This is a genomic window from Pseudomonas sp. FBCC-B545 (genome assembly GCF_059134095.1).
This window is the reverse complement of sequence record NZ_CP101441.1, coordinates 5874676-5986793: the sequence shown is the minus strand read 5'-3', so window position 1 is coordinate 5986793 and position 112118 is coordinate 5874676. Positions and strand designations below refer to the sequence as shown.

The 112118-nt window shown below is 60.1% G+C and carries 104 protein-coding genes, 2 tRNA genes and 1 pseudogene (2 of these 107 only partly in view); 35 read left to right on the top strand and 72 right to left on the bottom strand.

Annotated elements, in window-relative coordinates; all coding sequences use genetic code 11:
- The 4 genes from NMB39_RS27515 to NMB39_RS27500 all read left to right on the top strand — a co-directional run.
- Positions 1 to 895, top strand: partial view of an efflux RND transporter periplasmic adaptor subunit gene (locus NMB39_RS27515; protein ID WP_494339811.1) — the 3' portion only. 188 nt of this gene lie to the left of the window's left edge; the window shows 895 of its 1083 coding nt (coding positions 189–1083); the start codon falls outside the window, past its left edge; its stop codon occupies positions 893 to 895.
- A complete protein-coding gene (locus tag NMB39_RS27510) occupies positions 892 to 1962 on the top strand; it encodes an efflux RND transporter periplasmic adaptor subunit (RefSeq protein WP_057024782.1) in 1071 nt (356 codons plus the stop codon). The genes NMB39_RS27515 and NMB39_RS27510 overlap by 4 nt, the downstream gene beginning before the upstream one ends.
- Positions 1959 to 5024, top strand: coding sequence for an efflux RND transporter permease subunit (locus tag NMB39_RS27505; protein ID WP_494339812.1), 3066 nt, complete (start codon positions 1959 to 1961; stop codon positions 5022 to 5024). Before NMB39_RS27510 ends, NMB39_RS27505 begins: the two co-directional genes overlap by 4 nt.
- Before the next feature lie 210 nt (positions 5025 to 5234).
- Complete coding sequence (locus tag NMB39_RS27500) at positions 5235 to 7436, top strand: glycoside hydrolase (RefSeq protein WP_494339813.1); 2202 nt, start codon at positions 5235 to 5237, stop codon at positions 7434 to 7436.
- 98 nt (positions 7437 to 7534) lie between these two features.
- Here the strand turns inward: NMB39_RS27500 and NMB39_RS27495 are convergent, their stop codons facing one another.
- The 12 genes from NMB39_RS27495 to NMB39_RS27440 all read right to left on the bottom strand — a co-directional run bounded on the left by NMB39_RS27495 (position 7535) and on the right by NMB39_RS27440 (position 19575).
- Positions 7535 to 8161 carry a class I SAM-dependent methyltransferase gene (locus NMB39_RS27495; RefSeq protein ID WP_494339814.1) on the bottom strand — a complete coding sequence of 209 codons (627 nt, stop codon included), beginning with the start codon at positions 8159 to 8161 and terminating at the stop codon, positions 7535 to 7537.
- A 41-nt stretch (positions 8162 to 8202) separates the two neighbouring features.
- Positions 8203 to 8847 (bottom strand): methionine ABC transporter permease, encoded by a 645-nt coding sequence (locus NMB39_RS27490; protein WP_034117212.1) that lies wholly within the window; start codon positions 8845 to 8847, stop codon positions 8203 to 8205.
- Complete coding sequence (locus NMB39_RS27485; RefSeq protein WP_057024778.1) at positions 8837 to 9952, bottom strand: methionine ABC transporter ATP-binding protein; 1116 nt, start codon at positions 9950 to 9952, stop codon at positions 8837 to 8839. Before NMB39_RS27485 ends, NMB39_RS27490 begins: the two co-directional genes overlap by 11 nt.
- The gene (locus NMB39_RS27480) at positions 9949 to 10764 is read right to left on the bottom strand and encodes a MetQ/NlpA family ABC transporter substrate-binding protein (RefSeq protein WP_057024777.1); all 816 of its coding nucleotides are present in this window, start codon (positions 10762 to 10764) and stop codon (positions 9949 to 9951) included. The genes NMB39_RS27485 and NMB39_RS27480 overlap by 4 nt, the downstream gene beginning before the upstream one ends.
- 143 nt (positions 10765 to 10907) lie before the next feature.
- Positions 10908 to 12260, bottom strand: coding sequence for an LLM class flavin-dependent oxidoreductase (locus NMB39_RS27475; protein ID WP_494339815.1), 1353 nt, complete (start codon positions 12258 to 12260; stop codon positions 10908 to 10910).
- Complete coding sequence (locus NMB39_RS27470; RefSeq protein WP_057024775.1) at positions 12260 to 13453, bottom strand: SfnB family sulfur acquisition oxidoreductase; 1194 nt, start codon at positions 13451 to 13453, stop codon at positions 12260 to 12262. The genes NMB39_RS27475 and NMB39_RS27470 overlap by 1 nt, the downstream gene beginning before the upstream one ends.
- A gap of 40 nt (positions 13454 to 13493) precedes the next feature.
- Positions 13494 to 14735: an SfnB family sulfur acquisition oxidoreductase gene (locus tag NMB39_RS27465; protein WP_494339816.1), complete on the bottom strand. Its 1242-nt coding sequence runs from the start codon at positions 14733 to 14735 to the stop codon at positions 13494 to 13496.
- Positions 14736 to 14922: 187 nt separating this feature from the next.
- Positions 14923 to 15720 (bottom strand): hypothetical protein, encoded by a 798-nt coding sequence (locus tag NMB39_RS27460; RefSeq protein ID WP_057024773.1) that lies wholly within the window; start codon positions 15718 to 15720, stop codon positions 14923 to 14925.
- Between the two features lie 370 nt (positions 15721 to 16090).
- Positions 16091 to 16837 carry an L-cystine ABC transporter ATP-binding protein TcyN gene (gene tcyN / locus NMB39_RS27455; RefSeq protein ID WP_057024772.1) on the bottom strand — a complete coding sequence of 249 codons (747 nt, stop codon included), beginning with the start codon at positions 16835 to 16837 and terminating at the stop codon, positions 16091 to 16093.
- A 3-nt stretch (positions 16838 to 16840) separates the two neighbouring features.
- Positions 16841 to 17506, bottom strand: a complete 666-nt coding sequence (gene tcyL / locus NMB39_RS27450; RefSeq protein ID WP_003187646.1) for a cystine ABC transporter permease — start codon at positions 17504 to 17506, stop codon at positions 16841 to 16843.
- Positions 17506 to 18300: a cystine ABC transporter substrate-binding protein gene (gene tcyJ, locus NMB39_RS27445; protein WP_494339817.1), complete on the bottom strand. Its 795-nt coding sequence runs from the start codon at positions 18298 to 18300 to the stop codon at positions 17506 to 17508. Before tcyJ ends, tcyL begins: the two co-directional genes overlap by 1 nt.
- Before the next feature lie 279 nt (positions 18301 to 18579).
- Positions 18580 to 19575, bottom strand: coding sequence for a D-cysteine desulfhydrase (locus NMB39_RS27440; protein ID WP_057024771.1), 996 nt, complete (start codon positions 19573 to 19575; stop codon positions 18580 to 18582).
- 166 nt (positions 19576 to 19741) lie between these two features.
- On the opposite strand from NMB39_RS27440, the gene epsC reads away from it, so the two are divergent.
- The 3 genes from epsC (at position 19742) to mgrA (ending at position 24212) form a co-directional block, all read left to right on the top strand.
- Positions 19742 to 20668, top strand: a complete 927-nt coding sequence (epsC, locus tag NMB39_RS27435; protein ID WP_494339818.1) for a serine O-acetyltransferase EpsC — start codon at positions 19742 to 19744, stop codon at positions 20666 to 20668.
- A 404-nt stretch (positions 20669 to 21072) separates the two neighbouring features.
- A complete protein-coding gene (gene betT / locus NMB39_RS27430) occupies positions 21073 to 23034 on the top strand; it encodes a choline transporter BetT (RefSeq protein ID WP_164366000.1) in 1962 nt (653 codons plus the stop codon).
- Positions 23035 to 23174: 140 nt separating this feature from the next.
- Positions 23175 to 24212 (top strand): L-glyceraldehyde 3-phosphate reductase, encoded by a 1038-nt coding sequence (gene mgrA / locus NMB39_RS27425; RefSeq protein ID WP_057024768.1) that lies wholly within the window; start codon positions 23175 to 23177, stop codon positions 24210 to 24212.
- A 145-nt stretch (positions 24213 to 24357) separates the two neighbouring features.
- Here mgrA and tauD read toward each other — a convergent pair whose 3' ends face one another.
- The 7 genes from tauD to NMB39_RS27390 form a co-directional block, all read right to left on the bottom strand.
- Positions 24358 to 25206, bottom strand: coding sequence for a taurine dioxygenase (gene tauD, locus NMB39_RS27420; protein ID WP_198721390.1), 849 nt, complete (start codon positions 25204 to 25206; stop codon positions 24358 to 24360).
- A gap of 3 nt (positions 25207 to 25209) precedes the next feature.
- Positions 25210 to 26046 (bottom strand): taurine ABC transporter permease TauC, encoded by an 837-nt coding sequence (gene tauC / locus NMB39_RS27415; protein WP_046070415.1) that lies wholly within the window; start codon positions 26044 to 26046, stop codon positions 25210 to 25212.
- Positions 26043 to 26822 carry a taurine ABC transporter ATP-binding subunit gene (gene tauB / locus NMB39_RS27410; protein WP_032878412.1) on the bottom strand — a complete coding sequence of 260 codons (780 nt, stop codon included), beginning with the start codon at positions 26820 to 26822 and terminating at the stop codon, positions 26043 to 26045. The genes tauC and tauB overlap by 4 nt, the downstream gene beginning before the upstream one ends.
- A 17-nt stretch (positions 26823 to 26839) precedes the next feature.
- On the bottom strand, positions 26840 to 27817 hold the full coding sequence (gene tauA, locus NMB39_RS27405) for a taurine ABC transporter substrate-binding protein (protein WP_057024766.1): 978 nt from the start codon (positions 27815 to 27817) through the stop codon (positions 26840 to 26842).
- A gap of 222 nt (positions 27818 to 28039) precedes the next feature.
- Positions 28040 to 29623 (bottom strand): glutamate--cysteine ligase, encoded by a 1584-nt coding sequence (gshA, locus tag NMB39_RS27400; protein ID WP_494339819.1) that lies wholly within the window; start codon positions 29621 to 29623, stop codon positions 28040 to 28042.
- A gap of 214 nt (positions 29624 to 29837) precedes the next feature.
- Positions 29838 to 30221, bottom strand: a complete 384-nt coding sequence (locus NMB39_RS27395) for a PaaI family thioesterase (protein ID WP_057024764.1) — start codon at positions 30219 to 30221, stop codon at positions 29838 to 29840.
- Entirely contained in the window at positions 30221 to 32545 is a 2325-nt protein-coding gene (locus NMB39_RS27390) for a Tex family protein (protein WP_494339820.1), read from the bottom strand. The genes NMB39_RS27395 and NMB39_RS27390 overlap by 1 nt, the downstream gene beginning before the upstream one ends.
- A gap of 358 nt (positions 32546 to 32903) precedes the next feature.
- Here NMB39_RS27390 and ompR point away from each other — a divergent pair, with 358 nt between their 5' ends.
- Together ompR and NMB39_RS27380 are read left to right on the top strand one after the other, a co-directional pair.
- A complete protein-coding gene (ompR, locus tag NMB39_RS27385; protein ID WP_043047388.1) occupies positions 32904 to 33644 on the top strand; it encodes an osmolarity response regulator transcription factor OmpR in 741 nt (246 codons plus the stop codon).
- Positions 33645 to 33761: 117 nt separating this feature from the next.
- Positions 33762 to 35075: an ATP-binding protein gene (locus NMB39_RS27380; RefSeq protein WP_043047387.1), complete on the top strand. Its 1314-nt coding sequence runs from the start codon at positions 33762 to 33764 to the stop codon at positions 35073 to 35075.
- 75 nt (positions 35076 to 35150) lie between these two features.
- On the opposite strand, the gene rimK is transcribed toward NMB39_RS27380, so the two are convergent.
- From rimK to rimA, 3 genes are read right to left on the bottom strand one after another with little or no spacing between them, the layout of a single operon-like run.
- Positions 35151 to 36056, bottom strand: coding sequence for a 30S ribosomal protein S6--L-glutamate ligase (gene rimK, locus NMB39_RS27375; protein ID WP_003187674.1), 906 nt, complete (start codon positions 36054 to 36056; stop codon positions 35151 to 35153).
- Positions 36053 to 36535: a retropepsin-like aspartic endopeptidase RimB gene (gene rimB, locus NMB39_RS27370; RefSeq protein ID WP_043047386.1), complete on the bottom strand. Its 483-nt coding sequence runs from the start codon at positions 36533 to 36535 to the stop codon at positions 36053 to 36055. The genes rimK and rimB overlap by 4 nt, the downstream gene beginning before the upstream one ends.
- Before the next feature lie 13 nt (positions 36536 to 36548).
- Positions 36549 to 37328 carry a S6 modification regulatory phosphodiesterase RimA gene (gene rimA, locus NMB39_RS27365; protein ID WP_057024762.1) on the bottom strand — a complete coding sequence of 260 codons (780 nt, stop codon included), beginning with the start codon at positions 37326 to 37328 and terminating at the stop codon, positions 36549 to 36551.
- Between the two features lie 116 nt (positions 37329 to 37444).
- Between rimA and NMB39_RS27360 the strand changes: the two genes are divergently transcribed.
- On the top strand, positions 37445 to 37852 hold the full coding sequence (locus NMB39_RS27360) for an RNA-binding S4 domain-containing protein (protein ID WP_056847212.1): 408 nt from the start codon (positions 37445 to 37447) through the stop codon (positions 37850 to 37852).
- A gap of 75 nt (positions 37853 to 37927) precedes the next feature.
- Here NMB39_RS27360 and NMB39_RS27355 read toward each other — a convergent pair whose 3' ends face one another.
- The gene (locus NMB39_RS27355; protein WP_494339821.1) at positions 37928 to 38731 is read right to left on the bottom strand and encodes a phosphatase PAP2 family protein; all 804 of its coding nucleotides are present in this window, start codon (positions 38729 to 38731) and stop codon (positions 37928 to 37930) included.
- A gap of 124 nt (positions 38732 to 38855) precedes the next feature.
- Here NMB39_RS27355 and hslO point away from each other — a divergent pair, with 124 nt between their 5' ends.
- A complete protein-coding gene (gene hslO / locus NMB39_RS27350; RefSeq protein WP_046070424.1) occupies positions 38856 to 39758 on the top strand; it encodes an Hsp33 family molecular chaperone HslO in 903 nt (300 codons plus the stop codon).
- 179 nt (positions 39759 to 39937) lie between these two features.
- Positions 39938 to 41479, top strand: coding sequence for a phosphoenolpyruvate carboxykinase (locus NMB39_RS27345; protein ID WP_043047381.1), 1542 nt, complete (start codon positions 39938 to 39940; stop codon positions 41477 to 41479).
- 57 nt (positions 41480 to 41536) lie between these two features.
- On the opposite strand, the gene NMB39_RS27340 is transcribed toward NMB39_RS27345, so the two are convergent.
- From NMB39_RS27340 to NMB39_RS27325, 4 genes are all read right to left on the bottom strand, one after another.
- Complete coding sequence (locus NMB39_RS27340; RefSeq protein ID WP_231989006.1) at positions 41537 to 42400, bottom strand: DMT family transporter; 864 nt, start codon at positions 42398 to 42400, stop codon at positions 41537 to 41539.
- Positions 42401 to 42499: 99 nt separating this feature from the next.
- Positions 42500 to 42856 (bottom strand): DUF1493 family protein, encoded by a 357-nt coding sequence (locus tag NMB39_RS27335; protein WP_057024758.1) that lies wholly within the window; start codon positions 42854 to 42856, stop codon positions 42500 to 42502.
- A 110-nt stretch (positions 42857 to 42966) separates the two neighbouring features.
- The gene (locus tag NMB39_RS27330) at positions 42967 to 43566 is read right to left on the bottom strand and encodes a putative adenosine monophosphate-protein transferase Fic (protein ID WP_057024757.1); all 600 of its coding nucleotides are present in this window, start codon (positions 43564 to 43566) and stop codon (positions 42967 to 42969) included.
- The gene (locus tag NMB39_RS27325) at positions 43566 to 43736 is read right to left on the bottom strand and encodes a YhfG family protein (RefSeq protein ID WP_005783831.1); all 171 of its coding nucleotides are present in this window, start codon (positions 43734 to 43736) and stop codon (positions 43566 to 43568) included. Before NMB39_RS27325 ends, NMB39_RS27330 begins: the two co-directional genes overlap by 1 nt.
- A gap of 289 nt (positions 43737 to 44025) precedes the next feature.
- Between NMB39_RS27325 and NMB39_RS27320 the strand changes: the two genes are divergently transcribed.
- Together NMB39_RS27320 and NMB39_RS27315 are read left to right on the top strand one after the other, a co-directional pair.
- Positions 44026 to 45963 (top strand): RecQ family ATP-dependent DNA helicase, encoded by a 1938-nt coding sequence (locus NMB39_RS27320; protein ID WP_494339822.1) that lies wholly within the window; start codon positions 44026 to 44028, stop codon positions 45961 to 45963.
- Positions 45964 to 45975: 12 nt separating this feature from the next.
- A complete protein-coding gene (locus tag NMB39_RS27315) occupies positions 45976 to 46407 on the top strand; it encodes an acyl-CoA thioesterase (RefSeq protein WP_057024755.1) in 432 nt (143 codons plus the stop codon).
- A gap of 89 nt (positions 46408 to 46496) precedes the next feature.
- On the opposite strand, the gene NMB39_RS27310 is transcribed toward NMB39_RS27315, so the two are convergent.
- The 3 genes from NMB39_RS27310 to fdhD all read right to left on the bottom strand — a co-directional run bounded on the left by NMB39_RS27310 (position 46497) and on the right by fdhD (position 50482).
- Positions 46497 to 46979, bottom strand: a complete 483-nt coding sequence (locus NMB39_RS27310; RefSeq protein ID WP_057024754.1) for a glycine zipper domain-containing protein — start codon at positions 46977 to 46979, stop codon at positions 46497 to 46499.
- Positions 46980 to 47297: 318 nt separating this feature from the next.
- Entirely contained in the window at positions 47298 to 49646 is a 2349-nt protein-coding gene (locus NMB39_RS27305; protein WP_046070432.1) for an FdhF/YdeP family oxidoreductase, read from the bottom strand.
- Entirely contained in the window at positions 49643 to 50482 is an 840-nt protein-coding gene (gene fdhD / locus NMB39_RS27300) for a formate dehydrogenase accessory sulfurtransferase FdhD (RefSeq protein WP_057024752.1), read from the bottom strand. Before fdhD ends, NMB39_RS27305 begins: the two co-directional genes overlap by 4 nt.
- Before the next feature lie 244 nt (positions 50483 to 50726).
- On the opposite strand from fdhD, the gene lysM reads away from it, so the two are divergent.
- Positions 50727 to 51167, top strand: a complete 441-nt coding sequence (gene lysM, locus NMB39_RS27295; RefSeq protein WP_043047371.1) for a peptidoglycan-binding protein LysM — start codon at positions 50727 to 50729, stop codon at positions 51165 to 51167.
- 108 nt (positions 51168 to 51275) lie between these two features.
- On the opposite strand, the gene yrfG is transcribed toward lysM, so the two are convergent.
- Entirely contained in the window at positions 51276 to 51938 is a 663-nt protein-coding gene (yrfG, locus tag NMB39_RS27290; protein WP_057024751.1) for a GMP/IMP nucleotidase, read from the bottom strand.
- 87 nt (positions 51939 to 52025) lie between these two features.
- On the opposite strand from yrfG, the gene nudE reads away from it, so the two are divergent.
- Together nudE and cysQ are read left to right on the top strand one after the other, a co-directional pair.
- Positions 52026 to 52592: an ADP compounds hydrolase NudE gene (gene nudE, locus NMB39_RS27285; RefSeq protein WP_043047369.1), complete on the top strand. Its 567-nt coding sequence runs from the start codon at positions 52026 to 52028 to the stop codon at positions 52590 to 52592.
- Complete coding sequence (cysQ, locus tag NMB39_RS27280) at positions 52589 to 53425, top strand: 3'(2'),5'-bisphosphate nucleotidase CysQ (RefSeq protein WP_043047368.1); 837 nt, start codon at positions 52589 to 52591, stop codon at positions 53423 to 53425. The genes nudE and cysQ overlap by 4 nt, the downstream gene beginning before the upstream one ends.
- A 50-nt stretch (positions 53426 to 53475) precedes the next feature.
- Here the strand turns inward: cysQ and NMB39_RS27275 are convergent, their stop codons facing one another.
- Genes NMB39_RS27275 through rfbB form a run of 7 tightly spaced genes read right to left on the bottom strand, consistent with a single transcriptional unit; the run spans position 53476 to position 60557 of the window.
- A complete protein-coding gene (locus NMB39_RS27275) occupies positions 53476 to 53931 on the bottom strand; it encodes a thioesterase domain-containing protein (RefSeq protein ID WP_057024750.1) in 456 nt (151 codons plus the stop codon).
- A gap of 26 nt (positions 53932 to 53957) precedes the next feature.
- Positions 53958 to 55343, bottom strand: coding sequence for a sigma-54-dependent transcriptional regulator (locus tag NMB39_RS27270; protein ID WP_057024749.1), 1386 nt, complete (start codon positions 55341 to 55343; stop codon positions 53958 to 53960).
- Positions 55340 to 57148, bottom strand: a complete 1809-nt coding sequence (locus tag NMB39_RS27265; RefSeq protein ID WP_494339823.1) for a sensor histidine kinase — start codon at positions 57146 to 57148, stop codon at positions 55340 to 55342. The genes NMB39_RS27270 and NMB39_RS27265 overlap by 4 nt, the downstream gene beginning before the upstream one ends.
- A gap of 34 nt (positions 57149 to 57182) precedes the next feature.
- Positions 57183 to 58064 (bottom strand): dTDP-4-dehydrorhamnose reductase, encoded by an 882-nt coding sequence (rfbD, locus tag NMB39_RS27260; protein ID WP_494339824.1) that lies wholly within the window; start codon positions 58062 to 58064, stop codon positions 57183 to 57185.
- Positions 58061 to 58606, bottom strand: a complete 546-nt coding sequence (rfbC, locus tag NMB39_RS27255; protein WP_057024746.1) for a dTDP-4-dehydrorhamnose 3,5-epimerase — start codon at positions 58604 to 58606, stop codon at positions 58061 to 58063. The genes rfbD and rfbC overlap by 4 nt, the downstream gene beginning before the upstream one ends.
- Positions 58603 to 59478, bottom strand: a complete 876-nt coding sequence (gene rfbA, locus NMB39_RS27250; RefSeq protein WP_057024745.1) for a glucose-1-phosphate thymidylyltransferase RfbA — start codon at positions 59476 to 59478, stop codon at positions 58603 to 58605. The genes rfbC and rfbA overlap by 4 nt, the downstream gene beginning before the upstream one ends.
- Positions 59475 to 60557, bottom strand: a complete 1083-nt coding sequence (gene rfbB / locus NMB39_RS27245) for a dTDP-glucose 4,6-dehydratase (protein WP_056847202.1) — start codon at positions 60555 to 60557, stop codon at positions 59475 to 59477. Before rfbB ends, rfbA begins: the two co-directional genes overlap by 4 nt.
- Before the next feature lie 378 nt (positions 60558 to 60935).
- Between rfbB and aguA the strand changes: the two genes are divergently transcribed.
- Entirely contained in the window at positions 60936 to 62042 is a 1107-nt protein-coding gene (aguA, locus tag NMB39_RS27240) for an agmatine deiminase (protein WP_494339825.1), read from the top strand.
- A 235-nt stretch (positions 62043 to 62277) separates the two neighbouring features.
- Complete coding sequence (locus NMB39_RS27235) at positions 62278 to 62505, top strand: hypothetical protein (RefSeq protein WP_057024743.1); 228 nt, start codon at positions 62278 to 62280, stop codon at positions 62503 to 62505.
- Between the two features lie 52 nt (positions 62506 to 62557).
- Here NMB39_RS27235 and NMB39_RS27230 read toward each other — a convergent pair whose 3' ends face one another.
- The gene (locus NMB39_RS27230) at positions 62558 to 64645 is read right to left on the bottom strand and encodes a TonB-dependent receptor (RefSeq protein ID WP_494339826.1); all 2088 of its coding nucleotides are present in this window, start codon (positions 64643 to 64645) and stop codon (positions 62558 to 62560) included.
- A gap of 414 nt (positions 64646 to 65059) precedes the next feature.
- Here NMB39_RS27230 and NMB39_RS27225 point away from each other — a divergent pair, with 414 nt between their 5' ends.
- Positions 65060 to 66376, top strand: a complete 1317-nt coding sequence (locus tag NMB39_RS27225) for an OprD family porin (protein WP_124411373.1) — start codon at positions 65060 to 65062, stop codon at positions 66374 to 66376.
- 107 nt (positions 66377 to 66483) lie between these two features.
- On the opposite strand, the gene NMB39_RS27220 is transcribed toward NMB39_RS27225, so the two are convergent.
- The 17 genes and pseudogenes from NMB39_RS27220 to NMB39_RS27140 form a co-directional block, all read right to left on the bottom strand.
- Positions 66484 to 68061 (bottom strand): M48 family metallopeptidase, encoded by a 1578-nt coding sequence (locus NMB39_RS27220; RefSeq protein WP_494339827.1) that lies wholly within the window; start codon positions 68059 to 68061, stop codon positions 66484 to 66486.
- Positions 68062 to 68074: 13 nt separating this feature from the next.
- Positions 68075 to 68440 carry a hypothetical protein gene (locus NMB39_RS27215; RefSeq protein WP_057024739.1) on the bottom strand — a complete coding sequence of 122 codons (366 nt, stop codon included), beginning with the start codon at positions 68438 to 68440 and terminating at the stop codon, positions 68075 to 68077.
- Positions 68441 to 68477: 37 nt separating this feature from the next.
- Entirely contained in the window at positions 68478 to 69821 is a 1344-nt protein-coding gene (locus NMB39_RS27210; protein ID WP_494339828.1) for a CHASE2 domain-containing protein, read from the bottom strand.
- 198 nt (positions 69822 to 70019) lie between these two features.
- Entirely contained in the window at positions 70020 to 70346 is a 327-nt protein-coding gene (locus tag NMB39_RS27205) for a DUF3077 domain-containing protein (protein WP_494339829.1), read from the bottom strand.
- Between the two features lie 261 nt (positions 70347 to 70607).
- Positions 70608 to 71297, bottom strand: a complete 690-nt coding sequence (locus NMB39_RS27200; RefSeq protein ID WP_057024737.1) for an NYN domain-containing protein — start codon at positions 71295 to 71297, stop codon at positions 70608 to 70610.
- A gap of 210 nt (positions 71298 to 71507) precedes the next feature.
- On the bottom strand, positions 71508 to 71744 hold the full coding sequence (locus NMB39_RS27195; protein WP_057024736.1) for a hypothetical protein: 237 nt from the start codon (positions 71742 to 71744) through the stop codon (positions 71508 to 71510).
- Between the two features lie 976 nt (positions 71745 to 72720).
- Complete coding sequence (locus tag NMB39_RS27190) at positions 72721 to 73050, bottom strand: hypothetical protein (protein WP_057024734.1); 330 nt, start codon at positions 73048 to 73050, stop codon at positions 72721 to 72723.
- A gap of 1 nt (position 73051) precedes the next feature.
- Positions 73052 to 73222 (bottom strand): annotated as a pseudogene (locus tag NMB39_RS27185) (tyrosine-type recombinase/integrase); the annotation flags it as partial.
- Between the two features lie 254 nt (positions 73223 to 73476).
- Positions 73477 to 74385 (bottom strand): ImmA/IrrE family metallo-endopeptidase, encoded by a 909-nt coding sequence (locus NMB39_RS27180; protein WP_494339830.1) that lies wholly within the window; start codon positions 74383 to 74385, stop codon positions 73477 to 73479.
- A 17-nt stretch (positions 74386 to 74402) separates the two neighbouring features.
- Complete coding sequence (locus NMB39_RS27175) at positions 74403 to 74714, bottom strand: hypothetical protein (RefSeq protein ID WP_018606359.1); 312 nt, start codon at positions 74712 to 74714, stop codon at positions 74403 to 74405.
- Between the two features lie 9 nt (positions 74715 to 74723).
- The gene (locus tag NMB39_RS27170; protein WP_018606357.1) at positions 74724 to 74960 is read right to left on the bottom strand and encodes a colicin E3/pyocin S6 family cytotoxin; all 237 of its coding nucleotides are present in this window, start codon (positions 74958 to 74960) and stop codon (positions 74724 to 74726) included.
- A gap of 227 nt (positions 74961 to 75187) precedes the next feature.
- Positions 75188 to 75263, bottom strand: a tRNA-Thr gene (locus NMB39_RS27165).
- A 520-nt stretch (positions 75264 to 75783) separates the two neighbouring features.
- Positions 75784 to 76971, bottom strand: coding sequence for a methyltransferase (locus NMB39_RS27160; protein ID WP_494339831.1), 1188 nt, complete (start codon positions 76969 to 76971; stop codon positions 75784 to 75786).
- On the bottom strand, positions 76952 to 77641 hold the full coding sequence (locus NMB39_RS27155; RefSeq protein WP_046072631.1) for an ABC transporter permease: 690 nt from the start codon (positions 77639 to 77641) through the stop codon (positions 76952 to 76954). The genes NMB39_RS27160 and NMB39_RS27155 overlap by 20 nt, the downstream gene beginning before the upstream one ends.
- Before the next feature lie 38 nt (positions 77642 to 77679).
- Positions 77680 to 78375, bottom strand: a complete 696-nt coding sequence (locus NMB39_RS27150) for an ABC transporter permease (protein WP_043047309.1) — start codon at positions 78373 to 78375, stop codon at positions 77680 to 77682.
- 74 nt (positions 78376 to 78449) lie between these two features.
- A complete protein-coding gene (locus NMB39_RS27145; RefSeq protein ID WP_003187758.1) occupies positions 78450 to 79202 on the bottom strand; it encodes an ABC transporter substrate-binding protein in 753 nt (250 codons plus the stop codon).
- 13 nt (positions 79203 to 79215) lie between these two features.
- Positions 79216 to 79989: an ABC transporter ATP-binding protein gene (locus NMB39_RS27140; protein ID WP_494339832.1), complete on the bottom strand. Its 774-nt coding sequence runs from the start codon at positions 79987 to 79989 to the stop codon at positions 79216 to 79218.
- Between the two features lie 554 nt (positions 79990 to 80543).
- Here NMB39_RS27140 and gabP point away from each other — a divergent pair.
- Positions 80544 to 81935, top strand: coding sequence for a GABA permease (gene gabP, locus NMB39_RS27135; protein ID WP_046070493.1), 1392 nt, complete (start codon positions 80544 to 80546; stop codon positions 81933 to 81935).
- A 445-nt stretch (positions 81936 to 82380) separates the two neighbouring features.
- On the opposite strand, the gene NMB39_RS27130 is transcribed toward gabP, so the two are convergent.
- Positions 82381 to 82794: a hypothetical protein gene (locus NMB39_RS27130; protein ID WP_494339833.1), complete on the bottom strand. Its 414-nt coding sequence runs from the start codon at positions 82792 to 82794 to the stop codon at positions 82381 to 82383.
- Positions 82795 to 82951: 157 nt separating this feature from the next.
- Here NMB39_RS27130 and NMB39_RS27125 point away from each other — a divergent pair, with 157 nt between their 5' ends.
- Positions 82952 to 83917, top strand: coding sequence for an arsenic resistance protein (locus tag NMB39_RS27125; RefSeq protein WP_494339834.1), 966 nt, complete (start codon positions 82952 to 82954; stop codon positions 83915 to 83917).
- Positions 83918 to 84004: 87 nt separating this feature from the next.
- Positions 84005 to 85612: a glycosyltransferase family protein gene (locus NMB39_RS27120; RefSeq protein WP_494339835.1), complete on the top strand. Its 1608-nt coding sequence runs from the start codon at positions 84005 to 84007 to the stop codon at positions 85610 to 85612.
- Positions 85613 to 85634: 22 nt separating this feature from the next.
- Here NMB39_RS27120 and NMB39_RS27115 read toward each other — a convergent pair whose 3' ends face one another.
- The 6 genes from NMB39_RS27115 to NMB39_RS27090 form a co-directional block, all read right to left on the bottom strand.
- The gene (locus NMB39_RS27115) at positions 85635 to 86795 is read right to left on the bottom strand and encodes a Fic family protein (RefSeq protein ID WP_494339836.1); all 1161 of its coding nucleotides are present in this window, start codon (positions 86793 to 86795) and stop codon (positions 85635 to 85637) included.
- A 198-nt stretch (positions 86796 to 86993) separates the two neighbouring features.
- The gene (locus NMB39_RS27110) at positions 86994 to 87665 is read right to left on the bottom strand and encodes a hypothetical protein (RefSeq protein ID WP_494339837.1); all 672 of its coding nucleotides are present in this window, start codon (positions 87663 to 87665) and stop codon (positions 86994 to 86996) included.
- Between the two features lie 173 nt (positions 87666 to 87838).
- A tRNA-Phe gene (locus NMB39_RS27105) sits at positions 87839 to 87914 on the bottom strand.
- A 103-nt stretch (positions 87915 to 88017) separates the two neighbouring features.
- Positions 88018 to 88290: an oxidative damage protection protein gene (locus NMB39_RS27100; protein WP_043047303.1), complete on the bottom strand. Its 273-nt coding sequence runs from the start codon at positions 88288 to 88290 to the stop codon at positions 88018 to 88020.
- Positions 88287 to 89354: an A/G-specific adenine glycosylase gene (gene mutY / locus NMB39_RS27095; protein WP_057025450.1), complete on the bottom strand. Its 1068-nt coding sequence runs from the start codon at positions 89352 to 89354 to the stop codon at positions 88287 to 88289. Before mutY ends, NMB39_RS27100 begins: the two co-directional genes overlap by 4 nt.
- The gene (locus tag NMB39_RS27090; RefSeq protein WP_494339838.1) at positions 89351 to 91573 is read right to left on the bottom strand and encodes an AsmA family protein; all 2223 of its coding nucleotides are present in this window, start codon (positions 91571 to 91573) and stop codon (positions 89351 to 89353) included. The genes mutY and NMB39_RS27090 overlap by 4 nt, the downstream gene beginning before the upstream one ends.
- A gap of 326 nt (positions 91574 to 91899) precedes the next feature.
- On the opposite strand from NMB39_RS27090, the gene NMB39_RS27085 reads away from it, so the two are divergent.
- The 7 genes from NMB39_RS27085 (at position 91900) to NMB39_RS27055 (ending at position 97665) form a co-directional block, all read left to right on the top strand.
- Positions 91900 to 93561, top strand: a complete 1662-nt coding sequence (locus tag NMB39_RS27085; RefSeq protein WP_124399012.1) for an OFA family MFS transporter — start codon at positions 91900 to 91902, stop codon at positions 93559 to 93561.
- Between the two features lie 232 nt (positions 93562 to 93793).
- Positions 93794 to 94390, top strand: coding sequence for an imidazoleglycerol-phosphate dehydratase HisB (hisB, locus tag NMB39_RS27080; RefSeq protein ID WP_003187781.1), 597 nt, complete (start codon positions 93794 to 93796; stop codon positions 94388 to 94390).
- Positions 94390 to 95028: an imidazole glycerol phosphate synthase subunit HisH gene (gene hisH / locus NMB39_RS27075; RefSeq protein WP_494339839.1), complete on the top strand. Its 639-nt coding sequence runs from the start codon at positions 94390 to 94392 to the stop codon at positions 95026 to 95028. The genes hisB and hisH overlap by 1 nt, the downstream gene beginning before the upstream one ends.
- Positions 95029 to 95286 carry a DUF2164 domain-containing protein gene (locus NMB39_RS27070; RefSeq protein ID WP_043047297.1) on the top strand — a complete coding sequence of 86 codons (258 nt, stop codon included), beginning with the start codon at positions 95029 to 95031 and terminating at the stop codon, positions 95284 to 95286. It abuts the gene before it with no gap.
- A gap of 39 nt (positions 95287 to 95325) precedes the next feature.
- Complete coding sequence (hisA, locus tag NMB39_RS27065) at positions 95326 to 96063, top strand: 1-(5-phosphoribosyl)-5-[(5-phosphoribosylamino)methylideneamino]imidazole-4-carboxamide isomerase (protein ID WP_046070503.1); 738 nt, start codon at positions 95326 to 95328, stop codon at positions 96061 to 96063.
- Between the two features lie 9 nt (positions 96064 to 96072).
- Positions 96073 to 96843, top strand: coding sequence for an imidazole glycerol phosphate synthase subunit HisF (hisF, locus tag NMB39_RS27060; RefSeq protein ID WP_003171107.1), 771 nt, complete (start codon positions 96073 to 96075; stop codon positions 96841 to 96843).
- A 66-nt stretch (positions 96844 to 96909) separates the two neighbouring features.
- Complete coding sequence (locus NMB39_RS27055; protein ID WP_046070504.1) at positions 96910 to 97665, top strand: substrate-binding periplasmic protein; 756 nt, start codon at positions 96910 to 96912, stop codon at positions 97663 to 97665.
- A 179-nt stretch (positions 97666 to 97844) separates the two neighbouring features.
- Here the strand turns inward: NMB39_RS27055 and NMB39_RS27050 are convergent, their stop codons facing one another.
- The 4 genes from NMB39_RS27050 to gpmI form a co-directional block, all read right to left on the bottom strand.
- A complete protein-coding gene (locus NMB39_RS27050) occupies positions 97845 to 98618 on the bottom strand; it encodes a divergent polysaccharide deacetylase family protein (protein ID WP_494339840.1) in 774 nt (257 codons plus the stop codon).
- Positions 98619 to 98620: 2 nt separating this feature from the next.
- Positions 98621 to 99937 (bottom strand): S41 family peptidase, encoded by a 1317-nt coding sequence (locus NMB39_RS27045; protein WP_494339841.1) that lies wholly within the window; start codon positions 99935 to 99937, stop codon positions 98621 to 98623.
- Between the two features lie 30 nt (positions 99938 to 99967).
- Positions 99968 to 101263, bottom strand: a complete 1296-nt coding sequence (locus tag NMB39_RS27040) for a murein hydrolase activator EnvC family protein (protein WP_046070507.1) — start codon at positions 101261 to 101263, stop codon at positions 99968 to 99970.
- A 257-nt stretch (positions 101264 to 101520) separates the two neighbouring features.
- Positions 101521 to 103047 (bottom strand): 2,3-bisphosphoglycerate-independent phosphoglycerate mutase, encoded by a 1527-nt coding sequence (gpmI, locus tag NMB39_RS27035; protein ID WP_057025457.1) that lies wholly within the window; start codon positions 103045 to 103047, stop codon positions 101521 to 101523.
- Between the two features lie 151 nt (positions 103048 to 103198).
- On the opposite strand from gpmI, the gene NMB39_RS27030 reads away from it, so the two are divergent.
- From NMB39_RS27030 to secB, 3 genes are read left to right on the top strand one after another with little or no spacing between them, the layout of a single operon-like run.
- Positions 103199 to 103612: a rhodanese-like domain-containing protein gene (locus NMB39_RS27030; RefSeq protein ID WP_057025458.1), complete on the top strand. Its 414-nt coding sequence runs from the start codon at positions 103199 to 103201 to the stop codon at positions 103610 to 103612.
- A 1-nt stretch (position 103613) separates the two neighbouring features.
- Positions 103614 to 103868, top strand: a complete 255-nt coding sequence (gene grxC, locus NMB39_RS27025) for a glutaredoxin 3 (protein ID WP_057025459.1) — start codon at positions 103614 to 103616, stop codon at positions 103866 to 103868.
- A gap of 42 nt (positions 103869 to 103910) precedes the next feature.
- On the top strand, positions 103911 to 104390 hold the full coding sequence (gene secB, locus NMB39_RS27020) for a protein-export chaperone SecB (protein WP_043047290.1): 480 nt from the start codon (positions 103911 to 103913) through the stop codon (positions 104388 to 104390).
- A gap of 126 nt (positions 104391 to 104516) precedes the next feature.
- Here secB and NMB39_RS27015 read toward each other — a convergent pair whose 3' ends face one another.
- Positions 104517 to 104972 (bottom strand): tRNA (cytidine(34)-2'-O)-methyltransferase, encoded by a 456-nt coding sequence (locus NMB39_RS27015; protein WP_046070509.1) that lies wholly within the window; start codon positions 104970 to 104972, stop codon positions 104517 to 104519.
- Here NMB39_RS27015 and NMB39_RS27010 point away from each other — a divergent pair.
- Positions 104971 to 105411, top strand: a complete 441-nt coding sequence (locus tag NMB39_RS27010; protein WP_494339842.1) for a hypothetical protein — start codon at positions 104971 to 104973, stop codon at positions 105409 to 105411. The genes NMB39_RS27015 and NMB39_RS27010 overlap by 2 nt on opposite strands.
- Before the next feature lie 450 nt (positions 105412 to 105861).
- On the opposite strand, the gene ntrC is transcribed toward NMB39_RS27010, so the two are convergent.
- The 4 genes from ntrC to glnA form a co-directional block, all read right to left on the bottom strand.
- A complete protein-coding gene (gene ntrC, locus NMB39_RS27005; RefSeq protein ID WP_003187806.1) occupies positions 105862 to 107298 on the bottom strand; it encodes a nitrogen regulation protein NR(I) in 1437 nt (478 codons plus the stop codon).
- Positions 107295 to 108380, bottom strand: a complete 1086-nt coding sequence (gene glnL / locus NMB39_RS27000) for a nitrogen regulation protein NR(II) (RefSeq protein WP_494339843.1) — start codon at positions 108378 to 108380, stop codon at positions 107295 to 107297. The genes ntrC and glnL overlap by 4 nt, the downstream gene beginning before the upstream one ends.
- 385 nt (positions 108381 to 108765) lie before the next feature.
- Positions 108766 to 109302, bottom strand: a complete 537-nt coding sequence (locus NMB39_RS26995) for a chorismate mutase (protein WP_464005950.1) — start codon at positions 109300 to 109302, stop codon at positions 108766 to 108768.
- A gap of 145 nt (positions 109303 to 109447) precedes the next feature.
- Positions 109448 to 110854, bottom strand: a complete 1407-nt coding sequence (gene glnA, locus NMB39_RS26990; protein WP_034117297.1) for a glutamate--ammonia ligase — start codon at positions 110852 to 110854, stop codon at positions 109448 to 109450.
- Positions 110855 to 111187: 333 nt separating this feature from the next.
- Between glnA and thiI the strand changes: the two genes are divergently transcribed.
- Positions 111188 to 112118, top strand: partial view of a tRNA uracil 4-sulfurtransferase ThiI gene (thiI, locus tag NMB39_RS26985; RefSeq protein ID WP_494339844.1) — the 5' portion only. The gene runs 524 nt beyond the window's last position; the window shows 931 of its 1455 coding nt (coding positions 1–931); its start codon is at positions 111188 to 111190; its stop codon lies off the right edge, out of view.

Below are 112118 nucleotides of genomic sequence, written 5' to 3'. Positions count from 1 at the left end.
CTTTCGCGTGGGCGGCAAGATCATCCAGCGCATGGTGGACGTGGGCGACCGCGTAAGCGCCAAGCAAGTGCTGGCCAAGCTGGACCCCAAGGACCTGCAGACCAATGTCGATTCCGCCCAGGCCCAGGTCGTGGCCGAACAGGCGCGGGTCAAGCAGACTGCTGCCGCCTTTGTGCGCCAGGAAAAACTCTTGCCCAAGGGCTACACCAGTCGCAGCGAATACGACGCCGCCCAGGCTGCGTTGCGCAGCAGCCAAAGCGCCCTGGCCGCTGCCCAGGCGCAACTGGCCAATGCCCGCGAACAGTTGGGCTACACCGCGTTGGTCGCCGATGCGCCGGGGGTTATCACTGCGCGCCAGGCCGAAGTCGGCCAGGTGGTACAAGCCACGGTGCCGATCTTCAGCCTGGCCCGGGATGGTGAGCGTGATGCGGTGTTCAACGTCTATGAATCGCTGCTGGTGGAGCCACCATCGTATGCGCCGATCACCGTCAGCCTGCTGGATAACCCAAGCATCAAGGCCGTGGGCAAGGTCCGTGAAGTGACCCCTGCCGTGGCCGCCAATACCGGCACCCTCCAAGTGAAGATTGCCCTGCAAAGCCTGCCCAAGGGTATGGAGCTGGGGTCGGTGGTGAGTGCCACGGCCAATGGCCCGGCCAAGGCCAGCATCGAGCTGCCTTGGGCCGCGTTGACCAAAGACCTCAGCGAACCCGCCGTGTGGCTGATTGACGGCGACGGCAAGGCGCAGCTGCACAAGGTCACGGTGGCGCGCTACCTCACCGGCAAAGTGATCATTGGCGACGGTCTCAAGGGCGGGGAAAAAGTCGTGGTGGCCGGTGGTCAATTGCTGCACCCCGGCATGCAGGTCGAGATCGCCCAACCGGGAGCCCAGCCATGAAGCGCCTGACGGTTGTACTCGCTGCCAGCCTGGTGCTGGTGGCCTGCTCCAAGGAAGAAGCCCCGCCTGAACCAGTGCGCCCGGTGCTGTCCATGGAAGTGAAGGCTGAAGACCAGGAACAACTCGGCCGCTTCGCGGGCACCATCCAGGCCCGCTACGAAAGCAACCTGGGGTTCCGTGTGTCGGGCCGCATCGCGCGCCGCGCCGTGGATGTGGGCGCCGAAGTGGAGAAGGGCGCCTTGCTTGCCGTGCTCGACCCCACCGACCAGCAGAACCAATTGCGCGCCGCCCAGGGCGACCTGGCCCGCGTGCAGGCGCAGTTCATCAATGCCCAGGCCAATGCGCGCCGCCAACAAGAGCTGTTCAATCGGGGCGTGGGCGCCCAGGCCCAGCTGGACGTAGCCCAGACCGACCTGAAAACCACTCAGGCGACCCTCGACCAGGCCCGTGCTTCGGTCAACCAGGCCAAGGACCAACTCAACTACGCCGAGCTGCGCACCGACCACGCCGGCATCGTCACCGCCTGGAATGCCGAGGCCGGCCAGGTGGTCAGTGCCGGCCAGCAGGTGGTGACCCTGGCGCGCCCGGATATCAAGGAAGCGGTGATCGACCTGCCCACTGGCCTGGCCGAGCGCCTGCCGGCGGATGTGGTGTTCCTGGTTGCCGGGCAACTGGACCCCAGCGTGCATACCACCGCCGTCGTGCGCGAGATTGAACCCCAGGCCCAAAGCGCCACGCGCACTCGCCGCGCACGCCTGAGCCTGGCCGAAACACCGCCCGCGTTCCGCCTCGGCACGGCGATCAGCGTGACCCTGAGCTCTGCCATCGCTCCACGCATCGAACTGCCCCTGAGCGCCCTGCAGGAAGGCGACGGCAAGACCCGCATCTGGTTGCTCGATACCCAGAGCCAGACTGTGCAGCCCCGCGAGGTCAGCGTCCTTAGCCGCAGCGCCAACAGCGTCTTGCTCAACGGCAGCGTCAAACCCGGCGAGCGCATTGTCATCGCTGGCGTGAACAGCCTGGAGCCTGGGCAGAAAGTCAAAATCGACGAGGACAGCCCGCGATGAAAGGGAGCTTCAACTTATCCGACTGGGCCCTCAAGCATCAGTCCTTCGTCTGGTACCTGATGTTCGTCGCGCTGCTGATGGGCGTGTTTTCGTACATGAACCTGGGCCGTGAGGAAGACCCCTCGTTCACCATCAAGACCATGGTCATCCAGACCCGCTGGCCGGGTGCGACCCAGGAAGAAACGCTCAAGCAAGTCACTGACCGCATCGAGAAAAAACTCGAAGAACTGGACTCCCTCGACTACGTGAAAAGCTACACCCGGCCCGGCGAGTCCACGGTGTTCGTGTTCCTCAAGGACACCACCAGCGCCAATGCCATTCCTGACATCTGGTACCAGGTGCGCAAGAAGATCGATGACATCCGCGGCACCTTCCCCCAGGGCTTGCAGGGACCATCGTTCAACGATGAGTTTGGTGATGTATTTGGCTCGGTGTATGCCTTTACCGGTGACGGTCTGTCGATGCGCCAGTTGCGCGACTACGTGGAGCAGGTGCGCGCCGAGATCCGCTCTGTGCCGGGGCTGGGCAAGGTCGAGATGATCGGCCAGCAGGACGAAGTGATCTATCTGAATTTCTCCACGCGCAAACTTGCCGCATTGGGCATCGACCAGCGCCAGGTCGTGCAAAGCCTGCAATCGCAGAACGCCGTGACCCCGGCCGGGGTGATCGAGGCCGGGCCGGAGCGCATATCGGTGCGCACCTCAGGGCAGTTCGCCTCGGAGAAGGACCTGGCTAACGTCAACCTGCGCCTCAATGACCGTTTCTATCGGTTGGCGGATATCGCCGACATCAGCCGTGGCTACGTCGACCCGGCGCGGCCAATGTTCCGCTTCAACGGCAAGCCAGCCATCGGCTTGGCCATTGCGATGCAGAAGGGCGGCAATATCCAGTCGTTCGGCAAGGCCCTGCACCAGCGCATGGACGAGCTGACCGCCGACCTGCCGGTGGGCGTTGGTGTGCACAAGGTTTCTGATCAGGCCGAGGTGGTGGAAGAGGCCGTCGGCGGCTTTACCAGCGCGCTGTTCGAGGCGGTGATCATCGTGCTGGTGGTGAGTTTTATCAGCCTGGGCATGCGTGCCGGCCTGGTGGTGGCGTGCTCGATTCCGCTGGTGCTGGCGCTGGTGTTCGTGTTCATGGAATACAGCGGCATCACCATGCAGCGTGTGTCGCTCGGCGCGTTGATCATCGCCCTCGGCCTGTTGGTGGACGATGCGATGATCACCGTCGAGATGATGATCACGCGCCTGGAAAAAGGCGAAACCAAGGAGCAGGCGGCGACCTACGCCTACACCTCCACCGCGTTCCCGATGCTTACCGGTACCCTGGTGACCGTGGCCGGTTTTGTGCCGATTGGCCTCAACGCCAGTTCGGCGGGCGAGTACACCTTTACCCTGTTCGCGGTGATCGCCGTGGCGATGCTGGTGTCGTGGGTGGTGGCGGTGCTGTTTGCGCCGGTGATTGGCGTGCATATCCTCAGTACCAATGTGAAACCGCACAGTGCCGAGCCAGGGCGCATCGGCCGCGCCTTCAATGGCGGCATGTTGTGGGCCATGCGCAACCGTTGGTGGGCCATCGGTATCACTGTGGGCCTGTTTGCGGCCTCGGTGTTTTCCATGCAGTTTGTGCAGAACCAGTTCTTCCCGTCATCGGATCGCCCGGAAATCCTGGTTGATTTGAACCTGCCGCAAAACGCCTCGATCAACGAGACACGCAAGGCTGTCGACCGCCTTGAAGCGATCATCAAGGACGATCCGGATATCACCCGCTGGAGCACCTATATCGGCCAGGGTGCGATCCGTTTCTACCTGCCGTTGGACCAGCAGTTGGAAAACCCGTATTACGCGCAGTTGGTGATTGTCAGCAAGGGCCTGGAAGAACGTGGTGCGTTGATCGCCCGCTTGCAACAGCGCCTGCGCGATGACTTTGTCGGTATCGGTAGCTACGTGCAGCCACTGGAAATGGGCCCGCCGGTGGGGCGGCCGATCCAGTACCGCGTGTCCGGCAAAGACATCGACCAGGTGCGCAAGCATGCTATCGAACTGGCGACCTTGCTCGACCAGAACACCCACCTGGGCGAGATCATCTACGACTGGAACGAGCCGGGCAAAGTCCTGCGGGTCGACATTGCCCAGGACAAGGCGCGGCAACTGGGGCTGTCGTCGGAAGACGTGGCGCAGTTGATGAACAGCGTGGTCAGCGGCGCATCGGTGACCCAGGTGCACGACGATATCTACCTGATCAACGTGGTCGGCCGCGCCGAAGATGCCGAGCGTGGCACCCCGGAAACCTTGCAGAACCTGCAGATCGTCACGCCCAACGGCACCTCGATTCCGCTGCTGGCATTCGCCACCGTGCGTTACGAGCTGGAGCAACCGCTGGTATGGCGCCGCGACCGCAAGCCGACCATTACCATCAAGGCTGCGGTGCGCGATGAGATGCAGCCCACGGATCTGGTCAAGCAGCTGGCGCCGACCATCGAGAAATTCGGCGCTGATTTGCCGGTGGGCTACAAAGTCGCCACCGGCGGCACCGTGGAAGAAAGCGGCAAGGCCCAGGGGCCTATCGCCAAGGTGGTGCCGTTGATGCTGTTCCTGATGGCCACCTTCTTGATGATCCAATTGCACAGCGTGCAGAAGATGTTCCTGGTGGCGAGTGTCGCGCCCCTGGGGTTGATCGGCGTGGTACTGGCGTTGATTCCCACGGGCACGCCCATGGGCTTTGTGGCGATCCTTGGTATCCTGGCGCTGATCGGTATCATCATCCGTAACTCGGTGATTCTGGTCACGCAGATCCACGAATATGAAGTGGCCGGCTATACGCCGTGGGATGCGGTGGTGGAAGCCACCGAACACCGGCGCCGGCCGATCCTGCTCACGGCCGCTGCGGCGAGCCTGGGCATGATCCCCATCGCCCGCGAAGTGTTCTGGGGGCCGATGGCCTACGCGATGATCGGCGGGATTATCATTGCCACCTTGCTGACGCTGCTGTTTTTACCGGCGCTGTATGTGGCCTGGTACAAGATCCGTGAGCCAAAGCAAGAACAACAGAAAAAACACGGTTAAGAAATGTGGGAGGGGGCTTGCTCCCGATGGCGTTGGTTCAGTCAGTGCGGCTGTGCCTGGCCCACCGCCATCGGGAGCAAGCCCCCTCCCACATTTTGATCTTCATGGCACTTGGAACTGTGGGAAGCTTCCGAAAAGCCCGCTTGCGGTCCCGGCCGAGCGCTGCATGGCTTACCCTCTCGACCTCACCTTTCACCCAGGTCGATCCCTATGCCTTGCCTGCGCTCCACCGTGCTGCTCTGTGCGCTCCTGTTGTCGCCGCCGACCTTTGCCGCCACCGTGCTCGAAAACACCCTTTGGCGCATCGAGCTCGACCCTGCCACCCTGGCCCTGCGCGTGACGCCATCAGGCCAGGCCTCGGTGAACGTCTCCAGCGGCATCACTGCCCATAGCGTCAGCCAAGTGCAGAACAGCTCCGACCAGGCCAGCTGGCAATGGGACAGCGGCGCCTATCGCCTGACCGCACGCCTTGAACAGCGCGACCTGGCCTTGACCATCAACGCCAGTCAGCCTGGCGAGTTGCCGCTGCTGCGCCAGCCCGCCGAAGCCATGGGCCAAGGCTTGCTCTGGCCCTTGGCCGAAGGGCATTACGTACCCGCCGGCAATGCCATATGGCAGGCTTTCCTGCTGGAGCAGGGCGCGCTCAATACCACCCAGGACCTGAGCCTGCCGTTATGGGGCATGGATCATGGCGCCTTTACGCTTAACTGGCTGTTGACCAACCCCTACAACAATCGCCTCCAATGGCAGGCGGACGGCAAAGGCCTGGCGCTGTCCCTGGCCCATGAGTTCACCACGCTGGATCCCAGCGCACCGATGACGTTACGCCTGCACCTGGGCGACGCCAACCCCTTGGCCGGGGCCAGGCGCTACCGCCAGTGGCTGGTAGAGCAGGGCAAATATGAGCCGTTGGCGGACAAGCTGCGCCAGACCCCCGAGGCCGAAAAACTGGTGGGTGCCAGCCATGCCTACCTGTGGGGCAATAACCTGCTGGCGCTGGACGATGTGCGTGATTGGCCGAAGCTGGTCGAGCGGCTGCGCGGTCATGCGCTTGCTGCCCTGTTGGATAAGGAAGCGGCCAAGGTGCTGGCGCAGACCACGGCGTTGAGTCGTTATGAGCAGGCGGCGCTGTTGCGTGGCCTTAACGCCGCAATCAACAAGCAGGCGCGCCAGGCGTGGCAAGTCGAGGAGCCGGACATGACGCGACTCGCCGCCCGCTATGGTGAACTGCGCCAGGAGCTGGCGACAGCATTCGCCGGAGCCTTGGGCGGCAGCCCTGAAACCTGGGGCAGCAAGACTATCCAAGGCCTGCGCGATGCCGGCCTGCCTCGTCTGCTGTTGACCCTGGGCGAAGGCTGGGAAGGCGGCCTCTGGCATCCCGAAGCGATTCGCGCAGGTGTCGACGCGGGATTCCTGATCGCGCCCTACGATTCCTACGAAACCGCTTTGTCCGCGGCCGAGAACCCGGACTGGACTACGGCCCACCAGGGCGACCAGGCTTACCGCAACTGCGCAATCATGCTCAAGGACGGCAAGCTGAAAACCGGCTTCCAGCAGTCCGGCCACTACACCGACCCCCGCTGCGTGCGGCCGTTACTGGAGGCGCGGGTGCGGGCCGTGCAGGCCAAGGCCGGCTTCAACGCCTGGTTCCTCGACGCCTATGCCACCGGCATGCTGTTCGACAGCTACCGGGACGGCGCGTCCATGACCCAGGCGCAAAACGCCGCGGGCAATATCGATGCGTCCCGCTGGCTCAACAGCGTGCTCAAGGTACCGGCCGGCTCCGAAGACGGCAACGCCACTACTGCCCAGGGCATTCTGTTTGCCCACGGTATGCAGACGCCGGTCATAGGCTGGGGAGATCGGCAGATGACCCAGGACAAGCAGTCGCCCCACTACCTGGGCAACTGGTTCCCGCCGGAACAACCGACAACGTTCTTCAAGCCGGTGCCGTTGAAAGAACCGTTTCGCACGCTGTATTTCGAGCCGAGCATGCGCCTGCCCTTGTACCAGGCGGTGTTCCACGGTTCAGTGATCACAACCCATCACTGGATGTTCGATAACCTCAAGTTGAGCAATGTGCGGGTTGAGAACGAGTTGACCCAACTGCTCTATAACGTGCCGCCGTTGTATCACCTGAGTGCTGCAACGCTTAAAGAGCGCTTGCCGCTGATTCAACGCCAGGACCGGTTTTTCCGACCGCTGCATCAACGCTTGGCGACCCAGGAGATGACGGATTTTCGCTGGCTGACAGCGGACAAACAGCTGCAGCAAACCACCTTTACCGATGGGACGCGGTTGGTGGCGAATTTTTCGGCCATGGAAAAAGAAGGGTATGCCGGGCGCAGTGTCACAGCGCTGGTGGAAGGTGAAAAACCGGCGGTGTATCAGGTAGATCAGCAACGCCATTGAGACCATCGGGAGCAAGCTCCCTCCCACATTTAAATGTGGGAGGGGCGGTGCGACGGTTCGACTTGCCCCCGATAGCGTCAGACCAGGCAATAAATCACTTAAGACCGTCGCCACACACTCGCCAACCAAGGCTGCTGCTCACGAGGCAACCCGGCCGGGCGGTAGTAATGCTCCAGCTCTTCAAACCCCGCCTCAGCCAGCAATGCCCGCCATGCCTCCAGGTCGTGATAGGACCCATACCGCTGCCCATTCCAACCTTCCTGGTTGTCACCCCTGGGGTTGGAACTGAACAACACGCCGCCGGGCTTCAGCGTGCCATGCAGTTGCTTGAGAACCCGTGGCAGTTCCTGCTTGGGAATATGAAACAGCACCGCGTTGGCAAACACCCCATCGAAGCGTTGGGCGGGCAGGTCCAGCTTGAGAAAATCCTGCTGCAACACTTCGCAGCCACTGTCGTCCCGCGCCATCTGCGCGAAACGCTCGGAGCCATCCAGCCCCACGGCGATATGCCCCATGCGCGTAAAAGTCTGCAAATCCCGCCCCGGCCCGCAGCCGAAATCAAGTACGGTAAACGGCGGCGTGCCCTGGATATGCCGCAGCAGCGCGTCGATGTTCTGGCTCACATCGTGATCGCGGGTGCCTTCGCGGAAGTCTTCGGCCACCTTGTTGTAATGGCCGAGGGTGGTGGCGGTGATCTGGTTGAGGTCGTCGGGTTCGAGTTTCATGACATGGCGCACGGCTGCGGCTGAGGTTGGTGAACTATACCTCAGCGCTTGTTCAACACCCGCGCCAATCGATCACCACCCAACTGGATCACCGCCACCAGGACCACCAACAGCACAATCACCGTCAGCATGATCTGCGTATCGAAGCGCTGGTAGCCATAACGATAGGCAATGTCGCCCAAGCCACCGGCGCCAATTGCCCCCGCCATCGCCGATGAGTTGATCATGGTCACCAGGGTGATGGTGAAGCCGCCGACGATCCCCGGCAGCGCTTCCGGCAACAGCACGTGCCAGATGATGTGCCAGCGTCGGCAACCCATGGCCTGCGCGGCTTCGATCAGGCCGTGGTCGACTTCGCGCAGGCTGACTTCGGCGATGCGTGCAAAGAACGGCGTGGCGGCGATAGTCAGCGGCACCACGGCTGCCCACACGCCATAGGTGGTGCCGACGATCAGCCGGGTAAAGGGGATCAGCGCCACCATCAGAATCAGGAACGGAATGGAGCGGAACAAGTTCACGAACGCCCCCAGCACGCGGTTCAGGGCTGGCGCCTGATAGATGCCGCCCTTGTCGCTGGTGACCAGGAACACCGCCAGGGGAATCCCTACCAGCAAGGCGATCAGCGATGACACGCCGACCATTAACAGAGTGTCGATGGCGCCCTGCACTAAACGATCAAACCACATAACCCAGCACCTCCACCTGTTGCGCCCAATTGCTGGCGCGGTTGCGCAGTTCTTCGGCGTTGTGCGGCGAGCCATTCACCGCCAGCAGCAATTGCCCCAGGGCGTGCCCCTGGATGCGCTCCACGCCGCCTTGCAACAAGCGCACGCGCCCGCCGAGGGCGCTGAACAGAGCGGCGAGGTCCGGCTCATCACTATCGCTGCCTGTGAACTGCAAGCGCAGCACCAGCGCCGCGCCCGCCGAGGATTGTGTGGGTTGCAGGCGGCTTTGCAATTCAGGCGGCAAGCCGTGTTGCAGCGGTGCGAGCAGGGTCTTGCTGACCTCATGCATGGGGTTGCCGAACACTTGCCACACCGGCCCTTGCTCGACGATTCGCCCGTGTTCCAGCACCACCACGCGGTCGCAGATTTCGCGGATTACCGCCATCTCGTGGGTGATCAGCACGATGGTCAGGCCCAGGCGTTGGTTGATCTCGCGCAGCAGGCCGAGGATCGATTGGGTGGTTTCCGGGTCGAGGGCCGAGGTGGCTTCGTCGCACAGCAGAATCTCGGGGTCGTGCACCAGCGCGCGGGCAATGCCAACGCGCTGTTTCTGCCCGCCAGAGAGCTGCGCCGGATAGGCGGTGTGCTTGTCCTGCAAACCCACCAGCTCCAACAGCTCACGCACCTTTTGCTCACGTTGGGGCTTGGGTACGCCGGCTACCTTGAGCGGCAACTCGACGTTCTGCCACACGGTCTTGGCCGACATCAGGTTGAAGTGCTGGAAGATCATGCCGATGCGCCGCCGCAGCGCCACCAGGTGGTCTTCGTCGAAGCCGCCGATGTCGACTTGATCAATCAGCACCCGCCCACTGCTGGGTTGCTCCAGGCGGTTGATGGTGCGGATCAGCGATGACTTGCCGGCGCCGCTGCGGCCGATGATGCCGAACACTTCGCCACGCTGGATCGCCAGGTCGATGCCTTGCAGGGCGTGTACCGTGCCGTCGTAGGTCTTGCCCAGGTTGATAAAACGCACATGGGCGCGGTTGAGGTCCGGGTGCAGTTCAGTCTGCTCGGCGTCCCTGGGCGCATGGCCCAGGTCACGCAGTTGGGCGTTGGCGGCGGTCATTTTTTATCTTCCCAACCGACTTGGTAGAGCTTGCCGAGGGATTTATCCAGCGCCGCACGCACCACTGGCGAGTGCTGGTAGATGTCGACGAACTTGATTACCCGAGGGTCGGTTTTGCTCTTGGGTTGGATGACGAACTGGATCACGTATTCCGGATGGTCGAGGCCGTCAAATAGCAGCGCCGACTCTGCATCGAAGGTCTTTGACAGGCGGATATACGCGGGATATCCCTGCACCAGGTCGGCATCGTCATAGGCGCGCACCAGTTGTACGGCTTCCACTTGCAGGATCTTGATCTTCTTCGGGTTGCTGACGATATCTTCTTCGGTGGCCTTGTAGCCCACCCCCGGCTTGAGCGTGATCAACCCGGCCTTGGCCAGCAGTTGCAGGCCGCGCCCGCTGTTGATCGGGTCGTTGGCAATCGCCACGCTGGCGCCCTCGGGCAGATCGTTAATGCTTTTGTACTTTTTCGAGTACAGCCCGATGTTATTGATGATGCCCGGCGCATAGGGCACCAGGTCAAAGCCGGCGGCGGCCTTGGCGTTTTCCAGGAAGGGGATGTGCTGGAAGTAGTTCACGTCGATATCGCCTGCCGCCAGGCTGACGTTGGGAGCGATCCAGTCGGTGAACTCCACCAGCTCGACTTTCAGGCCTTGTTTGCCGGCCTCTTCTACGGCCGCTTCCAGGGGAATGGCGAAGGCGGCGGTGGTGCCGATTTTCAGTGGCGCATCGGCGCCGAATACTACCGAGCTGAACAACCCGAAGGCCAGGGCCAGTGCTTTGACTGGGTGGGTGAGCAGTATCTTTTTCATAATCAATTTCCAGTCATAAGATATTGGTACAAACAATGGAGATCCAATGTGGGAGGGGCTTGCCCCCGATAGCGGTGTGTCAGCAAACCAATCCGGTGACTGATCCACCGCAATCGGGGGCAAGCCCCCTCCCACATGTTTGATCAGTGGCGGTAGGTGGCGCCGGTGTGTTGTTCGGGTAGTCGAGCGGCGCCGTGGAAAACCTTTTCCCGCAACGTGCCCTGCTCATAGGCGGTTTTGTACGAGCCACGTCGCTGCAACTCCGGTATCACCATGTCGATGAAATCCACATAGCTCTCCGGCGTGACAATGCGCGTCAGGTTGAAACCATCCAGCCCGGTTTCGCTGATCCAGGATTCCAGTTCATCCGCCACCTGTTCAGGCGAGCCCACCAAGGTGATATAGCGCCCACCCAGGGCATGCTGGTCGAGCAATTTGCGCCGGGTCCAGTCGTTGTTTTGCAGGTTCTTGGTGGCCGACTGGATTGCGTTGCTCTTTACGTACTGGATGGGCTCGTCCAGTTCGTATTGGGAGAAATCAATCGCCGTCGAGGCCGAGAAATGCGCCACGCCGGCTTCCGCGCTGGCGTAGCTGAGGTACTCGGCATGCTTGCGCCAGGCCAACGCTTCGGTGGCGCCCACGATCACATTGAGGCCCATGAATACCTTAATGTCGTCCGGGTTGCGCCCCGCCTCCACCGCGCTGGCGCGCACCTTATCCACCTGAGTTTTGGTCGAGGCCTTGTTCTGCCCGCTGATAAACACGCACTCGGCATGCCGCCCGGCGAACAACAAACCACGCTCGGAACTGCCGGCCTGAAACAGCACCGGCGTACGCTGCGGCGACGGCTCGCAGAGGTGATAACCCTCTACCTGATAGAACTCGCCGTGGTGCTCCACCTTGTGCACCTTGCCCGGTTGCGCATACACCCGCGCCTGTGGATCGTTGAGCACCGCATCGTCTTCCCAACTGCCCTCCCAGAGTTTGTACAGCACTTCCAGGTACTCATCGGCCTGGTCGTAGCGCCGGTCATGCTCGACCTGTTCGTTGAGGCCCATGGCCTTGGCAGCGCTGTCGAGGTAGCCGGTGACGATGTTCCAGCCGACCCGGCCACGGCTCAGGTGATCCAGCGTGGACATGCGTCGGGCGAACAGATAAGGCGGCTCGTAGGTGAGGTTGGCGGTCAGGCCAAAACCCAGGTTGCGGGTGACGGCGGCCATGGCCGAGACCAGCAGCAACGGGTCGTTGACCGGCAGTTGGATCGACTCCTTGAGCGGCACGTCAATCGAGTTCTGATACACGTCGTAGACACCGACGATGTCGGCGATAAACAAACCATCGAACAACCCGCGTTCGAGGATCTGCGCCAGCTCGGTCCAGTATTCGAGGGTCTTGTACTGGGTCGAGTTGTCCCGTGGGTGAGTCCACAGGCCGTGGTTGATATGCCCGATGCAGTTCATGTTGAAGGCATTGAGCAGGATCTTCTTTTTGCTCATCAGATGGTCCCCCGCAGCGGCGGGTTTTCATCGTTGAGGTAGTAGTTGCCCACGGCGTGGTACTTCCAGCGCACCGGGTCGTGCAGGGTGTGCACCCGGGCGTTGCGCCAGTGGCGGTCCAGGCCATGTTCAGCGAGCGTCGCCTGGCTGCCGGCCAGTTCGAACAAGGTGCTGCCGGCCGCCAGGGAGATCTCGGTGCTCAAGGCGCGCACTTCGGCCACGGCAATGGAAGCAGCGGCGACGGTCTGGGCATTGCTGTCAGCCTGGGCGCGGTCGAGGAATTCCCCAGAGCGCTCCAGCAAGGCCTCGGCAGCGTGCAACCGAATACTCAAGTGGCCGAAGCTTTTGAGGGTCAGCGGGTCTTCGGTGGCTTTGTCGTTGCCGGAATCGATCCAGGGACGGGTCTTGGTGCGCACAAAGTGCAGCGCGTCTTCAAAGGCGGCGCGGGCAATGCCGGTGTCGATGGCCGCGTGGAGGATCTGCGCCAGCGGGCCGACGGTGGTCGGGCGCTCGAAGGCGCTCTGGAACGGGATCACATCCTGCGCTGCGACCCACACGTTGTCGAACACAACCGAGCCGCTGCCGGTGGTGCGCTGGCCGAAGCCGCTCCAGTCGTCGATCACCGTTAGGCCCGCGCTATCACGGGGCACGAAGGCCAGCTGCTGGATGCCATTTTCATCCACCACCGAGGTGGGGATGCGTTGCGCATAGATGGCTCCAGTGGCGTAGAACTTGCGCCCGTTGATGCGAAAACCATCGCCGTCGCGGGTGAGGCTGGTCACGCGGTCATGGGCGGTCTTGGTGCCCAGCTCTGCCAAGGCATTGCCAAAGCGCTGGCCGGCCAGCACCTCGGCGTACAGGCGCTGCTGTTGTTCGAGGCTGCCGTTTACGCGCAGTACTTCGAGGGCGTAGAAATGGTTCTGCGGGATCTGGCCCAAGGAGCCATCGGCCTGGGCAATCAGCGCGATGACCTTGGCCAGGGTCACGTTGGACACGCCCGCGCCGCCGTAGGCCTTGGGCACGCTGATGCCCCACAGGCCGGAGCGGGAAAACACGTCCAGTTCGGGCAATGGCAGGCGCCGTTCACGGTCGCGTTGGGCGCTGTCGCGGCGCAAGTCATCAGCGAGGTCGCTGGCGACAATAAGGGCGTGTTCGTCGCTGGTGATAACCGCGACGTGGTGAGAAAGGGTCATGAGTTTCTCCAGAAGCTCGTGGAAAAAGTGTTCTGGTCGGTTAAATCCAGGAGTGACGCGCCGGTAAAGTGCCGTTCAAGCGATAGGCGCCGATAGCGTGGTACTTCCAGCGCACCGGGTCGTGCAGGGTGTGCACCCGGGCGTTGCGCCAGTGACGGTCGAGGTTGAATTCGGCGAGGGTGGCGCGGCTGCCGGCCAGTTCGAAGAGCTTCTCGGTGACCAGCAATGACACTTCAGTGGTCAGCACTTTCGCTTCGGCCACCGCGATTGACGCACGCGCGGCAGATTGCGCGGTGATTGGCGCGGCGCTGACGTCGTCGAGCACCTGGCCCGCCTTGCGCAGCAGCGCTTCGGCGGCGTGCAGTTCGATCTTCAATCTGCCGATATCGGCGATCACATACAGGTCGTCGCTGGCCCGTTCGACCTTGGCGTCGATCCAGGGGCGCGAACGCTCACGCACGAAGGCGATGGTGTCGTCCAGGGCCCCACGGGCGATGCCGGCGTCGATGGCGGCCTGGATCAACTGCGACACGGCACCCTGGATGTTCGGGCTTTCGCCCAGGCGCCAGTTGTCGATAACCAGCTCCGGATCCACCGGCACCCGGTCGAGCAGCACGGTGCCGCTGGCGGTGGTGCGTTGGCCAAAACCCGACCAGTCATCGATGATGCGCAGCCCTTCGCTGCCGCGCCTTATGAACGCCATGACTTGCTTGCCGTCATCGTTCAGCGCCTTGATCGCGACCCAGTGGGCAAACAGCGCGCCAGTGGAGTAGAACTTCTGGCCGCTGACCACCAACCCGTTACCTTCGGCCGTGAGGCGCGCCTTGAGCTCCAGGGTGTTTTTGGTGCCGCGTTCCGGGCCGCCGTTGCCGATGCGCCAGCCGTCGAGCACGCTCTGGAACAGCTGCTTTTTCTGGCGCTCGGTGGCGGTGTTCTGCAACACCTGCAGGATGCCGAAATGGTTCTGCGGAATCTGCCCGAGGGCCGGGTCGGCCGCGCTGATGATCGCGAACACTTCGGCCAGGGTCACGAACGACACCTGCGGGCCACCGTATTCGCGGGGAATAGAAATACTGCCCAAGCCGCTGCGGGTGAATTGTTCGAGCTGTGCCCACGGCAGTTTGCGTTGCTGGTCGCGCTTGGCGGCCTGCAAGCGTGCAGCCTGGGCCAGCTCGTGGGCGGCGCTCAGCGCCTGGGCGTCGTCGCGCAGCACCGTGGCTGGCAACAGCAGGGGGGCTACGTCCAGATCACTCTGGGTGGGTGTTAGAGCCAAGTTAGACATCAGCGCCGCTCCTTGGCTGCACGCAATGCCCTGGCGTTATGCACCGGGGTAATTCTGACCATACCGACCTCGCATTCAATGAAATAAAAACTGAAAAATCAGGAATGTCCGGTGGTCCGGTGCATATACCCTAAGCGTGTTAATTCGTTAAATAAACTAACTTTTAGGAATATGCATAGAAGGGCTGTCACCCCGGTTCACAAGGTGAGCCGAAACGACGCGGTTGATAGCCTGGCGCGGGGGAGGCAGACCGGGTCGGTGCTGCCGATGCACAGGCGGCGATACGCAAAGTGCGGGCGGGTGCCCAGCGGGAATTATTACCGACGCGATCAAGGATGCAGTAGGTGACGTCTAACCGGCAGTCGTCGCCCGCTTCGATAATCACCTGGGAGGGCACCCACACCTGTACCGCCAGACCTACGTTCCTGGCTTGGATTTTCGGCAGGTCCAGACGTACGTCACCCCAGCGCAGGGTAATGGCATCGCCGCTGCTCATGTTCAAGTAAGGCTCGATCGTCAGCGGAATGCCGCGTCGTACCTGGCAGCTGTTGACGCCATAGCGGCGGATGGTTTCAGGCAGGCCCACGGGGGCGAGGTTCTGGTTTTCATCACCCCTTTCGTGGTTCAGAAGAGACGAGGGCAGGCCGCCGGGGTAGTTGGTCTTGACCCGCACCAGGGTCGCGGCCGAGCGCATGGGCCCATGGCCGATCTGCAGGACCTGGTAATGGACGCGCGCGGGGCCGTCCTGCACAAAGCTCTCCGGTACCCACAGGTGGGTGAACGTGCCGATCTTGCCAGCGGTCACCTTGCGCGAGGCGGCGAAGCAGTTGTTCCAGAACAGTTCGATCAGGTCGCCTTCTTCCATGCCTGGGTAGGGTGAAATATCGACTTGCAAGTGCGTAGAGGCCAGGGCGCTGATGCCGCTTCCAATCGCTTGGGGCAACTTGGGGGCAGTGAGCGTGGCCGGGGTTTGGGTGTGTGTCATCAGTAATCTCCTTGATGCAGCCAGCAGCAATCGTTCCGAGCCCCCGGCGCACAGGCGCAAGGCGGTTCGAAAGGAACGATTCAGTCAGTAGCCGGGATAGGATCCAATCCTCAAGGCGCTAGATAAGAGGGTTGGCCGCAGAGCGTCAATGGAGGCAAAAGGCTAAACGGCGGGTTTGAAGATATTCAGAAGGGTCTGACGGGGAGGGGGATTTTAAGCTCGTTACGGCGGGGTATTTTAAGCGCTGGAACGGTAACCCGTTGTAGGAGCGAGCTTGCTTGCGAGGAACGTCAACGATAACGCGGTGAATCAGATTGACCGAGTTGCCTGGGCGTTTTTCACGAGCAAGCTCGCTCCTACAGGGGGTGGGTCAATGGGCGAGGAATTTGCTGAGAAACTGTCTGGTTCGCTCTTCCTTGGGGTTGGCGAACAACGCCTTGGCTTCGCCCTGTTCGACGATCACGCCCTTGTCGAAAAAAATCACCCGGTTGGCCACATCCCGGGCAAAGCTCATCTCGTGGGTAACGATGACCATGGTGCGGTTTTCTTCGGCCAGGCTGCGGATGGTCGCCAGCACTTCGCCCACCAGTTCCGGGTCAAGGGCCGAGGTGGGCTCGTCGAACAGAATCACCTCCGGCTCCATGGCCAGCGCCCTGGCGATCGCCACGCGCTGTTGCTGGCCGCCGGACAACCGCCGTGGATAGGACGCTTCCTTGCCTGCCAGGCCGACCCTGGCCAGTAGCTTGCGCCCCAGCTCGGTCGCCGCTTCCCGCGGCATCTTCTTGACCACGATCGGCCCTTCGATGACGTTTTCCAGCGCGGTGCGGTGCGGGAACAGGTTGAAGTTCTGGAACACGAAGCCCACATGCTGGCGCAGGCGCCGCACCAAGCCCTGTTGCTGGTTAAGCGGCTTGCTGCCGTCGATCTCGATGTCACCGACCTTGATGCGGCCGCTGGTGGGTTCTTCGAGGAAATTCAGGCAGCGCAGGAAGGTGGTCTTGCCGGAACCGCTGGGACCAATGATGGCGACTACTTCGCCTTCCTTGACCTCAAGGTCGATGCCGTTGAGCACCACCTGGCCGTTGAATTGCTTGGTCAGTTTTTCAACCACGATCATGCTTCAAGACTCCAGGTCATGCCGGTTGACCCGGTCTTCCAGACGGTTTTGCAGATGCGCCAGGATACTTGCCAGGATCCAGTAGATCAGGGCCGCGGACAGATACATGGTGAAAATTTCGAAGGTACGCGCCGACACCAGTTGGGCCTGGCGGAACAGCTCTGGCACCTGGATGGTGGCGGCCAGCGCAGTGTCCTTGACCAGCGAGATAAAGCTGTTGCCCAGGGGCGGCAGGGCTGTACGCATGGCCTGTGGCAGGATGGCCCGGCGCAGGGTCTGCGCACGGGTCATGCCGATACTGGCAGCGGCTTCCCACTGGCCACGCTCGATGGAGGCGATGGCGGCCCGCAGGATTTCACAGGCGTAGGCGGCCATGTTCAGCGAAAAGCCGATCATGGCCGCCGGGATCGGATCCAGCTCGATGCCCACTTGCGGCAACCCGTAGTAGATCAGGAACAGCTGCACCAGCAACGGCGTGCCGCGAAAGAACGACACGTAGACCCTGGCCGTCCAGCTGAGCAATTTGAAGCGCGACAGGCGCATCAGCGCCAGGCCGAAGCCCAGCAGCAAGCCGAAAAACATCCCGCCAAGGCTGAGGATTACCGTGTAGTACGCGCCCTTGAGCAGAAAGGGCGCGGAGTCCAGCGCGAGTTGGAAACCTGCTTCCATTATTGAGTGACGTCAGCGTTGAAGTACTTCTCGGACAGCTTCTTCAAGGTGCCGTCGGCGCGCAGTTTGTCGAGGGCCGTGTTCACCGCGTCGAGCAGTTCAGGCTCGCCTTTGCGCAGGGCAATCCCCGACTCCTGGCGTGAGAAGGCGTTGCCGGCTGCGGCGGTGTCCTTGGCTTTCTTGGCGTATTCCAGGGCGGCCAGGCGGTCGATCAGGATCGCGTCGATACGGCCGATGCGCAGGTCCTGGAACTTGGTCGGGTCATCGTTATAGGTCTTGATAATGGCTTTAGGCTGGTTGTCCTTGAGCCATTGTTCGTAGTTGGTGCCCAGGCCTACGCCGACTTTTTTGCCGGCCAGGTCGTCGGCAGTCTTGATGGTGTCGACGTTCTTCGCCAGGGTCAGCGCCTGGATACCGGAAACGGTATAGGGCTTGGAGAAGTCGTACTTCTTCTTGCGCTCTTCGGAGATGGTCACTTGGTTGACCACGGCGTCCAGGCGCTTGGATTCCAGGGCGGCGAGGATGCCGTCCCATGGCGTCGCTTGCAGCTTGACCTTGACGCCCAACTCTTTGGCCAGGGCTTCGGACAACTCCACCTCGAACCCGCTGAGCTTGCCGCTTTCATCGACGAAGCTGAAGGGCGGGTAGGTGCCTTCCAGGCCGATCTTGATCTCGCCGGCCTTCTTGATGTTGCCCAACTGCTCGCCGGCAACCGCCTGGCCCAGCCAGCCAGCGCCAAGCGCCAGGCCCAATGTGCCAATCAGCAGCGTGCGACGCAATACAGAAATAGTCATGGAGAGCCCCTGTGTTTTTATGGTGAGCGAAGCAGGTGACGCGGTAGTCGTATCCTGCCTTAAAGCGCGGTGCGCGTCTTCGCCTGCGGCGCGATGATAAAGCGGGTTTTTAAGACTTGAAAATAATAAAAAATTAATTTCATATGCTATTTTTGACTATGAAGACTATCCAATGTGGGAGGGGGCTTGCCCCCGATAGCGGTGTATCAGTCATCTCATCTGTACCTGACACTCCGCCATCGGGGGCAAGCCCTCTCCCACATTTTGGTCTGTGTCCATTTAGTTGAAGGCTGAATTGTAGGCAAACAACGCCGGCGCCCCACCGGTATGCAGGAAAATGATTGGCCCTTCTTCAAGGCGCTGACGCCCGATGCCGTCCAGCAACCCGGCCATGGCCTTGCCGGTATACACCGGGTCCAGCAGCAGACCTTCCTGTCTGGCTAAAAGTTTGATCGCGGATAGAGTGCCGGCGTTTGGCTCGCCATAACAGGGGCCGAAATACTCGTCCCACAGGATCACTTTGAAGGCTTCGGGCAGATTCATGCCGAGCAACTCGGCGGTGCGTTCGGCCAGGCCCTGCACCTTGGGGAACTGCGCTTCTTCGGTGCGCGACACCGTAATGCCGATCACCGGCAACTGCGGCTGCACTTCGCTCAACGCCAAGGCCAGGCCACTGTGGGTACCGGCGCTGCCTGAGGCGAGCACCACGGCGGCGAATTCAATTCCACTTTCTTCAATCTGCGCAGCCAACTCCAGCCCGGCACGCACATAGCCCAAGGCGCCGAGGGCATTGGAGCCGCCGATCGGCACCAGGTACGGTTTCTTGCCATTGCTGCGCAGGCGGTCGGCGAGGGCGATGAGCTGGTCGTCGGCGTTGTCGAGGTTTTCCACCAATTCCACTTTGGCGTCGAACAGGTCCAGCAGCAGGCGGTTGCCATTGCCCAGGTAGTTGAGGTTTTCGGTGCCGGTGGGGTTTTCCAGCAGGGCGACGCAACCCAGACCAAGCTTGGCAGCCAGCGCGGCGGTCTGGCGTACGTGATTGGATTGAATGGCGCCGGCGGTGACCAGGGTGTCTGCGCCCTGGGCGATGGCGTCGGCTGCCAGGTATTCGAGTTTGCGCAGCTTGTTGCCGCCCATGGCCAACGGTGTGGTGTCATCGCGTTTGACGTAGATGTCCCTGCCCAGCCAGGCCGACAGCCGCTCGAGCTTTTCCAAAGCGGTAGCACCGCCCAGCAGTTCCAGACGGTTAAAACGGTCAAGCTGTTGTTTGATCATGGCTACGCACGGTGACTGAGTGATGTGGGGGACTATAGGCAGGCACTTTTCATCGGGCAACCGCCAATTGCTTATGAACAATAGTTCTTAGTCTCATACCATTGGTTCTTAAGCGCCGCCAGGTCCATACCGTAAAGTGATGGCCATTTCGTCAGGAGTGAATACCGTGAGTGAGCGTTCCAGTCATTGGCAATTGCAGACCATCGTCAGCCAGCTGCGCGGCGCCCGCGACCAGTGGCGAACGCGCAACGGGCGCTTGAGTGGCGAGCATGGTGGCCGCGAGTTGCCGTCCCGCGAGGCAGTGGCGCAGATCCTTGAAGCCTTGTGCGGTGCGCTGTTCCCCATGCGCCTGGGCCCGGTGGACCTGCGCGAGGAAAGCGAAGATTTTTATGTAGGGCACACTCTCGACGTGGCGCTCAATGCCTTGCTTGCCCAGGCGCGCCTGGAGTTGCGCTACGCCGCACGCCAGGTCGGTGAGGATGCTGGTGAAGTCGATGCCCTGGCCATTCGCCTGATCCAGGATTTCGCCCTGGCGCTGCCGTCCCTGCGCAGCCTGTTGGACACCGACGTACTCGCCGCCTACCACGGCGACCCGGCCGCGCGCAGTGTGGATGAAGTGCTGCTGTGCTACCCGGGCATCCTGGCGGTTATTCACCATCGCCTGGCTCATCATCTATACCGGGCCGGTTTGCCGCTGCTGGCGCGAATCAGCGCGGAAATCGCCCACTCGGCGACCGGCATCGATATCCACCCCGGTGCGCAGATCGGCCCGAGCTTCTTTATCGACCACGGCACGGGCGTGGTGATTGGCGAGACCGCGATCATCGGCGAGCGGGTGCGCATCTACCAGGCCGTGACACTGGGCGCCAAGCGCTTCCCGGCGGACGAAGATGGGCAGTTGCAGAAAGGCCATCCACGGCACCCGATCGTTGAGGATGACGTGGTGATTTATGCCGGGGCGACGATCCTGGGGCGGATTACCATCGGCAAGGGTTCGACCATTGGCGGTAATGTGTGGCTGACCCGCAGCGTGCCGGTGGGGGCGAATATCACCCAGGCGAACTTGCAGCATGATGATGGGGCGCAGAAGTAGCGAACCTCTTAAGGCCACACTGGTACCGTGTGGGAGGGGGCTTGCCCCCGATAGCGGTGTATCAGTCAGCTTATCTGTAGTTGACCCACTGCAATCGGGGGCAAGCCCCCTCCCACATTTTCAGTGCATTCCATCTTGGAGTCGCTGAACGATTTCCAGTCTCCACGCGTCATACCAATCCTTGAGCTAGTGTAGAAATCACCTACCATTCGGCCCTGCAATTAGTCCCAGACCGCCTATTCATGTTTAACTTGAATGTTCGTTCAAGTTAAACCGGTGGTTCGCTGCCCGCTCACAACAGGAGGCTTACCTTTGCTGAGTCCGTTATTTACAGCCACATCCCACACCCCAGGGGTGCATCGTTCATGAGTGCATCGTCCACCCCATCCAGCGGCCTGGTGCGCATGAATGCGCCCGTTTTCTACTTTGCCGCGACTTTTATCCTGCTGTTTGGCATTACCGTCATCGCTATCCCGCAACAGGCCGGCGCCTGGCTGCTGGCGGCGCAAAACTGGGCGGCCAATACGGTCGGCTGGTACTACATGCTGGCGATGACCCTGTATCTGGTCTTCGTGGTGGTCACCGCGCTATCGGGCTACGGCAAGATAAAACTCGGTGCCGACCACGACGAGCCCGAATTCAGTTACCTGTCCTGGGCCGGCATGCTGTTCGCCGCCGGGATCAGCATCACGCTCTTCTTTTTCTGCGTCTCGGAGCCGTTGACCCACTTGGTGCAACCGCCCCAAGGCGAAGCGATGAACGCCGATGCGGCGCGCCAGGCCATGCAGGTGCTGTTCCTGCACTGGGGCCTGCACGGCTGGGGCGTGTTCGCGTTTGTCGGCATGGCCCTGGCGTATTTCGCCTATCGGCATAACCTGCCTTTGGCATTGCGTTCGGCGCTGTACCCGCTGATCGGCAAGCGCATCAATGGTCCCATCGGTTACGCGGTGGATGGTTTCGGCATCATCGCCACGGTGTTCGGCCTGGGCGCCGACATGGGCTTTGGCGTGCTGCACCTCAACTCCGGCCTGGACTACCTGTTTGGCATTGCCCACACCCAGTGGATCCAGGTGGGCCTGATCACCCTGATGATGGGCGCGGCGATCATTGTTGCCGTGGCCGGTGTCGACAAAGGTGTGCGGGTGATGTCCGACATCAACATGCTGCTGGCCTGTGCGCTGCTGCTGTTCGTGTTGTTTGCCGGGCCTACCCAGCACCTGCTCAACACCCTGATCCAGAACATCGGTGACTACCTGGGCGCATTGCCCACCAAGAGTTTCGATGTGTATGCCTACGACAAGCCGAGCGACTGGCTGGGCGGCTGGACCGTGTTCTACTGGGCCTGGTGGATCGCATGGTCGCCATTCGTGGGCCTGTTCATCGCACGTATTTCCCGTGGTCGCACCATCCGTGAATTCGTGTTCGGCGTGTTGTTGATCCCGCTGGGCTTCACCCTGGCGTGGATGTCGATCTTCGGTAACAGCGCCATCGACCAGGTGCTCAACCATGGCATGGCGGCGCTCGGTCAGTCGGCCATCGATGATCCGTCGATGAGCCTCTACCTGCTGCTGGAAACCTACCCGTGGAGCAAGACCGTCATCGCGGTCACGGTGTTTATCAGCTTCGTGTTCTTCGTGACCTCGGCGGACTCCGGCACTGTGGTGCTGTCTACCCTGTCGTCCAAAGGCGGCAACGCCGATGAAGACGGGCCGAAGTGGCTGCGGGTGTTCTGGGGCGCGATGACCGCGCTGGTCACCAGTGCCTTGCTGTTTGCCGGCAGCATCGATTCGCTCAAGTCAGCGGTGGTACTGACCTCGCTGCCGTTCTCGCTGATCCTGCTGCTGATGATGTGGGGGCTGCACAAGGCGTTCTATCTGGAGTCGCAGAAGCAGATCGCCCAGCTGCATTCGCTGGCGCCAATTTCGGCTTCGCGCAAAGGCCGTGGCGGTTGGCGCCAGCGCCTGAGCCAGGCCGTGCACTTCCCGTCGCGCGATGAGGTGTATCGCTTTCTCGAATCGACGGTGCGCCCGGCCATCGAGGAAGTGACGGCGGTGTTTGTCGAGAAGGGCCTGAATGTGGTCACTCAGCCAGACCCCTCCAACGACAGCGTCAGCCTGGAAATCGGGCATGGCGAGGAGCATCCGTTTATCTACCAGGTGCAGATGCGCGGCTACTTCACGCCGTCGTTCGCCCGCGGTGGCATGGGCTCCAAAGAGATCAACAACCGCCGCTATTACCGGGCGGAAGTGCACTTGAGCGAGGGCAGCCAGGACTACGACCTCGTGGGCTACACCAAGGAACAGATCATCAACGACATCCTCGACCAGTACGAGCGGCACCTGCAGTTCCTGCATCTGGTGCGCTGAGTAATATGCGGTAAACCGTTCCTCTCAAGTAGGCCTTTGCTGTAAAAGGAAGAGGCAGACTTAAGCGATTCAGCTGCTTAAAAGGCCTGGGAATATTGATATTCCCAGGCCTTATTTGCCCCAGCTCAAGAGAGGATTCGATGACTTACATTGCTGCCGAAAACCGCTATGAATCTATTCCTTATCGCCGCGTAGGTCGCAGTGGATTGGTGCTGCCAGCACTGTCCCTGGGGCTGTGGCACAACTTTGGCGACAGCACCCCGATCGACACCCAGCGCGCCCTGCTGCGCACGGCGTTCGACCTGGGCATCAACCATTTCGACCTGGCCAACAACTACGGCCCGCCCTATGGCAGCGCCGAGATCAACTTTGGCCGCTTGCTGCGCGAAGACTTCAAGCACTATCGCGACGAATTGATCATCTCCAGCAAGGCCGGTTGGGACATGTGGCCCGGCCCGTACGGCCAGGGCGGTGGTTCGCGCAAATACGTATTGGCAAGCCTGGACCAGAGCCTGCAACGCTTGGGCGTCGACTATGTGGATATCTTCTACTCCCACCGTTTCGACCCCGACACACCCCTGGAAGAAACCGCCAGCGCCCTCGCCACCGCCGTGCAACAAGGCAAGGCGCTGTATATCGGCATCTCCTCCTACTCCGGTGTGAAGACCCGCGAAATCGCAGCCTTGCTCAACGAGTGGAAAGTGCCGCTGCTGATCCATCAGCCAGCCTACAACCTGCTCAACCGCTGGGTGGAAAAAGACCTGCTCGACACCACCGAAGAGCTCGGTGCCGGGGTGATCGCCTTCACGCCGCTGGCCCAGGGCTTGCTCACTGATAAATATCTCAACGGTGTACCGGCCGATGCGCGGGTCAACCGCCCGGGTGGCGGCTCCCTGCAAGCCCAGCACCTGTCCGAAGCCAACATCGCCCACGTGCGCGCACTGAATGAAATCGCCAAGCGCCGTGGTCAGAGCCTGGCTCAATTGGCCCTGGCATGGACCTTACGGGATCCACGGGTGACCAGTGCGCTGATCGGTGCCAGCCGGCCGGAGCAGATCATCGAGAATGTCGGGGCATTGCAGAACCTGAGCTTCAGTGCTGAGGAACTGGCGGAGATTGATCGGTTTGCGCAGGAAGGTGGGATCAACCTGTGGGAAAAGCCATCCACTGCTGAATAACTGACACAGCTGGGTCAAAAATGTGGGAGGGGGCTTGCCCCCGATGGCGGTAGGTCAGTCACGAATAATTTGACTGAACCACCGCTATCGGGGGCAAGCCCCCTCCCACATTTGATCTCCTATGTTTCTCAAATTTGGTCTGTTGTTAGAACGGCACATCCCCAAGAATCGTCGCCCGGTGCATCACCCGTCGCTGTGGCCGGTAGTCATCCACTGCGTAATGCTGGGTCACGCGGTTATCCCAGAACGCCACGTCATTTTCCTGCCAGCGCCAGCGGAGGGTGAACTCCGGGCGTGTCGCGTGAGCAAACAGGAATTTCAAGATTGCTTCACTCTCCGCCGGCTCAAGCTCATTGATCTTGGTGGTAAAACCATCATTCACAAACAGCGACTTACGCCCGCTCACCGGATGCGTGCGCACCACGGGGTGCGACAGCGGTGGGTTTTTCCGGCGGGTTTGTTCCCAACGCGCCAGGTCTTCGGCGCTATTGCCGAAGCGCTCCAGCGGGAAGGACTTGGTGAAGTCGTGGGTGGCGGTCAACCCAGTCAGCAGTACCTTCAATGGCTCGGACAAGGCTTCGTACGCCGCAATACCACTGGCCCACAAGGTATCGCCCCCGAACGCCGGCAATAGCTTGGCGCTGAGCACCGCGCCGAGGGCCGGCGTCGGCAGGAAGGTCACGTCGGTGTGCCACACCGCGTTGTCGCGCACGTCGGTGACGGCGGTGTCGAGGATCAGCACTTCGGGCTGTTCCGGTACGTTGGGGTAGATCGGGTGGATGTGCAGGTCGCCGAAGTGCGCCGCGAACCGCGCTTGCTGCTGCGGGGTGATTGCTTGGCCCCGGAAGAACAGCACCGAGTAGCTGAGCAGCGCCTGCTCGATGGCATCGCGATGTGCCTCGCTCAGCGGCTGGGTGATATCGACGCCACTGATCTGGGCGCCCAGGGCGGTGCTTAATGGGGTAACGGTCAGGCTGCTCAATGGAGTTCTCATCACTTAGTGTGCCTGGCCGTGCCATGGCACTAATTTACGCTGCAGGGCGCGCAGGCCCATTTCCATGGCAAAGGCGATCAGGGCGATGACCAGGATCCCCAGCACCACCACATCGGTGACCAGAAACTGCGCCGCCGACTGCACCATGAAACCCAGGCCGCTGGTGGCTGCAATCAGCTCGGCGGCGACCAGGGTCGACCAGCCCACGCCCAGGCCGATACGTACCCCGGTGAGGATGTCGGGCAAGGCGCTGGGCAGGATCACATGGCGAATCAGTTGTGCACGGGTGGCGCCCAACGACTGAGCGGCCCGCAGCTTGGCCGGGTCGACGGTACGCACGCCGGTTGCAGTGGCGATGGCAATCGGGGCGAAGATCGCCAGGTAGATCAGCAGCACCTTGGACAGCTCGCCGATGCCGCACCAGATCACGATCAGCGGCAGATAGGCCAGGGGCGGAATCGGCCGGTAGAACTCGATCAGCGGATCGAGAATGCCACGGGCGATACGGTTGGCACCGATGGCAATCCCCACCGGTACGGCGGTCAGCACCGCAAAGCCCAGGCCCAGGCCGATACGGCTGAGGCTCGCGCCCAGATGCTGCCACAAGGTGGAATCCATGTAGCCGGTGGTCGCCAGCAGCCAGCCTTTTTGCAGCACGGCGGACGGTGGCGGCAGGAACAGAGGTTCGATCAAGCCCGTGGCGGTCACCGCCCACCAGAGGGCGAGCAGGGCGACCAGAGTCAGGACGCTGATCCAACGCGTGCTCAGGCTGCGGCGTACCGGGACAGTGGCGTGCGCCACCGGCTTGCTGGCCGTGGCGGGAAGTTCGTAGCTGCTCATGCGTACACCTGCCGTTGGGAGAACACCTTGCCCAATACGTGCTCGCGGGTTTCGATAAAGCGCGGGTCGGACTTGATCGCCCGGGCCGACTCCCCGGCGGCATAGCGTTGGCCGAAATCCAGCTGCAGGCGTTCGACGATCTGGCCGGGGTTGGGTGCCAGCAGGATCAGGTCCGTGGCGAGGAACACCGCTTCTTCAATGTCATGGGTAATCAGGAATACCGGCTTGGCGGTGCGCCGCCAGACTTGCAGCAGCAGCTCCTGCATCTGTTCGCGGGTAAAGGCATCCAGGGCGCCGAAGGGCTCGTCCATCAGTAATACCCGTGGGTCTGCCGCCAAGGCACGGGCCAGGCCGACGCGTTGCTTCTGGCCACCGGAGAGTTGCCAGATGCGGCGGCTGTCGAAGCCGGCCAGGTCAACCAGGGCGAGCATTTCGCGAGCGCGGACTTCGCGCTGCGCCTTGGGCACGCCGGCCAGTTCGAGGCCGAAAGCCACATTGGCGAGCACGTCCTGCCAGGGCAGCAAGGCATCGTCCTGAAACACCACGCCGCGTTCGGCGCTGGGGCCTTTGACCGGCACACCGTCAAGGGTGATGCGCCCGGCAGACGGTTCGACGAAGCCGGCGATCAGGTTCAGCAGTGAAGTCTTGCCACTGCCGGACGGGCCGAGGGCGACCAGCAGTTGCTGGGGCCCGAGGTCCAGGGATATGTCAGACAGTACCGGTTCCGGGGCGCCTGGGTACTGTGCGCTGATGCGCTCCAGTTGTAGCAAGGCCATCGCGATCAACTCCTGAATCAGTGGGTGATGAACTGGGCGCTGACGTAAGGGGCGTAGTCCGGCAGCACGGCGTCGACCTTGCCTTGTTCCTTGAGGAACGCAGCGGTGTCGGTGACGGCCTGGATGGTCGGTGCGCCCAGCAGGGTGACCTGGTCAGCGGCCAGCGGGTAGACGTTGCCTTGCAGCAGCAAGGGGATATCGCTGGGCTTGGCGCCGGAGAGTTTCACCAGTTTGTCGACGTTGCCTGTGTCGGCGAGCCAGGCTTGTGGGTCTTTGCGGTAGGCGGCGTAGGCATCCAGGGTGACCTTGGCGAAGGCGGTGACGATTTCCGGGTGCTTCTCGGCGAAGTCTTTGCGCACAATCCAGGCATCGAAAGTCGGCGCGCCGAACTTGGCCAGCTCGCCGGAGGTGATCAGCACCTTGCCGTTTTCCTTGGCTACGCCCAGGGCGGGGTCCCACACGTAGGTGGCGTCGATATCACCGCGCTTCCAGGCGGCGATGATGGCCGGCGGGGCGAGGTTGAGGATGGTGACTTTGGCCGGGTCGATGTTCCAGTGTTTCAGCGCAGCCAGCAGGCTGTAGTGGCCGGTGGACACAAAGGGCACGGCGATCTTTTTGCCGATCAGGTCCTGGGGGCTGCTGATCCCCGAACCGTTACGCGCCACCAGCGCTTCGGCGCCGCCGATCTGGGTCGCGATGAGGAAGGTTTCTACTGGGACTTTGCGGGTTATCGCGGCGGTCAGCGGGCTGGAACCGAGATAGCCGATCTGCACGTCGCCGGAGGCGATGGCGGCAATGATGTCGGCGCCATTGTCGAATTTGCGCCAGTCGATCTTGGCATGGGTGGCTTTTTCATAGGCGCCGTCGGCTTGGGCGACTTTGGCCGGGTCGACGGTGGTCTGATAAGCAATGGTCACGTCCGCCGCCTGGGCAAACAGGCTGGCACCGGCCAGGGATAACGCGGCCAACAGGCGCAGAGGGGTCAGCAGTTTCAAGGGGAAGCTCCTCAATCAGGCGGCCGAGGTTCGGCGTGTGAGGAGACTAAATGATCTAAGAACTACAAAATAAATAACTTTTTAGAATTAGCTTATGAAGCAAATTCTGCGCATGCGAGGGACCAATGTGGGAGGGGGCTTGCTCCCGATAGCGCAATGACAGTCACTGGATGATTGACTGAAAGACCGCCATCGGGAGCAAGCCCCCTCCCATACAAGCCATCAGTTGCTGATGGCGAGGATACTGGCCTGGTACGACCCGACAAACACATCGAAATCGCCCACTTCGTTCTGCTCCAGCTCCGCCTGCTGTGCCAGCGATGTGCGGGCCTGCTCTTCGAAGCGCGCCTGCTCTTGGGCAGCCAACGGCTCACGGCGGAAGTACTCGGCATGCACCTCGCTCTGATGCAGGGAGAATTGCGCAAAACTCTCCTTGCGCTCGGCCATCGCCGCCAGCACCTGGGCCGAAGGCGTCAGGGACGAATCCTTGACCTTGGCCAACTGGGCATCCAGCGCCTCGCTGTGTTCGGTGATGCCGTGACTCTCATCGAGCAGGGCGGCCAGGGGGGCAATCTTCTCCAGCAACTCGGCAGCCCATTCCTTCATGTCCACCGCCTGACCTTCGCGCTGCAATTGCAGGCCCGGACGGCGACCTTCCTTGACCACGCTGAGAAAGTTGGACGTGGCGTTGCCGCACTCGTTGTTGGCAAACAGCGGGCTGTCGTTCAACGCGCAATACAGCAGGAACGCGTCGAGGAAACGCGACTCCGGCAGGTCAATACCCATCGGCAGGAACGGGTTGATATCCAGGCAGCGTACTTCGATGTACTGGATACCGCGGGCCATCAGCGCCTGGATCGGCCGCTCGCCGGTGTAGGTCACGCGCTTGGGACGGATGTTGGAGTAGTACTCGTTTTCGATCTGCAGGATGTTGGTGTTGAGCTGCACCCACTCACCATCCTTGTGCGTGCCGACTTCGACGTATGGCGCGTAGGGCGTTGCCACCGCTTCGCGCAGGCTGTCGGTGTAGCTGGCCAAATCGTTGTAGCACGGCGTCAGGCCGGCCTGGGCGTTGCTCTGGTAACCCAGGTCGCTCATGCGCAGGCTGGTGGCGTAGGGCAGGTACAAAGTCTCGGCGTCGAGCACTTCCAGCTGGTGCGAACGCCCGCGCAGGAAGCCGGCGTCCAAGGCCGGCGAGGCACCGAACAGGTACATCAGCAGCCAGCTGTAGCGACGGAAATTGCGGATCAGCGCGATATAGGCGGTGGACTGGTAGTCGCGGTCGGTGCCGACAAATCCATCGGCTTCCTTGAGCAACGGCCACAGCTGTTCGGGCAGGGAAAAGTTGTAGTGGATGCCGGCGATGCACTGCATGGTCTTGCCGTATCGCAGGGCCAGGCCCTTGCGGTACACGTACTTGAGCTGGCCGATATTGGAGGTGCCATAGTAGGCAATCGGAATATCTTCCTCGGCCGGCAACGGGCACGGCATCGAGGGGCTCCACAGGTATTCGTTGCCCAGCTTGCTATAGGCAAAGCGATGGATCTTGTCCAGGCTGCCCAAGGTATCGGCCGGGTCGGGCAGGGCTGGGGTGATGAACTCCAGCAGCGATTCCGAATAGTCGGTGGTGATCTGTTCGTTGGTCAACGCAGCGCCCAGGGCTTCAGGGTGCGGCGTTTGCGCCAGGCGACCCTCGCTGGTGACGCGCAGGCATTCACGCTCGATGCCGTGCAAGCACTGCTCTAGCAGGGAGAGGTGTTCGCGCTTGCCGAGCAGGGCCAGGCGGCGGTTGAGAAGTTCGCTCAAGTTGGATTCCTTCACGCGTCAGTCGCCCCAATATGGGGGTGGGCAGGACGGTCTACAAGGGTGAAGTTGAAACTGGCGTGATCGCCTGGTTCTGAGTCGATTTAACCCGCTCTGAATATGCCTACTTCACTCAATGAATTGGGCTACAGCGCAGCGAGAAAATTCCGACACTGTTATCGCAGCGCCGAAATTAACTCAAATCGAGGGTGAGGAGCTATAGGACAGCGAACGTGCCCTGCGCTTTTGCGACAAGTCTTTCGCCTTGGTACACGTCGGCTTCGACCACCAAAGTGCGCCGCCCGGTGTGGATCACCCGGCTGGTGCAAAGCACCTCACCTTCCTCCACGGCGCGGATATAGTTGATCTTGCATTCGATGGTGGCGCTCTGTTGGTCGAACCCGTGGGCGCTGGAACAGGCCAGGCCCATCGTAATGTCCACCAGGCTGAAAATCGCCCCGCCATGGAGCTTGCCTGCGCGATTGCGCAGGTGCGGCTCCAGGGTCAGGGCCACCTCGGCAACGCCCTCGTCCAGGCGCTGGAGGCGGCAGCCGATCAGTTCGCTGAACGCGCTCTGGGTCAAACCGGCCGGGATTTGCATCAGCGTTTCTTCAGCTGTTTGGCGTTGGCAAACAACGATGCCATGGCATTGTTGCTCGGTGCGGCCGTCGCGGTTTCCTTGCGAGGCGCGTTGTTCTGCGACTGGCGCGGTGCCGAGCCCGGACGCGCGCCACGGGCGCCGTCGATTTTCTCGCCAGGGGTGTCGCTCATGCGCATCGACAGGCCAACGCGCTTGCGCGGGATGTCGACTTCCATGACCTTGACTTTGACCACATCGCCGGCTTTCACCGCTTCGCGTGGGTCCTTGATGAATTTCTCCGAAAGCGCGGAGATGTGCACCAAGCCGTCCTGATGCACACCGATATCCACAAACGCGCCGAAGTTGGTCACGTTGGTCACCACGCCCTCGAGGATCATGCCCGGTTGCAGGTCCTTGAGGTCTTCAACACCGTCTTGGAACTCAGCGGTCTTGAACTCCGGGCGTGGGTCGCGGCCGGGTTTTTCCAGCTCTTGCAGGATGTCGGTGATGGTCGGTACGCCGAAGGTTTCGTCGGTGTACTTCTTCGGGTCCAGGCGCTTGAGGAACGCGGCGTCGCCAATCAGCGAGCGGATATCGCGGTCGGTCTCGGCGGCAATGCGCTGCACCAGCGGGTAGGCTTCCGGGTGAACTGCCGAGGCATCCAGCGGGTTGTCGCCATTCATCACGCGCAGGAAGCCGGCAGCCTGTTCAAAGGTTTTTTCACCCAGGCGTGCGACTTTTTTCAGCGCAGCACGGGTTTTGAACGCGCCGTTCTCGTCGCGGTGGCTGACGATGTTCTGCGCCAGGGTCGCGTTGAGGCCGGAAATGCGCGCCAGCAGCGCCACGGAAGCGGTGTTCACGTCCACGCCGACGGCGTTTACGCAGTCTTCCACGACGGCATCCAGGCCGCGTGCCAGTTTCAGCTGCGATACGTCGTGCTGGTACTGGCCGACACCGATGGATTTAGGGTCGATCTTCACCAGCTCGGCCAACGGGTCTTGCAGGCGACGGGCGATGGAGACAGCGCCACGGATCGACACGTCGAGGTCCGGGAATTCCTTGGAAGCCAGCTCCGACGCCGAGTACACCGAAGCGCCTGCCTCGGAGACCATGACCTTGGTCATCTTCATGGCTGGGTATTTCTTGATCAGTTCGGCGGCCAGCTTGTCGGTTTCACGGCTGGCGGTGCCGTTGCCGATGGCGATCAGGTCCACCGCGTGCTTGGCGCACAGGGCGGCAAGGATCGCCAGGGTTTGGTCCCATTTGTTGTGTGGCACGTGGGGGTACACGGTGGCGTGGTCCAGCAGCTTGCCGGTGGCGTCGACCACGGCGACCTTGCAACCGGTACGCAGGCCCGGGTCAAGGCCCAGGGTGGCACGCGGGCCGGCCGGTGCGGCCAGCAGCAGGTCGTGCAGGTTGTGGGCGAACACATTGATCGCCTCGGTTTCGGCGCCGTCGCGCAGTTCGCCGAGCAGGTCGGTTTCCAGGTGAGTGTAGAGCTTGACCTTCCAGGTCCAGCGCACGACTTCACCGAGCCACTTGTCCGCAGGACGGTTCTGATTCTGGATGCCGAATTGTTGAGCGATCATGCCTTCGCACGGGTGCATGGCGCCCGGTAGCTCGTCGCCGACTTTCAGCGAGGAGCTGAGAATACCTTCGTTGCGACCGCGGAAAATCGCCAGGGCGCGGTGGGACGGCATGCTTTTTAGCGGTTCGTCGTGCTCGAAGTAGTCGCGGAATTTGGCGCCTTCTTCCTCTTTGCCGGCGATGACGCGGGCGCTGAGGATGGCTTCCTGCTTCAGGTAGGTACGCAGTTTTTCCAGGAGGCTGGCGTTTTCGGCGAAGCGCTCCATCAGGATGTACTTGGCGCCCTCAAGGGCGGCCTTGATGTCGGCGACGCCTTTTTCAGCGTCGATGAAGCGGGCGGCTTCGCTTTCCGGCGTCAGCGACGGATCGTTGAACAGGCCATCAGCCAGATCGCCCAGGCCGGCTTCGAGGGCTATCTGACCCTTTGTACGACGTTTCTGTTTATACGGCAGGTAAAGGTCTTCTAGGCGGGTCTTGGTGTCCGCCAGCTTGATGTCGCGTTCCAGTTGAGGGGTCAGCTTGCCCTGTTCCTCGATACTGGCGAGGATGCTGATACGCCGTTCGTCGAGTTCTCGCAGGTAGCGCAGGCGCTCTTCCAGGTGCCGCAATTGGGTATCGTCGAGGCTGCCGGTCACTTCTTTTCGGTAACGGGCGATGAAAGGCACCGTGGAGCCTTCATCCAGTAGAGCGACGGCCGCCTCGACCTGTTGTGGGCGTACACCGAGTTCCTCGGCAATGCGGCTGTTGATGCTGTCCATAAAACCACCTGAAATTCTTAAAATCAGCTCGCCAGCCCGTAAAAACAAGGCCCGACAAGGCTGGTTGAGCGGCCCGACTGGCGCCGCTGCCTGGGTCAAGAGGCTGCCTATTGACCCTCGAAATCGAAAAAGTCACGACAAGCGGGTAAAAAAAGCCCGGCAGCAAACGGTAACGATCTGACGTTGCCCTGCACGGAGGCGCCGCATTATAACCAGCGTTCTGCCCTTGGGGGCTACTGCGCCGCAGCTGGTAGGGGCGTGGGTTCGCTGGCAGTAGATGAAAAATCTGCTAACAATGCACACGGTGCGTATAACGGCAGCTACGCCATAATGCGCGCCGAGATAAGAGGAGCATCCAATGAGCAGCACCGCACAAACTGCTGAAGGCGAAAAAATTCTCATCGTTGATGACGATCCGGGGCTGAGCAGCCTCCTGGAGCGGTTCTTCAACTCCAAGGGCTACCGTGCCCGCGCGGTGCCGAACACCGAGCAGATGGATCGCCTGCTGGGGCGTGAAGTTTTCAACCTGGTGGTACTTGACCTGATGTTGCCCGGCGAAGACGGCCTCACTGCCTGCAAGCGCCTGCGCGGTGCGAACAACCTGATTCCGATCATCATGCTCACCGCCAAGGGCGATGAGCTGAGTCGTATCAAGGGCCTTGAACTGGGCGCTGACGACTACCTGGCCAAGCCGTTCAACCCTGACGAGCTGATGGCGCGGGTCAAGGCTGTATTGCGTCGCCAGGCAGCACCTGTGCCGGGCGCACCGGGGAGCGAAGACGAAAGTGTCACCTTTGGCGACTACGAGCTGTCTCTGGCCACCCGTGAGCTCAAGCGCGGCGAAGAAGTGCACATGCTCACCACCGGCGAATTCGCGGTGCTCAAGGCCCTGGTGATGAACGCTCGCCAGCCGCTGACCCGTGACAAGTTGATGAACCTGGCCCGTGGTCGGGAGTGGGACGCCCTGGAGCGTTCCATCGACGTACAGATCTCCCGACTGCGCCGGATGATCGAGCCGGACCCGTCCAAGCCGCGGTACATCCAGACGGTGTGGGGTGTGGGTTATGTGTTCGTGCCGGATGGCACCGCTACCAAGTGACCGATGATTTGCAGGGGCGGGTATCCTGACGTTTGACTCCATGAGGGTCGACGGGATGCCCGGCGTCTGCAATTCTGCGAGCGCCGTTCGTTCCTGCAAGGTGTGCAGCTTTCATCTATGAAAACCCCGCTGTGGTTCCCGCAAAGTTTCTTTTCCCGCACCCTTTGGCTGGTGCTGATCGTCGTTCTGTTTTCCAAGGCGCTCACGCTGGTTTATCTGTTGATGAACGAAGACGTGCTGGTGGATCGGCAGTACAGCCATGGCGTCGCCCTGACGTTGCGTGGTTATTGGGCTGTAGACCCTGAGAACCGGGAAAAAGTGGCCAAGGCGTCGACCTTGACCCGGGTTGACGGGGCCGGCGTGCCGGAAGGCGAGCAACATTGGCCTTACAGCGAGATCTACCAGCGCCAGATGCAGGCCGAACTGGGAGCCGACACCGAGGTGCGCCTGCGTATGCATGTTTCGCCTGCACTGTGGGTACGAGCGCCGAGCCTGGGGGATGCCTGGATCAAGGTTCCGCTGTACCCGCACCCGCTGCGTGGGCAGAAGATCTGGAACGTACTGGGATGGTTCCTGGCCATCGGCTTGCTTTCAACAGCGTCCGCGTGGATTTTCGTCCGTCAACTCAACCAGCCTCTCAAGCGCCTGGTGTTTGCCGCCCGCCAATTAGGCCAGGGGCGCAGCGTGCGCCTGCCGGTCAGCGATACGCCCAGTGAAATGACCGAGGTGTACGGCGCCTTCAACCAGATGGCGGAAGATGTCGAACAGGCTGGGCGCGAGCGGGAGCTGATGCTGGCGGGGGTGTCCCATGACTTGCGTACGCCGTTGACGCGACTTCGCTTGTCCCTGGAGTTGATGGGCGACCATACCGACCTGACCGATGACATGGTCCGTGACATCGAGGACATGGACGCCATTCTCGACCAGTTCCTGGCGTTTATCCGCGATGGGCGTGATGAGGTGGTGGAAGAAGTCGACCTGACGGACCTGGTGCGTGAGGTGGTTGCGCCCTATAACCAGAACGGCGAGCAGGTTCGTATGCGTCTGGAGCCGATCCAGCCATTCGCATTGCGCCGGGTATCGATGAAGCGCCTGCTGAACAACCTGATCGGCAATGCCTTGCATCATGCCGGTTCCGATGTGGAAGTGGCGGCGTATGTCTCTGGTGACAGTACTGCACCTTACGTAGTGCTGAGTGTGATGGACCGGGGCGCGGGGATCGACCCGGCTGAACTTGAGGGGATCTTCAACCCCTTTACCCGTGGCGACCGCGCCCGGGGCGGCAAGGGCACGGGCTTGGGCCTGGCGATTGTGCGGCGAATTGCCTCGATGCATGGCGGTAATGTGGAGCTGCGCAACCGTGAAGAAGGCGGTCTGGAAGCGCGGGTGCGCTTGCCGCTTGGGCTGATGTTGCCTAGAGATGCGGTCTGACTGATGACATAAATCAAATGTGGGAGAGGGCTTGCCCCCTCCCACATTGGTTTTATGTCGGGCCTAAATAGGCTTTTAGCCCTTGCCCTTGGTCCGAGTCATATTCGGCCCACCATTCTTCTCCAAGTGCTGAATGATGATCCCTGCCACATCCTTGCCGGTGGTGGTCTCGATCCCTTCCAGGCCGGGCGATGAGTTCACCTCCATCACCAGCGGCCCATGGTTGGAACGCAGGATATCCACGCCCGCTACACTCAAACCCATCACCTTGGCTGCCCGCAGCGCAGTCATGCGTTCTTCCGGGGTGATCTTGATCAGGCTGGCGCTGCCGCCACGGTGCAGGTTGGAGCGGAACTCACCGGGCTTGGCCTGGCGCTTCATGGCTGCAATCACCTTGTCGCCCACCACGAAGCAGCGGATATCCGCACCGCCGGCTTCCTTGATGTATTCCTGCACCATGATGTTCTGCTTGAGGCCCATGAATGCCTCGATGACTGACTCCGCCGCCGTCGCAGTTTCACATAGCACTACGCCGATGCCCTGGGTGCCTTCCAGCACCTTGATCACCAGTGGCGCGCCATTGACCATCTCGATCAGGTCGGGGATGTCATCCGGGGAGTGGGCAAACCCGGTCACCGGCAGGCCGATGCCCCGGCGCGACAGCAGTTGCAGCGAACGCAGTTTGTCTCGCGAGCGTGCAATGGCCACGGATTCATTCAGGGGAAACACCCCCATCATTTCAAACTGGCGCAATACCGCGCAGCCATAAAACGTTACCGAGGCGCCGATACGCGGAATCACCGCATCGAAGCCTTCCAGGGGTTTGCCCCGGTAGTGGATCTGCGGTTTGTGGCTGGCAATGTTCATGTAGGCACGCAACGTGTCGATCACCACCATTTCATGGCCACGTTCGGTGCCGGCCTCGACCAGGCGGCGGGTGGAATACAGACGCGGGTTTCGCGACAGCACAGCAATCTTCATGCAGCACCTGGGGCAGAAATAGTGGAGACCGGGAACACCGGCTTGTCTTGAACGTACTTGACGCCGGGGCTGACGACCAATTGGCCGTCAATCAAGGCTTTGGAACCCAGCAGCAGGCGATAGCGCATGGCCTTGCGGCAGGCGAGGGTGAACTCCACCCGCCACACCCGATCGCCCAGCGCCAGGGTGGTACTGATCACGTAGCGCACCTGCGCATGACCGTTGGAGCTCTTGATGGTTTTCATCGTCACCAGGGGCGCTTCGCAGCGGCGGTGACGCAACTGCACCACGCTGCCCAGGTGCGCGGTAAAGCGCACCCACTGTTCACCGTCGCGCTCGAAGGGCTCGATATCGGTGGCGTGCAGGCTTGAGGTACTGGCACCGGTGTCGATCTTCGCGCGCAGGCCCGCCACTCCCAGGTCGGGTAGTGCCACCCACTCACGCAGACCCACAACGGTCAAATGGTCAAATGTCTTCAATATGGGTAACCGGTTAATTCGCCCAGGCCTGAGGAGAAACCTCGGCCAAGGCCTTGAATGCGGGCCTGGCGAACCAGTAGCCCTGCATCAGAAATATTCCACAGTCGAACAGGAAGTCGCGCTCGCCGGCACTTTCGATACCTTCGGCGATGACAGTAACCCCCAACTGCTCACAGATTGTGACAATCCCCTGGACGATCACCTGGCGGACACGGTCCTGATCGACATCGCGGATCAGTGCCATGTCGAGCTTGATCAAGTCAGGTTGGAAATCAGCCAGCAGATTCAGCCCCGAATAGCCCGCGCCGAAATCGTCGATGGCGGTCATGAAGCCGAATTCGCGGTATTCACGCAGAATATTGGTCAAATGGCGATAGTTATCTACGTGCTCGTGTTCCAGGGTCTCGAAAATCAGCCGGTCCAAAGGAAAGTTATGCGCCCGCGCCGCCTCCAGGGTACTGCGAATACACAGCTCAGGCCGGTATACGGCATTGGGCATGAAATTAATGGACAGGCGGGTTTGCATCCCCAGGGCAGAAGCCCCGGCAATAGCCTGGGTGCGGCAGCGCTGGTCGAAGCGATACCGATTGCTTTCATTGACCCGCTCCAGCACCGACAGCGCGCCTTCGCCTAGCGTGCCCCGCACCAGGGCTTCGTGGGCGAAAATAGAGTGATCCCGAAGGTCTACGATAGGCTGGTAGGCGAAAGCGAAATCAAAGCCCAGGGGCTCGCTTTGCTGGCAACCCACGCACCGCTGGTCAGGCGAGGTGAGTGAAGCGGGAAAGTCGGTCACAGCGGAACCTCGCGAAATCAGGGTACTACCTGGCGTATCTTAGGTGAGCCTTGGGGTTTATGCGTCGAAGGGTTTCAACGGTAAAGTTGCGACATTTTTCAGAGCGAGGAATTCAAGTGGCTCAAAAGCAGGAAGAGGAAGAAAAGGTCCGGCTGGACAAGTGGTTGTGGGCGGCGCGGTTCTATAAGACTCGTGCCCTTGCCAAGGCCGCTATCGAGAGTGGCAAGGTGCACCATCGAGGCGAGCGCTGCAAACCGGGCAAAGAGCCGCGTATCGGTGATGAGTTTCAGATTCGTACAGGTTTTGATGAAAAGACTGTCGTGGTGCAGGCGCTTTCTGCCGTGCGCCGTGGGGCACCCGAAGCGCAGGCGCTGTACACCGAGACCGAAGCGAGTATCGCCAAGCGCGAAAACGCCGCGGCCATGCGCAAGGCCGGGGCGACCGGCATGACCACCGATGGCAAGCCAAGCAAGAAGCAGCGCCGTGATCTATTCAAGTTTCGCGGCAGCGGTAACGACGACTGATTACACCAATCTCCAACTCGAAGGGGATCAAAAATGTGGGAGGGGGCAAGCCCCTTCCACATTTAGCCTTCGGTGTTAAAAGGGTGTGCGCATGACACTCAATCGCCCGATCACCGGCAGTTTGCCCAGCAACCCGAACACCGGCGCAGTTATCCGCAACAGGAACTCCGACACCTTCGCTGCAAACGGCGTGTAATACCCCCACCCCAGCGCCAACAACGCCAGCAGCACCCCACCGATGTAGTCATCCTGGCCCCAGTGTGCGCCGGCAACCAGTCGCGGCGTCATGAACAACAGCGCCAGGCCCCAGATCACCAGCACCTGGCTGACGCGCTTGGCAAACACCGTCATGAACATCCCCCAGATCAACAGCACCGAAGCGTGATCGCCGGGGAAGCTCTGGCTTGAGCGGTCCTTCAACTCCCAGGTTTTTTCCAGCCCAGGGAAAAAATCACTCATTTGAATCGCGCCGCTGATCACCATCGACGGGCTACTGTGTTGCCAGCCCATTTGGGCCGCGAGCTTGGAGAACAGCATGCGGATAAACAGCAACAGCAGCAGAATGCCTAGAAAACCAAAAAATGCCTGGCGCACCTGCACGGCCTTGAACACCCAATCGCCGCGAATCAGCAACGCCAGCAAAATCACGCCGACCACCGCATCAAATGGCCGCAGGCTGGCCACGGCCCACACATGCAACCAGGTCGAGCTGGTCGCCAGCGGATCATTGAGCAGATGAAACAGCCACTCGTCGAAAATTACACAGAGCATCTGGCCCGTGGGCCAGAGCCAAAAACACAGCAGTCCGATAGCGAGTAGATTGCAAAGAGCCCATCGCCGGAGGTTCCAGTTGGCTTGGAACAAACCCGGATTGTTCATAAACTGTCCCTCATCGCTCTATTAAGCTCCTTGTTTTCAGGAGAAGTCGCACCAACATGGTGCTAAAGCGTTTAATTTTATAAACCTTGTAATCATTTTGTCATCACTTCAGATACCCAGACCTATGACCGATCTACCGGATACCGACTTCACCCAACGCTTTATCTTCGATGAGAGCGACGCCCGCGGCGAGATGGTCTCGTTGGAGCGCAGCTATGCCGAAGTCCTCGCTAAACATGCCTATCCGGAGCCGGTCGCGCAGTTGCTCGGCGAGCTGATGGCCGCTGCGGCGCTGCTGGTTGGCACGATGAAGTTCGACGGCTTGCTGATCTTGCAGGCTCGCTCCGAAGGGCCGATTCCCATGCTGATGATCGAGTGCTCCAGCGAGCGCGAAATCCGCGGCCTGGCCCGATATGAAGCGGACCAGATCGCTGCGGACGCCACCCTGGCCGACCTGATGCCCAACGGCGTACTGGCCCTCACTGTCGACCCGACCGAAGGCCAGCGCTACCAGGGCATCGTCGACCTTGATGGCAAAACCCTGTCGGAATGCTTCACCAACTACTTCGTGATGTCCCAGCAAGTGGGCACCAAGTTCTGGCTTAACGCAGACGGCAAGCGCTCCCGTGGCTTGCTGGTGCAACAACTGCCGGCCGACCGCATCAAGGATGACGATGATCGCGCTGAAAGCTGGCGGCATATCATCGCCCTGGCCGACACGTTGAAGGCCGAAGAGCTGCTGGGCCTGGACAACGAAACCATCCTGCACCGCCTGTACCATGAAGAGGCCGTGCGCCTGTTCGATGCACAGGGGCTGCGCTTCAATTGCAGTTGCTCGCGCGAGCGTTCGGCCAATGCCTTGGTCAGCCTGGGCCTGGAAGATGCGCAAAACCTGGTGGTGGAACATGGCGGCCATATCGAGATCGACTGCCAGTTCTGCAACGAGCGTTATCTGTTCGATGCCGCGGATGTAGCCCAATTATTCGCCGGAGCAGGTATCGACACCCCTTCCGACACCCGCCACTAAAACGTTTAAGCACAGGTAAATTACCTGTCGAATGCCGGATTAGAGGCGTTCTGACGGGAGGGCCCTACTCTTTTTGGGCTTTTCTGGCATAATCCGGCCCACTTTTTTCGCGGTAGTAGTGCGCAACTTTCTACTACAAAACGTTTGGAGCACTCGGCCATAGGCCGACGGGGAACCTCATGACGCAAGCCAATAACGCCGTATACACCGATCTGAGTGTTGACGATCTGGTCAAAGAAGCCCTGCAGCGCGGTGAAGGCGTGCTTGCCGATACTGGCGCGCTGGTCGTAGAAACCGGTCATCGTACCGGGCGTTCGCCGGTTGACCGTTTCATCGTTGAAGAGCCTTCCACCCAGGACGCCATTGCCTGGGGCCCTATCAACCGCAAGTTCCCGGCCGACAAGTTCGATGCCCTGTGGGCTCGCGTCGAGGCGTTCAATAACGCGCAAGAGCATTTTGTGTCCCACGTGCATGTAGGTGCTTCCGAAGACCACTACCTGGCCGTGAAAATGACCACCCAGACTGCCTGGCAGAACCTGTTCGGTCGTTGCCTGTTCATCAACCCGGCCCAGTACAATCCGGCCGGTCGTGAAGAGTGGCAAGTGCTCAACGTGGCCAACTTCGAGTGCGTGCCAGAGCGTGACGGCACCAACTCCGACGGTTGCGTGATCCTCAATTTCGCCCAGAAAAAAGTGCTGATCGCCGGCATGCGTTACGCCGGTGAAATGAAAAAGGCTATGTTCTCGGTGCAGAACTTCCTGCTGCCAGCTTCCGACGTATTGCCGATGCACTGCGCCGCCAACATTGGCGAAGCAGGCGACGTGACCTTGTTCTTCGGCCTGTCCGGCACCGGCAAGACCACCCTGTCTGCCGACGAAAGCCGTTACCTGATCGGTGACGACGAACACGGTTGGGGCGAAGGCGTGGTGTTCAACATCGAAGGCGGTTGCTATGCCAAGTGCATCGACCTGTCCGAGAAGAACGAACCGGTTATCTGGAAAGCCATCAAGCACGGTGCCGTGCTGGAAAACGTGGTGATCGACGATGCCAAGCACGCTGACTACGCTGACGTCAGCCTGACCCAGAACAGCCGTGCCGCCTACCCGCTGGAGCACGTGGCCAAGCGTTCCGAGAAGAACCTGGGCGGCGAGCCAAATGCGGTGATCTTCCTGACCTGCGACCTGACCGGCGTACTGCCGCCCGTGTCGATCCTCAGCGAAGAACAAGCGGCCTACCACTTCCTGTCCGGCTACACCGCGTTGGTGGGCTCGACTGAAATGGGTTCCGGCAGCGGTATCAAGTCGACCTTCTCCACCTGCTTCGGCGCGCCGTTCTTCCCACGCCCAGCCGGTGAATACGCAGAGCTTTTGATCAAGCGTATCCGTGGTTTCGGCTCCAAGGTCTACCTGGTCAACACCGGCTGGACCGGCGGCGGCTACGGCGTCGGCAAACGCTTCAACATCCCGACTACTCGCGGCGTGATCGCCGCGATCCAGAGCGGCGCGTTGATCGGTGCGCAGACTGAACACCTCGACACCATCAACCTCGACGTGCCATTGGCCGTACCGGGCGTTGAAACCGGCCTGCTGAACCCACGTAACACCTGGGCTGACAAAGCCGCCTACGACGAAGCTGCGAAAGCGCTGGCGGGCCTGTTCATCGAGAACTTCAAGAAGTTTGAAGTGAGCGATGCGATCAAGGCTGCGGGCCCTAAGTTGTAAGACTTAGCTGTTGTGAAAAAGCCGCCTCCTACAGGCGGCTTTTTTGTGCGCGCAGGGTTAGTGGGCGATGTGCAGCAGCACCGCGCCGACCAGCACCAGCACAACCCCGAGCACCTGTACCGCCGACAAGCGCTCCTTGAAAAACACAAACCCCAGGATCGCCGCAATACCGCCCGATAGTGTACTGATCACCGTCACCACCGATACCGACCCCGCCATCGCACCCCACGAAAACGCCGAGAACCCGCCGAGGTTCATCAGGCTCGCTCCGGTCAACGTCGCGCAATTTTTCAGCGGTGGGATCTTCAGGCCGTCCTTGATCTTCAGCACCATCACCACCAGCACGCATAGGCCCACCAGGTACCCCAACCACAACATCGTTATCGGCCCCAGCGCCGGCAGTGTGTAGCGACCTTGCAGCCAGAAACTGGTGCCGTACAGCGTTGCTGCGAGCATGGCGTAGGCGATGGACAGGCGCGGGTTGTTGTGGGGCGTGCCGTTTTCCTTGTGGATGCTGGACAGGACCACGCCAATCACGCACAGGGCGATGCAGCCCAGTTGTATCAGGCTGATGTGCTCACCGCTGGCCCAGGACAGCAGGGTGGTCACTACACCATAAGAAGTGACCAATGGCGCGACGATGGCGGCTTTGCCCAAGGCGAACGCCTTGGACAGTGCGAGGGCACCGGAAACGGTCAGCAGGGCGGCAGCGATGCCCAGGAGCCAGACGCTTAACGGAGCATCGAGGGATTTGAAAAGGTAGGTCGGGAATATGACCAGCAGCAAAGTCATAATCAGAAAGCCGAGGGCTTGGCCGAAATACACCGCGCGTTTAACGCCAACGGCGCGGGCATTGAGGCCCACCAGAAAGTCCGTGCCACCCCAGAGCAGGGCGGCCAGCAGGCCCATTAGTACGTCCATGTAAGGTCCTTGTTATGCATACCGCTCGCCAGATTAGCGCAGAACCAATGTGGAAGGGGGCAAGCCCCCTCCCACATTTGGATCTCAGTGCTCTTGGGATCAGCTCAGGTTTTCCAAGGTCTGCGTGTCCCACCTGAGGGTCTTGCTCGCCAGGTAGAGCATGCCGATGGTCAGCGGTATTTTGTCGCCACGGCCTTTGGCGCGTCGCTTCAAGAATACGTCGAATACCGGCGGCTGAAAGTAACGATAAGCGTCGTAGTCGCTTAGGTCGACCCCGAAATCCTGTTCCAGCGCCTCCATGAATTGCTTGGCCTCAACGCCATCGCAAGCAAGGTCGAAGTTGAGCGAGGTTTGCAGGCTGATGGTCTTGTGTTTCGGCAGACTGAATTCTTCATGCAGCAATTGCAGGAGTTGCTGCATGACAGGATCTTCGGGGAAGTTGGGGGCCAGGTTCATGGTGGGTACGTAGGAGTGGGTGAGGGGGCTGTCGCGTTCAGGTGGTCAGTGGCTTAGAAGTGAGTTTGTTATCGGGCAATAAACAGATAGTTTAATCGTTCGCGCTTCGATCAGACACTGAGAGGCTTACTGATACACCGCCCAAAAATCGCCTCCAGTCCCCGATAGTCACACGCCACCGCATCAATATTCGCCGGTATCCATGCCGCGTGTTTCACCAGCCACCAGTTCACCGAAAACCCCGCATTCACGATGATCTGCTCAAACAGGATCCGCTGTGCCCGTCCATTGCCTTCGCGGAAGGGATGGATGACATTCAGATCGCCATAAGCTTCAGCGATTTGGTGGACGAGATCGGCCTGGGATGCGCCGACATACCAATTGGCTTCCAGCATGCGTTGAATGATTTTTGCAGCTTCCGGTGGGATACGCTCCGGAGTGCAGAACAGCGTGTCACCTTTCTGGATGTTGACGCTGCGCAGTTCGCCAGCCCAGTCATAAATGTCGCCGAACAGGATGCGGTGAATGTGTTGCAGACGTTCGAGGTCGTAGGGCGGCGGAAAGAGCGGAAGGTTGCCTACTGCAATTTCGGATAACTCTCGCTCGGCCTGATGCAGGCGTGCTTCATCGAGCAAATCGAGGCGGTTGCGCAGGACGCTGCTACCGGGGTAGCAGTACGGGTCCTGGCCCACCCCGTATTTGTCGAGCATCAGCGGGAGGTGTTGCGGTACTTGGCCAGGACGGCTTCGCGGGTCGGCAGGGGCTTGTCGACATCGGCCGGTTGGGTATCGAACCCTTCCAGGCGCAGGCTGGCCAGGTAATTGGAACGGCGGATCTTATGATAGTGATCCTGTTTTTGCTCAAACGTCAGTTCGCTCATTGCAGCGTACTCCTGGTTAGCAAGGCTTTGATTGTAGCGCAATGCATCAACGTACAGGCAGGTTAAAAAACCACCAACAACCTGGACATGGGAACGCGGGCAAGGCCGCACCCTACATTCGATTCTGGCGCTTCCTGCTATTTCCTAGGAAAAGTCCCACTTCGGCCCTGGGCCATCCTTCGCCCTGTGTATCATTCTGTCTCTTTTTTCCTTGCGACCTTTCTCGATTCGCTGAGTTTCCCAGGCTATGTTTTTGAGCCAACCCAGCGGTCAATGGAGTGACAGCCTTATGCACGACACCCTCCGGCAGGTCTTCGGTTATCCACAGTTTCGCTTGGGCCAGGAAGAAACGGTCAGCGCCGTCCTGGCTGGGCGCTCCGCCGCGGCCATTTTCCCTACGGGGTCGGGCAAGTCCCTGTGTTATCAGCTGTCGGCGGTGTTGCTGCCGCACCTGACGCTAGTGGTGTCGCCCTTGCTGGCACTGATGCAGGACCAGTTAGGTTTCCTGCAGCGCCACGGTATTTCGGCGGGCAGTATCGATTCGGCCCAGAGCCGCGATGACGCCAATGATGTCATGGCTCGTGCGCGTTCGGGCGAGCTGAAAATCCTGATGATTTCCGTGGAGCGCTTGAAGAACGAGCGCTTCCGTAACTTTTTGCACAGCGTGCAGATCTCGCTGCTGGTGGTGGACGAGGCGCACTGCATCTCCGAGTGGGGCCACAACTTCCGCCCGGACTATTTGAAGCTGCCGGACTACCAGCGCCAGTTCAATATCCCGCAAGCGTTGCTGCTGACGGCCACGGCGACGCCTAAGGTAATCGCCGACATGCAGGCCAAGTTCGCGATTGCCCCCGGGGATGTGGTGACCACCGGCTTCTATCGGCCCAACCTCAACCTGCTGGTGGAACCGGTCAGCGGCCAGCACAAGCGCCGCAGGTTGGTTGAGTGGATGACGGAACGGGCCAACCAACCGAGCATCGTCTATGTCACTTTGCAAAAAACCGCCGAGCAGATTGCCGAGCATCTGAACCGCCACGGCATTCAGGCCGAGGCTTACCACGCGGGGCTGCCCCACGATAAACGCGAGGGCATCCAGCAGCGTTTCATGGGTGGGCGTTCCAATTGCATCGTCGCAACCATCGCGTTCGGCATGGGCATCGATAAAAGCGATATCCGCAATGTGGTGCACTTCGACCTGCCAAAGTCCATCGAGAACTACAGCCAGGAAATCGGCCGTGCAGGGCGCGACGGGCAGCCGTCGGATTGCCTGGTGTTGGCCAATCGCGACAGCCTCAATGTGCTGGAAAATTTCGTCTACGGCGACACGCCGGAGCAAGAGGGCATTGGCCGTGTCCTCGAGGAGTTGCAGGCCGCACGCAGCGAAGGGCAGTGGGAGTTCCTGCTCAGGTCGCTGTCCGATCACAGCAATATTCGCGAGCTGCCGCTCAAGACGCTGCTGGTGCAATTGGAGCTCAAGGGCGTGATCGCACCGCGCTATGCGTTTTATGCCGAATACCGTTTCAAGTACCTGATCGAGCCCGACGCTTTGCTCGCACGGTTTTCCGGTGAGCGTCAGCAGTTTGTCGCTGCGATCATCCAGGTGTGCAAGCGTGCGAAAACCTGGGCAACGGTGGATTTCGAGGCGCTTTATCAACAGCACAATGCCGAGCGCAGCAGGGTGGTAAAGGCGCTGGATTACTTCCAGGAGCAGGGCTTGATCGAGCTGGAAAGCAAACAGATGACCGAGGTCTACAGCCTGCTCGACACCGATTTCGATCCACGGGTATTGAGCGCCGAGTTATACACAGGCTTCAAGCAGCATGAAGTGACGGAGGTAGCGCGGATTCACGCCATGCTCGACCTGTTCGCCACCGAACACTGCCTGGGGCAACGCCTGGCGCAGTACTTCGGTGATGAAAACGCTCCCCAGCGTTGTGGGCATTGTTCGGTGTGCCACGGCCATGTCGCGTATCTGCCGTCTCCGCCAAGCCTGCCGCCACTTGTGGATAAAAGCTTCATGGGGCTGTGCGGCGATTTTATCCACAGGCATCATGAGCACACTGGCGAGCTACCCGGTGCCGAGCGGCTGACGCGGTTTCTCGGCGGTATCAGCGTGCCGTTGTTTACCAAGTTGAAGGTGCGGGGCATTCCCGGTTTTGCCGCGCTGGAGGACTACCCTTACGCCGAGGTGCGTGACTGGGCTCACACTCAATTAAACCTACTCTGACGAGACTTGCCGATGCCTGACTCAACGCTCCTGCGCGCCGATTACCGTTACTTCCAGCCAATCACCACGCGCTGGCATGACAACGATGCCTATGGGCATGTGAACAACGTCACCTACTACAGCTTTTTCGATACGGCGGTGAATACCTACCTGATCGAACAGGGCGGGCTGGATATTCACGACGGTGAGGTGGTGGGGTTCGTGGTGAGTTCGGCGTGCGATTATTTTGCGTCGATTGCATTTCCCGAGCGCATTGAAATCGGCATGCGAGTGGGCAAGCTGGGTAATAGTTCGGTGCAGTATGAGCTGGCGGTGTTCAAGGCCGGCGAAGAAGAGGCCTGCGCTGCGGGGCGCTTTGTGCATGTGTTTGTGGATCGGGCGTCGAACCAGCCGGTGCCGATTCCGGCCGTGTTGCGTGAGGTGTTGCAGCGACTGGTGGTTTGACGCTATTTGGCAAACGCCGCTGAAGCAAATGTGGGAGGGGCGTACCGCCACTCCCACACAGGTGCTGTGTTCGTCAGGTCACGTATTTATCAGTCGCGATAACGGTGCTTGTTCTTGCGATGCCCATAGGCATGGCCGCGGCCTGGGTGGCCATCGCGGTAGTAACGACGGTCGTCACGGTCGCGATCGCGATAACGGCGGTCGTCACGATCACTGTCGTTACCCATGTAGTTGCCCAATGCGCCACCTGCACCACCGCCGGCCGCAGAGCCGATCAGTGCGCCGGTGCTGCCGCCGACACTGCGGCCCACGACGTTGCCACCGGCTGCGCCCAATGCGCCGCCAATGGCGGCTTCGCCTCGGCTACGCTTGTCGGCACCGACCGCACTGCCGCCCGCGCCGCCCAGGGCTGCGCCAATGGTCGAGCCGGTGTTGCCGCCCAACTGTTGGCCGACAACAGAACCTAGAACCCCGCCCAATGCGCCGCCTACACCGGCTTCGGTGGTGCCACCGGCCATGGCTGCGCCACTGACCAGGCCAAGGGACAACAAGAGAATCGAGGAAAACTTCATTCAGGGAAACCTCAAGGGGATGACGGCGCGATCCTGAGGTTGTATCGAGACGCTGACAATCGAAATCCGACCGGCGGCAGAGGTTGTATACAATTTGCTAAGTTACTGTTTTTTATCGGGAACTTAAGTTGTTTTTACAGGTCTTTAGTTACTTCGGAACGGCCGCTTTTATGCAAAAGCGGCCTTTTTTGTGCCCGCAGAATCTGTCGTGACTGTGCTGGCCTCAAGTCCCCCTCCCATATTTGAAATGCATTCCAAGTGTGGGAGGGGGCTTGCCCGCGACAGCGGTGGTTCAAGCAACGAATAGTTCGGATCAAGTCAGGCCGAGCGTGCCATGATCAGCCCGCTGTCACTTGCGGCTTCTAGACGGATCGCGACGAACTTCGACGTCGGCGTGTGGCTACCCTCGCCAGTGCTTTCCAGCGGCACCAGTGGATTCACCTCCGGGTAGTACGCCGCTGCCTGCCCCGCCGGAATATCAAACGCCAGCAAGGTAAAGCCCTTCACACGGCGCTCACGGCCATCCTCCCACAACGACACGATGTCAGCCTTCTGCCCTGGCTTGAAGCCCAGGCGGATGATGTCGGCTTCATTGACGAACAGCACGTCACGCTGGCCCTTGACCCCGCGGTAACGGTCGTCCAGGCCATAGATGGTGGTGTTGTACTGATCGTGGGAGCGCATCGACTGCATGATCAGGTCCGGCACCCGGCCCGTGGCATGGGTTCGTTCGTGGATCAGGTCCTTGGGCAGGATGTTCGGGCGGAAGTTGGCGCGGCCCGATGGTGTGTTCCAGCGGCGTGCACCGGCCGAGTTGCCAAGGTAGAACCCCCCTGGGTGCTTGATGCGCTCGTTGAAGTCCTTGAAGCCCGGGATGGTGTCGGCAATCAGGTCGCGAATGCGCCCGTAATCGGCCACCAGCCAATTCCAGTCCACCGGTTTGCTGCCCAAGGTGGCGGCGGCAATCCCGGCCAGGATCGCAGGTTCAGACTTCATCTGCGCCGACAGCGGTTGCAGTTGGCCGTTGGAGCCATGGACCATGCTGAACGAGTCCTCCACCGTCACCGCTTGCGGGCCGTCGGCCTGGATGTCGATATCGGTACGTCCCAGGCACGGCAGGATCAGCGCGTCTTTACCGTGCATCAGGTGGCTGCGGTTGAGCTTGGTGCTGATCTGTACGGTCAGGTCGCAATTGCGCAACGCTTCGAAGGTGCGCAGGCTGTCTGGTGTGGCTTGGGCAAAGTTGCCGCCCAGGCCGATAAACACTTTGGAGCGGCCTTCGAGCATGGCGTGAATCGCCTCCACCACGTTGTGGCCGCTGTCGCGTGGCACCTGGAACTGGAAGCGACGCTCCAGCGCGTCAAGGAAGGCTACCGGTGGGCGTTCATTGATGCCCATGGTGCGATCGCCCTGCACGTTACTGTGGCCCCGCACAGGGCACAGGCCGGCGCCGGGGCGGCCGATATTGCCGCGCAGCAGCATCAGGTTGGCGATTTCCTGGATGGTCGGTACCGAGTGGCGGTGCTGGGTAATCCCCATCGCCCAGCACATGATCACGTTCTTGCCTTTGGCGTACATGCGCGCCGCTTGCTCGATTTCAACCAAGGTCAGGCCGGATTGCTCGACGATTTCTTCCCATGACGTGTCGTCAATCTGGCCCAGGTACTCCAGTACGTTGGTGGTGTGCTCGTTGAGGAAATCATGGTCGAACACCGCTTCCGTGCCTTCGGCCAGGGCCTGGCGTTCCCACAGCAGCAGAAACTTGGCCATGCCACGCAGGATGGCCATGTCGCCGCCCAACGCGGGGCGGAAGTAGGCGGTATTGGTTGGCTTGTCACCGTTGGTGAGCATTTCCAGCGGATGTTGCGGATGCTGGAAGCGTTCCAGACCGCGCTCTTTCAGTGGGTTGATACACACCACCTGGGCGCCGCGTTTCACCGCCTCGCGTAGCGGTTCAAGCATGCGCGGATGGTTGGTGCCGGGGTTCTGGCCCCAGACGAAAATAGCGTCGGCATGTTCGAAGTCGTCAAAGGTCACGGTGCCTTTGCCCACGCCCACACTCTGGGCCAGGGCTACGCCGCTGGCCTCGTGGCACATGTTCGAGCAGTCCGGGAAGTTGTTGGTGCCGTAGGCGCGTACAAACAACTGGTACAGGTAGGCGGCTTCGTTGCTGGCGCGGCCCGAGGTGTAGAACTCGGCCATGTTCGGGCTGGGCAGTGCGTTGAGGTGCTTGCCGATCAGGTCGAAGGCCGCTTCCCAACTGATGGGCATGTAGCGGTCGGTCGCGGTGTCATAGCGCATCGGCTCGGTCAGGCGGCCCTGGTATTCCAGCCAGTAGTCGCTTTGCTCCAGCAAGGCTGTGACGCTGTGCTTGGCGAAAAACGCCGCATCGACGCGGCGCTTGGTGGCTTCCCAGTTGACCGCTTTTGCGCCGTTTTCGCAGAACTTGACCATGCCGCTTTCCGGCGAGTCGCCCCAGGCGCAGCCCGGGCAATCGAAACCGCCGTTCTGGTTGGTCTTGAGCATCATGCGGATGTTTTTCAGCGCATTGTCACTGGTCAACCAGGCTTGCGCTACGCTGATCAGCGCGCCCCAGCCGCCAGCCGGGCCTTTATAAGGCTTGTAGCGCGGGGTTGGGGTTTGGTCGGCTTGGTGGTGAAGGCTCATGGCTGGTACTCCATCGCTGGGCTGTAAACCCGCGGCGCGCTTTTCTGCGGCAGGTGGATGAGATTGAGGTTGTGCCGACGTGCCCATTGAAGGGCCAAGCCGGTGGGCGAGGACAGGCTGACCAGCGTCTGGATGCCGGCGCGCAGGACTTTCTGGATCAATTCGAGGCTGCAGCGACTGGTGACAATCGCCAGGCCGCCGTTGGTCGGGATGTTTGCGCGGACCAAGGCGCCGATCAATTTATCCAGGGCGTTGTGCCGGCCGATGTCTTCGCGACCCACCAGCAATTCGCCCTGATTGTTCATAAACACCGCCGCATGCACCGCGCCGCTGTACTGGCCCAGAGGCTGGAATGCACTGATGCGCTGGCGCAGGCCATCGAGCCATTCGGCGGGCGGCAAGGGCGCGCCGGGCAGCACTTGCAGGTCGGGCAGTGCCTGTTCAACCGCTTCTACTCCGCACAGGCCGCAACCGCTGGTGCCCGCCAATTGGCGGCGCTGCTGCTTGAGGTTCCAGAATGCACGGCTGGAAATCTGCACCTGAGCATATTGGGCAGAGCCGCAGCCGCTGATCTTCAGGTCATAGATGTCGCTGACGTCGGTGATAATGCCGCTGCCGAGGCTGAAGCCGACAATGAAGTCTTCCAGGTCCGTGGGCGTCACCAGCATCACCGCCTGGCTGATATCGTTATAGGCAATCGCCAACGCCACCTCTTCGGCCAGTGCAGTACTGGCGATTTCTGTGTGTCCAAGATTGCAATATTGATAGCTCTGGCTGGCGACGGGCGCGGTCGTTTCGAGTGCGGGCGCCGCGCAGGTTGGGCGCTTGGCGTTCATGGGGCAGTACCACCGGCGGATGGGTCAGTGTTTAGACTAGGCGCGACAAAGGGTCGCGTCTAATTGCCAGTATTGATCTGTTGATAGATGGCGTCGATCACGGTGGAATCGCCGCTTCACTGCGGGCTTATTCCAAGGGTGAGTGAATTCAATACTTTTGAGTCTTTGGTGGATCTGGAACCCAAGTCTGTAGGACTGGTCTAGTCTTGGGCATCTGGAAATTAAATCCCAAGGAGAGCGCACCATGAGTATTTTCAGTTTTATCAAAGAAGCCGGCGAAAAGATTGTCGACCTGTTGACGCCGGGTAATGCGAATGCGAGTGAGCAGTTGAAGGAGCATGTGAGCAAGGTGGGCCTGGGTAATCCAAACGTGCAGACCACGGTGGATGGCGACAAGGTCACGGTGACTGGTGAAGTTGCTACGCAGGAAGAGAAAGAGAAGATTCTGTTGGCGTTGGGCAACATTGCTGGTGTGGCGAGCGTGGATGATCAGATCACTGTATCGGGCCCTGCGGTTGCCGCTGCTCGTTTCGTCGTGGTGAAAAAGGGCGACACCCTCAGCGCGATTTCCCTGGCGGTGTACGGTAACGCCAACCAGTACAACAAGATCTTCGAGGCCAACAAACCACTGTTGTCGCACCCGGACAAGATCTACCCAGGCCAGACACTGCGTATTCCTGAGTAATAGGCAGAACAAAATGTGGGAGGGGGCTTGCTCCCGATGGCGGTGGTTCAGTCACCTGATACTTGGCTGATACACCGCCATCGGGAGCAAGCCCCCTCCCACATGGGTTTAGAGCCCGGCAATGAGATCGCGGTAATCCTCCACTGCCGCGAACTCTGCGGTGTCCTTTTGTCCTTTTTTGCTATCGGGCTCTTTCACCGCCAGCAGGTGCCCCACGCCGAAATCCCGGGCGCTGCGCAGGATCGGCAAGGTGTCATCGATAAACAGGCTACGGGCCGGATCGAAACGGATGTCGGCTTGCAAGGCTTCCCAGAATTGCGGGTTTTCCTTGGGGAAACCGTAGTCATGGGAGCTGATCAAGCGCTCGAAATAGGGCGCCAGTTCAATGCGTTCCAACTTCAATGACAGCGAATCACGATGAGCATTGGTGATCAGGATCACGCGCTTGCCGGCCTGTTTGATCGCCGCCAGGAACGTATCGGCATCCGGGCGCAGGGCGATCAGGTGGGCGGTCTCCAGCTTGAGTTCGCGCACCGGGATCGCCAGCTCAGTGCTCCAGAAATCCAGGCAGTACCATTGCAACTGTCCGGCGTTACGCTCGAACAGTGGTTGCAACTCCATCTCGGCCATGGCGCGGCTCACGCCGTGCAGTTCGGCGTAACGCTGGGGCAAGTGCTCCATCCAGAAATGGTTGTCGTAATGCAGGTCGAGCAAGGTGCCGTCCATGTCCAGCAGGACGGTGTCGATGGCGTGCCAGGGCAAAGAGGGCATGGTGCGTTCTCATGTAAGTAAAGATATCCGACACAGACAATCGGAAAAGCCACGGTATAGTAACCCGATCACGCCAAGGAGCCGCTTATGCGCCAGAAACCCACTGTCCTCGCCCGCGAAATAGTCGCCAGTAGCCGTTTGTTCCGCGTGGAGGAAGTGCAATTGCGCTTTTCCAATGGCGTTGAACGGACCTACGAGCGTCTGGTGGGGCGAGGCACGGGCTACGGCGCGGTGATGATCGTGGCGATGATCGACGAGGATCATGCGCTGCTGGTGGAAGAGTACTGCGGTGGCACCGACGAGTATGAATTGTCCTTGCCCAAAGGTTTGATCGAGCCGGGCGAGGATGTGTTGGCGGCGGCGGATCGCGAACTCAAGGAAGAAGCCGGCTACGGCGCACGGCAGCTGGAGCACATCACCGAACTGTCGTTGTCGCCTGGTTATATGAGCCAGAAAATCCAGGTGGTGCTGGCCACCGATCTGTACGAAGAACGCCTTGAAGGCGATGAGCCTGAACCGATGCGCGTGGAGCGGGTCAACCTGCGTGAGTTGTCGGCGCTTGCGCAAAACGAGCAATTCAGCGAAGGCCGCGCCCTGGCCGCGCTGTACTTGGTAAGAGACCTGTTGACCCAGCGTGGAGCGTTCAACGCATGAGCGAACTGTTTTTAGGCCACCCATTTATCGCCCCTGTCATTGAACTGGCGCGCCAGGCCGGTGAAGCCATCCTGCCGTACTGGCGTGCCGATGTCGCCGTGACTTCAAAAGCGGATGATTCGCCGGTAACGGCTGCCGATCTGGCCGCCCATCATCTGATTCTCGCTGGCCTTACTGCTTTGGATCCGAGCATTCCGGTACTGTCCGAAGAGGATGCCGATATCGATCAAAGCGTGCGAGCCGGCTGGCAGCGTTGGTGGTTGGTGGATCCGCTGGATGGCACCAAGGAATTCATTTCTGGCAGCGAAGAATTCACCGTCAATATTGCCCTGATCGAACAGGGTCGCGTGGTATTCGGCGTGGTATCAATGCCTACCACTGGCCGTTGCTATTTCGGCGGCGCGGGCCTTGGGGCTTGGCGTTCGGATGTAAATGCCGCGCCCAAGCAGATTCAAGTACGCCAGACCCCGGCTGCGGGCGAAGCGTTTACCGTGGTGGCCAGCCGTCGCCATACCAGCGCCGAGCAAGAGCGCCTGCTGGATGGTTTGAGCGAAGGTTTGGGCGAGCTGAAACTGGCGAATATCGGCAGCTCGTTGAAGTTCTGCCTGTTGGCCGAAGGCAGCGCCGATTGCTATCCACGCCTGGCGCCGACGTCACAGTGGGATACTGCCGCGGCCCAGGGGGTGCTGGAAGGGGCAGGGGGCGAGGTGTTGGAGTTGAATGGCCAGCCGTTCAGCTACCCGGCGCGGGAATCATTGTTGAACCCATTCTTTTTGGCGCTGCCCGCGAAGGCTGCATGGCGCGAACGCCTATTGACCCTGGCCAGATCTTAAGATCACAACAGGGCAAAGTGTGGGAGGGGGCAAGCCCCCTCCCACATTTTTTAGCGGTGCAGGACGTATTGGCCGGTAAAGGTTACTGCCCTCTCTGCGCTGCCTGCATTCACAATCCATGTCTCCAGTGCCAACCGCGCCCGCCCATAACGCTTGTACGTCGCCAAAAAACGCTTCCACACCTTCTCTTCCGGCGCTGCGCAAATGGCTGTCGCATCCCGCGTCACTGGCAGTGGATAACTGATCTGCCCTTCCTGAATCACGATATGCCCGTCTTCAATCCCTTCTTCGCGCAATTTCAGGTGCAGCCAACCCCAACCCGCGAGCACGGCGCCGCAATAAAGGCTGCCGCCAAACATGGTGCTCTTATGGTTGATGTTGGCTTGCAAAGGTAAATGCAGATGCAGTTGGTCGTGCTGCCAGTCGAGCACCTTCAGACCCATCTCCCGGGTAAGAGGGATATCGTGGTGCAAAATGGATTCCAGATAACGGCTGTCGCGGCTCATGTAGGCCTCTTGGCAGGTTGCGGTTGTCACTCGTCGTCAGCGCTGTGGTTGGCGCTGTCAGCGAAGTTCAGGCCGTGCTTGCGCAGTTTGTCGTGCAACGTTTTGCGCGGCACGCCCAGGGCTTCGGCGAGGCTGCGCAGGGAACTGTGGGGGCGGGTCAGTTCGGCGGCGATCAGGCTCTTCTCGAACTGCTCGACCTGCTCGCTCAGGCCGCCAGGGGTGGAGGTCAGCACGCCGGCTGCCGGGTTGTCCTGAGTGTTATCCAGCGCCAACTCCAGGCCCAGGGCGAAACGCTCCGCAGCGTTTTGCAGTTCGCGCACATTGCCCGGCCAGCTGTGGCGCAGCAATAGCGCGCGCTGGCCCGGTTGCAGCTCATGCAGGGGCAGGCCATGGCGGCTGCTGGCCTCGTCGGCGAAATGCTGGAACAGCATCAATGCATCTTCGCCCCGCTCGCGCAGGGGTGGAATGCGCAGCGGCGCGACATTGAGGCGGTAATACAAGTCAGCCCGGAAACGGCCCTGGTCGGCGGCCTGGCGCAGGTCTTCCTTGGTGGCGGCGATAATGCGGATATCCAGCGGGATCAACTGATTGCCCCCCAGGCGCTCCACCACGCGCTCCTGCAACAGGCGGAGCAACTTGACCTGTACATCCAGGCTCATGCTTTCGATTTCATCGAGGAACAGCGTGCCGCCATTGGCGAACTCGAACTTGCCGATGCGGCGTTTCTGCGCGCCGGTAAACGCGCCCGGCTCATGGCCGAACAGTTCGCTTTCCACCACCGATTCGGCCAGCGCCCCGGCATTGATCGCCACAAACGGGCCGCTGCGGCGGCTCGACAGATCATGCAATGCACGGGCGACGACCTCCTTGCCCGCCCCGGTTTCGCCCAGGATCAGCACATCGGCCTTGGTCGCGGCCAGCGCCCCAATTTGCTCGCGCAGGCGCAACATTTGCGGCGAGTGCCCCACCAGGCGTGTGCTCAGTTGCTGGCGATCACTGAGGGCCAGACGCAGGCTGCGGTTATCCAGCACCAGGCGACGCAGGGCCAGGGCGCGGCGTACGCTGTCGAGCAGGGCGTCGCTGGCGAAGGGTTTTTCCAGGAAGTCATAGGCGCCGGCCCGCATGGCTTGCACTGCCAGCGGCACGTCGCCATGGCCGGTGATCAGCAGCACCGGCAGATCCGGGTCCTGGCCGTGCAGTTCGGCCAATAGTTCCAGGCCGTCCATACCGGGCATGCGGATATCGCTGACCACCACTCCCGGCCAATCGCGGGACAGGCGTGCGGTGAGGCCGCTGGCTTCGCCCAGGGGCAGGACTTTCAACCCGGCCAGGTCCAGGGTCTGGCACAAGGCCTGACGCAGGTGGGGATCGTCGTCGATCAACACCACCTGAATCTGGTTATCGATACTCATACACTGCGGTCCTCGGACGGTTGCAGACTGACGCCCGGCGAGCCGGCACGCAATTTCAAGGTTAACAGCGCGCCGCCTTCCTTGTGGTTGGCGAACAGCAGTTCACCGCCAAAGGCACGCATCAGGGTGTCGCAGATCGCCAGGCCCAAGCCCAGGCCCTGGGTGCGCGTCTTGGTGGTATAGAACGGCTCGCTGGCGCGGCCCAGGGCTTCCATGCAAAAGCCCGGGCCATTGTCGCGAATGTACAGGTTGACGCCCTGTGCAGTGGTTTCGGCACTCAGCCAGAGTTTGCGCGGCGGACCTTTTTCGGTGAGGGCGTCGAGGGCATTGGCCAACAGGTTGCCCAGCACTTGGCGCAGGCGGGTTTCACCGGCCTGTACCCACAGGGTTGCCTCCGGCAGGTCGCGGATCAGCTCCACTTCCATCGAGCGCCGCCGCTTGGCCAGCAACGCCAGGGCGTCGTCCAGCGCCGGTTGCAGGGCCACGCTCTCCGGTGCGTGGCGGTCGCGACGGGCGAAGGCGCGCAGGTGGGCGATGATCGAGGCCATGCGCCCGGTCAATTCGCTGATCAGCTTGAGGTTGCCGCGGGCATCGTTGGTGCGTTCGTGGTCGAGTAGGATTTCGGCGTTTTCCGCATAGCTGCGAATCGCCGCCAGCGGTTGGTTCAGTTCATGGCTGATGCTTGCCGACATGGTCCCCAGTGCCGAAAGTTTGCCGGCCTGCACCAGGTCATCCTGGGCGCGCACCAGTTCCTGCTGGGCGTGCTCACGTTCCAGCACTTCCTGTTTCAGGCGCCGGTTCAGGCCCTCCAGGTCGCTGGTACGCTCGGCCACGCGCATTTCCAACTCGCGGCGGGCCTTGGCTTCGAAGGCGATACGTTCCAGGTAATGCCGGCGGCGCTGCATGATCAAGCCCAGCAACAGCATCAGCACCAACAGCGCGGCACCACCGACGGCCATCACTGTGCGCACCGGGCGATTGATCAGCGAGCGCGGTGCGAGGATTTCCACGTTCCAACCGGTCTCGGCGATGGCCGTGGATTGGCGCAGCCAGGCGCTGCTGCTCAGGCTCAGCGGTTGCGGGTCGCGGGTCGGGTAGGGCTGGATGGCAATGATGGCCTGGCGTTCTTCGGTGGTCAGTGGCCGCGTGGCGCGGAATCGCCATTGTGGGCGTGAGGTGAGGATCACCACGCCGTTGTGGTCGGTGACCAGCAGTTGTTCCGGGGTATTACCCCAGAGGCTCTCGGTGTGGTCCAGGTCGACCTTCACCACCAGCACACCGATGATCGTGTCGCCATCACGTACCGCGGCGGCAAAAAAGTAGCCGCGCTTGGCCGAGGTGGTGCCCAGGCCGAAAAAGCGCCCCAGGCGCCCGGCCATGGCCTCGCTGAAATACGGACGAAAGGAAAAATTACGTCCGACAAAACTGTCTTGTTTGTCCCAGTTGGACGCGGCCAGGGTCTTGCCGGTGGTGTCCATCAAATACATCACTTCCACCCCGGCCTGGGCGGCGACGTCCTTGAGCAGCAGGTTGGCGTTGGCCAGGTTGGTGCTGACCTGGGGCGCGTCCAGCGCGGTGCGCAGCGCCGGCAGGTCACCGAGGATCTGCGGCAGCACTTCGTAGCGGTGCAGGGTGCCCAGCAGGTTGGCGACATAGAGATCGAGGGTCTGGCGATTCTGCCCGGCCAGTTCGCTGCGGTAATAGCGCTCGGCCAGGTGCTCCAGTGGCCACAACAGCGGTGCCAGGCATAATGCCAGCAGGGCAAGGCTGCGCCAGCGGGGTCGTCGCGCAAGGGGTGGAGTCATGGGGATCGCGCCTGTGGGTACAGGCGCATTATGCCTAGTGCTGCTGTGCAAGACACTCTTGCAATGCGTCCTGCCACTGCGGCTGGCTGACCTGCCATTGCTGCTGCAGCCGCTTGCAGTCCAGGCGCGAGTTCAGCGGGCGCTTGGCGGGGGTCGGGTAGGCGCTGGAAGGGATCGGCTCCAGTTCGGCGCAGGCTTTCCCGTCGGCCCGCAGCTGCGCGCCAATAGCCTCGGCGAAGCCGAACCACGAGGTTTCGCCTTGGGCGGTCAGGTGATAGACACCCCATTCACCGGCCTTGCCGGCTTGCCACTGCTCAATCAGCAAACGAGTGCTGTTGGCGATGGTCCCCGCCCAGGTCGGCGCACCGATCTGGTCGGCCACGATGCGCATCTGCGATTTTTCCTGCAGCAGGCGTTGCATGGTCAGCAGGAAGTTCTTGCCGTGGCTGGAATACACCCAGCTGGTGCGCAGAATCAGGTATTGGCCACCCACGGCAGCAATCGCCCGCTCGCCTGCCAGCTTGCTCTGGCCGTAGACACCCAATGGGTTTGGCGTGTCGTTTTCGGTGTACGGGGCAGGTTTGCTGCCGTCGAACACGTAGTCGGTCGAGTAGTGGATCAGCGGGATGCCCAATGCCTTGGCTTCCTCGGCTAGGATGCCGGGGGCGACAGCGTTGATGGCAAAGGCTGCGTCCGGTTCGCTCTCGGCCAGATCAACGGCGGTGTGCGCGGCCGCGTTGATGATCAGGCCGGGGCGATGGGCGCGTACCTGTTGGCGGATCAGGTCGGCGTTGGCAAGGTCCAGCTGATCGCGGCCCAGGACGATGAGCTCGCCCAGGCCCTGGAGCCGCTGTTGCAGCTCTTGGGAGACTTGGCCGTGTTGGCCGGTGATGAGGATTTTCAGGGAAGCCGTCACAGGAATAAGTCCGCGTCTTTCAGGTTTGCACCGTTTTGATCCTTGGCGGACAGCGTCGGTGTGCCGTTGAGCTGCCAATCGATGTTGAGATCCGCGTCGTTCCAACGAATGCAACGCTCCGCAGAGGGCGTGTAGTAATCCGTGGTCTTGTAGAGGAATTCGGCGTAATCGCTCAGCACCACGAAACCGTGGGCAAAACCCGGTGGGATCCACAACTGGCGATTATTTTCGGCAGACAGTCGCACGCTGGTCCATTTGCCGAAGTGCGGGGAGCTGCGGCGGATATCCACCGCCACGTCCAGGACTTCGCCAGCCGTCACACGCACCAGTTTTCCCTGGGCGTGTTCTACCTGATAGTGCAAGCCCCTGAGCACGCCCTTTTGCGAGCGTGAGTGGTTGTCCTGCACAAATTGCAGTTGCAGCCCGCTGGCTTTTTCAAACTCACGAGCATTGAAACTCTCATAGAAAAAGCCGCGCTCATCGCCAAAAACCTTGGGTTGGATGATCAATACATCGGGCAACTCAGTGGCGGTTACATTCATTTAGTGTTCCCGGCGAGCATGTACAAGTACTGGCCATAGCCGGTTTTGCCGAAGTATTTGGCGCGCTCCAGCAGATAGTCTCGGTCGATCCAGCCGTTCTCGTAGGCGATCTCTTCCAGGCAGGCTACTTTCAAGCCTTGGCGGTGTTCGATGGTCTGTACGTAGGTAGAGGCTTCCAACAGACTGTCGTGGGTGCCGGTATCCAGCCAGGCGAACCCGCGGCCGAATCGCTCTACGTGCAGATCACCGCGCTGGAGGTAGGCATTGTTGATGTCAGTGATTTCCAGCTCGCCGCGTGGCGATGGCTTGACCGCCTTGGCGATCTTGATCACGTCGTTGTCGTAGAAATACAGGCCAGTCACGGCGTAGTGGGACTTTGGCTTCAACGGTTTTTCTTCGATGGACAGGGCACGGCCTTCTTGGTCGAAGTCGATTACACCGAAACGCTCTGGGTCTTTGACCCAGTAACCGAAGACGGTAGCGCCCGAAGGGCGTTCGGCTGCGCCGCGCAATTGATCGCTGAAATGCTGGCCGTGGAAGATGTTATCCCCCAGGATCAAGCACACAGGATCATCGCCAATGAACTCTTCACCAATGATGAATGCCTGCGCCAGGCCATCCGGCGAAGGCTGCTCCGCATAGCTGAAGCGCACACCGAACTGGCTGCCGTCGCCCAGCAGGTTACGGTACTGCGGCAGATCCACTGGGGTAGAGATCACCAGGATGTCCTTGATCCCCGCCAGCATCAGCACCGAGATCGGGTAGTAGATCATTGGCTTGTCATACACCGGCAACAGCTGCTTGGACACGCCCAGGGTAATGGGGTGCAAGCGGGTGCCGGAACCGCCGGCCAATACAATGCCCTTCATCATGCGATCAAATCCTTTGCGTCAGTGTTGCCCAATCGTTCACCTTGATAACTGCCATCCTGGACCCTGCGGCACCATTCCAGATTATCGAGGTACCACTGCACGGTCTTGCGCAGTCCGGTCTCGAAGGTTTCTTCCGGGACCCAGCCCAGCTCGCGCTCGATCTTGCTGGCATCGATGGCGTAGCGTTGGTCGTGGCCCGGGCGATCCTTGACGAAGGTGATCAGGTCGGTGAATTTTTCTACGCCGGCTGGGCGTTGTGGCGCCAGCTCTTCCAACAGGGCGCAAATGCCACGTACCACGTCGATGTTCTTCTGCTCGTTATGGCCGCCGATGTTGTAGGTTTCGCCCACAACCCCAGTGGTTACCACTTTAAGCAGCGCGCGGGCATGGTCCTCGACGAACAGCCAGTCACGCACCTGCAAGCCATCGCCGTACACCGGCAGCGGCTTGCCCGCGAGGGCGTTGAGGATGACCAGTGGGATCAACTTTTCGGGGAAGTGGAACGGCCCGTAGTTGTTCGAGCAGTTGGTCAGCAGCACCGGCAGGCCATAGGTGCGCTGCCAGGCGCGTACCAGGTGGTCTGAGGCCGCCTTGCTCGCGGAATACGGCGAGCTGGGGGCGTAAGGCGTGGTCTCGGTGAAGAGATCGTCCACGCCGTGCAGGTCGCCGTAGACCTCGTCAGTGGAGATGTGGTGGAAACGAAACGCGCTCTTCGCCGGTTCTGCCAGCTTCTGCCAGTAGGCCCGGGTGGCCTCCAACAGGCTATAGGTGCCAACGATATTGGTCTGGATAAAATCCGACGGGCCGTCAATGGAACGGTCGACGTGGGATTCAGCCGCCAAATGCATGATGGCGTCAGGCTGGAAGCGAGCAAGTATGGCGCTCACGGTGGCCTGGTCGATGATATCGGCCTGGACGAACTCATAGCGGCTGTTGGACGCGATACTGGCTAGCGACTCGAGGTTGCCGGCGTAGGTCAGCTTATCCAGGTTGAGCACTTCATGCTCGGTGTGTTGAATCAAGTGCCGGATCAGGGCCGAGCCAATAAATCCGGCGCCGCCGGTGATGAGAATGCGCATGTCGAGGGCCTTTTCCTTAGACGGACATTAAGCGAAAGAAGCATAGCTTGAGTTGTGAATCGGGCCGGCGCAAGCGCCGCGAGCATAAGGGGTTGATTAAAACCCCTGAACAATGGCGATATAGACGTCTGAAAAAACAAACGCCGTCACAATGTTGTTGTCCCTGTTGACCCATCGTGCCTGTTCGAACGGCACTATGGACAGCACGCGCGGCGGCTTTGTTCTGTAAATCTGTCGTGATGACCACGCCACAATCGCTTGTCGATAGTTATCGACTACTTCACGTTTTTATCGATGTTAACCCTGATTAACCGCTTTTAAAGCCGATTTTTATCCGTTATAAAGTCGACCTTCACCCCATTCGGAGCCCTGATCGCCATGACCACCCTGCACAGCACCCCTCGCGCCGATGGCTTCCACATGCCTGCCGAATGGGCGCCACAGACCCAAACCTGGATGATCTGGCCTGAGCGCCCTGACAACTGGCGCTTGGGCGGCAAGCCGGCGCAGGCAGCCCATGTGGCCGTGGCCAAGGCCATTGCCCGCTTTGAACCGGTGACCGTTGCAGTTTCCGCCGGCCAGTACGAGAACGCCCGTGGGCGCCTGGATGTGCCCAATATCCGCTTGGTGGAGATGTCCAGCGACGATGCCTGGGTGCGGGACACCGGCCCGACGTTCGTGATCAACGACAGCGGCGAAGTGCGTGGCGTGAACTGGGATTTCAACGCCTGGGGTGGTTTCGACGGCGGCCTTTATTCGCCGTGGAACCGTGATTCCCAAGTGGGTGGCAAGATCCTCGAGATCGAACGGGCGCCGCGCTACCGTACTGAAGGCTTTGTGCTTGAAGGCGGTTCGATCCATGTGGACGGCGAGGGCACCCTGATCACCACCGAAGAATGCCTGTTAAACCGCAATCGCAACCCGCACCTTGATCGAGCAGCGATCGAAGCAGTGCTCAGCGATCACCTGGCGGTGGATAAGATCATCTGGCTGCCGGACGGCCTGTTCAACGATGAAACCGACGGCCATGTGGATAACTTCTGCTGCTACGTGCGTCCGGGTGAAGTGTTGCTGGCCTGGACCGATGACCCACAAGATCCGAACTATGCACGCTGCCATGCGGCCATGGATGTGCTGCAAAACAGCACCGATGCCCAAGGCCGCTCGTTCATCGTGCATAAAATGCCGATCCCGGGGCCGCTGTACGCCACTGAGGAGGAGTGCGCCGGTGTCGACCCGGTGGACGGCAGCCAAGAGCGTAATCCGACCGTGCGGTTGGCCGGTTCCTACGTCAACTTCCTGATCGTCAACGGCGGCATCATCGCGCCGAGTTTCGACGACCCGCTGGACAGCCAAGCCAAGCAGATCCTGCAGAACCTGTTCCCCCAGCACGAGGTGGTGATGGTGCCGGGGCGTGAACTGTTACTGGGAGGCGGCAATATCCATTGCCTGACTCAACAACAGCCAGCCCCGCAGAGAAATTGAGTGCAGTTGTAACAACGCCTTGATGGCAACCGGGGCACGGTGTGATTGCAGTGTTCCCGGCAAGCCCGCGGCCCAGCCAGGTTGCGGGCTTTTTTATACCTGAACGCCAATGAACACTGGGAATTGGCATAGCTCTTGTATCGCTGTCGTAACAATGGCCCAGGGTGATGACTGCACAGATCTGTCACAAACCTTGAGTAAGTTAGCCGCTCACGCAGCAGGAGAGAGCGCTGAAATGAATGCCGATATCAACCCTATCTACATGCGCCCATTCCACCCGACGCGAGTTAACGGCGACGCGATCCATGCGCTGGCGCTCTGGTTGAAGGCAAACGGCTCGAGACAGATCAGGCAAGCGCCTGACTGGCGCAGCGTGATGCGTGAACGCTACCCGGTGGGGTTGTTCACGGAGGATGAAGTGCGCGAGCTGTGTGACCTGATGTGTAACTCTAAGGCGCGCTGAGACCTTATGTGGGAGGGAGCAAGCCCCACCCACAGGTTTCATTTATTCGGCCTTAGAAACTGTAGGTACCGGTGACGACCAGGCTACGCGGCTCTCCCGGTTGAATCTGCGCCGCGCTGGTCGCCGAGGCATAGTAGTTTTTGTCGGCGATATTGTTGAGCGCCGCCCTTATGTCCCATTCCTTCTGACGGAACCCGGCCAGTGCGTCCCAGCGCCCATAGCCCGGCAGCACCACGGTATTGAGGTTGTCGGCGTAACGATCACCTACCAGGGTCAAGCCGGTTTCCGCGTACCAACCCATTTCGGGCTTCCAGGTGATGAACAGGCTGGCATTACGCTTGGCTACGTCGCTGATGCGTTTGCCTTCAAAGCCATTGTTGTCCTTCTCCACCTTGGCGTCCTGCAGCCCCACGCCGCCGCGTACGTACCAATTGTCGACGATCTTGCCGGTGGCGGTCAGCTCCACGCCGCGTGAGCGTTGCAAGCCTGTGAGCAGGGTAATGGTGCGGTCCAGCGGGTCGCTGGTGCGGCGGTTGTAGAGTTCCAGCTCGTACACGGCCAGGGTGGTGCTCAGGCGGTCGTCGAGCCAGTCGCTTTTCACGCCGATTTCTTTTTGCTTGGTCAGCTCGGGGCTCAGGTCATTGGCGCCGCCGGCCGCATTCGGCGTGATACCGATCAGGCCGCCGCCTGCGGGTGTGAAGGTCTTGCTCCACGAGGCATAGAACGAATGATGCTCCAGCGGCGTCCACACCAGGCCGACGCGTGGGCTGGTGCTGTGGCTCTTCACGTTTTGCTGGGTATTGAGCAGCTTGCTGGTGGTGTCCACTTCAAAGCGGTCGTAACGCAGCCCGCCCAAGAGCTGCCACTGGTCATTCAGGCGCAGTTGGTCCTGCACGTACAGTGCGCGGCTTTCGACTTCGGTGTGGTTGTTGCTCGAAACGCTCATGCTCCCGGTGTGGCTCAGGTGGCGATTGGGTTGGTTGAGGTCCAGGCCCGGCACGGCCTGGCCGCCTCGATTGACAGCGGTGGCGGAGTACAGCTTCGGATCGCGGCGCTGGCTGCCCAGCTCAATACCGGTGAGCAGGCGGTGCTCCAGGCCGAAGGTGTCGAAACCACCTTCCAGCTCAAGGTTGTTGAACACATTGCGGGTGGTCAGGTCCTGCTGCCAGTGCTGGCGGGTGACGGTGTTGGTTTTCGGGTCGTAGCCGGTCTGGTAGGTGTTGTCGAAATCGCTGTCGAGCTTGAACACGCCGAGGGTGTGGCGCAGTTGCCAGTTGGCGTTGAGCTCATAGGCGAGCTTGGAACGCAGGGACTGGGATGTATCGTCGATGTAATCGCCGCTATCGAAATAAGTGGTGCTGCGGCTTACATCGGTCGGGCGCCCGTTGACCCCGGGTATGCCGCGGTCCGGCGTGCGGTTGTAGCGGCTGTATTCGTATTGCACCAGCCAGTTCAGCTCAGGGGTGAGCTGCCAGCTCATCGACGGTGCGAACAACTGGCGGTTGCCACTGACCCCATCGCGAAAGCTGTTGTTGTCCTGGTTGCCCATGTTCAGGCGCAGGCTGATGGTGTCAGTCGGATCGGTGCTCAGGTCGGCATACAGGCTGCGCAAATCATTGCTGCCGCCTTGGGCTTCGATGCTGGATTTCAGCCCCTGGGTAGGCAGTTTGCTGACGCGGTTGACGATCCCACCCTGGCCGCCGCGCCCGTACAGCACCGCAGCCGGGCCCTTGAGCACTTCGATGCGCTCGATGTTATGCAGGTCGCGCACGTACTGGCTGTCGTCGCGGATGCCGTCCAGATAGAAATCGTTGCTCGCGTCAAAACCGCGTATGCGCAAGCTGTCGAAGCGCGTGTCGGCGCCGCTGCTGACGTTAGGGATGCCGCTCAACGCCTGGCCCAGGTCGTTGGTGCCGTAGGAGCGCAGGCTTTCGGTCTTCACGGAATCGATGGCCTGGGGCACGTAGCGCACAGAAGTGGCGGTGCGAGTGGCGGTGCTGGTTTCCTTGACGCGTGGGTCGTCTTCGTCAGCCTCGGCGTTGATCGAGGTTTCAGGCAATACCGTGGTCGCATTGGCAAAACCGACAGACAGCAAAACGGAGAGGCCTAGGGAAATGGGCGTCAGGCGTGGGACAAGCATGGGGGTGAGTATCCAAATGGTCTGGCAGGGAAATAGTGCGCGAATGGTAATTCTTTGCATTTGCGCTTGTTATCTATTCCCTGTGGTGTTGCCTGTTAGATTTGTTACTTGATGTGTTTTTGTCGGTGTACGGGCACATTTGGTGACTTTCATTGCAGCGCTTTAGCTCGCTGCTTAGACGAATATCGCCTAAATACAGACGATTCACGAAATTGACACTTAGTTCAATGCCCGCATAGGATTGCGCCCAACGCCTGTGGCTAACCACCATGACTAAATCCAATAAAAAAGGCCTGCGGCAGTTCAGTCGTCCGCGGGCCTTCTTTTTGCGGAAATAAAGTCGACACCAGAAAAAAGCAATACGGAGCCTGGTGTCACAGCGCGTACTCAACCCGTAATAAGGAATATAAGAACATGTTGAAGCAACGGATGAGTCTGATCGCTCTGGGGATTTTGAGCGCATCGACAGCAATGGCAAATGACCAGGAGCAATCCAAGGGTTTTGTTGAAGATAGCCACCTGAACATCGCCGCACGTAACGCCTACATCAGCCGTGACTACAAAAACGGCAAGCAGGACAAAGCTGAATGGGGTCAAGGCTTCATCGGCAAGTTCGAGTCCGGCTTCACCCAAGGCACCGTCGGTGTGGGTGTGGATGTGATTGGCCAATACGCTATCCGCCTGGACGGTGGTAAAGGTCGCGCTGGCGCCGGCGGTATCGATTTCTTCAAACAGGGCAATGGCACTATCGATGACAACGGCAAGCCCAACCCGGGCTCGGCGCCACACGACCTGGCCAAAGGCGGCGCTGCCGTGAAGTTCCGCGTTTCCAACACCGTGCTCAAGTACGGTGATCAGTTCCCGGCCGTACCCGTGCTGCAGTACGACAACTCCCGTCTGCTGTCGGAAACCTACACCGGTACTTCGATCGTCTCCAAAGAGATCGCCGGTCTGCAACTGGACGCGGGTCACTTCACCAAAGAAGCACGCAAGAGCATGGAAGGCACCGACAGCGGTCGCCTGAAAAGCATCGACTATATCGGTGGCAGCTACAAATTCACCGAAAGCCTGTCGGCTGCCTTGTACGCTTCCGACATGCAGGACGTGCTGAAGAAGCAATATATCAACGTGAACTACGTGCTGGCCCTGCCGGAGAAACAGTCGCTGACGTTTGACTTCAACGGCTACAAGACCAAGTTGGACAAGAGCTTTGCCCTGGAGAACCAAAAGGACGAAGACGCTCGCGACAACAAGATCTGGAGCCTGGGCGCCACATGGGCCGTTGGCCCGCACAGCTTCACCATCGCCCACCAGCGCAGCACCGGCGACACTGGCTACCTGTACGGCGGCTACCGTAACGCTGGCGGCATCGGCGACGGCGGCAACACCATCTTGCTGGCCAACTCCTACTGGTCTGACTTCAACGGCAAAGATGAGCGCTCCTGGCAAGCGGGCTACGGCCTGGACTTCACGCCTTTCGGCGTGCCTGGCTTGACCTATAACATTGCGTACGTGCGTGGCACCAACATCGACGACGGTACCAACCGTGGCCGTGGCACTGAGCGTGAAATCTTCAACCAGTTCAAATACGTCGTTCAGAGCGGCCCAGCCAAAGACCTGAGCCTGCGTGCTCGCGCTTCGTGGTTGCGCGTGTCCAACAACGCCAGCGAGTACAACGTTGGCGGTAACGAAATCCGTCTGTTCGCCGACTACCCGATCAACGTTTTCTAATTGATCGAGCGTCGCGCCTGACTCCAGGCAATAAAAAACCCCGACTGGTTCGGGGTTTTTTATTGCCTGGCGGCGAATGTTTTCGCCTGGGTGGAGTGTCCTGAATGTCAGGCCTTGACCGGCGCGAGCTTCTTGCAGTTTTCCTTGCGTGCGGGGTATTGCTCGCACTTGCGCAGCACGGTTTGTACCTGCTGCGTATTCTGCAGCTGCTGGTTGGCCAACAGCTTTTCGGTGATAAACAGTTCTTCCGAACCCAGATTACGTTCGGCCTTGTCGATCATCGCCAGTGCCGCTTGCCCATCACCCCGCTTGATGTGGTAGCTGATCATCAAGTCATAGGTAGAAGGGCCAGCCAGGGACCAGTCTTTGATCGCCTGCAACTCTTTCAGCGCTTCGCTGTTTTTACCTTGGGCCAGGCGCACGGTATAGGCGGTGCGCCGAATGCTCGGCTGGTCCCTGACCGGCGAAGCCAGTGCCTGGCGGATAAACCTTTCGGCATCCGGCACTTTGTTTTTCTCCAGGGCATCAATTGCGAAGTACGCGTCTTTATAACCCTGCAAGGCCTTCGCCACTTGGGGAGTGTTCTTCATCTTCGACCAGCTTTGCGGGCTGACCCGGGCGCGGCGTTCCTGGCGATATTCGCGTTGCAAGTACTGGCGCAGCTCGGTGTCGCGGTCCATGGCCGACATATGCGAGCGGTTGAAGTACTGGGTGGTTGCGGTGATGCCGGTGGTCAGGCCGTCCTTGACCAGCACGTCCAGCTCTTTGGTGAACTGGTTGAGATTGAACTGCTGCAGCGAATCCTGCATGGCATTCTTGCGCGCCGTGAGAAAGCCCGTGAGCAATGGCTTCTGCTTGCCCTGGAAGTCGTTGAGACGCTCCAGGCTATGGGTGGCGGCGCGCGGGGCGTAGCCGGCGCGGATCATCAAGTCGGTGCCGAGCAGGTCGGCCTGGTCTTCCTGGCTACGGCCCCAGGCGGTGCTCCACACCTGGTCGGAAAAGGTATTTGCCAGTGCGGTGTACAGCACTGTGTTACCGATGGTTTTCTGGGTGCCGGCCGGGTCTTTGCTGAACAGTTTCATCGTCCCGGAGCTGCGGTCGACGCCCGTATCGGCAGCCATGGTGGCCAAGGCGACCGTGGAGGCGACGGTGGTGAACATGTCTTTCTGCTGCTGGAAGGCGGCCATGCGGTCATGGTGATGCAGCAGCACATGGCTCATTTCATGACCAAGCATTGCCGCGATTTCGTCTTCGCTGGCAACGTTGTCGAGCATCCCCAGCGGCACGAACAGGTTGCCGTAAGGGTCCGCCGATGGCCCGAAACCATAACTGTCGGTGATCTTCACCTGTAGCGGCGGCAACTCCCCCGGCCAGCCCTTGGACAAGCGCGTGACAATGCCCTGCAAGTAGCCTTGCAGCATCGGGATATCCACCAGGTTCTGCTGGCGCGCCTCGGCGGCCGGCACCGCCCGCCCGTCATAGCTCAGGCGCTGCTGGCTCTGGCGCTGTGGGTCGAGCTTGTAATACTGGCGCACGTCGGTGTTGTCCACATAGTGGCCCTGGACCCGGGACTGGGTCGAAGGCCCCACCAGGTTCAGAAACGCCTGGTCTGCGCCCTTCAAAGTCGCGCAACCACTGAGCACGGAACAGGCCAACAGGCTGGCTGCCACTCGATATCCCTTCACCGCAACGCTCCTTTTATTGATTGCAACCGGCACCAAAACCGATGGTGGAATTATTGCGGCTGTCCTTGGCCTGGCTTTTGGTCAGGCCCTGGCAAGGCAGGTCGACGACGTTCAGCGGTGGTTCGATACGCAGGTCCATGGTGTCCAGCCAGACCTTCTGGCCGGCCAGTTCTACCTGCACCAGGTCCAGCGCCTGGTTGTACTGCAACACCGGCACGGGCTGGGTGGGCGCATCCTTTTTCGCCAGCTCACGCTGTTGCTTGCCCTGTTCGTCGAGCACCGTCACCGGGTCGGCCAGGAACGCTTTGATACTGTGAGTTTCCGCCCAGGCACCTGGGGTGAAGAGGGCGGCGAGCAAGACGATGAGGCTTCTGTTCATCCTTGGGTTCCTTGAGTCAAATAGCAAAGCGGCACACTCAGCGATCGCGGTCGAAGAATGCTTCGATCCGCTCGCTGAACAACACCAACGACAGCAATACAATGCCCAGCACGTTGACCGGGGTGATGTCATTGAGGCTCAGCAGCACACTGACCGCCGCCAACATCGACATCACCAACAGCCACGACGGGCACGGCGAGGTAAAAAACCAGATTTCCTGGCGCCGCCAACGGCTCCAGGCGCGATGGCCCGCCAGGCGCCGTGCGTGCAGCGCCTTGAGCACAGCAATCAACGCCAGCAGCCCGAGCTCCAGCAGGTCCAGCCAATTGAAGGGCAGGGCGGGGAAATTGGCCGGTTCATGGTCGTAGTCCATGCCTGAATTGATCAGGTTATCCAGGGCCATGGCGTGCAGGTAAACGCCGGGGAGCTGGCCATGTACCGGTGACTCCACCAGATCCCCCGTGGACGCGATATTGGCGCCCACCAGCACCAGACGGTCGCGCAGCAACTCTGCGATCAGTGCCTGATCATCGGGGTCGCTGACCTCCAGGTCACTGGCCGACAACGTCAGCGTATAAGGGCACCGCGCCTGGGCCGAGTCATCCAGCTTCCAGAACACGGCCTGGAACAACTGCGCCACCCCGTCCAGCAAGAAATGCCGCGCCGCTGCGCAGTGGCGGATATCAGCAATACGCGCTTGTTCCGGCGCCAGCTTCAGGCCCCATTGCACCGCGATGGGCTGGCGCTGCGCAGCGGTTTGCGCATCCACCGGCGGCGGCTTGCACTCGTGCATGGCACAGAACTCCCGGTACAGCGCCAAAGCGGGGGTTTCCATCAGCCCGGCCTGGGTTTGCTTGGCCAATGGATACTTGTCATCCACCCCTTCCCACACCACAAGGGCTGGGCGGCTGACCTGCATAAAAGGCGCCAGCGTATTGGCCTGGCCCGCCTCCCCGCGCGCCAAACCGGTATTGGCCAACCACAGCGGGATGCCCTGGCGTTGATAACGCTCAAACACATTCGCCAGCAACTGACTGCCCCGCGTCGGGTCGCCCAACGAGTGATCATGGCTGTACAGCAAATCCACAAACACCGCCCCAGGCTTGTACGCCAGCAAACGCTTGAACAACTTGCTCTGCTCGCCGTAGGGCATTGGCCATGACCTGTCATTGCGCATCAGGTAGGCATCATCAATCAACACCACCGCTACCCGCTGCTGCCCAAGGCTCGGGTAGTGGCTGGCGAACATACGATTGAGCCACTGCGCCGACGCCTTGTCGCTGGAACTGGCCAGGCCGAAAGGATCAAGAATCGCCAGCAACACGATGATGACCGCCAGCCAATAGCGGCGGTATTTGAACAGCGGAGGGTTCGACAACATCCATGTCTCGATAAAAGCGCAAGCAAGGCGGGGTTTTTAAAGGAGTGGGGAGGGGGTGTCAATCGAATAAGTGGCTAAGTGCCATATTGCCTTTGGCTCGCCTTTCGCAAAAAGCCCCGACCTATTCAGGCCAGGGCTTTCCTCTGTGGGAGCCGGGCTTGCCCGCGATGACGTCAGCCCGCGCACCACACGACTTCTTTATTGCTCAACATTCCCAGGCGACTCCAACACCTTCACCACATCATCAATCACCGCCTTGCTCATCTCCTGCAAATAATGCGACGCCCAGGCATAACGGTCCGTGTCCTGCGTCACTGCCGCATCTTCTGCAAGCAGCTTGGCGAGGTGGAGCAGGTCGGAAGCGTGATGCAAGGCTTCATGCAGGGAGACACCGCTGTTGACGCGGAACAGAGGTTGGTCGGAGTGAAAGGAAAAGGGGGTGACGCCGAGGGTGGTTAACGCAGATGCATTTGTAACGTCATTGGTAGAACTCCCTATCAAAGTGAGAGCTACCACGTTCGTCATTTGAACGAATGCGTGGCGCTAAGGCGCCTGCATCAAGTCGGGTTCTCAGGCCCGGTCGCCAAATCGCAGCGACGGGAACGAGATTAGCGTGGTGGGGCGTGGGGAGCAATCGGGAAAATAGATCTGTTGTGTTTCGAGTCCTACCTGAGCGGTGGGTACTGGTTGCTGATGCTAAGTAGGCGGCTCATGCAATTACCCTGTTTTACAATCTTGGCGCCGGTTACGGTAAAGCACGCCTGATATCAGAGTATGAGGCAAGACCTACCAGTAGGCTGGTTTTACGGCCGGTTTTTTTCGTGTAGGTACTCGGGAGGGGAGCTGATGATCCGCGAGTTCAACTTCGGTTACCACATGACGCATCCAATTCGCATACTGCTTAAGAGAGCCCGGTACCGTGCGCTGTACGCCTTCGCGGTGTGGAAGGATGACTCCTATGCGCAGATCCGCAAAGTCTTCCCGGATCGCTTTTAAGGCTGGCGTCATATCGGTATCGCCCGATACCAAGACGATTTGCTGCGTTCGCTGTTCAGGCGGTAGGAATGATTCACGAGCTGCGAGACGGTACATGCTTATAGCAATATGAACATCCGTTTCCTTCTCCTCTAATTTCCAAACCTCGACTTGATCGGCTCTGGAGGCAGGCGTGTCCTTGTTGACAAAGCGTGGGGCTTTGCCGGATTCAAGCTGATGGCGTCCGTAGAATACCTTTACGTCACGCGCTATCAGGGCACGTAAATACGCGTCCTGGGCTTCTTTGGATTTGATGCCGCGACTGGCAAGGGATGGCTTGACGCCGGAGGTGAAGAAGCTGATGGCGCTGACGAAGCTGTCTGGACATTCGACGCGAACGATATGGGATAGGAGGGACGGGAGGTCAAGCCATTTGTACGGAGTGCCAGCCAGCAGGCCGTAAAACAGGTTGTAACCGTCTACAAAGCAGGCTGTACGCAAAACTCAGTCCCCAGAAACGAAAAAACCGGCACAGGGCCGGTTTCTTCACCCCAACTGCCAGAGAACTTAATCGCTGCGTACGGGGCTGAGTAGTGAGCCCATATTCCACTATTTGTTGAATAGATTCAATCGGGTTGATCATTTTTTTGATCGCCCGGAGTCACTGCATGCTACCTGCGTCATCTGCTGAAAATGCAGAGCAGATCGTCTTCACAGCGTCACAGGTCTCCAACAGAAATCACGAACTACGATGACATTGTTGCCATAAATGATGTGCAGATCGTTTCTCTTAAGCTGTTTCTGGATATTTTCCATCACGACTTCGGCCAGGCGTTCTCGTTCGCAAACCTGGTAGAACTGATCCCATTTCAGAGTCATGCACTCATTCCCATTTTTTCGCATAATCTCGTTGAGTTCTGCTGCAATGCTCTGGGCTGTCTTCGCCATGATAATCCTACAGGTCTTAGTTTCTGAGAGTTGCAGGATTCTTATACGGGTCTTGCGATATGTCAATGTGAATCTTAAAAAGTCCTTAAAATTGTCTTAGGGCGGACTAAAAAACTTGCTTGAAACCTGTAAAAAACCTCATTAACGAGGCCTTGGAAAGGTGCCAAGGGCATGGTCCTGGTGATGGCACTACCGCGGGACTGGCGGCTCTTTACGACCGAGAGCCTGGGCATCTCATGATCTGGTCTCCTGAGCACTTCCGAGAAAGTGGACGGGTGGTGCCTGCACTGGCTGACGAGATCAACGCCGCGAGATCCTGAGTCGAGTGAAGGCAGCTATGCGATGACCGGGGGCATGCCTGACTGTCAGTCAGGTGCAGTCCATTCCGTGGGCTACGGCACCATCCTCTGCATCGCTGTTGCTGGTGACTTCGGTATTTGTCACGCCGATTGTCACGAGGGGAAATACCGCAAAGCCTTGTACGAGTTGGGCTGCAGCAGCGGTAGGAGCGCCCGTCTCTTTCCGGAAGAAAGAGACGGGCGTAGGTTGGCGCAGTGAAATGGCCAAGCGGATAGATTGCTGCAGGGCAGCTATGAAAGGGGATGAGTTGCCGCAGTGGGCACACTGGTAAAAGTAGGCATCCATCACATTTCTGTGACCGTGCGAGCCGCCGGACGCTAATCGCACTTTGGGAGAACCACCACGGTGTGGCGTAGCCTCAAAGGCTCTGGCTACCTGGGTTGCTGTCAACGACAGCGCTTTGCCCGATCTTTTCTACGCCTGTGGATAATTCGGGTCAAGGCTCGAATTTTCGGCAGTTCTGCGGCTGTGGATGAAATTATCCACCGGTGGAAATCAGTGGTTTTCCACAGACAATTGCGCGGGCTTTAGACTTTTTAAGTGAGGTCCATCCAAGCAGGGCGGCTTTGCAGCCCTGTTTGGATGGACCCGCGTGGCAGAGCAGATTGCGAGAGTCTTACGGATGTACGCTTACTTTACTGCGGCACTTTAAAAGCCAAAGCAGTGTTAGCACCGTCGGCCAAAATAACGTGTTGAGAATGTCGTGAGCGCTTGCCTGCCAGCGCCAGTATCCGAAGCTTCCAATATCGTCTCGCCGATCTACCCACTCGCCTGCACACGCAATGATGAAAACAACCAGCCAGCCAAGGTATGGCCTGAATCGTCGGGTGCCAACGCTCAACGTCAAATAGACCACCATGCCCAAATAGATATGCAGCGCGTCTTTTGACAGTCCGGTTGCCGCCACAATGGCGAGCTTGATGCTTTGTGCGGTTGAGATATCCATATCAATTCCCCCTCTCTGCGCCAATGCCAGGCTTCGCCTTTATCCGAGTAACGTTATCTCCGATCTGGTTGGCAAATTTGTGTGGAGTAACATGCTCTTGCCGGTTGGCCTCCAGATACCGGCTCCACCAGTTCATGATCAGTCTGCGCTCCTCAATGAACTCGGCCTTGTGGAAACAGGGGTCAGACCACCATTATTGAAAACATGCTCTGACCCCTATTTTCCCTTGAAAGGGAATAAGTTGCCGCAGTGGGCACACTGGTAAAAGTAGGCATTCATCACATCGCTGTGACCGTGCGAGCCGCCGGACGCTAATCGCGCTTTGGGTGAACCACCATGGCGTGGCGTAGCCTTAAAGGTTCTGGCTACCAGGGTTGCTCTCAACGACAGCGCTTTGCCCTATCTTTTCTACGCCGGTCTGATCACTCAACCCCGCAGTTTCAGCTCCCTCACCCGTTTGATCACAAACTGTTCAAACAGAGGATGCTCAGTCACCACATCGTACATTTCATATTTTGTGAATGCCCGGATAACGGCTCCGCAGATTTCCGCCTCGTCGAGCGCTTTGTTTTTGCCGTAAGCAGCAGCAAGAATGCCGTTCATATTCTGCAAATATCCCTGCGTGTCAGTGTCATGCAGGATTTGGTTGAAGACTTCCCGCCACGGCCTTTTGTCTACTTCCCGTATGTCGCGGCCGATGAAGGTCCAGCTCATATAAAACTGGCCGTCTATTTCAAAGCTTTCGAAACGACAGTCTGTCTGAAAGGTTTCGCTGCTGACTTCGGCGTTTCGTTCTGGCGGGTACGGCGCCGTTTGGGATCTTCGCGTGCTGAGAACTCTGGATGTGCTGTCCACTTGTACGCAAATCACGGGCTGCGGGAGCGGGCGTAATATTTTATTGAATGTTGCTTCTTTGGATGCCCCAGCCTGGGTAAGGACCGAGCGGAAATAGTGCTCCACACTGGGTGCGGCTTTGTAGGCTTCAAGCAACCAGTCAGATGGCATCAACAGCTCTGCGGCGAAGCGATTGGCTTCGGTCTCCATTTGGCTGTAAGCAGCATCCACTTCCCGGATCTCCAGGTGGGAGACGATTGTGCCTGTGTGCCATGGGATAACTACGTGCCCGATTTCATGGGCCAGCGTAAATTTTCGACGGGTAGCAGGTGCGCTTGAGTTGATCAGGATGCGGGGCTTGGTTGCAGCACCAATACCAATGGTGATTCCGTCCACGCCGAACGGCAGTTCAAGGTATTCAAGCTCTCCATAGGCAGAGGCTAGCTGTTCTAGATCGTAAGGCGGTGTCAGCTTGCGGATGGCCAGGACGCGACTGGCCATTTTTTCTTCTGGGGTCACTAGATCTTGCCCACGCTGCGTAGCCAGGCTTCGACTTTGGTCGCTTCAGCGACCGATCGTGCGCGTGCAGCAATCGCAAATTTGTCTTGATCGAGTTGGTCCTTAAGAGAGGTGCCGTACTTGTGGGCAGTCAATACAAAAGGTAAGACAGACGGGGTGGTTGACCACAGTTGGTACTCTTCCCACTTCATGCCCAGGTATTCATGCAGTTGCATGTCGGCACCTTGACGGCCCTCGTGCCAGTCCTCGACGAATCGGTCGATCTCTTCTTCCAGCACATCGCCTTTAAGGCAAAGCTCTACAAAATTCATATGAACCTCTCAGTTCGGTTTGATCCTTCGTCCGCGGACGGCAGGTTTCAAAGCAAGCCCGGTTTCAGGGCAGACCGAACCCAGGTGAAAGCCACGTCGGTCGAAGACTTCAAACTCGCCGTGAAGCGAATCCCATGAGTAGTATCGTTGCTCTACGGCATCAAAGTAATACTTACGGCCACCCTCTACATACGCGACTCTGAAACCGCTGACAATAGAAGGATCAGGCCTAGGTTTGCCGCCCATCCAAGGTTCCCTTAATCCTGAAAACTGGTCCCGGCGTTTTCGCCAAGGAGGGGCCGGACTATACCGTAGCTGGATTGGCATGGGCCGCAGGCTGGAGTGCGGATTCGTTTCAAGAAATCGCAAACTGCATATGAGGGAGCCTGGGATCTCCAGAACGAAAAAACCCGCCAGAAGGCGGGTTTTTCGGGGGTTCCAGAGATTTTGAAAGCCTTCTCTGGAACCTTGTATGGTGCCGGCACCAGGAGTCGAACCCGGGACCTACTGATTACAAGTCAGTTGCTCTACCAACTGAGCTATACCGGCGTGTTAGGGCGACGATTATAGCGATTGGAAAGCTTCTGTAAACCCCTGAATTCTGACTATTTTTGCAGAAGGAGAGGTTTTCTTCGAATGGCGGGTTTTCCTCGTCCCTCAAGCGTCAATTCCCATCCCCGCAATCCACGGTGAATTTCATCTATTCCATCACCCTGCCTCTGCTCTTTGGAACCGAGGTAGGTCATATATGCGTGCATTCACCACGCCGCAGCCTGGCTGTCTCGCGAAGCTTTCCGGCTGCTGAAAGGCCCAAAAAAAACATCGCACAAATTACGCTTTATACGCTTACCCCAAATGCTTATGCACAATCGGCAGGTAGATAACGTGATGAAGCAGCCGTTTTGTGACAGCGTTCTATACGCGCCGCAACTGCCTGTTTTGCGTGCGTTTTATTTTGTGAACAAAAAATGACCAGGGTCGATTTTGGCCTGTAACGCAGATAGATACTGGCTCGGTAAAGATTTCATCAACAGAGTTATCCACAGGGGCGTGTGGGAAATTTCGCCCCTTAATCGCGCTCGGCCAGCACCATCAAGTTGCGCGGCGTCAGCGCTGTTTCACAGAAGCTGCCGACCTCGACGTTGTAACCTCGCTCTTGCAGGAACAATGCTCGATCGAGCACCAGCCACATTTCCAGCGGGCGTCGAAACAGGCCTCTTACCAGCTCCAGGTTTCGCACCTCGGCCAGGCGGTGCCAGCCGTGTGCCTCCAGCGCCGTCCAATCCTGTTCGCCTGTGGATAAACCCTTTAGGTTCGCCAGTTCCTGGCAGTAGTCAGCGTAAGGTTTGTCCAGCCAACTGGCGGGCAGGGACGGCGTTGGCAGGTATTCGTCGCAACCGCGCAGCTGGCGTTGCAGTCGGTCAAAGCCCAGGCGTCGGGCCATGGACGTGTCCCGTTGCAGGCGCACGCGGTTGCCGGCGGTGACGGTTTCGCTCAGGGGCAGGCCTAAATCTTCTATGGATAGTTGCAGTCGGGATGCGCGCCCGGCAGCGGACAATGCCTGATAGCGGTCGGCGTTGATGCGGTTGTAGCAGCAGGGCGCCAGTGCCAGTTGTTTGCAGCCGGCGGCGCTGGCCAGTTGCAGCAGGCGCACGTGCAAATCGCCGCAGGCGTGCAGGGCGACTGGTGTGTGTTCGGGGTCAATCGCCATATCCGCCATGACGTTCTGCAGGCGATGGGCTGCGGGCAGGTTATGGCGGTCACTCAGGGCTTGGCCGGATGCGACCAGGGCTGGGTCGTATTCCAGGCAGGTCAACTGTTGGCCGGGTTGCAGCAGGCGGCGGCCTAGATGGCCTTTGCCGGCGCACCAGTCCAGCCAATGGGTGGGCGTTTCGGCAAAATTCAGCGCGGCGCCGAAGGCTTCGATCTGTTGCCACTTGCGTCCGGGTACGTCGACATTCAGGCGGTGGCGAGCAGGTTCGAGGGTGTGGTTGGGTAATTTATCCACAGCACTGAGGTGTAACGCTTGCGCGGCCAGCTGTGGAAAAGGTGCAGGCGCAGGCAGGTGGTGGGGGTGGTTGTGACTGGCTTCGGCTTCAGCCAGCGAGCGCTGGCGCAGCCATTGGGACAGCGCCGGGTGTTCGGTTTCCCAGGGTAAGTGCAGATGGGTAAAGGGCCGTGGTCGCCACAGCCCTTGGTGCTCGATCAGGAACCCATCCAGCGCCTTGAAGCGTGCCTCAGCGTCCTTGGCACGCATCAACGCGCAGCCATTTTTCCAGCAGTTTGAAACCACGCACGAGGATGTAGGCCATCAGCAGGTAAAACAGCCCGGCCGCGAAGAAGATCTCTACCGGCAGGTAGGTGCGGGCGATGATGGTCCGCGCCATCCCGGTCAGCTCCAGCAGGGTCACGGTACTGGCCAGGGCGCTGGCCTTGAGCATTAGGATCACTTCGTTGCTGTAGGCCGGCAGGCCGATGCGCGAGGCGCGGGGCAGGATGATGTAGAACAGCGTCTTGGGCTTGGACATGCCCAGGGCGCGCGCCGCTTCGATTTCACCTGGCGGGATGGCCTGGATAGCACCGCGCAGGATCTCGGCGATATAGGCGGCGGTGTGCAGGGTCATGGTGACGGTGGCGCACCAGAACGGGTCACGCAGGTACGGCCACATGAAGCTGTTGCGCACCGCATCGAACTGCGCCAGGCCGTAGTAGACCAGGAACAATTGCACCAGCAACGGCGTGCCACGGAAGAAGAAGATGTAGCCGTAGGGCAGGGCGCTCACGTACCAGCGGCGCGACGAGCGAGCGATGCCGAGCGGGATCGCCAGCAGCAGGCCGGCGATCACCGCGATTGCCACCAGCTCCAGGGTCAGGGTTGCGCCCTGGGCCAGTTTGGGCAGCCACTTGATGATCACGGCCCAGTTCAGGCCCAGGTCGAAGTGCGATAGCCAGCTGTAGTCGCCGCTCATTGGGTGCTCCTTGCAAAGCCGCGGGCGGCGCGTTTTTCCAGGAAGTGCATGCTGATCATCGCCAGCACGGTCAGGCCCAGGTACATGAACGCTGCGACCATGAAGAAGGTGAACGGTTGCTTGGTGACGGTCACGCCGATCTGCGCGTGGCGCATGATTTCTTCAAGGCCGATCACCGACACCAGTGCAGTGTCTTTCATCAGGATCATGAACAGGTTGCCCAGGCCCGGCAGGGCGATGCGCCACATTTGCGGCATGATCAAGCGCGTGAAAATCCGCAGTTTCGACAAGCCCAACGCCACACCGGCTTCGCGGTGGCCCTTGGGAATGGCGAGGATCGCGCCGCGGAACACTTCCGTGGCGTAGGCGCCAAAGCACAGGCCCAGGGCAATCACCCCGGCGGCAAAGGCACTCAGGGACAGGTCGGGGTTACCGAAGAACTCCCCCAGGGCACGCATCAGGTTGACCGTGCCGAAGTAAATCAGCAGCACCCACAACAGCTCGGGAATACCGCGAACGATGGTCGAATAAGCACCGCCCAGCCATTGCAGCGGCTTGTACGGCGAAGTCTTGGCCAAGGCGCCGGCAAGGCCGAGCACCAGCCCCAGGCACAGGGCCGTGAGCGCCAGTTTGACGGTCATCAGCGCGCCAGCGGCAAGCGCCGGGCCGAATCCGTAGAGATCGAAATTCATGGTGTTTTCATATCGCGGCAGGCATTGCTGAAAGCCGACGCGCTCACAGGAGCGCGCCGGGCAGGCCGTTCAGGTCATTCGATGCTGAACGGGAAGTACTTGTCGTTGATTTTCTTGTAGGTGCCGTCTGCCTTGATCTCTGCCAGGGCTTTGTTCAGGCGCTCGCGCAGCGGGTCGCCCTTGCGTACGGCGATACCGATCTTGTCGCTTTCTACCACCGGGTCGCCTTTGAATTCATAGGCCGAACCGTCTTTGCTCTTGAGCCACTCGTACTGCACGTACTTGTCGGCGAGGATGCCGTCCAGGCGACCGGAGGTCAGGTCGAGGTAGGCGTTTTCCTGGGTGTCGTAGAGCTTGGCTTCAGTGTCCGGCAGCTTGTCTTCCAGGTAGGTACCGGCCAGCGTTGCACGCTGCGCACCGATCACCTTGCCCTTCAGATAGGCGGCGTCTGTCTTGAAGTCCGCCGTGGCTTTTGGTGCGATGAATTGCAGCTTGTTGGAGTAGTACGGGTCGGTGAAGTCGACGGCCTGCTTGCGTTCATCGGTGATCGACAGCGAGGACACCAGGAAGTCGAACTTCTTGGCGTTCAGGGCCGGGATGATGCCGTCCCAGTCGGACACGTACACTTCGCACTTCTCGACTTTCATCTTGGCGCACAGGGCGTCGCCGATGTCTTTGTCAAAGCCCACCACATTGCCGCTGGCGTCTTTATTGTTGAACGGCGGGTAGGCCGCTTCGATCCCCATTTTCAAGGTTTCTGCCATGGCCGTGGCGCTGAACGCCATCGAGACGGCCGCAGCCAGAAGGAATTTTTTATAGTTCTGCATGCATGTTGCTCCGTTAGCGGTTGCTGGACATGAATTGTTTGCAGCGCGCCGAAAGCGGGTTTTCAAATACCTGCTGTGGCGATCCTTGCTCTTCTACCAGACCCTGGTGCAGGAACACCACTTCGCTGGACACCTGGCGGGCAAAGCCCATTTCATGGGTGACCAGCAGCATGGTGCGGCCTTCTTCGGCCAGTGCGCGGATCACATTAAGTACTTCCTGAACCATTTCCGGGTCAAGGGCCGAGGTGGGCTCATCGAACAGGATGACTTTAGGCTGCATGGCCAGGGTGCGTGCAATCGCCGCCCGCTGCTGCTGGCCGCCGGAGAGTTGGGCTGGGTAGGCGTGGCGCTTATCGCCGATGCCGACCTTGGCCAGCAGGGCCTCGGCCACTTCTATCGCTTCGACCTTGCTTTGGCCGAGCACGCGGCGTGGCGCCTCGATGATGTTGTCGAGGATGCTCATGTGCGGCCACAGGTTAAAGTTTTGAAACACAAAACCGATTTCGCTGCGCAGGCGGTTGATCTGCTTGCCGTCGGCGGCCATCAGCTCGCCGTTTTTCGCGGCCTTGAGCTTGAGCTCTTCACCGGCCACCAGGATCTGGCCCTGATGCGGGTTCTCCAGCAGGTTGATACAACGCAGGAAGGTGGACTTGCCGGAACCGGAAGAACCCAGGATCGAGATCACGTCGCCGTCGCGTGCGGTCAGCGAGATACCCTTGAGTACCTCCAGCTCACCATAGCGTTTATGCAAGTTGCGGATTTCAAGCGCGGGCGTGGCCTCGGCCATGTGCGGTCCTCATTGTGTTCGTTGCGTGCTTCGCTGTTGGGCCGCCTTCCTGGCGAGGCGCCAAGCTAGCATAGCGTTTGGATGACAGCCAACAGCGCTGCGGACGGTTAACCGGTGGTCTGCGGCAGGGTGTCGCATCGGCGCAGTAGCGTGTCGCGCCATCAACAACCGAACAGCCGTTTGAACCGGAAAAGCCACAGGCTTCGCGTAAAAAAGGGCGCGATGGTGCCAGCTTTGGCCGGGTGTTGGAAGGGTTAACCGGGCAAACGGTCCATATCAGCCCTTATATGGAGCGTCACGTACTTTTTGTGTGTGTTTTTGGTGCGCCTGTTCGTCTTGGATGTGGGTCGCACGGTAACGCTATAGCGGAATGCCATTGTTCTCAAAGACTTGCGATGACTGTTGAATTGTCCTACAGGCCGCGTCAATCGTGGTTTCGTAACATTTTGGCGCAAATCTTGCGTAAAAAATAAAGAACGCCCTGTTGGTTTCTTTTCACGAAAGAGGCAGCAACTGGGCGAACCGTTTTCGCAATTCCTCGCAAAGGTGTGTCAATGAGTAGTACGCAAAGCTCCAATGACCTCGAACAGGGGCTCAAACCGCGTCACGTCACCATGCTGTCAATTGCCGGCGTGATCGGTGCCGGTTTGTTTGTCGGCTCCGGCCATGCGATTGCTGCCGCTGGCCCGGCTGTGCTGTTGGCCTACGCGGCCGCCGGCACGCTGGTGGTGTTAGTGATGCGGATGCTGGCCGAGATGGCCGTTGCGTCACCGGACACGGGTTCTTTCTCAACTTATGCCGACCGCGCAATCGGCCACTGGGCCGGTTTTACCATCGGTTGGTTGTACTGGTGGTTCTGGGTACTGGTGATACCGTTGGAGGCCAACGCGGCGGCGACCATCCTGCATGCCTGGTTCCCCGATGTGGCGATCTGGGCCTTTACCCTGATCATTACGCTGCTGTTGACTGCGACCAATTTGTTCAGCGTGAAGAACTACGGTGAGTTCGAGTTCTGGTTTGCGTTGATCAAAGTCGTGGCGATCGTAGGCTTTGTGATCCTCGGCCTGGCGGCGATTTTCGGCTTCTTGCCCACCAGTCAGGTCAGCGGTGTGTCGCACCTGTTCGACACCCAGGGCTTTATGCCCAACGGCATGGGCGCGGTCTTGGCGGCGATCCTGACCACCATGTTCTCCTTCATGGGCACCGAGATCGTCACCATCGCCGCAGCGGAATCGAAGAACCCCGGCCAGCAGATCACCAAGGCCACCAACTCGGTGATCTGGCGGATTGGTTTGTTCTACCTGCTGTCGATCTTCATCGTGGTGTCCCTGGTGCCATGGAACGATCCGACCTTGGCTGCCGTAGGTTCCTATCAGACCGTGCTGGAACGCATGGGCATCCCGAATGCCAAGCTGATCGTCGATCTGGTGGTACTGGTTGCTGTAACCAGCTGCTTGAACTCGGCGCTGTATACCGCTTCGCGCATGCTGTTTTCCCTGGGGCGTCGCGGTGATGCGCCGGCTGTAGCCAAGCGCACCAACAAGAGCGGCACGCCTTACTGGGCGGTGCTGCTGTCCACCGGTGCGGCATTCCTGGCGGTGTTTGCCAACTATGTGGCGCCGGCTGCCGTGTTCGAGTTCCTGCTGGCCAGCTCCGGCGCCATCGCCTTGCTGGTGTACCTGGTGATTGCTGTGTCGCAACTGCGCATGCGTCAGAAACGTGCGGCGGCGGGTGAGAAGATCGTGTTCAAGATGTGGCTGTTCCCTGGACTGACCTACGCGGTGATGGTGTTTATCGTCGGCACCTTGACCATCATGCTGTTCCAGGAAGCGCACCGGGTCGAGATCATCGCCACCGGGATCCTGAGCTTGCTGGTAGTGCTGGCGGGGTTGTTCGTGGCGAGCCGCCGCAAGGCCCAGAAGTTAGGCGCAGCAGTGCTCAACTGACGGAATGTGATGCAAATGTGGGAGGGGGGCTTGCCCCCTCCCACATTTTGATACGCGTCAGTCTGCTGAGGTTGTCAGCGACTGAGATGCTGAGCTTGCAGGTGGTATTGGGAGTGGCGAGCCGCCGCAAGGCCCAGCAGGTAGGCGCAGCCGTGCTCAATTGACGGAATGTGATGCAAATGTGGGAGGGGGGCTTGCCCCCTCCCACATTTTGATACGTGTCAGTCTGCTGGAGTTGTCAGCGACTGAGATGCTGAGCTTGCAGGTGGTATTGGGAGTGGCGAGCTGCGGCAAGGCCCAGAAGCTAGGCGCAGCAGTGCTCAACTGACGGAATGTGGTGCAAATGTGGGAGGGGGCTTGCCCCCGATGGTGGTGTGTCAGTCACTTGGATGTTGACTGAGACTCTGCTATCGGGAGCAAGCCCCCTCCCACATTTTGATATGTGTCAGTCTGTTGAGGCTGTCAGCGCCTGGGATGCTGCTACGTAGTCTGCCTGGAACTGCGGCGATTCGATCCAAGCCAGCGCAGCGGCCTCGTCATCGCTGTCCGTCGCCCACTGCCGATATTCAATCAGCGCCGCCAGGATAAAGTCGGTCGCTTCCTCTTCGCCTTCCTGCTCCAGCACCAGCGCCAGCAGCGGGTGTGCCAGGAATACCGCGCACAGTGCTTGCTGGCTGGTCTCCCCTGCGGTGCGCATCTCGACGAACAGTTCGGTCAAGTCCACCGACTCAAGATCGATGCGGCTGTCGTCGCCTGCGAACGCATCCGGCTTGGCCGCGACGGCGCGCTGGGTGCGGTTTTGCTTGGCCTTGATCTTTGCCCGCTGGGCGCGTTTTTGCTGCTTGTTTGGCGAGGCCATGGGCTCAACGTCCTTGGGTTCTGGATCTGGGTGGGGTATTGAAGCGCAGGTTGGGGTAAATCCCAAGGAAATCCGGGCGGGTTTGGTCGTTCGTCGCGCTCGACCGTCAGGCCATAGATCAATAGGCTACGCCTTTGTCATCTGCCAGAGCGTCCTCATGACCCGCGATGCCCTTGAGCATAACCAGATCCCCCTCTATTTTGTCGCCATCCTGCTGGCCGCTGCCTGTGGTGTATTCACGCCGCTACTGGCTCACGGTTTGAGCGTATTGATCACGCCCGCCATCGCGGTATTGATGTACGCGATGTTCCTGCAAATTCCCTTCCTCGATCTGCGCCAGGGTTCGGGCAATATCCGCTTTGTCTCGGCGTTGTTATTGGCCAACTTTGTTCTGGTGCCATTGCTGGTGTGGGCGCTGACCCGTGGCCTGCTGGAGCATCCCGCGTTGTTGGTGGGGGCATTACTGGTGTTGTTGACGCCCTGTATTGATTACGTGGTGGTGTTCACCCACATCGGCAAGGGTGACTCGCGGTCGATGCTGGCGGCCACGCCGTTGTTGTTGCTGTTGCAGTTGGCACTGCTGCCGGTGTACTTGGGTTTTATGCTGGGCGCACACTCGGGTGTGGTGGTTGAGATCGGCCCGTTTATCGAGGCATTCCTGTTGTTGATCGTGGTGCCGATGCTGCTGGCTGTGCTGACGGCCTACCTGGCGCGACGATCAACGCTTGTCGACAAATGGAGCAGTGCGTGGGCGTGGTTGCCGGTGCCGGCGATGGCCCTGGTGCTGTTTGTGGTGATTGGGTCGCAAATCACATCGGTGATGCGCGACATCGACCTGTTGCTGCCAGTGCTTGCGATCTACCTGGGCTTCGTCCTGCTGGCGCCGTTGATGGGGATCCTGGCTGCGCGACTGTTTGCGCTGCCTGCGCCAAGTGCACGGGCGGTGACGTTCAGTGCGTCAACGCGCAACTCGCTGGTGGTATTGCCGTTGGCGCTGGCGTTGCCGGAGGACGTGCGCGGGTTGGCTGCCGCGGCGGTGATCCTGCAAACCCTGGTCGAGCTGGTGGCCGAGTTGGTCTACGTTCGTCTGATCCCGGCAGTGGTGTGGCCCGCAACTCGGTAAAAACGTGAATGTTCAGGTTCGTTCAGGCGCTATTCAGGGCTGCGGTCGGCACCATACGCCAGCGCTTCCCACCTGACAGGTCACCCGATGGATCATCGCAACCGTATTCGCCTGGAGTCCTTGGGCCTCTTTCTGATCGCCCTGTTGTTGTTCACGTTGGGGATCTGGGATCAGCAGCCCCAAGGCTTTGATGGGCGCTGGGCGTTGTTCATGCAGGAAATGTTTCGCCACGGCGCAAGTTTCTTCCCCACCACTTACGGTCAGCCTTACGCGGACTACCCAGGCACCGCGACCTTCTTCAGTTTTGTATTCGCCCGCTGGTTTGATGCACCGAATCATTTGGCGAATGTATTGCCCACCGCGCTTGCATCGGCCGGTGTGATCGCACTGATGTACCGCCTGCTGGCGCCGTTCAGTCGCCCATGGGCATTTTTGACGGTGCTGATGACGCTGCTCACCACACAGTTGCTCGAAAAATCGCGCTCGGTCTGCCTCGACCAGATGATCGCGCTGCTGTGTGTCGGCAGCTTCTATCTGCTGCACAGTGGTGAGCGCCTGGGGTCGACGCTGCGGCAACTGGCGGTGTTCCCGTTGTTCGTCCTGGCCTTTGCCATTCGTGGCCCGCTGGGGTTGATTGAGGTGTGTGGAGTGGTGTGCGTGTATTGGGCGCTGGGCAGGCCGGGCGAACGCGTCCGGCAAGTGCTGATCCACGGCGTTATCGGCCTGGTGCTGCTCGCAGTGTGCTGGTGGCTGCTGATGAAGCTCGCGCGATTGAGTGGCGGTGATGCCTTTGCTGATGAAGTGTTCAAGATGCAGGTCGGCGGGCGCTTGGATGAGTCCGGTGAGCCGTTCTATTTCTATTTCCAGCTGAGTTTGTACCGTTACTTCCCGGTGGTGCCGCTGGCGTTGGCCACCCTGGTCGCGCTGCGCCATCGCTGGCCGGAGCGCTGGGTCGACGGGCAGCTGCAACTGCTGGTGCGCCTCGGGGCGTGTGGCTTGATGATTCTGCTCGGGTTGTCGGTGCCGCACTTCAAGCGCGCTTATTACATCTTGCCGATGGTGCCGATGTTTGCGGCTGTTGCGGCCTATGGGCTGCTCCAGGCGCAAGGTTGGCTGTTGGGCGTGCGCCGTTGTTACGAAGGGCTTGTCGCAGCGCTGCCGGCGTTGTGCGTGGTTGTGTTGTTTGTGTGTCGGAACGCCTGGCACAAGCAGGGCTATTGGCCGGATATTTCCCTGCCGCTGATGATTGGTGCGTTGGTGGTGTTGCAACTCGCGGCGTTGATTGCCTGGCGCCGGCCGTTGCGTTTGGTATGGCTCAGCGTGATCGCACTGGCGGCGCAATGGTTGTTGCTGGTAGCGGTGATAGAACCGGCCAAGAACCTGCAATTCGACACCCGACGGTTTGTCAGCCAGGTGGAGGCGCTGCGGGAATCACAGCCGGGCCCTTTGGTATTTGTCGACCTGGCCCGGGACACCTGGGCGGTGCGCTACATGATGAACCTGGATCACGATGAGCAGCCACTGTTTGTCGGGCGTCACCAGCTTGACAAACTGAGTGAGCTGCCCCGGCCATCCTGGGTGATTGTGCCGCGCAAGGAGACTGCGCTGTTGAAGGGCTCGCCGGTGGAGCAATTGGCGCCAAGCTTTGCGGGGCGGCTGAATGACAATCCGTTGATGGTGTTTTTGCTGAAGTGAGGGGGCAACTTGGCGGGCCTCCTCATGGATAAGGTTTGTCCAGCTGCTCAGGGATAAAGCCTTCTTCGCGCAGGGATTTGATAACCCCTCTGATCAAATAATTATTTGAGAACCCGATTGTGTACTGCCGAGCACCTGGACTGATGGGAATTAGCATCCCTTGGTCGACCAATTTTTTTATTTGATAGGTTCTTTGGGCGGCGGACAGTGTCGGTAGAGCGTCAGCGATATCGCCCGACTTGACCACCTTCAGTTGGATCGCCGTGCTCAGAATTTTCTCTTCAAGAGGTGTTATCCATGCGCGGTCTTTCGCCAATGCAATGGTGGGGGCAAGAATGTGCCTGGTCAGGTAGCCGTAGTCCGTCAGCCTGCTGACTTTCTCTAATTCATCTCTAATGCCTGCCAGCACATACGTACACCAAGCCTCAAGGCCTTCCTTGGTGCCTGTGTCAGCGGTGGAAAGCATCGAGTAATACTTTTCGCGGTCGATACAGAAGACTGCCGTCGGATTCAGGACTCGGCCGCCAGCGCTGACGTTGAAGCCGTACTTCATCAACATTGCGTACGTCAGAAGGCGCACGACGCGGCCATTGCCGTTGCCAAATGGGTGGATCCAGCCAAATCGGTGGTGGGCCAGCGCGACTTTCATCAGATCGTACTTGGGGGCATCCTGCTTATTCACAAAGGCGACGAGTTCTTGCATGTAGCCTGGCACCATCACCGCCTCGGGCGGGAGGTGATCGGACTGGGCAATGCTGACCCCGGACTCGCGGTAAGCACCTGGCGTACGATCACCTTCGCGTTGCACTCCCTGGACGATGATTGAGTGAAGCTCTCGAATCGCAAACTCCGTGAGATCAGCGCCGGTCTGCATGATGCTTTCGACGTAGTCCATGGCCTTTTCGATATTCGCAATTTCCCGCAACGGATCTGAAGCCTCGGCGGCCCCTTCAACTTTGCTTTCGATGTAGTCGGCCAGTGTCGTGTGGTTGCCCTCGATACGTGCAGAGCCCAGGCTTTCCAGCGTATGAAACAGGGCTTTCAACTGGAAAAAAACAGCAGGCGGTGTATCGCCACCCAGTTGCAGGCGGCGCAGGTGTTCCAGCTCGCTCAGAACATCAACCAGGCCCGAGTCGAACGAGGGGTTCAATAGCTCCAGATCGTGATGAGCAAACTCGGGCATATGGAAAGTATCTCCAATTGATATTTTGATTATCTCGAAAGCAGGCTGATTTGATGCCCGTAGGGAAGGCGTTAGGGGCTTGATGAGGCCCTACACTATCTCAAAAAATCAGTTCGGATAAGTGAAAAATATCCCAAATGAAACTAGGTCCGGTTGGCTTTGGTCAGGGTGCCCAAGCTGTATCCGGACGGGAGCAAGCTATTTGCAGCGATACCCCTCAGGCATCGTCACCGTGTAATTGCGCTGCACGCGGTCCTGGAAGTTCAGGTTCTGCAGGCCCTGCTGCACCAGGAAGGCTTCGACCTTGGCCGCCTGGCAATCGTCGTTATAGGACGATACTCGAAGCACATACACGGCGCGCCTGCTCGCCTCGTCCCGAGCGGTAGCCCGGAAGGTGGTGAGGGTGGTGTAGCCGGTGCGTTCCGATGTGCCTACCGGGCCATAGGAGGTGTTCGGGGTGCTGGTGCAGGTCAGTTGATCGGTCTTTTTCTTGTTCTTCTTGCACTGCGTGGTGGAGCTGTTTGCTACCTGGCCATACTCGGTAGCGGTATAGCGGTAAGTGACCTGCTTGCTTTCGACGTCAAGGGTGATGGTCATTTTGATCGGCGCATGGTTCTTGGGCAGTGTGGTGTCGGTAAAGACATTGCGAAAGCCCTGGTCCTTCATGGCGCTGACCATATCGCGCAGGTAGTAGCGGGCATTGAGTGCGTTTTCGTCGCTGCCACCGACGGACGTCACCAGTACGGTTGCCTGGCGGTCAAAGTGATAGTCCGGATCGGGTGTTGCGTTGATTGCTACGTCCATTTGCGTGGCGCATCCACTGAGCAGTGAGGCCAGCAGTAATAGCGTGCAGAGCAAGAGGCGAGTCATGAAAGAAACCTTACAACTGAGAATTTGGTAAAGGCTGAACGATTGAGTCCAGCGAAAAATAACCCTCAATCGTCCTGCTGCGACATTGTGTCCAGAAGTACTCCGGGCGCATTAAATCGCAGGCAATAAAAAACCCCAAGGAACACATTGTTCCTTGGGGTTTCTCGGTATTTTGGTGCCCAGAGACGGAATCGAACCGCCGACACGGGGATTTTCAATCCCCTGCTCTACCGACTGAGCTATCTGGGCAACGGGGCGCATTAAACGGGTTTTTCAGGGGGTCGTCAAGCAAGTTTTCAAAAAATATTTAATTATTACCGTCGCTTACGTGCAGACCCCGGTTTTTGATCAATTATTGAGCAGGCGGCACGTAGCCGTCGGCCTTGGCGTATTCCTCGCCGGAAAAGAACTTGTCCATTTCGCCGGCCAGGTATTTGCGGTCTTCGGCGTTCATCATGTTCAGGCGTTTTTCGTTGATCAGCAGGGTCTGGTGTTTCAACCAGTCGCCCCAGGCTTTGGCGGACACGTTGTCGTAAATGTCCTGGCCCTTGGCGCCCGGATAGGGAGGGCGTTCCAGTCCTTCCAGTTCTTCTTTGTACTTGCGGCACATTACGGTGCGGGTCATGACGAAACTCCTGCGTTCAATACGTCGGCCGCGCGCTTGAGCAATGTTTTCACCGGGGCGGCAAGGCCCAGGCGCGGCGGGGTGGCGAGGTTATACCAGAGCCAGTCGGCCTCGGCCACGTGATGGGCGGATTCCTCGACCTGGACCAGCCAGGGTTCGATGGCCAACTGGAAGTGGCTGAAGGTGTGGACCAGCCCGGGGAGCTCCTGATGCTTGCCCAGTTGCAGCGCGTGCTGGTTGGCCAGGTGATCGAGGTCTTCCAGGTCGTCCAGTTCCGGCAAGCTCCACAGACCGCCCCACAAGCCCGTGGAAGGGCGACGGTAGAGCAGAATCGCGCCCTCGCTGTTCGCCAGCATCGGCATCAGCGTGCGCTTTTGCGGGATGGTCTTGCGCGGCTTGGGGATCGGGTAGCGTGTCTCCAGGCCAAGCATATGGGCTTCGCAGCCTTTTTCCAGCGGGCACAGCAGGCAGCTGGGTTTGCTGCGGGTGCAAAGGGTGGCACCCATGTCCATCATCGCCTGGGTGTAGGCGTTGACGCGCTCAAAGGGTGTGAAGCGCTCTGCGGTGGCCCACAGTTGTTTGGCCACCTTGGGCTCGCCCGGGTAGCCCTCCTGCGCGGTAAAGCGTGCCAGCACGCGCTTGACGTTGCCGTCGAGGATCGGCGCGCGCAGGCCCATGCTCAGGCTGGCAATCGCGCCAGCGGTGGACAGGCCGATACCGGGCAGCTCGGTGAGTTTTTCCACGTCGCGGGGAAACTCGCCGCCGTACTCGTTCACCACGATCTTGGCGGTCTTCTGCAGGTTGCGCGCCCGGGTGTAGTAGCCCAGGCCGGTCCACAGGTGCAGCACTTCGTCTTCCGGCGCGGCGGCCAGGGCTTCGACCGTCGGCAGCGACGCCATGAACCGGTCGAAGTAATTGAGCACGGTGCTGACCTGGGTCTGTTGCAGCATGATCTCCGACACCCACACCCGGTAAGGCGTGATGCCCTGCTGCCAGGGCAGGTCATGACGGCCGTGGCGGTCGTACCAATCGAGTACCGCCGCTGAAAACTGCTCGTCTCTCATCGGTTGAACAGACCTTTCAAGGCGTCCTTGATTTTTGGATTGACCTTGTCGAGCTTCTCTTCCAATTTCTCGTTAAGGCGATTGCCGGCAGCCTTGAGGGCGACCTGGCCAAGGCCATCCTTGTCCAGGCGGCAGGCCTTGGCACCCAGTTCCAGTGGGCCGCGGCAGCGTAACGGCACTTCGATACCCTGGAAGTTGGTGCCGACCTGGCAGGCCGGGTCTGGCGCCTCGCGCTGGTCGCCTTCGACGATGATGCCGAGGCGGTAGTCCATGCCCAGCACGCGCAAGTCGACATCGCCGTTGCCGTTGACTGTCAGCCCCGGGATGCGCACTTTCAGGTCGGGGTTGCTGGCCACGCCGTTACGGAACGTCAGGTTACCGCGCAGTTCCTGGAACGGAGTGTCTTTGCCTGGCGGCGTGCTGCTCAAGGTCTTGCGGTTGAGCAGGGCGATACCGGTGCAGACCTGTTGCTCGATGTTGGCGTTGAGCAGCACGCCATTATTGATCACGAAGCTGGCGGTACCGTTGAGGCTGTCGATCAATGCTTTCTGGCTGTTGCCACGCCCAGTCAGGTTGCTGTCCAGGGTGACCTGGCCTTTCACTGGCGGGTTTTTCCCCTGGGCTTGCAGGATCTTTTCCACCGGCACTTGCTTGATTTGGGTTTGCAGTGCGAGCAGTGGGAGGTCCTGGCGCACATCGAGCGTGCCGTTGGCCTGGAAGGTGCCGTTGTAGAGCCCGCCACTCAGGCTGTCGAGCTTGAGCTGGCCGTCGATACCCGAAGCTTTCAGCGCTGCGTTCTGGATCGGCAACTGGCTCAGGGTGAGTTGGCCGAACGCCAGGTCGGCGTTGATATCCAGGCTGCGCAGGCGGGTCAGTGGCAGCAGTTTGTCCGTGCTCCAGGCGCCTTTGGTCGGTGCGTCCGGCAATGGCGTGCTGCCCCCGGCTGCCATGGCGCCGGCTTCGCTGCTTTGCACTTCGGCCTGGCGTGCGGCGGTTGCGCCTTTGGCCGCTTCGGATTTGGCCGGCAGGTAATTGTCGGCGTTGAAGGTATCGGCCTTGAGCTGTACACGCAGGGACTGCTTGGCGAAATCGTCCACAGCGACGCGGCCAGTGAAGGTGCTTTCGTCAAGTTTCAGGTTCAGGTTTTCCAGGGCCACGCTGGTGGGCGTGCCCTTCAGACGGCTGACCAGCTCGACCTTGCTCAGGCTGCCCGGAGCCATGGCCGGCAGCGGGTGGCCGATGCTGTCGAGGAACTTGGCCAGGTCAAACTGGGCCACAGACAGGGCGCCGCTGATTTGCGGGGTCTTGTCCAGGTCGTTGGCCTTAAGCTCGCCCAAGGCGCGCAACTGGTTGGCCGAGAGTTTCAGGTTGGTCCATTCGGCGACGTTGGCCGCCAGGTCCACCAGCAGTTGGCCCTGGGTGGAGAAGCTCACGGTCTTGCCTTGCAACGGTTCGCCAGTGGCTTCGCCGCTAAAGCGCATGTCTTCGAACTGGTAGCGCTTGAGGGCACGCTGGATGCGCAAGTTGCCGTTCAGCTCGGTCTTGACGCGCATCAGCGGCTGGTTGCTGCCCAGGAACGCGGTGAGTTTCAGTGGAATGCTGGCGCCTTCGTGGATCGCACCGGCACTGAGCTGGATGCTTTCGGCACTGAATTGCTTGCCGGTCTGTTCATCGTTGTATTCGACGCGGGCGTTGTTGATGGTCAGGCTGTCGATATCCAGGCGGATCGGTTGTGGCGGTTTCTCCGGCTTGGTTTCAGCCACCGGTTCCACTGGCGCAGGGGCGGCTGCGGGGGCTTCGGCAGTCGCATCGGGTACGTTCTTGCCGATGTCTTCCCAGTTGCCATGGCCTTGCTTGTCGCGGTTCAGGCGCAGGTTCAGGCCCTCGACACGCACATCGCTCATCTGCACTTCGCGGCGCAGCAGCGGCAGCACGCGCACCGACAGGCCGAGCATCTGCAAATCGGCGAATGGTTGAGTTGGTGCGGTCAGGGTCGCGACGCTGGCCTCGTGCAATTCCAGGCCCAGCCAGGGGAACAGGCTCCAGCCGATATCGCCATTGAGCGTCAGCTCGATGTGGGCCTTGTCGCGGGCTATCTGGCGAATTTCTTCTTTGTAGTCGTTGGGATCGAAGAGGTGGGTCAGGGCAAAGCCGAGCGCCACAATGATCAGCAACAGCCCGAGAAGTACCAGACCCAGGATTTTGCCGAACGCTTTCATGGGCGAGTCCTTGTATGTCGATTTCAAAATTTAGCCGCAGAGTATAACGCCCGGCGGCCTGCGTCAGTTCACGGATCGTTACATTGTATCCAGTGACGCGAAAATAGGATTTTGACGTCAGAAAAATGCAGATAATCCAAAAAAGGTAGTGGCAGTTTGATTTTTCTGTCATCCACTGGTGCTAATCTCTGCACGTTCGTCCGCCTTCTGCGACTTAACGTCGCGCCTAAAAGGGAGCTTCACTCAACAAAACGGCCACGCTTTGCGTGCAAGGCCGAGGGAGAGAGCGCCTGACGGACGCATATTAATAACTGGGGGAAACACCAATGAGCACTAGCACTGTGGCCGGCGCCGTCGCCGCACAGCCCGCGTTCCTGTCCAAGGAACGCATCATCGCCAAGCCGGGGTTCAACCGCTGGCTGGTTCCACCGGCCGCCCTGGCCATCCACTTGTGTATCGGCATGGCCTACGGCTTCTCGGTATTCTGGCTGCCATTGTCCAAGGCGCTGGGGATCACCGCACCGGTGGCCTGCGCGCCGGACATGAGCTTCATCGCCCAAGTCTTCTCGTCTCAATGCGACTGGCCCATCTCCATGCTGGGCTGGATCTACACCCTGTTCTTCATCTTCCTGGGCTGCTCGGCAGCGATCTGGGGCGGTTGGCTGGAACATGCCGGGCCGCGCAAGGCCGGGGTTGTCTCGGCACTGTGCTGGTGCGGTGGCTTGCTGATTTCTGCGCTGGGTATCTATACCCACCAGATCTGGCTGATGTGGATCGGCTCCGGGGTCATTGGTGGTATCGGCCTGGGCCTGGGCTATATCTCGCCCGTATCGACCCTGATCAAGTGGTTCCCGGACAAGCGCGGCATGGCGACCGGCATGGCGATCATGGGCTTCGGCGGTGGCGCGATGGTGGGCGCACCCCTGGCCGCAGCGCTGATGGGCCACTTCTCTTCGCCGACCAGCGTGGGCGTATGGCAGAGCTTCGTGGTCATGGCGGCGATTTACTTCGTGTTCATGATCGGTGGCGCATTGCTGTACCGCGTGCCGCCGACCGGCTGGAAGCCTGAGGGCTGGACCGCGCCGGCGAAAAAAGCCAGTAACGCGATGATCACTCATCGCCACGTGCATGTGAATGTCGCGTGGAAAACCCCGCAATTCCGCCTGGTATGGCTGGTGTTGTGCCTGAACGTATCGGCCGGTATCGGCATCCTCGGCATGGCCTCGCCACTGTTGCAGGAAGTGTTCGGCGGCAAGCTGCTGGGTGTTGACGTGCCATTTGGCCAGTTGGATGCTGGTCAGCTTGCCTCCATTGCGGCCATTGCTGCTGGCTTTACTGGCCTGCTGAGCCTGTTCAACATCGGGGGCCGGTTCTTCTGGGCGTCGTTCTCCGATTATCTGGGGCGTAAAAACACCTACTTCGTGTTCTTTGCACTGGGCTTTGCCCTGTACGCGCTGATCCCGAACCTGGGGCACCTGGGTAACGTCGCGCTGTTCGTGGCCGCGTTCTGCATCGTGCTGTCGATGTACGGCGGTGGTTTTGCCACCGTCCCGGCTTACCTGGCTGACCTGTTCGGTACCCAGATGGTGGGTGCCATCCACGGTCGCCTGCTGACCGCTTGGGCGGCTGCGGGCGTGTTGGGGCCGGTACTGGTGAACTACCTGCGTGAATACCAGCTGAGCATCGGCGTTGAACGCGCTGCGGCTTACGACATCACTTTGTACATCCTCGCCGGCCTGCTGGTGCTGGGCTTTATCTGCAACATGCTAGTGCGCCCGGTGGCCGACAAGTACTTCATGACCGATGCGGAACTGGCCGCCGAACAGGCGCTGGGGCATGACAAAGGTGCCGATGCGACCACCGTGCTGGAGTGGAAAGCGTCCGCCGGCAGCAAGCCGTTGGCGGTTGCCGCCTGGCTGGTGGTAGGTATTCCGTTGGCGTGGGGTGTGTGGGTGACCCTGCAGAAGACCGCGGTACTGTTCCACTAACACTGCAAAACCCTTGTGGGAGGGGGCTTGCTCCCGATGGCGGCGCATCAGTCAGTGCATTGTTGACTGATCTACCGCTATCGGGAGCAAGCCCCCTCCCACATTGGTTATGCATGTATGCACATGTCTATCCCCGACACTCCATCAGTCTTATCCCCTCCGATGTTTCTGTTTAGCGCCCGCGCCCCTATAATGGCTGCCTTTTTCGCCCAATGATTTTGCGGAGCTGGTGATGGCCGAACGTAAGGCGTCTGTCGAGCGCGACACTCTGGAAACCCAGATCAAAGCCTCGATCAACCTGGATGGCACCGGAAAGGCCCGATTTGATATCGGTGTACCTTTTCTTGAGCACATGCTGGACCAGATCGCCCGTCATGGGCTGATCGACCTGGATATTGTCGGCAAGGGCGACCTGCACATCGACGACCACCACATGGTGGAAGACGTGGGCATTACCCTCGGCCAGGCCTTTGCCAAGGCCATCGGCGACAAGAAAGGCATCCGTCGCTACGGCCATGCCTATGTGCCGTTGGACGAAGCGCTGTCGCGTGTGGTCATCGACTTCTCCGGCCGTCCAGGCCTGCAGATGCACGTGCCCTACACCCGTGCCAATGTGGGCCGCGGCTTTGACGTCGATCTGTTCCAGGAATTTTTCCAGGGCTTCGTCAACCACGCCCTTGTCAGCCTGCATATCGACAACCTGCGCGGCACCAACACCCACCACCAGATCGAAACCGTGTTCAAGGCTTTCGGTCGCGCGCTGCGCATGGCTGTAGAAGTCGACGAGCGTATGGGCGGGCAAATGCCTTCGACCAAGGGCGTCCTGTAATGCAGACGGTCGCGGTTATCGATTACGGCATGGGTAACCTGCACTCGGTGGCCAAGGCCCTCGAGCGCGTAGGGGCCGGCAAGGTGCTGATCACCAGCGATGCCAATGTGATTCGCGAAGCCGACCGCGTGGTGTTCCCCGGTGTTGGCGCGATTCGCGATTGCATGGCCGAGATCCGCCGCCTGGGCTTTGACAGCCTGGTACGCGAGGTCAGCCAGGATCGCCCCTTCCTCGGTATCTGCGTGGGCATGCAAGCCTTGCTCGACAGCAGCGAAGAGAACGACGGCGTCGACTGCATCGGCCTGTTTCCCGGCCAGGTGAAGTTCTTCGGCAAGGGCCTGCATGAAGATGGCGAGCATTTGAAAGTCCCGCACATGGGCTGGAACGAAGTGCGCCGTACCGTCGACCACCCGCTGTGGCATGAGATCCCGGACATGGCGCGCTTCTACTTCGTGCACAGCTATTACATCGCCGCCGGTGACCCGCGCCAGGTGGTGGGGGGTGGACACTACGGCGTTGATTTCGCCGCAGCCCTGGCCGACGGTTCGCGCTTTGCCGTGCAATTCCACCCGGAGAAGAGCCATACCCATGGCCTGCAATTGCTGCAGAACTTCGCCGCGTGGGACGGTCGCTGGTAAATGGCCAAGAAACCGAAACCGCCGATCTTGAACCTCACGCCCGAACAGGAGCGTGCGGCCACCGACAAGATCAAGCGGTTCATGGAGGACCGCTTCGAGCTCAAGCTGGGTTCGTTCGAGGTCGCCGAGATTCTTGAGTTGTTCACCACCGAAGTGGCGCCGCATTATTACAACAGGGCGATTTTCGATACGCAGACGCTCCTCAAAGAAAGGTTCGAAAGCATCGAAAGCGACTTGTGGTCGCTTGAGAAACCCTGATTTCCCAAGCATTGCTGAATATCGAATAAGGTTTGCCAGATGCTGATTATCCCCGCTATCGATCTCAAGGACGGCGCCTGTGTACGTTTGCGCCAGGGCCGCATGGAAGATTCCACGGTGTTCTCCGATGACCCGGTGAGCATGGCCGCCAAATGGGTGGAAGGGGGCTGCCGTCGCCTGCACCTGGTGGACTTGAACGGTGCCTTCGAAGGCCAGCCGGTCAATGGCGAGGTGGTCACCGCGATCGCCAAGCGCTACCCGAACCTGCCAATCCAGATCGGCGGCGGTATCCGTTCCCTGGAGACCATCGAGCACTACGTGAAAGCGGGCGTGAGCTACGTGATCATCGGCACCAAGGCGGTGAAAGACCCAGCCTTCGTCGCCGAAGCCTGCCGGGCATTCCCGGGCAAGGTTATCGTCGGCCTGGATGCGAAAGACGGTTTCGTCGCCACCGACGGCTGGGCTGAAATCAGCACCGTGCAGGTGATCGACCTGGCCAAGCAGTTCGAAGCCGACGGCGTGTCCGCTATCGTTTATACCGATATCGCCAAAGACGGCATGATGCAGGGCTGCAACGTGCCGTTCACCGCAGCCTTGGCAGCGGCCACGAAGATTCCGGTGATCGCTTCTGGCGGCATTCACAACCTGGGTGACATCAAGTCGCTGCTGGACGCCAAGGCGCCTGGCATCATCGGCGCCATCACTGGCCGAGCGATTTACGAAGGCACCCTGGACGTTGCGCAAGCCCAGGCTTACTGCGACGCCTACAACGGCTGAGGACTGACCATGGCGCTGGCCAAACGCATCATCCCTTGCCTGGACGTCGACAACGGTCGCGTGGTCAAGGGTGTCAAGTTCGAGAACATCCGCGATGCCGGCGACCCGGTGGAAATCGCCCGCCGCTACGATGAGCAAGGTGCCGACGAGATTACCTTTCTCGACATTACCGCCAGCGTCGATGGCCGCGACACCACCTTGCATACCGTCGAGCGCATGGCCAGCCAGGTGTTTATCCCGCTGACCGTGGGCGGTGGCGTGCGCACCGTGCAAGACATTCGCAACCTGCTCAATGCCGGTGCGGACAAGGTCTCGATCAATACCGCCGCGGTGTTCAACCCTGAGTTCGTCGGCGAAGCCGCGCAGCACTTCGGTTCGCAATGCATCGTCGTCGCCATCGACGCCAAGAAAGTCTCCGGCCCGGGCGAAACGCCGCGCTGGGAGATCTTCACCCACGGCGGGCGCAAGCCTACCGGGCTGGACGCAGTGGAGTGGGCGATGAAGATGGAAGGCCTGGGCGCTGGTGAAATCCTGCTGACCAGCATGGACCAGGACGGCATGAAAAATGGCTTCGACCTGGGCGTCACCCGCGCCATCAGCGATGCCCTGGGCATCCCGGTAATCGCCTCCGGCGGTGTCGGCAACCTACAGCACCTGGCCGATGGCGTGATCGAAGGGCATGCCAGCGCGGTACTGGCGGCGAGTATCTTCCACTTCGGCGAATACACCGTCCCCGAGGCAAAGGCCTACATGGCCGCGCGCGGTATCGTCGTCCGCTAAACGCTGCTGGACACCATGGCAGGCTCGCGGCACTCTCTGCGCTTGCCATGGATCCCGGTAGCCTTCATGTTCAAACACCTGCTGCTCGCCCTCGCCAGTTCCTCCATGCTCATGGTGGCTACGGCACACGCCGATGAATCGTCTGACACTTCCCTGGTGCTGCTGACGGAAAATTTCCCGCCCTACAACATGGCGAAAAACGGCAAGAACTTCGCCAAGGACGAGAACATCGAAGGCATCGCCGTGGACATCGTGCGCGAGACCTTCAAGCGCGCCGGCATTTCCTACAACCTCACCCTGCGTTTTCCTTGGGAGCGAATCTACAAGCTCGCCCTGGAAAAGCCCGGCTACGGTGTATTTGTCATGGCGCGGCTGCCGGACCGTGAAGCCTTGTTCAAATGGGTCGGCCCCATCGGCCCGGATGATTGGGTGTTACTGGCCAAGGCCGACAGCAAGATCCAGCTCAACGACCTTGAGCATGCCCGCCGCTACAAAATAGGCGCTTACAAGGGCGATGCGATTGCCGAAACATTGGGAAAACAGGGGCTCAATCCGATTGTCGCCCTGCGCGACCAGGACAATGCGCAAAAACTCATGGACGGCCAGATCGACCTGTGGGCCACCGGCGATCCCGCTGGCCGTTACCTGGCGCGTCAGGTTGGCGTGACAGGGCTCAAGACCGTGTTGCGGTTCAATAGCGCGCAGCTCTATCTTGCGTTGAACAAGAACGTGCCTGATGAGGTGGTCGCCAAGCTCCAGGCGGCGCTGGATGAGTTACGCAAGAGCGGTCGTGTAGAGGAAATCATGGCGCGTTACCTCTAAAGCTGGCAGTTCCCTTGCAGCGCAGGGGAATCAGCAGAATAAACGCGGTCAAAAATGTGGGAGGGGGCTTGCTCCCGATGGCGGAGTGTCAGTCAATACATTCGGGGCTGGCCCACCGCATCGGGAGCAAGTCGAATCGTCGCACCGCCCCTCCCACATTGGATCTTCGCAACCTTCATTTAGCGGTAAATGCCGTCTTTGCCGTGCCCGGCCATAGCCCGATTACTGCGCACACTGATCATCAACTTGATATCGATCCACTCCACGCCCTGGGCCTTGAGCTTGGGCAGTTCGCGCTCCAGCACCGCCAGGGTCTGTGGGTAAGGGTGCCCGATCATCACCGCCGACCCCTGCTTATGCGCCAGCTTGATTGCGGTTTGCAGTTGGGTGGTAATCGCCGCCTCGGTGCGTTCGTCATCGAGGAACACATCCCGCGAAACATGCGCCAGGCCAATCTTCTGCGCCTCGGCGGCGGCGACGGTTTGCGCGCTGGTACGGCTGTCTACGAAGAACTTGTGACGTCGCTGCAGCTCGGCCATCAACCATGCCATCGCCTGCGGCTGCGCGGTCATGCGGCTGCCCATATGGTTGTTGATGCCGGCTGTATAGGGCACGGCCTGGAACGCGGCGTCCAGGCGCTTGCCGAGTTCTTCCACCGGCAGTTCTGGGTGCCAGGCGAAGGGCCCGGTGGCCGGGTCCATGGGCATGTGCAGGATCACGATCTTGCCGGCCTTGTGGGCCTCGCGGGCGAATTCGGCGGCGTGGGGCGTGTCGGGCATGATCGCGGTGGTTACCGGCCCAGGCAGGGCCAGCACACGACGATCCCGGGTCAGGTTTTGCCCGAGGTCGTCGATGATGAGGGTCAGGTAGGCTTTGTGTGGCTCGCTGGCCGAGGTCGCTTGAGCGACCCCGGCCAGGCTGCACAGCACAGCGATGATCAGGAAAAAACGCATGATCAACGGCTGCGGGTGATGCTCAGGCCCTTGAGCAGGCTCAGCGCCTGGGCCAACTGATAGTCATCGTCCTGCGGCATCGGCTTGGCTTTGGCGCTGCTGCCGGTCGGCTGGTCGGCGCCGCCGTTGCCATTGCCCAGGTGACCTTGCAGGTCGGCCTCTTTGTAGTACTCGCTGTCGATCTCGTTGGTGATCTTGGCCTTGCGCACTTCGATGTCCGGCACGATGCCCTGGGCCTGGATCGAGCGGCCGTTCGGCGTGTAGTACAGCGCCGTGGTGATCTTCAGCGCCCGCTCGTTGTTCAGCGGCAACACGGTTTGCACCGAGCCCTTGCCGAAGGTGGTGGTGCCCATCAGGACGCCGCGCTTCTGATCCTGCAAGGCGCCGGCGACGATTTCCGAGGCCGATGCGCTGCCGCCGTTGATCAGTACCGCCAGCGGCACGTTCTCGCTCAGGTCGTTGCCGGTGGCCGAGAAGCGCAGTTCGGAGTTGGCGATACGACCCTTGGTGTAGACAATCAGGCCCTTGGTAATGAAGTGGTCGACCACTTCCACCGCCGATTGCAACACGCCGCCTGGGTTGTTACGCAGGTCGAGCACGATGCCGTTGAGTTTCTTGCCGTTGTCCTTGCGCAGCTTGGCCAGGGCCTTGGCCACTTCATCGCCGGTCTTGACCTGGAACTGGGTGATGCGGATATAGCCGTAGCCAGACTCCAGCAATTGGCTCTTGACGCTCTTGACCGTGATGGTCGCACGGGCCAGGGTCACGTCAAACGGGTTGCCGCCGTCGCGTACCAGGGTCAGGGTGATTTTCTGGCCGAGCTTGCCGCGCATCTTGTCGACGGCCTCGGTCATGCTCTGGCCGCGGGTCGGCTGGCCGTTGATCTTCACGATCAGGTCGCCGGCCTGGATGCCGGCCTTGGACGCCGGAGTGTCGTCGATGGGCGAGACCACTTTGATCTGGCCGTCCTCGGAGCCCACTTCGATGCCCAGGCCGCCGAACTCACCGCTGGTGCTTTCCTGCAGTTCGGCAAAATCTTCCGGGCCCAGGTAGGCAGAGTGCGGGTCGAGGTTGCTGAGCATGCCCTTGATGGCATTTTCCAGCAGGGTCTTGTCGTCTACGGGTTCGACATAAGCTGCCTTGATCCGGTCCATGACCTCGGCAAAGGTGCGCAACTCGTCCAGCGGCAACGGTGCCTTGGTAGTCGCGGCCATGGCGGCGGGCGCAGCCGGTGCGGCCTGGTCGGCAAAAGCCAGAGGCGCGCCGATCACCAGGGCGATCGTCAGTGCCAACGAAGTGAGGCGGGACAAATGCAGCATGTCGAACGAACTCCTAATGTAGATGCGACCCTATCCTTGGGATCTGCACCATTGTGCAGGATCGCTCGGGCGACCCTGCTGACGAATAGCGAAGTACAGCGCCGGGGTGTCCTGGCCGCCACTGGTACCGACAGTGGAGATGGATTCACCGGCTTTTACAACATCACCTGCCGACTTGAGTAATGTCTGATTGTGGCCGTAAAGGCTCAAATAGCCATTGCCGTGGTCGAGAATCACCAGCAAGCCGGCGCCCCGCAGCCAATCGGCAAACACCACGCGCCCACCGTGGACGGCATGGACTTGGCTGCCGGCCGAGGCGCTGATCATCACCCCATCCCACTTGGCGCGGGTGTCATCGCCACGGGTTTCACCGAAGCGTGCCAGTAGTCGACCATCAACTGGCCATGGAAGTTTGCCCCGGGCTGATGCAAAAGGGCCGCCGAAGGACTCGCCGCTGCTGGACACCAGCGGGCCAGGGGCTGCGCGTGCCGGTTTGCGCGGTGCTGGCGCGTCGCTGCTGGCGGCCAGTTCGGCCTCACGCTGGCGCTTTTTTTCCGCTTCCTGCTGGGCGATCAGCGCTTTTTGCCGCGCCTCTTCGGCCTCGCGGGCCTGGCGGGCCAGGGTTTCTTCGATGGTCTTGAGCACTTTGGCCAGGTCGGCCTGGTCCTGCTCGCGGGCCTGGAGCTTGGCGTCGCGGGCTTTCACGTCGTTGTTGAGCTTGGCCAGCGCTTGCTGGCGTTCCTTGCGTACCTTGTCCAACTGGTCGCGCTGGGTATCCAGGGCGCTTTTCTGGTCGAGCAGTTGTGACTGCTGGTCGGCAATTTCCTGTTCGACATTGGCCAACTGGCGCAGGGTTTCGTTAAAACCCTTCAATTGCGCCAGGCGCGCCTGGCTCAGGTAATCGTAATACGTGAGGGTGCGGGCGAATTTTTCCGGGTTCTGCTGGTTGAGCAGCAGCTTGAGGTATTCCTGGCGGCCGCTCTGGTACGCGGCACGGGCCTGGATCGCGATCAGGCGTTGCTGTTCAACGCGTGCGCTCTGGAGTTTTTTTTTCTCAGCGTCGAGTCGCTCCAGTTCCGACTCGCTCTTCTTTAATTCTTTTTGCAACTCCTGGACCTGCTTCTCGAGCTTGCCCATTTCGGTTTCCGTGCCGCGCAGGTCTTTCTGCACGCCGGATTTTTCTTCCTGGAGCTTGCCCAGCAGCTTTTTCAGCTCGGCAATGTCCTGACGCGTAGCGTCCAGTTGTTGTTGGGTTTGTGCGCGCTCATCGGCAAAGGCCGGTTGGAGCAGGCAGACAAGAGCGAGGGTTATCAAGGCGCGAAGCATAGAGGCGGGCGACACCAGGGAAAGGGACGGCCTAGTATGCCCGCCAAGCGCTGCAAAAAAAACGCCCAATTGGGGCTTGCGGGCAAGATAGGTGCCGAGTGGCAGTGGTATGGCAAAAAGATATCTACCAAACGCTGCAAAGCTAATGTGGGAGGGGGCTTGCTCCCGATTGCGGTGGGTCAGCTACTTATAAGCTGACTGATACACCGCTATCGGGAGCAAGCCCCCTCCCACACTGTTTTGTGGTGATGTCGAAATCAGACCAGGATTGAGGTCCCGGTCATCTCCTTCGGCTTCTCCAGCCCCATCAGCATCAGCATGGTCGGCGCCACATCCGCCAGCACGCCGCCATCACGCACCTTGAAGTTGCGTTTGCCAACGTAGATGAACGGCACCGGCTCGGTCGTATGGGCGGTATGCGCCTGGCCGGTGGACTCGTCGGACATCTGCTCGCAGTTGCCATGGTCGGCGGTGATCAACGCTTCGCCGCCGACTTTTTCCAGGGCGTCGACAATGCGGCCAACGCACAGGTCCAGGCATTCAACGGCCTTGACCGCCGCTTCCAGGTTGCCACTATGGCCGACCATGTCGCCGTTGGCGTAGTTGACCACGATCACGTCGTAACGCTGGTTGTCGATGGCATCGACGATCTTGTCGGTGACTTCCGGCGCGCTCATTTCCGGCTGCAGGTCGTAGGTGGCGACTTTTGGTGACGGGATCAGGATGCGCTCTTCGCCCGGGAACGGTTCTTCACGGCCGCCGGAGAAGAAAAAGGTCACGTGGGCGTATTTCTCGGTTTCGGCGATGCGCAGCTGGGTCTTGCCGTTCTTGGCCAGGTAGTCGCCCAGCACGTTTTCCAGGCTGCCCGGGGCGAAAGCCGATGGGGCCGGGATGTTGGCGGCGTATTGGGTAAGCATGACGAACTCGACTTTCGGCTGGCGTGCGCGCTCGAAGTCCTTGAAACCCTCATCGACAAACACATGGCTCAACTCGCGGGCACGGTCGGCGCGGAAGTTCATGAACACCACGGCGTCGCCATCTTCGACCTTTACCGGCTCGCCGATGGTAGTGGCCTTGACGAACTCGTCGCTTTCGCCGCGGGCGTAGGCGGCTTCCAGGCCTTCCTGGGCGGTGGCGGCATGGAATTCGGCCTGGCCGTCGACGATCAGGTTATAGGCCTGGGACACGCGGTCCCAGCGGTTGTCGCGATCCATGGCGAAGTAACGGCCAACCAGGCTGGCGATACGGCCCTTGCCGAGGGCGGCGAAGGTGGTGTCTAGCAGTTCGATGGACGATTGCGCGCTTTTCGGCGGGGTGTCGCGACCGTCGAGGAAGGCGTGCAGGTAGATCTTGTCAGCCCCGCGCTTGAAGGCCAGTTCAGCCATGGCCACCAAGTGGTCCTGATGGCTGTGTACGCCGCCGTCGGAGAGCAGGCCCATGAAGTGCACGGCCTTGCCGGCGGCGACGGCTTTATCGACCGCAGCGCAGATGGTCGGGTTCTCGAAGAACTCGCCATCGCGGATCGCTTTGGTGACACGGGTGAAGTCCTGGTATACCACTCGTCCGGCGCCGAGGTTCATGTGGCCGACTTCCGAGTTGCCCATCTGGCCGTCCGGCAGGCCCACGTCCATGCCGGAACCTGAGATCAAACCGTTGGGTACGGTGGCGGCCAGGCGATCCAGTACCGGCTTGTTGGCCGAGTACACGGCGTTGTCGTGGTGGCTTTCACTGTGTCCGAAGCCATCGAGAATTATCAGGACCAAAGGTTTAGGCGTAGTAGTCATAGATCCTCTCGCGGCGGTAATAAAGGAAGACAATTGAAAAGGGAGTGGCAGTTTAAAGCGAAGTTCCAACCACGTCACCGCTTTACGGGGGTTGGCCGCCCCTGGCGCCTGTGTATACTTACCGCCATTTTAACGCCCTGGAACCTCCTTGATGGTTGATCACCTGATTGCATTTGCCACTGCCCACTACCTGCTCGTGGGTGCCTTCGTCATCCTGCTGGCGCTGCTGATCGCTCATGAACTGAGCCGCGGTGGTCGCAGCCTGAGCACGTCGGAGCTGACCGCGCTGGTCAACAAGGATGAGGCCGTTGTCGTCGATATTCGCCCGGCCAAGGATTTTGCCGCCGGTCATATCGTCGGTGCCCTTAACATCCCGCAGGACAAGCTGATCGCACGCTTGGCCGAGCTGGAAAAATACAAGGCCAAGACCATCATCCTGGTCGACGCCCAAGGCCAGCACTCCGGCACCCACGCCCGCGAGATGCTCAAGTCCGGCTTTACCGCCGCCAAGCTGTCGGGTGGTATCAGCAGCTGGCGTGGCGATAACCTGCCGCTGGTGAAGTGATATGAGCCAGGTTGTCGTGTATTCCAGCGATTATTGCCCTTATTGCATTCGAGCCAAGCAGTTGCTCCAAAGCAAGAAGGTGGCCTTCGAAGAGATCAAGGTCGATGGCAAGCCCCAGGTGCGCGCTGAAATGGCCCAGAAGGCCGGCCGCACGTCGGTCCCGCAGATCTGGATCGGCGCCAGGCATATCGGTGGCTGCGATGACCTGTTCGCCCTGGAGCGCGCCGGTAAACTCGACGCGCTGCTGCTCGTCTGACTTCTAACCCCTTAAAGACCCCAAGATAGAGAAGGATCTGCGATGACTGACCAACAGAACACCGAAGCAGCAGAAACCCAAGGCCCACAGTTTTCGCTGCAGCGCATCTACGTGCGTGACCTGTCGTTCGAAGCGCCGAAAAGCCCGGCCATCTTCCGTCAGGAATGGACCCCAAGCGTTGCGCTGGACCTGAACACCCGTCAGAAAGCCTTGGAAGGCGACTTCCACGAAGTCGTGCTGACCCTGTCGGTTACCGTCAAGAACGGCGAAGAAGTAGCCTTCATCGCTGAAGTGCAACAGGCCGGTATCTTCCTGATCCAGGGCCTGGACGAAGCGTCCATGAGCCACACCCTGGGTGCGTTCTGCCCGAATATCCTGTTCCCGTATGCCCGCGAAACCCTGGACAGCCTGGTCACCCGTGGCTCGTTCCCGGCGCTGATGCTGGCTCCGGTGAACTTCGATGCTTTGTACGCCCAAGAGCTGCAGCGCATGCAACAGGAAGGCGCGCCGACGGTTCAGTAATCTCGAACCCGACGCAGCACCCAATGTGGGAGGGGGCTTGCTCCCGATAGCGGTGGAACAGTCACTTAGATGTCGACTGACACTCCGCCATCGGGGGCAAGCCCCCTCCCACATTTGTTTTGTGTGTTACTTGAAACCGAGCTGACGCCAGCCTTCGTAGACGGCGACGGCCACGGTGTTGGACAGGTTCAGGCTGCGGCAGCCCTCGCGCATCGGCAAGCGCAGGCGGTGGCCGTCGGGCAGGGCGTCGAGCACGTCGGCCGGCAGGCCACGGCTTTCCGGGCCGAACAGGAAGGCGTCGCCTTCGGCAAAGCTGGCATCATGAAACGGCCGTGAGCCCTTGGTGGTGAACGCAAACAGCCGTGGATGGCCCAGGCTTTCCAGGCAGCTGGCCAGGTCGGCATGGCGCTGGAGGGTGGCGTACTCGTGATAGTCCAACCCGGCGCGGCGTAGGCGCTTGTCGTCCATGTCAAAGCCCAGCGGCTCGATCAAATGCAGGTGGCAGCCACTGTTGGCGCACAGCCTGATAACGTTGCCGGTATTCGGCGGAATTTCTGGTTGAAAAAGGATGACGTGAAACATGCACGGCTCCGAAGGCAAAGATGCGCTGCATTCTACCCCTGAAGACGACCCCAGGCCGAAGCTATTGCCGAGGGTCTTGGGTTCGTTGGCGATTGTCGGCTTGATGATTGGCCTGATGATTGGTCGCCTGACCACCCCAGACCCGGTTGAGCTGCAGCAAATAGAGACGGCGACGGACGGCATCGTGGTGTGGTTCAACAGCGAGCCCAAGCTGCATGGCGAACATATTGATGGCACCGTGGCGCTGCTGTTCGACGCACTGGGCAAGCCTGCCGGCGGGCAACTTAAGGTCAATGACAAGGATGTGAACTGGCGCCTGCGCAAAACCGATGGCGGTTTGCTGCTGAACCTGGTGGCGGCGCGGCCATTGCGAGGGGAATGGAAAGGCGAGCAGGTCGATGACCGCTGGCGGCTGGAGGTCCATCTCCAAGAGCAATAAAAGAGGGAGTTCCCGGCCTGCCTGTACCAGGGCTCCCAAAAGCGTGAAGCCCAAGGGCTCCGTATAAAAGAGGGGATTCTCGGCCTGCCTGTACCAAGGTCCCCGAAACTGGGTCGTACCAGGGTTATTGCAGGGGGCGTGCCAGAGTCGTCGATTTGTGCCAAATAATGTCTTCAGAAAGCCCAAAGCACCGGATTACGGGGCTTTGGTGTTTTTGCAGCTCAATATTTTCCGGGCTGTTCGGTTGTTTCATCTTTGAAAGGTCTGCCCGATGCCGGTTCATGGTGCATCGAAGCGGTGCACAATCCTGCGGCCTTGTAGAGATCCAAATGTGGGAGGGGGCTTGCTCCCGATAGCGGTGTATCAGTCAGCAACTCTGTAGCTGACCCACCGCCATCGGGAGCAAGCCCCCTCCCACATTAGACTTTCCAGTGGATCTGGGAGGTGTGATCAGGCCTCATCACCCTCGTCGTCATCCCCGCCATCCACCTTCATCCCCAGCTCCTTGATCTTGCGCGTCAGGGTATTGCGTCCCCAACCGAGCAACACTGCCGCATCGCGACGGCGACCGGCGGTGTGCTTGAGGGCAGTCTCGATCATGATCCGCTCGAACGCCGGAACGGCGCTGTCCAGCAGGTTCGACTGGCCGCGGGCCAGGGCCTGGTCGGCCCATTGGCGCAAGGCCTGTTCCCAGTTGGTCACCGGGGCCGAATCCTGCGGCAGGCTGAGCAGCTCAGGCGGCAGGTCGCTGATATGCACTTCGCGCCCGGACGCCATCACGGTGATCCAGCGGCAGGTGTTTTCCAGCTGGCGCACATTGCCGGGCCACGGCAGGTTCTTGAGGTATTCCTCGGTCTCGCTTTTGAGCAGCTTCGGCTCTACGGCCAGCTCCAGGGCGGCGCGGCTGAGGAAATGGCGGGCGAGGGTGGGAATGTCTTCGCGGCGGTCCGACATGCGTGGGATATGGATGCGGATCACATTGAGGCGATGGAACAAGTCCTCACGGAATTTGCCCGCGTGTACCAAAGTTTCCAGGTTCTGGTGGGTGGCCGCAATGATGCGCACATCGACCTTGACCGGCGTATGCCCGCCGACGCGGTAGAACTCACCGTCTGCCAATACCCGCAGCAAGCGCGTTTGGGTATCGGCCGGCATATCACCGATTTCATCGAGGAATAGCGTACCGCCGTCGGCCTGTTCAAAACGCCCGCGCCGCAGGTTGGCGGCGCCGGTGAATGCACCTTTCTCATGACCGAACAGCTCTGACTCCATCAAGTCCTTCGGGATCGCCGCCATGTTCAGCGCGATAAACGGCGAGGCCGCCCGTGGGCTGTGGCGGTGCAGAGCATGAGCCACCAGCTCTTTGCCGGTACCTGACTCGCCGTTGATCAGCACGGTGATGTTGGAGTGGCTCAAGCGCCCGATGGCGCGAAAAACCTCCTGCATCGCCGGCGCTTCACCGATGATTTCCGGGGTGCGGGTCAGGGTGGGCGGGGCCTCCTGGTTCTGTTGTTCCTGGGCGTGCTGGTTGGCACGCTTGACCAGCGCTACGGCCTCATCCACGTCAAACGGCTTGGGCAGGTACTCAAAGGCGCCGCCCTGGTAGGACGCGACAGCGCTGTCCAGGTCCGAGTGCGCAGTCATGATGATCACTGGCAGGCGCGGGTGCTGCTCGCGGATGCGTGCGAGCAAGTCCAGGCCACTGGCGCCGGGCATGCGGATGTCGGAGATGATCACGTCCGGCTGCTGGCGCGCCAGGCGGCTCATCACGCCGTCGGCGCTGTCGAAGCTCTGGGTGGTCATGCCTTCCTGTTGCAAGGCTTTCTCCAGGACCCAGCGGATAGAACGGTCGTCATCGACGATCCAGACAGTTTCACTACGGCTCATGTCGTGGGGGCTCCTTGTTCCAATGGCAGGAAGATCGAGAACGTGGTGTGGCCAGGATGGCTTTCACATTCGATCAGGCCCTGGTGCTGGCTGATGATGTTCTGGGTAATGGCCAGGCCCAGCCCGGTACCGTCCGGGCGGCCGCTGACCATGGGAAAGAAGATGGTTTCCTGCAATTCGGTCGGGATGCCCGGGCCGTTGTCGATGATCTCGACCTTGGTTACCAGGCGATGGCGCACATGGCCGATGGTGAACTGGCGCAGGGCGCGGGTGCGCAGGCTGATGCGGCCCAGGCGCAGCTCGTTCTGGCTGCTGATGGCCTGCATGGCGTTGCGCACGATATTGAGCACCGCCTGGATCATCTGCTCGCGGTCGATCAATACGTCGGGAATGCTTGGGTCGTAGTCGCGTACCAGGGTGATGCAGCCCTGGCTCTCGGCCTCGACCAACTGGCAGACGCGCTCCAGCACCTCGTGCACGTTGGTCAACGCCAGGGACGGCAGCTTGTTGGAGCCGAGCATGCGGTCCACCAGGTTGCGCAGGCGGTCGGCCTCTTCGATGATGACGTTGGTGTAGTCCTTGAGATGCTCCTCCGGCAGCTCGCGGGCCAGCAACTGCGCGGCGCCGCGAATGCCGCCCAGGGGGTTCTTGATCTCATGGGCCAGGCCGCGTACCAGCATCTTGCTGGTTTCCTGCTTGGACAGTTGCGCCTCTTCCTTGGTGATGCGCAGCAATCGGTCGCGAGGATGCACTTCGAGCAACAGCAGGGTGGCGCCGTTGCTCAGGATCGGGGTCACGGCGTAATCGACGGTCAGGGTCTGGCCGGTGAGAGCAGTGAGCATTGCTTCGCGCTTGGTGAACGGGTGCGCCTGCTCCACCGCCTGGCGCAACGAGCTCAAGGCCTCGGCCGACTCGGTGAACAACTCGCTGATGAACTGCCCATGGCTGCGCTGGCCGCTGATGGCCAGAAGCATCTCGGCCGCCGGGTTCATGTACTCAAGGCGCAGGTCGGCATTGAGCAGGATGGTCGCGGTGGTCAGGTTGTCGAGTAACAAACGGTGCAGTGCATCGCTGATGGTCATCGGGACCTCTTTTGGAGCAAGGCGCGGGCTTGAGGCACACGCTGATACGAGGAAAATGCAAAAACCAAACCAAGGCTCCGAAAAGAAGCGTTAAAGCCCTGAAATAGGCGTTTGTGGCGCGAAACTGTCGCGTTCTGCCAGCTTGAACGGGAAGATTCGAACCAAAATGGGCTGTGGCTGGAGTGAGGGTGCAACCTATCGCACCAATATAGTGCGGTTTTGTGAAGGTTGTTCAGGAAGCTGCCAGAGATGGCCCTGAATGCATACAGCCCAAATGTGGGAGGGGGCTTGCTCCCGATAACGGTGGGTCAGTCAAACCAATGTCGACTGACACACCGCTATCGGGAGCAAGCCCCCTCCCACATTTTTACCGGGTTTGCAGGGATTAACCTTTGTAGATGCAGAGTTCGGCGGTGGCACGAATCATCGCCAGTTGCCGCATCGGATCATTTAACGGTGCATGCACCGCTTCGGCCAGCCACTGCGGGCACTGCGGGTCGGTGCGTTGTGGGCTGAAGTCGGCCAACTGCTGCAACAGGCGCTTTTGCAGTTCATCCAGCTGCGGGCGAATCTGCTTGACCAGGTCCGGGCGCGGATCGTCAGGCGCCTTGCCCTGGAACTGCCAGTCGGACAGGTGGGTGTATTGCACCAGTTTGTTCGCTTCGATCTGTGCCGAGAAAAACTGCTCGGCGGCGGCGGGGTCAAGCTTGTAGCTCGGGGCTTGGGCGACGACGCTGGCGATCACTTCCTGCTCGCGTTTTTGGTCTTCGACGGGCTTGTGGCTGTCCCATTTGCTCAAGGCCACCTGGTCGGCAATCTCCAGGCGTTCGGCGATGCTGTTGAGCAGTGGCTCCAAGGTAGGTGGGGCGGCGTAAACACCGGCGCTGACGAACAGCAGGGCGAACACGAATTTATGTTTCAACGCAGATCTCCTTGTGGGAGGGAGCAAGCCCCCTCCCACCTTTTTGATTGGGTTTGCAGATTTGAAGCTGCATAACTCCCAGGCAAAAAAAAGACCTCCCGGAGGAGGTCTTTTTCATCACGCCACGTTAAGCAGCGCTACCGGATCAGCAGCTGTAGTACAGCTCGTATTCCAGTGGGTGTACGAAGGTGCGAACCTTGATTTCTTCTTCGCTTTTCAGCTCGATGTAGGCATCGATGAAGTCGTCGCTGAATACGCCGCCCTTGGTCAGGAACGCACGGCCCTTGTCCAGCTCTTCCAGGGCTTCTTTCAGGCTGCCGCACACTTGTGGGATCTCTTTGGCCTCTTCAGGCGGCAGGTCGTACAAGTTCTTGTCGGCGGCATCGCCTGGGTGGATCTTGTTCTGGATGCCGTCCAGGCCGGCCATGACCAGGGCAGCGAAGGCCAGGTATGGGTTGGCCGCTGGGTCCGGGAAACGCGCTTCGATACGGCGAGCGCGAGGGCTGGACACGTAAGGAATACGGATCGAGGCGGAACGGTTGCGGGCCGAGTAGGCCAGCATTACCGGCGCTTCGAAACCTGGCACCAGACGCTTGTAGGAGTTGGTCGACGGGTTGGTGAAGCCGTTCAGGGCCTTACCGTGCTTGATGATGCCGCCGATGAAGTACAGGGCGGTGTCGGACAGGCCGGCATAACCTTCGCCAGCGAAGGTGTTCTTGCCTTCTTTGGCGATGGACAGGTGAACGTGCATACCCGAACCGTTATCGCCGTACAGTGGCTTAGGCATGAAGGTCGCGGTACGGCCGTAGGCATCGGCCACGTTATGTACGCAGTACTTCAGGGTTTGTACTTCGTCAGCCTTGGCGACCAGGGTGTTGAACTTCACACCGATTTCGTTTTGGCCGGCAGTGGCCACTTCGTGGTGGTGAACTTCGATGACCAGGCCCATTTCTTCCATGGCGTTGCACATGGAGGTACGGATTTCGTGGTCGTGGTCGAACGGCGGAACTGGGAAGTAGCCACCTTTGATGCCCGGACGGTGGCCCTTGTTGCCGCCTTCGATGTCTTGGTCGGACATCCACGAACCCTGTTCGGAGAAGATCTTGAACATGGAACCGGAGATATCGGACTTGAACTTGACCGAGTCAAAGATGAAGAACTCTGGCTCAGGACCAACGAATACGGTGTCACCGATACCGGTGGACTTCAGGTATTCCTCGGCACGCTTGGCGATCGCACGTGGGTCGCGGTCGTAGCCTTGCATGGTCGAAGGCTCGATCACGTCGCAGACGATGATCAGGGTTGGGTCTTCGGTGAACGGGTCGAGCACGGCAGTGCTGTCGTCCGGCATCAGGATCATGTCGGAAGCTTCGATGCCTTTCCAGCCAGCAATGGAGGAGCCGTCGAACATTTTGCCTTCTTCGAAGAAAGCGTCATCCAGCGCGTCGCGAGCCGGCATGGTCACGTGGTGCTGAGTGCCTTTGGTGTCCGTGAAGCGCAGATCAATCCATTTAACGTCATGATCTTTGATGAGTTGAACCGACTTCGACATGGTGTCCTCCGGGTGGCTTCGGGCTGGGTAGTGGAGTTAGCCCTTAGAATGTGGGTGATGCCGGCGCGGATACTCCGCCATGGCAACCTGCCTCACAAGAGAGCAAATTGCATGCCAGTGCGCCAACATGGCCGTTTTGCCTCAAAATGGCCCCTATAAAGGTGCAATCCGTCAAAACGCAATAAATAGCGCACTGCAATGTAGCGTTTATTTGTGCAAATGACCCGTTTTGGTGCGTTGCACAAGCGGTGCATATTAACTGGTTAAACCTTGAGCGATTTCCGCTATAATCCGCGCCCCCCTTTTTCAGCAGGCCCGGCGCGCGCTGTTTCCATGAAATTAATCGTTAAAGTCTTCCCCGAGATCACCATCAAGAGCCGACCGGTACGGACGCGTTTCATCCGTCAGTTGGCCAAGAACATCCGTGCCGTGCTCCGTGACCTGGACTCGGCTGTGGTGGTGAACGGCGTGTGGGACAATCTCGAGCTGGAAACCCGTATTACCGACGCCAAAGCCTTGAAGGACATGACCGAGCGCCTGAGCTGCATGCCGGGCATCGCGCATTTCCTGCAGGTGGATGAGTACCCGCTGGGCGACTTCGACGACATCACCGACAAGTGCAAGCAGCACTACGGCAGCTCGCTGGAAGGCAAGGTTTTTTCGGTGCGTTGCAAGCGTGCCGGCAAGCACCCGTTCAGCTCCATGGACGTCGAGAAATACGTCGGCAGCAAGCTGCGTCGCGAGTGCGGCGCCGCTGGAATTTCCCTCAAGGCGCCGCAAATTGAAGTGCGCATGGAAATTCGCGACCAACGGTTGTTTGTGATTCACAGCCAGCACGACAGCATCGGCGGCTACCCGTTGGGCGCCCTGGAACAGACCCTGGTATTGATGTCCGGCGGTTTCGATTCCACGGTGGCGGCCTACCAGATCATGCGCCGCGGCCTGATGAGCCACTTCTGCTTCTTCAACCTGGGCGGGCGTGCACATGAATTGGGCGTGATGGAAGTCGCGCACTACATCTGGAAGAAGTACGGCAGCTCCCAGCGTGTGCTATTTGTGAGCGTGCCGTTCGAGGAAGTGCTGGGGGAAATTCTCGGCAAAGTCGATAACAGTCATATGGGCGTGGTATTGAAGCGTATGATGTTGCGCGCTGCCTCGCGAATTGCCGATCAACTGCAGATCGACGCGCTGGTGACCGGCGAAGCGATTTCCCAGGTATCCAGCCAGACGCTGCCGAACCTGTCGATCATCGACTGTGTTACCG

What these genes read in the sequence shown, in the direction of transcription:
- NMB39_RS27510 (WP_057024782.1), top strand. Translation starts at nt 892, where the DNA reads ATGAAGCGCCTGACGGTTGTACTCGCTGCCAGCCTGGTGCTGGTGGCC.
- NMB39_RS27505 (WP_494339812.1), top strand. Translation starts at nt 1,959, where the DNA reads ATGAAAGGGAGCTTCAACTTATCCGACTGGGCCCTCAAGCATCAGTCC.
- NMB39_RS27500 (WP_494339813.1), top strand. Translation starts at nt 5,235, where the DNA reads ATGCCTTGCCTGCGCTCCACCGTGCTGCTCTGTGCGCTCCTGTTGTCG.
- NMB39_RS27495 (WP_494339814.1), bottom strand. Translation starts at nt 8,161, where the DNA reads ATGAAACTCGAACCCGACGACCTCAACCAGATCACCGCCACCACCCTC.
- NMB39_RS27490 (WP_034117212.1), bottom strand. Translation starts at nt 8,847, where the DNA reads ATGTGGTTTGATCGTTTAGTGCAGGGCGCCATCGACACTCTGTTAATG.
- NMB39_RS27485 (WP_057024778.1), bottom strand. Translation starts at nt 9,952, where the DNA reads ATGACCGCCGCCAACGCCCAACTGCGTGACCTGGGCCATGCGCCCAGG.
- NMB39_RS27480 (WP_057024777.1), bottom strand. Translation starts at nt 10,764, where the DNA reads ATGAAAAAGATACTGCTCACCCACCCAGTCAAAGCACTGGCCCTGGCC.
- NMB39_RS27475 (WP_494339815.1), bottom strand. Translation starts at nt 12,260, where the DNA reads ATGAGCAAAAAGAAGATCCTGCTCAATGCCTTCAACATGAACTGCATC.
- NMB39_RS27470 (WP_057024775.1), bottom strand. Translation starts at nt 13,453, where the DNA reads ATGACCCTTTCTCACCACGTCGCGGTTATCACCAGCGACGAACACGCC.
- NMB39_RS27465 (WP_494339816.1), bottom strand. Translation starts at nt 14,735, where the DNA reads ATGTCTAACTTGGCTCTAACACCCACCCAGAGTGATCTGGACGTAGCC.
- NMB39_RS27460 (WP_057024773.1), bottom strand. Translation starts at nt 15,720, where the DNA reads ATGACACACACCCAAACCCCGGCCACGCTCACTGCCCCCAAGTTGCCC.
- tcyN (WP_057024772.1), bottom strand. Translation starts at nt 16,837, where the DNA reads ATGATCGTGGTTGAAAAACTGACCAAGCAATTCAACGGCCAGGTGGTG.
- tcyL (WP_003187646.1), bottom strand. Translation starts at nt 17,506, where the DNA reads ATGGAAGCAGGTTTCCAACTCGCGCTGGACTCCGCGCCCTTTCTGCTC.
- tcyJ (WP_494339817.1), bottom strand. Translation starts at nt 18,300, where the DNA reads ATGACTATTTCTGTATTGCGTCGCACGCTGCTGATTGGCACATTGGGC.
- NMB39_RS27440 (WP_057024771.1), bottom strand. Translation starts at nt 19,575, where the DNA reads ATGATCAAACAACAGCTTGACCGTTTTAACCGTCTGGAACTGCTGGGC.
- betT (WP_164366000.1), top strand. Translation starts at nt 21,073, where the DNA reads ATGAATGCGCCCGTTTTCTACTTTGCCGCGACTTTTATCCTGCTGTTT.
- mgrA (WP_057024768.1), top strand. Translation starts at nt 23,175, where the DNA reads ATGACTTACATTGCTGCCGAAAACCGCTATGAATCTATTCCTTATCGC.
- tauD (WP_198721390.1), bottom strand. Translation starts at nt 25,206, where the DNA reads ATGAGAACTCCATTGAGCAGCCTGACCGTTACCCCATTAAGCACCGCC.
- tauC (WP_046070415.1), bottom strand. Translation starts at nt 26,046, where the DNA reads ATGAGCAGCTACGAACTTCCCGCCACGGCCAGCAAGCCGGTGGCGCAC.
- tauB (WP_032878412.1), bottom strand. Translation starts at nt 26,822, where the DNA reads ATGGCCTTGCTACAACTGGAGCGCATCAGCGCACAGTACCCAGGCGCC.
- NMB39_RS27395 (WP_057024764.1), bottom strand. Translation starts at nt 30,221, where the DNA reads ATGCAAATCCCGGCCGGTTTGACCCAGAGCGCGTTCAGCGAACTGATC.
- NMB39_RS27390 (WP_494339820.1), bottom strand. Translation starts at nt 32,545, where the DNA reads ATGGACAGCATCAACAGCCGCATTGCCGAGGAACTCGGTGTACGCCCA.
- ompR (WP_043047388.1), top strand. Translation starts at nt 32,904, where the DNA reads ATGAGCAGCACCGCACAAACTGCTGAAGGCGAAAAAATTCTCATCGTT.
- NMB39_RS27380 (WP_043047387.1), top strand. Translation starts at nt 33,762, where the DNA reads ATGAAAACCCCGCTGTGGTTCCCGCAAAGTTTCTTTTCCCGCACCCTT.
- rimK (WP_003187674.1), bottom strand. Translation starts at nt 36,056, where the DNA reads ATGAAGATTGCTGTGCTGTCGCGAAACCCGCGTCTGTATTCCACCCGC.
- NMB39_RS27355 (WP_494339821.1), bottom strand. Translation starts at nt 38,731, where the DNA reads ATGAACAATCCGGGTTTGTTCCAAGCCAACTGGAACCTCCGGCGATGG.
- hslO (WP_046070424.1), top strand. Translation starts at nt 38,856, where the DNA reads ATGACCGATCTACCGGATACCGACTTCACCCAACGCTTTATCTTCGAT.
- NMB39_RS27345 (WP_043047381.1), top strand. Translation starts at nt 39,938, where the DNA reads ATGACGCAAGCCAATAACGCCGTATACACCGATCTGAGTGTTGACGAT.
- NMB39_RS27340 (WP_231989006.1), bottom strand. Translation starts at nt 42,400, where the DNA reads ATGGACGTACTAATGGGCCTGCTGGCCGCCCTGCTCTGGGGTGGCACG.
- NMB39_RS27335 (WP_057024758.1), bottom strand. Translation starts at nt 42,856, where the DNA reads ATGAACCTGGCCCCCAACTTCCCCGAAGATCCTGTCATGCAGCAACTC.
- NMB39_RS27330 (WP_057024757.1), bottom strand. Translation starts at nt 43,566, where the DNA reads ATGCTCGACAAATACGGGGTGGGCCAGGACCCGTACTGCTACCCCGGT.
- NMB39_RS27325 (WP_005783831.1), bottom strand. Translation starts at nt 43,736, where the DNA reads ATGAGCGAACTGACGTTTGAGCAAAAACAGGATCACTATCATAAGATC.
- NMB39_RS27320 (WP_494339822.1), top strand. Translation starts at nt 44,026, where the DNA reads ATGCACGACACCCTCCGGCAGGTCTTCGGTTATCCACAGTTTCGCTTG.
- NMB39_RS27315 (WP_057024755.1), top strand. Translation starts at nt 45,976, where the DNA reads ATGCCTGACTCAACGCTCCTGCGCGCCGATTACCGTTACTTCCAGCCA.
- NMB39_RS27310 (WP_057024754.1), bottom strand. Translation starts at nt 46,979, where the DNA reads ATGAAGTTTTCCTCGATTCTCTTGTTGTCCCTTGGCCTGGTCAGTGGC.
- NMB39_RS27305 (WP_046070432.1), bottom strand. Translation starts at nt 49,646, where the DNA reads ATGAGCCTTCACCACCAAGCCGACCAAACCCCAACCCCGCGCTACAAG.
- fdhD (WP_057024752.1), bottom strand. Translation starts at nt 50,482, where the DNA reads ATGAACGCCAAGCGCCCAACCTGCGCGGCGCCCGCACTCGAAACGACC.
- lysM (WP_043047371.1), top strand. Translation starts at nt 50,727, where the DNA reads ATGAGTATTTTCAGTTTTATCAAAGAAGCCGGCGAAAAGATTGTCGAC.
- yrfG (WP_057024751.1), bottom strand. Translation starts at nt 51,938, where the DNA reads ATGCCCTCTTTGCCCTGGCACGCCATCGACACCGTCCTGCTGGACATG.
- nudE (WP_043047369.1), top strand. Translation starts at nt 52,026, where the DNA reads ATGCGCCAGAAACCCACTGTCCTCGCCCGCGAAATAGTCGCCAGTAGC.
- cysQ (WP_043047368.1), top strand. Translation starts at nt 52,589, where the DNA reads ATGAGCGAACTGTTTTTAGGCCACCCATTTATCGCCCCTGTCATTGAA.
- NMB39_RS27275 (WP_057024750.1), bottom strand. Translation starts at nt 53,931, where the DNA reads ATGAGCCGCGACAGCCGTTATCTGGAATCCATTTTGCACCACGATATC.
- NMB39_RS27270 (WP_057024749.1), bottom strand. Translation starts at nt 55,343, where the DNA reads ATGAGTATCGATAACCAGATTCAGGTGGTGTTGATCGACGACGATCCC.
- NMB39_RS27265 (WP_494339823.1), bottom strand. Translation starts at nt 57,148, where the DNA reads ATGACTCCACCCCTTGCGCGACGACCCCGCTGGCGCAGCCTTGCCCTG.
- rfbC (WP_057024746.1), bottom strand. Translation starts at nt 58,606, where the DNA reads ATGAATGTAACCGCCACTGAGTTGCCCGATGTATTGATCATCCAACCC.
- rfbA (WP_057024745.1), bottom strand. Translation starts at nt 59,478, where the DNA reads ATGATGAAGGGCATTGTATTGGCCGGCGGTTCCGGCACCCGCTTGCAC.
- rfbB (WP_056847202.1), bottom strand. Translation starts at nt 60,557, where the DNA reads ATGCGCATTCTCATCACCGGCGGCGCCGGATTTATTGGCTCGGCCCTG.
- aguA (WP_494339825.1), top strand. Translation starts at nt 60,936, where the DNA reads ATGACCACCCTGCACAGCACCCCTCGCGCCGATGGCTTCCACATGCCT.
- NMB39_RS27235 (WP_057024743.1), top strand. Translation starts at nt 62,278, where the DNA reads ATGAATGCCGATATCAACCCTATCTACATGCGCCCATTCCACCCGACG.
- NMB39_RS27230 (WP_494339826.1), bottom strand. Translation starts at nt 64,645, where the DNA reads ATGCTTGTCCCACGCCTGACGCCCATTTCCCTAGGCCTCTCCGTTTTG.
- NMB39_RS27225 (WP_124411373.1), top strand. Translation starts at nt 65,060, where the DNA reads ATGTTGAAGCAACGGATGAGTCTGATCGCTCTGGGGATTTTGAGCGCA.
- NMB39_RS27215 (WP_057024739.1), bottom strand. Translation starts at nt 68,440, where the DNA reads ATGAACAGAAGCCTCATCGTCTTGCTCGCCGCCCTCTTCACCCCAGGT.
- NMB39_RS27210 (WP_494339828.1), bottom strand. Translation starts at nt 69,821, where the DNA reads ATGTTGTCGAACCCTCCGCTGTTCAAATACCGCCGCTATTGGCTGGCG.
- NMB39_RS27205 (WP_494339829.1), bottom strand. Translation starts at nt 70,346, where the DNA reads ATGACGAACGTGGTAGCTCTCACTTTGATAGGGAGTTCTACCAATGAC.
- NMB39_RS27195 (WP_057024736.1), bottom strand. Translation starts at nt 71,744, where the DNA reads ATGGCGAAGACAGCCCAGAGCATTGCAGCAGAACTCAACGAGATTATG.
- NMB39_RS27190 (WP_057024734.1), bottom strand. Translation starts at nt 73,050, where the DNA reads ATGGATATCTCAACCGCACAAAGCATCAAGCTCGCCATTGTGGCGGCA.
- NMB39_RS27180 (WP_494339830.1), bottom strand. Translation starts at nt 74,385, where the DNA reads ATGGCCAGTCGCGTCCTGGCCATCCGCAAGCTGACACCGCCTTACGAT.
- NMB39_RS27175 (WP_018606359.1), bottom strand. Translation starts at nt 74,714, where the DNA reads ATGAATTTTGTAGAGCTTTGCCTTAAAGGCGATGTGCTGGAAGAAGAG.
- NMB39_RS27170 (WP_018606357.1), bottom strand. Translation starts at nt 74,960, where the DNA reads ATGGGCGGCAAACCTAGGCCTGATCCTTCTATTGTCAGCGGTTTCAGA.
- NMB39_RS27160 (WP_494339831.1), bottom strand. Translation starts at nt 76,971, where the DNA reads ATGCGTGCCAAGGACGCTGAGGCACGCTTCAAGGCGCTGGATGGGTTC.
- NMB39_RS27150 (WP_043047309.1), bottom strand. Translation starts at nt 78,375, where the DNA reads ATGAATTTCGATCTCTACGGATTCGGCCCGGCGCTTGCCGCTGGCGCG.
- NMB39_RS27145 (WP_003187758.1), bottom strand. Translation starts at nt 79,202, where the DNA reads ATGCAGAACTATAAAAAATTCCTTCTGGCTGCGGCCGTCTCGATGGCG.
- NMB39_RS27140 (WP_494339832.1), bottom strand. Translation starts at nt 79,989, where the DNA reads ATGGCCGAGGCCACGCCCGCGCTTGAAATCCGCAACTTGCATAAACGC.
- gabP (WP_046070493.1), top strand. Translation starts at nt 80,544, where the DNA reads ATGAGTAGTACGCAAAGCTCCAATGACCTCGAACAGGGGCTCAAACCG.
- NMB39_RS27130 (WP_494339833.1), bottom strand. Translation starts at nt 82,794, where the DNA reads ATGGCCTCGCCAAACAAGCAGCAAAAACGCGCCCAGCGGGCAAAGATC.
- NMB39_RS27125 (WP_494339834.1), top strand. Translation starts at nt 82,952, where the DNA reads ATGACCCGCGATGCCCTTGAGCATAACCAGATCCCCCTCTATTTTGTC.
- NMB39_RS27120 (WP_494339835.1), top strand. Translation starts at nt 84,005, where the DNA reads ATGGATCATCGCAACCGTATTCGCCTGGAGTCCTTGGGCCTCTTTCTG.
- NMB39_RS27115 (WP_494339836.1), bottom strand. Translation starts at nt 86,795, where the DNA reads ATGCCCGAGTTTGCTCATCACGATCTGGAGCTATTGAACCCCTCGTTC.
- NMB39_RS27110 (WP_494339837.1), bottom strand. Translation starts at nt 87,665, where the DNA reads ATGACTCGCCTCTTGCTCTGCACGCTATTACTGCTGGCCTCACTGCTC.
- NMB39_RS27100 (WP_043047303.1), bottom strand. Translation starts at nt 88,290, where the DNA reads ATGACCCGCACCGTAATGTGCCGCAAGTACAAAGAAGAACTGGAAGGA.
- mutY (WP_057025450.1), bottom strand. Translation starts at nt 89,354, where the DNA reads ATGAGAGACGAGCAGTTTTCAGCGGCGGTACTCGATTGGTACGACCGC.
- NMB39_RS27090 (WP_494339838.1), bottom strand. Translation starts at nt 91,573, where the DNA reads ATGAAAGCGTTCGGCAAAATCCTGGGTCTGGTACTTCTCGGGCTGTTG.
- NMB39_RS27085 (WP_124399012.1), top strand. Translation starts at nt 91,900, where the DNA reads ATGAGCACTAGCACTGTGGCCGGCGCCGTCGCCGCACAGCCCGCGTTC.
- hisB (WP_003187781.1), top strand. Translation starts at nt 93,794, where the DNA reads ATGGCCGAACGTAAGGCGTCTGTCGAGCGCGACACTCTGGAAACCCAG.
- hisH (WP_494339839.1), top strand. Translation starts at nt 94,390, where the DNA reads ATGCAGACGGTCGCGGTTATCGATTACGGCATGGGTAACCTGCACTCG.
- NMB39_RS27070 (WP_043047297.1), top strand. Translation starts at nt 95,029, where the DNA reads ATGGCCAAGAAACCGAAACCGCCGATCTTGAACCTCACGCCCGAACAG.
- hisA (WP_046070503.1), top strand. Translation starts at nt 95,326, where the DNA reads ATGCTGATTATCCCCGCTATCGATCTCAAGGACGGCGCCTGTGTACGT.
- hisF (WP_003171107.1), top strand. Translation starts at nt 96,073, where the DNA reads ATGGCGCTGGCCAAACGCATCATCCCTTGCCTGGACGTCGACAACGGT.
- NMB39_RS27055 (WP_046070504.1), top strand. Translation starts at nt 96,910, where the DNA reads ATGTTCAAACACCTGCTGCTCGCCCTCGCCAGTTCCTCCATGCTCATG.
- NMB39_RS27050 (WP_494339840.1), bottom strand. Translation starts at nt 98,618, where the DNA reads ATGCGTTTTTTCCTGATCATCGCTGTGCTGTGCAGCCTGGCCGGGGTC.
- NMB39_RS27045 (WP_494339841.1), bottom strand. Translation starts at nt 99,937, where the DNA reads ATGCTGCATTTGTCCCGCCTCACTTCGTTGGCACTGACGATCGCCCTG.
- NMB39_RS27040 (WP_046070507.1), bottom strand. Translation starts at nt 101,263, where the DNA reads ATGCTTCGCGCCTTGATAACCCTCGCTCTTGTCTGCCTGCTCCAACCG.
- gpmI (WP_057025457.1), bottom strand. Translation starts at nt 103,047, where the DNA reads ATGACTACTACGCCTAAACCTTTGGTCCTGATAATTCTCGATGGCTTC.
- NMB39_RS27030 (WP_057025458.1), top strand. Translation starts at nt 103,199, where the DNA reads ATGGTTGATCACCTGATTGCATTTGCCACTGCCCACTACCTGCTCGTG.
- grxC (WP_057025459.1), top strand. Translation starts at nt 103,614, where the DNA reads ATGAGCCAGGTTGTCGTGTATTCCAGCGATTATTGCCCTTATTGCATT.
- secB (WP_043047290.1), top strand. Translation starts at nt 103,911, where the DNA reads ATGACTGACCAACAGAACACCGAAGCAGCAGAAACCCAAGGCCCACAG.
- NMB39_RS27010 (WP_494339842.1), top strand. Translation starts at nt 104,971, where the DNA reads ATGCACGGCTCCGAAGGCAAAGATGCGCTGCATTCTACCCCTGAAGAC.
- NMB39_RS27015 (WP_046070509.1), bottom strand. Translation starts at nt 104,972, where the DNA reads ATGTTTCACGTCATCCTTTTTCAACCAGAAATTCCGCCGAATACCGGC.
- ntrC (WP_003187806.1), bottom strand. Translation starts at nt 107,298, where the DNA reads ATGAGCCGTAGTGAAACTGTCTGGATCGTCGATGACGACCGTTCTATC.
- glnL (WP_494339843.1), bottom strand. Translation starts at nt 108,380, where the DNA reads ATGACCATCAGCGATGCACTGCACCGTTTGTTACTCGACAACCTGACC.
- glnA (WP_034117297.1), bottom strand. Translation starts at nt 110,854, where the DNA reads ATGTCGAAGTCGGTTCAACTCATCAAAGATCATGACGTTAAATGGATT.